Below are 109,709 nucleotides of genomic sequence, written 5' to 3'. Positions count from 1 at the left end.
GGCGCGGAGATCCCCGAGTCCGTCGAGGAGCTCCCCGACGCAGGCGCCGCCGCCCCGGCCGGGCAGATATCCCGGTTCGCCCGGGAGGAGCGGGACCGGGTGCTGGCGGCGGGGGCCCGGGGGCTGGAGAAGATGGCCGAGGGCCGCGAGGACGAGATCGACGAGGACGAGTACTTCGGGGTGGAGGCCATCGTCCTGCTGGAGGGCCGCCCCGCGCTGCTGGTGCAGGGCCAGGACTTCGCCACGCCGACGGGCGACTGGGCAGTGCTCGACGGGCACCGCGCCCCCATCCGGGAGTCCATCGCCCGGGTCGGCCGGGTGGAGGTGACCGGGCACCCCTCCCTGGACTGGGTGGGCACCGCCTTCCTCGTCGGCCCGGAGGTGGTGATGACCAACCGCCATGTGGCCGCCGAGTTCACCCGCAGCGACGGGAACTCCGGCTGGGTCTTCCGGTCGGGCATGACGGCCCGGGTGGACACCGCGGAGGAACTGCCGCTCGCGGGCTCGGCCCCGGGTGACGGCTCCTTCGAGTACGAGGTCACCGAGGTGCTGGGCATCCACCGCGAGGCGGACATGGCCCTGCTGCGGGTGGCCCCGACCGCGCGGGGCAGCGGCTCCCTGCCCACCCCGCTGGCGGTGGCCGCCGAGGCTCCGGCCGACCTGGCCGGGCGGCCGGTGTACGTGATCGGCTACCCGGCCGCGGACGGCCGCCGCAACGAGCCCGAGTCCATGCGGCGCATCTTCATGGACATCTACAACGTCAAGCGGCTGCAGCCGGGTACGGCCACCGAGCTGGTCGCGGGCCGGCTCACGATGAAGCACGACTGCTCGACCCTGGGCGGCAACAGCGGCTCCCCGGTGTTCGACCTGACCGACCACCGGGTCCTCGGCCTCCACTACGGCGGGCGCTACCGCTCCGGCAATTTCGCGGTGCCGCTGTGGGAGATGGTCGAGGACCCGCTGCTGGGCCTCGCCGAGGTCAACTGGGTCTGACCCGGCTGCGGCGTCCGGGCGCGACCGCGCCGCTCCGCGCGCTCAGGGCGCGTACGTCTCCCCGCCGAGGGTGAGGGTGGCGCTGCCGGCCGTACTGTCGGCGAGCCAGGCCTCGAAGGCGGGCAGGTCGGCCTCCGGGAGCGCGACCTCGATCTCCACGGCGGCCCCGTAGCGCAGGTCCACCACGGTCCGGCCGGTGGAGCGCAGGTCGTTCTGGGTCTTGCCGGCCCGCTGGTGGTCGACGGTGACGGTGGCCAGCCGGTACCGGTGGCGGGTGACGGTGCCGAGCGCGTCGAGGGCCTCGCCGACTACTCCCCCGTAGGCGCGGATGAGGCCGCCGGCGCCGAGCTTCACACCGCCGTAGTACCGGGTGACGACGGCGACCGCGTAGCGGATGTCGCGCCGGGTCAGCATCTGCAGCATCGGGACCCCGGCCGTGCCGCCGGGCTCACCGTCGTCGCTGGCCTTCTGGACCGAGGCGTCGGCGCCGATCACGTAGGCGAAGCAGTTGTGTGTGGCGGTGGGGTGCTCCTTGCGGATGCGCGCGATGAACTCCTGCGCCTCCTGCTCGGTCGCGGCGGGCGCGAGCGAGCACAGGAACCGCGAGCGGTTGATCTCGGACTCGTGCATTCCCTCGCGGGCCACCGTCACGTACTGGTCTGCCTTCACCGCTCCACCCTACGGGGAATCGGACAGGTGTCCTTTCGGTTGTCAGGGCTACAGACGCAGACCAGCGCAGCAGCAGGAGGCGGCACCCGTGTACGGCGATCCGGCAACCATCCGCAAGATCCTCACCGAGCTCGGCGACACCTGGGCCGTGGTGGGCCTGTCCAACAACGAGGACCGGGCGGCGTACGGCGTGGCCCGCGTGCTCCAGCGGTACGGCAAGCGCGTGGTCCCCGTGCACCCGAAGGCCGAGACGGTCCACGGCGAGCAGGGCTACCCGTCGCTGGAGGCGATCCCGTTCAAGGTGGACGTGGTGGACGTCTTCGTGAACAGCGCCCTGGCCGGCACGGTCGCCGACGAGGCCGTGGCGGCCGGCGCGCAGGCCGTCTGGTTCCAGCTCAACGTGGTCGACGAGGCCGCCTTCGAGCGCACCCGCGCGGCCGGCCTGGACATGGTCATGGACCGCTGCCCGGCCATCGAGATCCCCGCGCTCCCCTAGGCAGTGCCCTGCTGCTCGGCCTCCGCGAGTTCGGCCAGGGCGCGCAGCTGGTCCGGCGTGACCCCGTCGGGGATCGGTACGGGGGCCGGGGAGCGCAGCGGCGGCTGCCAGCCCGTCTCGGGCTCCCAGCGGCGCACGATCCGGGCCGGCGCGCCCGCCACCACGGCGTGGTCGGGCACCTCGCCCCGTACCACGGCGCCCGCGGCCACCACCACGTTGCGGCCCAGCCGCGCCCCGGGGAGGATCACCGCGCCCGTGCCCAGCCAGCAGCCCGGCCCGATCTCGACGGGGGCGCTGCGGGGCCACTGCTTGCCGACGGGCTCGTGCGGGTCGTCGTAGCTGTGGTTGGTGGAGGTGATGTACACCCCGGGGCCGCAGAACGTGTCGTTGCCGATGGTGATCCGGGTGTCCGCGATGACGTGGCTGTCCCGGCCGATCACCACGCCGTTGCCGAGGACGAGCACGGGCTCGGTGCCGAGGTCGAGGTCCGGCATCATCCCGGCGGTGAGCGTGACCTGCTCGCCGATGATGCAGTGGTCGCCGAGGCGGATCCACGGCTCGCCGAAGACCGTGCCCTGCGGGAAGGCGAGCCGGGTCCCGTGTCCGATCGCTGCGAACCGCAGCCGCCCGGGGGTCTGCGCGGTCACCGCGCCGGCGCGCTGCATCCACTGCCAGCCGGCGTGGACGGCGCGGTTGGCGAGCCGACGGCGCAGGGCGGTCAGTGATGAGAACGTGTTCTGGTTCTTCGGCACCCGGCCACGGTAGTGCGCCGGGCGGCGGCGGTCCGGATCGCGCTCCTGTGATCTTCACCCCATCGCGGGGCCGGCGGGCCGCGTGCCCTACCGTGCGTGGAGAGCGCGACAACGGCACGACGCAAGAACTGAGGAAGAGAACATGACGCAGCACGCGGCTCAGGCACTCGTGGCGGGTGTGGGCGGGAAGCACCCGGACGTCGACGCCGAGGCGTTCACGGCGCCCACCTCCGTGGTGATCGGTGACGTCACCCTGGCCGCGGGCGCGAGCGTCTGGTACTCGGCGGTGCTGCGCGCCGACTGCGGACCGATCGTGCTCGGCGCCGACAGCAACGTGCAGGACAACTGCACGATCCATGTGGACCCCGGCTTCCCGGTCTCCATCGGCGCGCGCGTCTCCATCGGCCACAACGCGGTGGTGCACGGCTGTACCGTCGAGGACGACTGCCTGATCGGCATGGGCGCGACCGTCCTGAACGGAGCGGTGATCGGCGCCGGCTCCCTGGTGGCGGCCCAGGCGCTGGTCCCGCAGGGCATGGTCGTCCCGCCGGGCTCGCTGGTCGCGGGCGTCCCGGCCAAGGTGCGGCGCGAGCTGTCCGAGGAGGAGCGCGAGGGCATCAAGCTCAACGCCGCCATGTACATCGAGCTGGCCAAGCAGCACCGCGCATCGGTCGCCCCGGCCGGATGACCGCCGGAGCCGAACCTGCCCGCGGCGCACCGCGGGCGGGCTCGGCGGCAGCTCAGCAGCTCAGTCGGCCAGAACGGCAGGCGCCGGCGTCTGCGTCTGCGACGCCGCCTTGGCCGCCTTCTTCATGCGGTTGCGGATCATGACCGTCACCGCCATGCCGAACAGCAGGGCCACCACGAGCGCCGCCCAGGAGAAGCCCTTCAGCCAGGGCTCCGCCACCTTCCCGATCGTGTAGATGACCGCCGTCGTGCCGCCGGCCCACAGGATGCCGCCGAGGATGTTGGCGATCAGGAAGCGCCAGTACGGCATGTGCAGCACCCCCGCCAGCGGCCCGGCGAAGATCCGCAGGAGCGCGACGAACCGCCCGAAGAAGACGGCCCACATGCCCCACTTCTCGAAGGAGCGCTCCGCCACCGCCACCTGGTCCGGCCCGAAGTGCTTGGGGAACCTGCGGCCCAGCCGGTCCAGCAGCGGCTGTCCGCCCTTGCGTCCGATCGCGTAGCCGATCGAGTCGCCCACGATCGCCCCGGTGGTCGCGCAGATCCCCAGCACCACGGGGTCGATCTCGCCGTTCTGGGAGGCCAGCAGCGCGGAGCTGACCAGGATGATCTCCCCCGGCAGCGGGATGCCGAGGCTCTCCAGCCCGATGACCAGCCCCACCAGGAGGTAGATGCTCACCGCCGGAATCGTCTCCAGCCAGTCCTGGATGTCCACCGGTACGTCCTCCCGAGTCTTCGCATGCCGAACGGGCAGCTTATCGGCTCGCCACCACAGCCTTTGCCCTCAGCGGCAGTTCGCGGGAGGAACGGCCCGCGAACACCTCGCGGCGGCCGGAACCCAGCACCCATGCGTGCTGTTCCGGATCCCAGGAGGACAGCGCCCTGGAGTCGATGTCGAGGGTGACCCGCTGGGCCTCGCCCGGGGCCAGGGTGAGCCGCCGGTAGCCGGCCAGGGCCCGTACCGGCTGGTCGAGCGCGAGGTCGGGGGACGGCCCGAGGTACACCTGGGCCACCTCGGTGCCCTTGCGGCGCCCGGTGTTGCGGACGGTGAACTCCACGCGCAGCCCGGCCCGTTGCCCGTGGCCGCCGCCGGGCCGGACCGTCAGCTTCTCGTACTCCCACGTCGTGTACGAGAGCCCGTGCCCGAACGGGAACAGCGGAGTCACGTGCTGGGCGTCGTACCAGCGGTGGCCGACGTGGACGCCCTCGGTGTACTCCTGGCGGCCGCCCACCCCCGGATAGCGCAGCGCGTCCCCGCCGACCGGGGTGGCGCGCTCGTCGGCCGGGAAGGTCTGGGTCAGCCGGCCGCCCGGGTCCACGTCGCCGAAGAGGATGTCGGCCGTCGCGCCCGCACCCTCCTGGCCCGGGTAGTACATCTGGAGGACCGCTCCGGTACGGGAGAGCCACGGCATCGTCGTACTGGAGGACGTGTTGAGCACGACGGTCGTACGCGGGTTGGCGGCGGCGACCGCTTCGATGAGCGCCGCCTGCCCGCCCGGCAGGCCGAGCGAGGTGCGGTCGCTGCCCTCGGTGGCGTCCTCGTAGGCGAAGAGCACGACGCTCCGGGCCGACCTGGCGGTCCGTACGGCCTCGGCGAGATCGGCGGCCCGGCCGGCCTTCGTGGTGTGCCGGAGCCGGAACCGCTGCCCCTTCGGCCCGCCCTCGGCGGTGACGGCCAGCCGGTGGGCACCGGCTTTGAGCGCGAGCGTACGGCGGCGCACGGTGAGCCCGTCGGGCGCGGAACCGAGCAGTCCGCCGGCGAAGTGCTCGGCGACGCCCTCCCGGACGGGGAACAGTTCGGTCCCGTCCAGCCGCACGCCGGGGCGCTGCCCCGTGTAGTGCACGAGCAGGGTCCACTCGTCGTCGGCCGCGAGGGTGAACACCGCATCGTGGCTCCAGGTGCGTCCGGCGTCCACGCTCCGGTCGTCCAGGTCCGCGGCCGGCGTCAGCAGCTTCGCCGGCAGGGGCCGCCCGTACAGGTCCTCGCCGAGGGCGTAGCGCACGGTGGAGCCGCTCCCGGCGCGTGCCCGGATGGCGGTGAGCGGGGCGGTCGCGGCGTCCGGGACCACGTGCGCGCTGCCGCCGCCGCTGACGAAGGGCGTCTGGCCGGTGGGCCCGATCACGGCGATCGAGCGGGCCGCCGCGCCGGTGAGCGGCAGGGTGGCGTGCTCGTTGCGCAGCAGCACGGCGCCCGCGGCGGCGACCCGGCGGGCGATACGGGCGCCCGCGGCGGGATCCCGCGCGGGCCGGGCGGCGGGGCGGGCCGCGAGCAGCCCGAACCGGTCCATGGTCGCCAGGATCCGGCGTACGGCGAGGTCAACGGAGGACTGGGGCACGGTGCCGCCGCGCACGGCGTCGCGCAGCGGGCCGCCGAAGTGGGTGCCGCCGGGCATCTCCATGTCGAGGCCCGCCCCGATGGCGGCGACGGTGCTGTGGGTGGCGTCCCAGTCGGACATCACCCAGCCGTCGAACCCCCAGCGGCCGCGCAGCAGTTCGTCGAGCAGCGGCTTGCTCTCGCAGGCGTAGACGCCGTTGACCTTGTTGTACGCGCCCATCACCGCCCCGGCTCCGGCGGCCACGGCGGCCTCGAAGCCCCGTAGCTCGGTCTCGTGCAGGGTCTGCTCGGCGGCGACGACGTCTACGGTGTCGCGGCCCTGCTCCTGGTTGTTGAGGGCGAAGTGCTTGACGGTGGCGATGAGCCCCTCGTCCTGGATCCCGCGGACCACTTCGGCGACGAGGTCGGCGGTGAGCCGGGGGTCCTCGGCGAAGGTCTCGAAGTTCCGCCCGGCGTAGGGGGTGCGGATGAGGTTGACCATCGGCGAGAGCAGGACGTCCTGGCCGAGCGCGCGGCCCTCGCGGCCGATGATCCGGCCGTACTCGCGGGCCAGCGCCGGGTCGAAGGCGGAGGCCAGCAGGACGGGCGCGGGCAGGGCGGTGGCCCGCTTCGCGACCCGGACCCCGGCGGGCCCGTCGGCGATCCGCAGCGGCGGGATGCCGAGGCGCGGTACGCCGGGCACGTATCCGGCCTGGCCGAGCGGGGCCGGGTCCGGCGCGCCGTGCAGCAGGGCGGTCTTCTCGTCGAGGGTGAGCCGCTCCAGCAGGGCGTCGAGCCTGGCGCTGCTGCCGGGCTCGGGGGCCGGCGCCGCGGTGGCCCCGCGCACTGCCGCGCCGGGCGGTACCGCGGCCACGCAGCCCGCGGCCCCGGCGACGGCTCCGACCACGCCTACAGCGCCGAGCAGCCGCATCGCGGAACGTCTGGACACGGCCTCGCTCATGGGGGCTCCCTGCGGCGTCGGCGTCAGTCGGCGGGAGCGGCCCGCGCCGGACCGCTCCCCCGCCCACTGTGCGCCGCGCCCCGCACGGCTCCGCTCAGACGCGCCACCGCACCGCGGAGGTTCAGCCCTGCGGCGGCTGCGGGGCGCGGGTGCGTGCTACGCGTTGGGGCGCAGCGTCCACACGACGGTCATCTCGCCCGTCACGGCCTCGTCCTCGCGCTGGATGGCGATGGTGACGGGGAACTCGGGGCGGCCGCCCGCGTCGAGTTCGGCGACGACCTCGGCGGCCGGGCGGCCGAGGGTGGCGGTGGCCGTGACGACGCCCTTGGCGAGCTTCTTGTAGCCGATCTCCGCCCGCACGGCCAGGGGCACGGCGCGCGAGAGCTGGTCACCGAAGGCGGCCAGGACTATGGCACCGCTCGCGGACTCCGCGAGGGTGAACATGGCGCCGGCGTGCGGGCCGCCGACGTGGTTGTGGTAGTCGGGCTGGTCCGGCAGCCGGACGACCGCGCGCTCGGGGGTGGTCTCCAGGAACTGGAGGTTCAGGGTCCGGGCCATCGGCACCGTCGCGGCGAGCAGTTCGCCCACGTTCATCTGGTCTGCGCTCATGGGACGCCATGTTACCCACGAGTAAGTAGCCTTGGCCAGACCTGACAGGGGGCGGCCGTGGATACCGGCGGCCGCTCCCACTATCGTTACCGGCCATGTGGCCAGGACAGCAGCAGCCGCCCGGGGGCGAACAGAACCCCCAGGACGCGCATCAGAATCCGTACCAGCAGCAGCCGGGACAGCCGAACCCGTACCAGCAGCAGCCGGCATACGGCGAGCAGCCGCCCGGCTACGGGTACCCGCAGCAGCCGGGGTACCAGCAGCCCCCGACGGTTCCCGTCCCGCAGTGGGGCCCGCCGCAGCAGGCCGCCCCGCAGCCGCCGGCCGGCGGCGGGAGCCCCTTCGCGACCAGGACCGTCGCCATCGTCGCCGCCGCGGCGGTGGTCGTGGCGGCCGCCGGCACCGGGGCCTTCGTACTGACCCGTGACGACAAGTCGACCAACGAGGCCGACAACAAGCCGAGCGCCTCCTCCTCGGCGCCCGTCGCCCCCACCTCGGCCGCGCCGGCCCCCACGGGCGCCAACCCGCGGGCCGGCGGCGACGTCAAGCCGGTCGTCCCGGGCTGGAAGGTGGTCATCAACCCGAAGTACGGCACCGCCTTCGACGTCCCGCCGGAGTGGAACGTCCTGACCTCAGGGACGTCCATCGGCTTCGAGGACGAGGGCAAGAAGGACGGCTCGGCCATCGTCATGATGTCCGCCCCCGCCCGCCTCAAGGACGAGTGGTGCAAGGTCGACTCCGACATGAACGGCAGCGAGGAGAAGACCGCGCTGGCCGGCACCGGCACCAAGGGCGGCCAGGGCGCCAAGGACACGGCCGAGGCCGCGTACAACGAGGCCGGCAACTGGGCCTTCGCCGGGTACGCGCAGAAGGCGCCCAAGGGCACGACCAAGGTGGTCGCCGCCAAGGAGTACACCACCGCATCCGGTCTCAAGGGGCACGTGGCGACCGCGACCGTGAGCGGCCTGCCGAAGGAGAACAAGTGCTCTTCCGACGGCAAGTCCATCGCCTTCAGCTTCAAGACCGCCAACGGTGACTTCTCCAGCTGGATCCTCTACGGCGCCGCCGGCGTCGAGGGCGAGGTCTCGCAGGAGACGTACGAGAAGATCCTGAGCACGGTCCGCCTCACCACCAGCTGACCCGTCACGGAACCCCTCCGGGCCGGAAATCCGTTTGGATTCCCGGCCCGGAGCGGGGATAGTCCGGGGGTGAGTCCTCCCTTCGCCGCCGCTTCAGGTACATCCGCACCGCACCGCCGCCGACCCGCGTGGGCCGGACGCAACTACACCCTTCTGACGGGTGCCGCGGTCGTCACGAACCTCGGCAGCCACGGAGCCCTCATCGCGGCCGCCTTCGCCGTGCTGGAGGCCGGCGGGTCCGGCGGGGACGTGGGCCTCGTGGCCGCCGCCCGCACCCTGCCCCTCGTCCTCTTCCTGCTCATCGGCGGCGCCCTCGCCGACCGGCTGCCGCGGCACCGCGTGATGGTCGCGGCCAACGCCCTGAACTGCCTCTCGCAGGCCGCCTTCGCCGTGCTCGTCCTCGCCGGGGACCCGCAGCTGTGGCAGATGATGCTGCTCACCGCGCTGTGCGGAACCGGTACCGCCTTCTTCAACCCGGCCGCCGAGGGCATGCTGCTCTCCAGCGTCTCCGGCGAGCACTCCAACCGCGCCTTCGCGCTGTTCCGCATGGCGATGAACGGCGCGGGCATCGGCGGCGCCGCACTCGGCGGAGCCATGATCGCGGCGATGGGACCCGGCTGGGTACTGGCCGTGGACGCGGCGGCCTTCGCCGTCGCCGGCGCCCTGCGCGCCTTCCTCGACGTCGGTCATGTCGCGGACCGGGCCCCCGGCGGCGGACTGCTGGCCGACCTGCGCGAGGGCTGGGTGGAGTTCAGTACCCGGCCGTGGCTGTGGGGCATCGTGCTCCAGTTCTCCGTCGTCGTCGCCGTCGTCGGCGCCGCCGAGTCGGTCTACGGGCCGCTGGTCGCACGGGACCGATTGGGCGGGCCGGCCCCCTGGGGCGTGGCACTGGCCTTCTTCGGGATGGGCACCATCGCCGGGGCCGTCCTGATGATGGTGTGGAAACCCCGGCGGCTGCTGCTGGTCGGCACCCTCTGCGTGTTCCCGCTGGCGCTCCCGTCGGCGGGCCTGGCGGTGCCGCTGCCCGTCTGGGGCCTGTGCGCGGTGATGTTCGTGAGCGGCGGCGCCATCGAGGTGTTCGGCGTGAACTGGATGACGACCATGCACCAGGAGATACCCGAGGACAAGTTCTCCCGGGTCTCCGCCTACGACTGGTTCGGCTCGGTGTCGATGCTTCCCCTGGCCACGGCCGTCGCGGGTCCCGTCGAAACCGCCGTAGGCCGTACCCAGGCCCTGTGGGGCTGCGCGGCGCTGGTCGTCGTCGTGACCGCCGCGGTCCTCGCCGTCCCGGACGTCCGCCGCATGACGCGCAGGCCGTCGCCCGTGAAGGCCTCCTCCGCCTCCTCGCCCCTCGCCGAGGTCCCGGCTATCCCAGGCTGAAGGCGCCCTCCGGCGGCGGCGGGGACGCCACGGCGTCCGCGTCGGCCACCGGAGCCGCGCCCCGCATCAACCGCGCCAGGGACGCGCCCGCCTCCACCCGGGCGGGGAAGGCGTCCGCCGCGCACCGCCGCGACAGGGCGGCCAGCGGGAGTTCCGCGTCCGAGGCCAGCAGCACCGCGTTGCCGAACCGCCTGCCCCGCAGCACCGACGGCTCCGCGACCAGGGCGAGCTCCCCGAACACGGCCGCGAAGTTGGCCAGCTGGGCACGCAGGAAGTCGAAGGGCGCCCCGTCGGCCAGGTTCGCCGCGTACAGCCCGCCGGGCCGCAGCGCGCGGGCCGCCGCCCGCGCGTACTCCACCGAGGTGAGCTGCGCCGGGACCCGGGAGCCGCCGAACACGTCGGCCACCAGGACGTCCGCGCCCGCCGCCGGGGCGGCCTCCAGCCAGGCCCGCGCATCGGCGGCGTGCACCGTGACACCGGAGCCCTGCGGCAGCGGGAGGTGCTCCGCGACGAGTTCCACCAGCGCGGCGTCGAACTCGACCACCTGCTGCCGGGACCCCGGCCGCGTCGCCGCGGCGTAGCGCGGCAGCGTCAGCGCGCCCCCGCCCAGGTGCACCAGGTCCAGCGCCGCGCCCGGCTCCGCCGCGCAGTCCAGTACGTGCGCGAGACGGCGCACGTACTCGAACTCCAGGTGCTCCGGGTCGTCGAGGTCCACGTACGACTGCGGAGCCCCGTCCACGGTCAGCAGCCAGGCCCGCTCGCCGTCCACGTCCGGCATCAGCTTGGCGGTGCCCTGGCCCACGTCCCGGATCACCGGGATCTGTTCGTCGCTCACCGCTCCATTGTCCGGCCCGGGTCAGCCGGTCCAGACCGCTGCCGCCTCGGCGGCGTGCTCGGCGGCCTGCGCCAGCCCCGCGCGCGCTGCCGGATCCCGCCGGGCCGGGTCGAGCACATTGCGCCCGAAGGCCTTGCGGGCCGCTGCCGACGGGGTGATCAGCAGCACCCGGGCGCCCGCCTTCCGCAGCTGGGCGGCCTGTGCGGCCGGCGAGGGGACGAGTCCGGATCCGAGCGAGATCGGGGCGATGACCACCACCCGCGCGTAGCCGGCGGCCAGGTCGGCGTTGGTGGCGGAACGGACCCCTCCGTCGATGAAGCGACGCCCGCCGACCGTCACCGGCGGCCACACCCCGGGCACCGCGCAGCTCGCCGAGACCGCGTCGACCAGCCCGGCGCCGCTGTCCCGGTCGAAGTCGGCCGGCTCTCCGGTCAGGGCGTCCACGGCGGTGACGACGAGCCGTCGCTCGGGCCACTCGTGCGAGACCAGCCGGGCCGCCAGTACCCTGCGCCGGTCCGCCTCCGCCCCGGTGTCGGCGGCCAGCGCGAAGGCGCCGACCCGCTGCCGGTAGGCCGTCGCGTTCCGCGAGCGCACCATCGCCATGGCGTGGCGCGCGAAGACCCCCGCCCCCAGCTTCGCCGCGGCCTCGCCCGCGGGATCGCCGAGCTGGCGCTCGTAGAGCTCCTGCGCGGTGAGCAGTCCGGAGGTCAGCTGGGCGCCGACGACGGACCCCGCCGAGGTGCCGACGACGAGGTCCGCCGTGGTGAGGTCCACGCCCGCGCGGGCGAGGCCGTAGAGGATCCCGCACTCCCAGCCCACGCCGGTCAGTCCTCCGCCGCCCAGCACCAGTGCCGTCTCGCCCGTCATCGCCGCCCGCCCCTCCGCTCGTGCCCGTGGTGACGGCAGTCTGGCGCAACCGGACCGCCGTCACCACGGCGGGGGCGGGATCAGCCGAGTACGGCGGTCACCGTCCCCGCGCCGACCGTGCGCCCGCCCTCGCGGATCGCGAAGCCGAGCCCGGCCTCCAGCGGGGTGTCCCGCCCGAGCTCGACGGTCATCGCCACCGTCTCGCCCGGCCGGGCCACGCCGGCCTCGCCGAGGTCGACGTCCCCGACCACGTCGGCGGTCCGGATGTAGAACTGCGGCCGGTACCCGCTGGCGAGAGGCGTCGTACGGCCGCCCTCGCGGGCGGACAGCACGTACACCTGCGCGGTGAAGCGCCGGCTCGGCACCACGCTGCCGGGCGCGGCCACCACGTGCCCGCGGCGCACCCCCTCGCGCGGCACCCCGCGCAGCAGCAGCGCGACGTTGTCCCCGGCCTCGGCGGACTCCATCGGCTTGCCGAAGGTCTCCAGCCCGGTGACCACCGTCTCGACCGGCTCTCCGTCGTCGCCGAGGACGGCCACCCGGTCGCCCATCCGTACGCTGCCCCGCTCGACGGCGCCGGTCACGACGGTCCCGCGCCCGGTGATGGTGAGGACGTTCTCCACCGGCAGCAGGAACGGCGCGTCCGTGTACCGCACCGGCATCGGGACGTAAGTGTCCACCGCGTCGAGCAGCGCCTCGATCGCCGCGGTCCAGCGCGGGTCGCCCTCCAGCGCCCCGAGCCCGGAGACCCGTACGACCGGCGCGCCGTCCCCGCCGTAGCCGTTGGCGGTGAGCAGCTCGCGGACCTCCAGCTCGACCAGGTCGGTGAGCTCGGGGTCCCCGGCGTCGGCCTTGTTGAGGGCCACCACGATGTGGTTGACGCCGACCTGGCGGGCGAGGAGGACGTGCTCGGCGGTCTGTGGCATGACCCCGTCGAGCGCGGAGACGACGAGGATCGCGCCGTCGAGCTGCGCGGCGCCGGTGACCATGTTCTTGACGTAGTCGGCGTGGCCGGGCATGTCGACGTGGGCGTAGTGGCGGGTGTCGGTCTCGTACTCGACGTGCGTCAGGTTGATGGTGATGCCGCGCCGGGCCTCCTCGGGGGCCCGGTCGATGCGGTCGAACGGCACGAATGAGGCGCCGCCGCGCTCGGCGAGGACCTTGGTGATGGCGGCGGTGAGGGTGGTCTTGCCGTGGTCGACGTGACCCATGGTGCCGATGTTGAGGTGCGGCTTGGTCCGCACGAAGGCCGTCTTGGCCATGATGTTCTTCCCGTGTGATCAGAAGCTGGAACGGGACCCCTTGAGCGAGCCGACCCTCCCCCTGTGGGGTCCGCCGGACTGTCCGGGAAGGGTCAGCTTCGTGCGCCGCCGAGTGCTGCGGGCGCTTCTGCGAGGACGGCAGCCTTCGGCGCGTCCGCGACTGCGGACGGCGCTGCGGGGAAGGCGTACCGGAACATGTGGCCGATCCTGCCCGAGCGGCCGCGGTCCGTCGAATGAATTCCCGCGCGGCTACAGGTTCTTGAGGGCTTCGCGCACGGAGAGCGGGGACAGCGCTTCGCGTTCGGCGGCGACGAAGGCGCGGACCGCCGCCGGGTCGGTCTTCGCGTACTCGCGCAGGCACCAGCCGATGGCCTTGCGGATGAAGAAGTCCGGATGGGCCGCCTGGCGCCGGCAGTAGGCGAAGAGCCGCCCGGTGTCCGTCGCCGACTTGTGGCGGAGCTGGTGGAGCAGGGCGGTGCGCGCCAGCCAGAGGTTCTCGTCCTCGATCCACTCGTCCATGACGGCGGCGAGGGCCGGGTCCGCGGCGACCAGCGGGCCGACCGTGTGCGCGGCGAGGGTGTCGACCGTGTCCCACCACGGGACGGTGACGATCAGGTGCCGTACGACCGGCAGGATCCCGGAGGAGCAGCGGGACACGTGCCGGCGCAGGTAGTCGGCGGCGAAGTACTGGTACTCGCGCTCCGCGAGCCCCCAGCAGCGCAGCGCGAGCGCCGCGCAGTCCGCCTCCGCCGGTGCGGGGGTGTCCTTGGTCACCGCCCTCGACAGCTCCCGCCGCAGCGGGGTGCGGATCCCGAGGAAGGGGGCCACGTCCTTCATGTACGCGGCCATGTGACGGGCCTGCTCAGGGTCGGCGGCGCCGCCGTACGCCGCCACGAGGCGCTCGGTCAGCAGGTCCGCGAGGGCGCTTCGGGGAACCCGCGGGCGCCGCCCGTCGTTCGACAGCATGAGGCCCAGATTACGGCGCGGGGCCACACCGGTCGGTTAGTCTCCCGGAATGTCCCTCCTCCTCGCGCCGTGGACCCGGCTGGCGCTGCTCGTCGTGCTGCTCGTGGCGGCCGGCGCCGGCGTGCTGCTGTACGAGCCCCAGCGCCTCCTCTCGGAGGGCTGGCCCCCGGGGCTACCCGTGGGCATGGCGGTGCTGCTGTTCGCGGCGACGTACGGGCTGTGCACGGCGGCCTTCGTGCCCCGCCCCCTGCTGAACCTGGCCGCGGGCGCCGTCTTCGGCAGCCAGTTCGGCCTGGCCGCGGCCGTCGGCGGCACGGTGCTGGGCGCCGGGATCTCCTTCGGCCTGGGCCGCATCATGGGCCAGGAGGCGCTGCGGCCCCTGCTGCGCGGCCGCTGGCTGAAGGCGGCGGACAGCCAGCTGAGCCGGCACGGGTTCCGCTCGATGCTCGCCGTCCGCATCTTCCCCGGGGTCCCCTTCGCGGCGGCCAACTACTGCGCCGCCGTATCCCGTTGCGGCTGGCTCCCCTTCCTCCTCGCCACCGCCGTCGGGACGGTTCCCAACACCGCCGCCTATGTGATCGCGGGCTCCAGCGCCTCCTCGCCCGGATCCCCCGCCTTCCTCGCCTCGTTCGGCTTCATCGCCGTATCGGGAGTGGTCGCGGCGGCCGTCGCCTGGCGCAAGCGCGACCGGCTCGCGCCCGCGCTCCCGCGCGAACTGGCGCCCCAGCACCCCCCTGTGGTCACGGCCGCACCTCACGGGCCCTAGCATCGGACGCGAACTTCCCGACGATCACAAGGACGAGCGCACCCCGACATGAGCTGGTTCGAATCCCTAATCCTCGGTCTCGTCCAAGGGCTCACGGAGTTCCTCCCGATCTCCTCCAGCGCCCACCTGCGGCTGACCGCGGCGTTCGCCGGCTGGCACGACCCGGGTGCGGCCTTCACGGCGATCACTCAGATCGGCACCGAGGCCGCCGTGCTGATCTACTTCCGCAAGGACATCGCGCGGATCATCTCGACCTGGTTCCGGTCGCTGTTCACCCCGGCGCTGCGCTCCGAGCAGGACGCCAAGATGGGCTGGCTGGTGATCGTCGGCTCCATCCCCATCGGCGTCCTCGGCCTCGCCTTCAAGGACCAGATCGAGGGCCCGTTCCGCGACCTGCGGCTGATCGCCACCACCCTGATCGTGATGGGCATCGTGCTGGGCATCGCCGACCGGCTGGCCGCGCGCGACGAGGAGGGCGGCCGGCACCGCGCCATCCGGGAGCGCAAGACGCTCAAGGAACTGGGCGTCAAGGACGGTCTGATCTTCGGTCTCTGCCAGGCGATGGCGCTGATCCCGGGCGTCTCCCGCTCCGGCGCGACGATCTCCGGCGGTCTGCTCCTCGGCTTCACGCGTGAGGCGGCGGCCCGCTACTCCTTCCTCCTCGCCATCCCCGCCGTCCTGGCGTCGGGCGTGTTCGAGATCAAGGACGTGGTCGAGGACCCGGGCCACATCTCCTGGGGGCCGACGATCTTCGCGACCGCCATCGCCTTCTTCGTGGGCTACGCCGTCATCGCGTGGTTCATGAAGTTCATCTCCAGCAAGAGCTTCATGCCGTTCGTGATCTACCGGATCGCCCTGGGCATCGCCCTGTTCGCGCTGATCGGAACGGATGTGCTGAGCCCGCACGCCGGCGAGTCGGGCTCGTAGGCGCGACCCCGCTCACCACTTCGCATGAACCGCAGGCCGCTCGGGAACGTTCCCGGGCGGCCTGCGCGTCGTTGTCCCATAGAGACGTGAAGGCGAGCAGCAGGGGGTGTCCGATGGGGCGAGTGGTGCTGGAGCGGTTTCCGGCCGGAAGTCCGAGGGGCAGCTGGCCCGCCGAGGAGTACGCCGCGCAGCGCATGCGCGAGGGGGTTCCGGCCGAGGTGGTGATGGACCTGGCCAGTGACGCGTTCCTCGTGGTGGTGCGCCAGCGGGAGGCGCATTCGCGTCACTGACCGCCCGGACGGAGATCCGTTTCGCGCACGCCCCTTGGCCTCCGCGTTCCGCAGCCCCACACTGTCCCGATGACGCAGCGTGTGGACCTCGCGACGGTAATGGACCGGCTGGCCATCGACGAGGTGGTCACGGGTTACGCGGTGGCCGTCGACGACGGCGACTGGGAGGCGTACCGCGCCCTGTTCGCGCCGGGCGGGCGGGCCGACTACAGCTCCGCCGGCGGGCTGGAGGGGCCGGCCGGGGAGGTCGCGGACTGGCTCGCGCAGACCATGGAGCTGTTCCCGGTACGTCAGCACCTCATCGTCAACCGGCTGATCCGGCTGGCAGACCTGGGCGGCTCCCCCGGTGACTCGGCGGAGGTCCGGGCGGACTTCCTGAACCCCATGCGGTTGGCCGGGGAGGAGTTCGACGGCACGGTGACCGCGCCCAATTTCGTCGCCGCAGGGCGCTACACCTTCGCCCTCGTCCGCACCCCCTACGCCGGCTGGCGGCTCTCCCGCGTCACGGTCCACGAGAAGTGGCGCCACATGTCGGCCTGACGCGCCCGGCACCCGCCGGCTTGCACTGCTGTTCCACACTGGAAGCGGAGGCGCGTCATGGTCCCGATGCCCGACCGGTGGTGGCGTGCGGCTGCCGCGGTGGCCGCCGGGGCGCTGCCGTGCCTCGCCTTCCCCGCCCCCGCACTCTGGTGGTTCGCGTACGTCGCCCTCGTGCCCTGGATGCTGCTGCTGAGGTCCGCCCCCACCGGGCGGCGCGCGGCTCTGGAGGGCTGGCTGGGCGGCGCCGGTTTCATCCTGGCCGTGCACCACTGGCTGCTGCCGAGCCTGCATGTGTTCCTGCTGCCGCTGGCCGCGCTGCTGGGGCTGCTGTGGATCCCCTGGGCGCTGCTGGTGCGGCAGTTGCTCGGCGGGACCCGTGCCTCGGCCTCAACCTCTGCGTCGACCTCGGGCGTACGGCCCTGGGCCGCGCTGGTCCTCGTACCGTCGGGGTGGCTGCTGTGCGAACTGGCCCGGTCCTGGCAGGGGCTCGGCGGGCCGTGGGGGCTGCTCGGGGCCAGCCAGTGGCAGGTCCCGCCCGCGCTGCGGCTGGCTTCGGTGGGCGGGGTGTGGCTGGTGAGCCTGCTGGTGGTGGCGGTGAACTGCGCGCTGGTCCTGCTGATCGCGGTGCCGGGGGCGCGGGCCCCCGCGGTGGCCGGGGTGACGGGCTGCGCGGTGCTGACCGGGGTGGTGTGGCTGTGGGCGGCGCGCCCGGAGGAGTCGGGCGGGCTGCGCGTGGCCGTCGTACAGGCGGGCATGGTGGCGGACGGTCCGACCAGCGCGGAGCGGCGGTTCGCGACCGAGGAGCGCCTCACCCGGGACCTGGCCGGGCAGCGGGTCGACCTGGTGGTGTGGGGCGAGAGCAGCGTCGGCGGGGACCTGGCCGCGCGCCCGGACCTGGCCGGCCGGCTGGCGGCCCTGTCCTCGCAGGTCGGGGCTCCACTGCTGGTCAACGTGGACGCGCACCGCTCGGAGCGCCCCGGCATCTACAAGTCCGCGGTGCTCGTCGGTCCCGGGGGCCCCACGGGCGAGCGGTACGACAAGATGCGCCTGGTCCCGTTCGGCGAGTACATACCGGCCCGTGCCGTGCTCGGCTGGGTCACCTCGGTCGGCAAGGCGGCCGGCGAGGACCGCATGCGCGGCTCGGCCCCGGTGGTCATGGACCTCCCCGGGGGCGTCCGCCTCGGCCCGCTGGTGTGCTTCGAGTCGGCCTTCCCCGACATGAGCCGGCGCCTCGCACGCGACGGCGCCGCCCTGCTCGTCGCCCAATCGGCCACCTCCAGTTTCCAAGGCAGCTGGGCCCCCGCGCAGCACGCCTCGCTGGCCGCGCTGCGCGCCGCCGAGACCGGCCGCCCCGTGGTGCACGCCACGCTCACGGGCATCAGCGCGGTGCACGGCCCGTCCGGCGGTCGGATCGGCCCTGCGCTGGCGACCTCGGCGAGCGCGGCCCAGGTGTACGAGGTGCCGCTCGCCCGCGGCACGACGCTCTACGTCCGCTTCGGGGACTGGCCGGTGGGCGCGGCGCTGGCCGCCCTGGCCGCGTACTGCGTGGTGCGGGGCGCCCGTTCGCCCGTACTCAGGAGGCCTGCTCCAGAGCCGAGCGCACCACCCGCTCGCACAGCTCGTGGGTGAGCAGCGCGTCCCGGGCGCTGACCGCCTTGCCCGCCTCCACGGCTTCGAGGAAGGCGTCCACGACCTGCTCGATGCCGCGCTGGCGGGCGACCGGCACCCAGTCCCCGCGCCGCCGCACGGTGGGCTGGCCCCGGTGGTCGACGATCTCGGCGAGGTTGACGACCTGCCGCTTGGTGTCCTGGCCCGAGACCTCAAGGACCTCTTCGGTGGAGCCGGACCGCCGGTTCATGATGCCGAGGGCGGTGAAGCCGGGGCCCGACATCTGGAGCATCACCTGATGCATCAGCCCCTCGCGCACCACTGCCCGTACGTCGATGTGGTCGGCCTCGCCGGGCAGCAGGAAGCGCAGGGTGTCGACGACGTGGATGAAGTCGTCCAGGACGAAGGTCCGCGGGTCCTCGGGCAGTCCGACGCGGTTCTTCTGCATGACGATCAGCTCGCGCGGGTGCTGCGCGCACTGCGCGTAGCCGGGCGCGTGGCGGCGGTTGAAGCCGACGGCCAGCGGGACCCCGAGCTCCTCGGCGCGCTCCACCAGCCTCGCCGAGTCCGCGAACTCGTAGGCGAGCGGCTTGTCCACGTACGTCGGCACGCCCGCCTCCAGCAGCCGCTCCACGATCTCGGGGTGGACGGCGGTCGGGGCGTGCACGAACGCGGCGTCGAGCCCCTGCGCGAGCAGCGCGTCGAGGTCGGTGTGCAGGCGCCCGGCCGGGACGTGGTGGAGCGCGCCGACCCGTTCCAGCGTGGCGGGGGTACGGGTCTGCAGGTGCAGCTCGATCCCCGGGCGCGTGGTGAGGACGGGCAGGTACGCCTTCTGCGCGATGTCGCCGAGTCCGATACAGCCGACCTTCACCGGGAGCCTCCAGGTTCGTTCCTCGTGGGACTTGCGCAGCCTAATCGCTGGTGGCGGTGCGTGCGTTCGACCAAGATGTCGACCATGACCATCAGCGCTGGATCCGACCGCAACGAGCCCTCCACCACCGCGAACGAGCGGGACATGCTGGACGGTTGGCTCGACTACCACCGTGCCACCCTCGCCTGGAAGTGCGAGGGCCTCCAGGACGAAGAGCTGCGGCTGGCCCCGCTCGATCCTTCCGAACTGAGCCTGCTGGGCCTGGTCCGGCACATGGCGGAGGTGGAGCGCTACTGGTTCCGGGAGATCATGCTGGGCGAGGAGCTCCCCGAGCTGTACTGCACCGAGGAGGACCCGGACGGGGACTTCCACTTCACCGGGAAGGACACCTGGGCCCAGGCCGAGCAGGTGTGGCAGACCGAGGTCGGGCTGGCCCGGCAGGCCGCCGCCGGCCGTTCCCTGGACCTGCTCTCGGACGCCGGGAGCCACCACCGCGGCGAGGTGTTCAGCCTGCGCTGGGTCTACACCCACATGATCGAGGAGTACGCGCGCCACAACGGCCACGCGGACCTGCTCCGGGAGCGGATAGACGGCTCCACGGGCGACTGACCGTCCCGCCCGGCGGGCGACCAGCCGTCACCCGTGCGGGGTGAATATCGGCTGCGGGTTTTCGCAACGGGGTCCTCGCCCAGCAGAGTTGCGCGAGTGCATCCAACCCGAACCACGACAAAGCTCCTGCTCACGGTCGCCTGCGCCGTCTCGGCCGTTTCCGGCTGTGTGAACGTGACCCCCGCCCCGATGCAGCCGGCGGGCGCCCCCAGCACCCCGGGGGCGCCGCCGCAGCACGCGCCGCGCGGCGGTCCTGGGGCCGCGCCGGTGGTCGTCGAGGCGCCCGCCTTGGAGGCGTTGAAGGCGCTGCCGGGGCAGGCCGCGCGGCCGGCCCCGTCGGCCGCGGCCGCCCGGCGGTCCGCGGCGCGCGGCGCCGCGGCGGACGAGGCGGTCCCGGAGTCCGCGGCGGTCGGCCCTCCGGTCCTGGACATCCCGGAGCCCCATGCCCCCGCCGAACGGGCCGGCCACGGCCACGGCGACGGCGACGGGCGTCCCGGCGGCCGCCCGCCGCACCAGCAGCGGCCGGACGCCCAGGTGCCGCGCCAGCTGGTGCGGGAGCTGCCGGTGCGGCCGGCCGACGTGTGCGCGCTGGGCCGCCGGCACGGGCGCTGGCACCCGGACAGCCCGGAGGCCCGCATCTGCGCGGGCGTCCACGGCGGCTGAGGCCGCGTCCCGGATCCCGCTACGGGTGCTGCTCCGGGAACGGCCTGGGCCCCTCGCCCGGTTCCGCCGCGAGCCGCCGCTCCAGCCGGGCGATGGCGGCCCGTACGCCGTTCCCGTACCCGTCGTCGCCCAGCGCGCCGGTGGCCGCCCGGGCCCGCGCCAGGTGGACGCGGGCCGCCTCGGGCCGCCGTAGCTTCACGTAGTCGGCGGCCAGGCTCAGGTGCAGCGACGGGTAGAAGACCCGTACGGCCTGGTCGGGGCCGCTGCGGCCGTCCTCGGCCGGGACGCCCCCGGCGGGCCGCTGCGCGGGCCCTTCGGCGGCGGTGAGGGCCCGCAGGTCCCAGGCGAGTTCGTCGGCGGGGTCGTCCTGGGCGTCGGCCAGGTAGTGCGCGAGCGTGCACCGGTGGAGGGAGTCGCCCTCCTCGCCGATCTCGGACCAGATCTCGCCGAGCCGGTTGCGGGCCTCCTCGCGGTCCCCTGCGTGCAGCAGGATGACCGCTTGGCCGATCCTGGTCATGACGGCGTCCTCCGACGCCTCCTGCTGCTCGGTCAACGTGGCCTCCGGCTTGCTCTGCCAGACCTGCCGCGGTCTGATCGTCATGACGCTAGCCGGAGGCACCGGCAATGGCGCCGAGGCGCGGTGGGGCGTCAGCCCAGGTCCGGGATCCGCCAGTCGATCGGCTCATGGCCCTGTGCGGCCACGGCCTCGTTGATCTGCGTGAAGGGCCGGGAGCCGAAGAACTTCTTGGCCGACAGCGGGGAGGGGTGGGCGCCCTTGACGACCGCGTGCCGCTCCTCGTCGATCAGGGGGAGCTTCTTCTGGGCGTAGGCGCCCCAGAGGACGAAGACGGCCGGGTCGGGGCGCTCGGCCACGGCACGGATGACCGCGTCGGTGAACTTCTCCCAGCCCTTGCCCTTGTGCGAGTTGGGCTCGGCCTCGCGGACGGTGAGCACCGCGTTGAGCAGCAGGACGCCCTGCTCGGCCCACGGCATCAGATAGCCGTTGTCCGGGATGGGCGTGCCCAGCTCGGCCTGCATCTCCTTGTAGATGTTGCGCAGCGAGGGCGGGGTCTTGACCCCGGGCTGCACGGAGAAGCACAGGCCGTGGCCCTGGCCGGCGCCGTGGTACGGGTCCTGGCCGAGGACCAGCACCTTCACCTGGTCGAACGGCGTGGCCTCCAGGGCCGCGAAGACCTGCTCGCGGGGCGGGTAGACCGGCCCGTTCGCCCGCTCCTTCTCGACGAACTCGGTGAGCTCTTTGAAGTAGGGCTGGTCCAGCTCCCCGCCGAGGACGGGGAGCCAGGACTCGGGCAGCATCTGGGTCACGTCTACAACCTCCGGTACAAGTTCACGCGACTGCGTCGTACAACGCTTCAGAACTTACCGGGGGCCACTGACAACACTCCGCGCGAGTGTGCCGCCGGGGCGGCTACCAGCTGGTCTTGCGGTACAGCTCCCACATCTGCATGACCGTCTGCGGGTCGAGCGCCCGCTCGGCGCCCGCGATGTCCTCGCGTGCGGCGACGTACAGCTTGCCCTGCCACAGCGGCAGCAGCCGCACGTCCTGGGCGAAGATCTGCTGGGCCTGCTCGAACTCGTGGACGCCGGCCGACCGGTCGCTCTCGCGGCGGGACTTGGGCAGCAGGGTCTTGAGGATCTCGGCGGGCTCGTACGGGGTGCCGACCGCGTTCTCCTTGCCGACGAACGGCGCGATGAAGTTGTCCGGGTCCGGGAAGTCGGGGAACCAGCCGCGGCCGAAGACCGGGTACTCGCCGTTCTTGTAGCCGACCTGGAAGGTCTTCCAGGGCTGGCCGCGCAGGTTGACCTTGAAGAGGTTGCTGGCTTCCAGCTGCCGCTTGATCTCGGTGAACTCGTCGGCGGTGGAGGCACCGTAGCGGTCGGTGGTGTACCAGAAGGTCAGCTCCACCTGCTGGGTGATCCCGGCGTCCTTGAGGATCTTCCTGGCCTTCTCGACGTCCGCGTGGCCGTACACGTCGTAGAAGGGCGTCTTGTGGCCGACGACGCCCTTGGGGACCATCGAGTACAGCGGCTCGGCGGTGCCCTGGTAGACCTTGGAGACGATCTCCCCGCGGTCGATGACCTGGGCGATGGCCTGGCGCACCGCGGGCTTGGCGACCTGCGGGTCCTTCGGGTTGAAGACCAGGTAGCGGATCTCCGCGCCGACGTTCTCGACGACCTGGACGCCCGCGTTGTGCGACTCGGGGCTCTGCAGGTCCTTGATCTGCGTGGCGGAGAGTCCTCGGTAGGTCGCGTCGATCTCCTTGCCCTTGAGCGCCGAGATCATCTTCGCGGAGTCCGTGAAGTAACGGATGGTGACGCCGTCGTTGCGGCGGTTCGCGAAGCCCGTGTAGCCGCCGTTGCGGGTCAGGACGGCCTGGGAGCCCTCCTTGTAGGACTCCAGCACGTACGGGCCGGAGCCGGTGACCTTGCCGTCCTCGCGCAGCTTGTCGGCCGGGTAGTCCTTGGGCGCGACCAGCGAGGCGGCGGGCGATCCGAGGACGTACGGGAAGGTCGCGTCCGAGGTGTTCAGGTGGAAGACGACCGTCAGCGGGTCCGGAGTCTCGATCTTGTCCAGGCTGCCGAACAGGCCCTTGGGGCCGTTCTTGGAGTCGATGGTCCGGATCCGGTCGAGGGAGTGCTTGACCGCCTTGGCGTCGAGCGGCTCGCCGTTGGAGAACTTCAGCCCCTTGCGCAGGACGCACCGGTACGACTCGCTCGCGGCGTCCGTGAACTCGCAGTTCTGCGCGGCGTCCGGCTGGGGCTTGGTGGAGCCCGTGGGGAAGGCCAGCAGGGTCTGGTAGATGTTCCGGTAGAGCTCCCAGGAGCCGTCCCAGGCATCGGCGGGATCGAGGGTGGTCGGCGTGCTGGTCGTGCCCACGACGACCCGCTTCGCATCGTCGCCACCGTCGTCCGAGAGCAGTCCGCATCCGGCGAGCAGGGATATGGACGCAAGGGCCGCAGAGACCTGCAGGCATCTGGTCCGGTTGAACACGTGCACGCTCCTCGATCAGCCAGGGGTGCGGCAGACCCTACCGCAGTGCCCCACAAATCCAATGGGCAGGTTTCGTGGGGCACTTGACCGGTTCCGTGCATATTCGGTATGCATTTGACCGCCTTTCGGCGCCAAATCCGTCCGATTATCGGTCAGTGCACTCCGGCATTGAGGAACATTCCCCCGTCAACGACCAGAGTTTGTCCAGTGATCCATTCCGCTTGTGCAGATGTAAGAAAAGCGGCGGCCCCTCCGATGTCCTCCGGGACCCCGAGCCGGCCGAGCGGATAGGCGGCCGCGGCCTCCTGCTCCCGGCCCTCGTACAGCGCCTGGGCGAACTTGGTCTTGACCACCGCGGGGGCGATCGCGTTGACCCGGACACCCGGTGCCATCTCGTGGGCGAGCTGGAGGGTGAGATTGACCATGGCGGCCTTGCTCATCCCGTACGCGCCGATGAAGGGCGAGGCGGAGACGCCCGCGATGGAGGCGATGTTCACGATCGCGCCGCCGTTGTCCTTCTGCCAGGCGTGCCAGGTCCGCTGGGCGAAGCCGAGCGCCGAGATCACATTGGTCTCGAACACCTTGCGCGCGACCCCGAGGTCCAGATCCGCGATCGGACCGAAGACCGGATTGGTGCCCGCGTTGTTCACCAGGAAGTCCAGACGCCCGAAGGCCTCCATCGTGCGCTCCACGGCGACGGCCTGGTGGGCCTCGTCGTGCGCCTTGCCGGCCACGCCGATGACCCGGTCCGCGCCGAGCCGCTCGACGGCCTCCTTGAGGGCCTCCTCGTTGCGCCCGGTGATGCAGACCCGGTCGCCCCTGGCGACCAGCGCCTCGGCGATGCCGTAGCCGATGCCCCTGCTCGCGCCGGTGATCAGCGCGACCTTGCCGCTGTCGATGCCGTTTTCCCTGTCGTCCGTCATCAGGTACGCCCTGCCTCTCGTGAGCTCGTCAGTTGAGCGGGCCGCCGGCCACGTACATGACCTGGCCCGAGACGAAGCCGGCGGCCTCGCCCGTGAAGAACGCGATGGCGTTGGCGATGTCGTCCGGTCGGCCGACGCGCTGCACGGGGATCTGGGTCGCGGCGGCGGCCTGGAAGTCCTCGAAGCCCATGCCCACGCGGGCGGCCGTCTGGGCGGTCATCTCGGTGACGATGAAGCCGGGGGCGACGGCGTTCGCGGTGACGCCGAACTTGCCGAGCTCGATGGCCAGGGTCTTCGTCAGGCCCTGGAGACCGGCCTTGGCGGCGGAGTAGTTGGCCTGGCCGCGGTTGCCGAGCGCGGAGCTGCTGGAGAGGTTCACGATGCGGCCGAACTTGGCCTCCACCATGTACTTCTGGCAGGCCTTGGACATCAGGAACGCACCGCGCAGGTGCACGTTCATGACCATGTCCCAGTCGTTGTCGCTCATCTTGAAGAGGAGGTTGTCGCGCAGCACGCCCGCGTTGTTGATCAGGATGGTCGGGGCGCCGAGCTCCTGGGCCACGCGCGCGACGGCCGCCTCCACCTGCGCGCTGTCGGAGACGTCGCAGCCGACCGCGAGGGCCTTGCCGCCGGCCGCCGTGATCGCCTCCACGGTGTCCTTGCAGGCCGCCTCGTCGAGGTCGAGTACGGCGACCGCCCGGCCTTCGGCGGCCAGGCGTACGGCGGTGGCCGCGCCGATGCCCCGGGCCGCCCCGGTCACGATCGCGACGCGCTGCTCGGTGGTGGACATGCTGGATCTCCTCGCCCTTGAGAAACGGCCACCCAGAGGTGAGCAACCGCTTAGTAGCTTCAGCTGAGGAGACGCTAGGAGCCCTGGCACCCGGTGTCAACGGGGGCCGGATCCGGCCCCGCCGACCTTCGAGGCGGCCCCGTGCCCGTCCGCGCCCGCGTCAGCGGACCAGCAGGTCCAGCAGCCGCTCCACCTCGGCGGCGGGATCGGCCGTCAGGCCGGTGTGCACCGGCCCCGGCTGCACCACCGTGCTGCGCGGCGCGATCAGCCACCGGAACCGCCGCCCGGGGTCGTCGCCCGCGGCCTGGCCCGCCTGCTCACCGCCGGTGCACACGCCCTCCACCGCGCGCAGGGCCGCCCGTACGCCGGCCACATCGGCCTTCGGGTCCAGCGCGAGGAGCTTGGCCTCGTCGAGGTGGGTGCGCGCGGCCACGTAGGAGTGCGCGCGGCAGTAGACGATCACGCCGGCGTTGAAACACTCCCCGCGCTCCATCCGGGGCACCACGCGCACCAGTGCGTATTCGAACACGTCCCGCTCGGTCACTCGCTGCCGCTCTTCTTCTGGTGGGGCTGGGGGGCGAGACGCTCGGCGAGCCAGCCGGGCGGACCCGAGCGGGGCTTCACCTCGGCCTCCATCGAGATCCTCTCGTGGATCGTGGCCGCGCGCGGCAGCAGCACCTCCACGTAGGCGCGGCGCACCGCGTCGGTGGAGTCGAAGCCGGGCTCGTCGACCAGCCACTCGTCGGGGACGTCGGCGGCCACCTCGGTCAGCAGTTCCTCGGTGACGAGGGGGGCCAGCGCCGCGGCGGCGGCGGCGATGTCCGGGCCGACGGGGGCCAGGACGTGGTCGGAGGCGTTGTACGGCTTGGCCGCGGCGGCCCCGGCGGTGGGCCAGTTGTGGTGCCAGATCATGGTGGCGCCGTGGTCGATGAGCCAGGCGTCGCCGTGCCAGACCAGCATGTTCGGGTTGCGCCAGGAGCGGTCGACGTTGTTGATCAGCGCGTCGAACCAGACCACGCGCCCCGCCTCGACGGGGTCCACCTGGTACGCCAGCGGGTCGAAGCCGATCGAGCCGGGCAGGTAGTCCATCCCGAGGTTGAGCCCGCCGCTCGCCTTGAGCAGTTCCTGGACCTCCTGGTCGGGCTCGCCGAGCCCGATCACGGGGTCGAGCTGCATCTGCACCAGCCGCGGGACACGCAGTCCCAGCCGCTGGGCGAGGCGCCCGCAAATGACCTCGGCGACCAGGGTCTTGCGCCCCTGGCCCGCGCCGGTGAATTTCATGACGTATGTACCGAGATCGTCGGCCTCGACGATGCCCGGGAGCGAGCCGCCCTCACGCAGGGGCGTGACATAGCGGGTCGCGATCACTTCTGTGAGCATCGCCCCAGGCTATCCGGCGGCCCGTCCGCAGGATCCGAGGCGCCGCCGTCCGGGGACCGGGCCCGGTCCCTTGACCTGCCGACTCGGCCGCCAGTTGAATGTGCGCGCAACCGGAACTCACCCCCAGAGAGCTGGACTTGGCATGCGCAGAACATTCATCTCGGCCCTTGCGAGCACCCTCGGCGCCGCTGCCCTGGTCGTGGCGCTGCCGACCGGGGCGAGCGCCAACGTCCTGCGGCTCCTGCCCCAGAACGCCAACGGCCTGGAGCAGACCTTCTCCCCCGCCTACGACTACGACGGGGACGGCTGCTACGCCACCGCCGCCATCGGCGCCGACGGCGCCCTCAACCCGGGCCTGCGGCTGGGCGGGGCCGTGAACGGCCACTGCCACGACCCGGCCCAACTGGCCAACGCCAACACGTACTCGCGCCAGAAGTGCAACAACGGCTGGTGCGCGGTGATGTACGCCAGCTACTTCGAGAAGGACCAGGCCACCCTGGGCCCCGCGGCCATCGGGCACACCCACGACTGGGAACACGTCGTCGTGTGGATCAACAACGACCAGGTCCGGTACGTCTCGGTGTCCCAGCACAGCAGCTACCAGGTGGCCGCCGCCGCCTCGGTGCGCTTCGACGGAACCCACCCGAAGATCGTCTACCACAAGGACGGCGCCTCGACCCACGCCTTCCGCTTCGCCAACACCAACGACGAACCGCCGGAGAACGCCACCCGCGGCTGGTTCTTCCCGCGCCTCGTGGGCTGGGAGGGCTACCCGGCCGGCTTCCGGGACAAGCTCATGAACGCCAACTTCGGCGCGGCCACGATCAAGATCAAGGACGGGTCGTTCAACGACCACCTCGCCCGCTCCATGCCCGCCGGGATCGCCTTCGACCCCCGCGCCTGAGCACCCGCACCCGTTCAGCGCGCGGGAGCCCACTGCCCGATGAGGTCCTGCGCCGTCGTGATCGTCGCGACCAGGGCGAGCGAGTTGCGGATCACCTCGGCGGTACAGGAGGCGGGCACCCCGGCGATCGCGTCGGACGGGACCACGACCCGGTAGCCGAGGTTCACGGCGTCGAAGACGGTGTTGGGTATCGCGATGTTCGAGGAGACGCCGGTGACGACGAGGGTACGGATGCCCAGGTTGCGCAGCAGGGCGTCCAGGTCGGTGCCTGCCATCGGCGACAGCCCGTGCAGCCGGCGCACCACCAGGTCCTGCTCGGCGACGGCGATGGGTGGCGCGACCTGCACCGCCCGGCTGCCGGACAACTGGCGCACCGGCAGCCGCCCGGCGGCCCGGAACAGCCGCGCGTTGGAATTGGCCCCCAGCCCGTCCGGCCGCCGCTCGGCCACCGCGTGCAGTACCTGTACGCCGGCCCCGTGCGCGGCGTCGACCAGCGCGGCCACCCGGCCGAGCATGCCGGAGTCCTGCGCCTCCTTCGCCAGCTCGGGCAGCGCGCTCTCCTCTCCGACGACGCCGTTCTGGCACTCGACGGTGAGGAGCGCGGTGGTGGCGGGATCGAATTCGGGCATGGCTCCCCCTGGCGTGGCGACGGAAGAGCCTTCATGATTCCTGACACACAGTCAGATGTGAAGGGGCGCGGGAGCGATGGACGAGACACGCTCGGACAGCACACAGCGGCGGGGCCGCCGCATCATGATGACCGACGCAGAAGTGGACGCCTTCCTGCGCGAACAGCGCACCTGCCGGGTGGCCACCGTCTCCCCGGACGGCCGCCCGCACGTGGGGGCGCTCTGGTTCGCCTGGGACGGCACCTCGCTGTGGCTGTACTCGATCACGCGCAGCCGGCGCTGGTCCGACCTGCGCAAGGACCCGCGCATCTCGGTGGTGGTGGACTCCGGCGAGGCGTACGACGAACTGCGCGGGGTGGAACTGTCCGGCAGCGCCGTCTTCGTGGGCGAGGCCCCGCGCACCGGTGAGCCGTGCCCGGAACTGGCCGAGGCGGAACGGATCTTCCCCGTCAAGAACTTCGGCATCGAGGAGATGCCGCACGACGGCCGGCACGCCTGGATCCGGCTCACCCCGGATTCCGTCGTCTCCTGGGACTTCCGCAAGATCTAGGGGGGTGTCTGGCGCCGCGGCCGGCTCGGCCTCACCTCCTCGCGGCCACCTGCCGCAGGGAGTCGACGGCGGCCCGGATCGAGGGCCGCCGGTCGGCGTCCGCGCGCCAGACGGCGTACACATGGCGGCGTACGGTGTCGGCGACCGGCAGCAGCCGGACCCCCGGGGGCACCGGCCCGCGCCCCAGACGGGGTGTCACGCACACGCCCAGCCCGGCCTCGACGAAGGCCAGTTGGGTGTGGTGCTCCTCGGCGATGTGCGCGATGCGGGGCTCGACGCCGGTGCCGCGCAGCGTGTACACCAGCCACTCGTGGCAGAACTGCCCCTCGTTCCAGGAGATCCAGTCGTCGTCGGCGAACTGGGCGAGGGAGACCTCGCCGCGCCCGGCGAGCGCATGGCCGGCCGGCACCGCGATGTCGACGGAGTCGTCGAGCAGATGGGTGCGGGTGAGCTCGGCCGGCACCGGCATCCGCTTGTTGTGCCAGTCGATGGCCAGAGCCAGGTCGAGGTCCCCTCGGACGACCGCGGCCATGCTCTCCTCGGGCTCCTGCTCCCTGACCCGGGCCCGCAGTTCGGGGTGTTCCACGCGCAGCGAGGCCAGCACCTCGGGCAGCAGCCCGCGCATGGCGGTCGGGAAGGCGCCGATGCGCAGTTCCCCCACCGCGCAACCGCGCTGGGCCTCGACGTCCGCCTGGGCGAGCTCCACCTGGGAGATGATCCGCGCCGCGTGATCGGCGAGCAGCCGCCCCGCGTCGGTGAGGCGGACCCCGCGCCCGTTCTTGGCCAGCAGCGGCTGGCCGACCTCGCGCTCCAGCTTCGCCATCTGCTGGGACACGGCGGAGGTGGTGACGTGCAGCCCGTCGGCCGCGCCGCTCACCGAGCCGTGGCGGGCGAGGGCGTCGAGGGTGCGGAGCCGCTCCAGGTTCAACATGTAAGTGATGCTACGTCTTCAGCGTCAAGAAATCTCGCTTGTCCTACGAGGTTGAAGCCTAGAGAGTTGGACCATGAGCGCACCCGCCACGCCCCGGCCCACCACCCTCCTCTCCCCGCCGACGACCGCACCGCCCCGGACCGCCGGCCGGCTGGACTGGCGGGTGCGCTTCGCGATCCTCTCGGTGATCTGGGGCTTCAGCTTCCTGCTGATCAAGGTGGGTACGGAGGCGTACGCGCCCTTCCAGGTCGCCCTCGGCCGGGTCTTCTTCGGCGCGCTCGCCCTGCTGACGGTCATGCTGCTCCGCCGCGAACCGCTCCCCCGGGGCCGGCGCACCTGGGCCCACCTGACCGTCGCGGCGCTCCTGCTCAACGCGGCCCCGTTCTCCCTCTTCGCGTACGCCGAGCTGAGCATCCCCTCCAGCCTGGCGGGGATCTGCAACGCCACGTCGCCGCTGTGGGGCATGGCCCTCTCGCTGGTGGCCCTGTCCGAGGACCGCCCGACGCGCCGCCGCTTCGCCGGTCTGGGCCTGGGCTTCCTCGGGGTGCTCACCGTCCTCGGCGCCTGGCAGGGCTTCGCGGGAGTCGACGCCAAGGGCACCGCGCTCGCCCTGCTGGCCTCCCTCTGCTACCCGATCGGCTGGATCTACGTCCGCCGCACCCTGGCGTCCGTGCCGGGCTCCCCGGTCGCCCTGACCGGAGCCCAGCTCCTGATCGCCACGCTGCAACTCGCCGCGGTCAGCGCACTGTTCACCAGCGCCCCGACGTCGTTCCCGCTGTGGCCGACGCTGTCGGTCGTCGCCCTGGGCGCCCTCGGCACGGGTATGGCGCTGCAGATGCAGTACGGCCTGGTCTCGGAGGTCGGCCCGACGACCGCCCAGATGGTCACCTACTTCATCCCGGTCATCGCGACCACGGCGGGCGTCCTGCTGCTGGGCGAACAGCTCCACTGGAACACCCCGGTCGGCGCAGTGATCGTCCTGGTGGGAGCGGCCCTCACACAGGCCCGCCCCACCGCACGAAAGCACTAGCCAAGCCCCGCCTCAGCCGAAGCGGCCGCCCCCCACCGGGCGGACCGCCGCCGCCACGGCGGCGGCGAGGCCCGGCACCTCCGCGGGTGACAGCGAGGACACCGTCATACGGACCCCCGGGCCCGCCTCCACCCGGAAGCGGCTGCCCGGGGCCACCGCCCAGCCGGCGCCCATCATCCGCGTCACCACGGCCGTCTCGTCGGCCACCGGCACCCACACGTTCATGCCGCTGCGCCCGTGCGCCCGTACGCCCTGCTCCGCCAGCGCCGCGACCAGACCGTCCCGCCGCTGCGCGTAGGACCGCGCCACCGCCACCCGGTCCACGGCGCCGGAGTTCCACAGTTCCACCATCGTGTACTGGAGCAGCCGGCTCACCCACCCCGCGCCCAGCCGCTGCCGACCGCGCAGCCGGTCCAGCGTGACCGCGTCCCCGGTCAGCACCGCCAGCCGCAGGTCCGGGCCGTACGCCTTCGCCGTCGAGCGGACCACCGCCCAGTGCCGGGTCACACCGCCCAGGGCGTGCAGCGGGACGTCCACGATGCCGTGGGCGTGGTCGTCGCTGATGACCAGCACCTCCGGGTACCCGGCCAGCAGCGCCCGCAGCTCCTGCGCGCGGGCCCCGCTCACCGCCGCGCCCGTCGGGTTCTGCGCCCGCGCCGTCACGATCAGCGCCCGCGCCCCCGCCTCCAGCGCCCGCGCCACCGCTTCGGGCACCGGCCCGTCGTCGTCCACCGCCACCGGCAGCGCGCGCAGACCCAGCGCCGGCACCAGGTCCAGCACCCCGCCCCAGCCCGGGTCCTCCAGCGCCACCCCGTCCCCGGGCCGCAGGTGCGCGACCAGCACCCGCTCGATCCCGTCGAGCGCGCCCGAGGTCACGGCCACCGGCCCGGCGGGCACCCCGTCGGCGTCCAGATCGGCCCGGGCCAGGCGCGCCAGCTCCGGGGCGACGGGGTCGTCACCGTAGAGGGTCGGCGCCTGCGCGTACCGCCGGGCCGCCCCCGCCAGCGCCGCGTCCAGTGCGGGCAGCAGCCGTACGTCCGGATTGCCCGCCGCGATGTCGCGCACCCCCGCGGGCACGGCGATGCGCAGCTCGTCGCGGGGCGCGCTCGCCGGCCGGGCGCGCACCCGGCTGCCGCGCCGCCCGTCGGTCTCGATGACCCCTCGCTCGCGCAGCGACCGGTACGCGGCGGCCACGGTGTTCGGGTTCACCCCCAGCACACCGGCCAGCTCCCGCATCGGCGGCAGCACGACTCCCGGCGGCAGGGCACCCGAGCCCACGCCTGCCTCGACACTGGCCGCGATCTCGGATGCGCGCCGTCCTGTGATCCGATACTCTCCTAGCACAAACCACATTATGCACTAGTGCAATGGAGTCCGCACCATGAGCGCCACGATCGCAACGGAGACGACCGAGTCGGCCCCCTCGCCGGAGCCGAGCGACCGGTACGCCCCCACCGACCGCACCGTTCCCAGCCGCTCCCGGGACCGCGCGCGCTACGACCGCGAGACGGTGCACTCGATACTCGACCAGGCCTACATCTGCCACCTCGGCTTCGTCCGCGACGGCGCCCCGGTGGTCCTGCCGACCCTCTTCGGCCGAGTCGGCGAGAGCCTCTACATCCACGGCTCCACCGGCTCGCGCCCGCTCCTCGCCGCCGGCAAGGCCGACCCGGGCCTGCCCGTCTGCGTGACGGTGACCCACGTCGACGGCCTGGTGCTGGCCCGCTCGGCCTTCCACCACTCGCTGAACTACCGCTCGGTGGTCGTCCACGGCACCGCGTACCAGGTCACCGACGAGGAGGAGTGCCGGCTGGCGCTCGACGCCCTGGTCGACCACGTCGTACCGGGCCGCTCCGCGGACTGCCGGCCCACCAACGCCAAGGAGCTCGCCGCCACCGCCGTGATCCGCCTGGACCTCACCGAGGTGTCCGCGAAGCTGCGTACGGGCGGGCCGAACGACGATGCCGAGGACCTGGGCCTGCCCTTCTGGTCGGGCGTGGTCCCGGTCGCACCGGCCTACGGGACCCCGATTCCCTCCGCCGACCTGGCCCCCGGCATCACCGCACCGGCCTACCTCGCGGCGCTCTGAGCGACCGGGGCGGGCCGGACCACCGGCCCGCCCGCGGGCCGCCGCGCCTCCGCCGCGATCAGCGCACCCACCGCCGTCAGCAGCAGTACGGTGCCCAGCACCACGGCGCCGGTCAGCCGCTCCCCGAGCAGCAGGACGGCGATCACCGCCGCGCTGACCGGCTCGATCAGCATGATCACCGACACGGTCGCGGCCCGCACCGCCGCGGCCCCGGTGAAGTAGAGCGCGTACGCGAGCGCCGTCGGCACGATCGCCACGTACACCAGGAGCCAGAACACCCGCGCGGGCTGCCCGGTGTGCGGCAGCGCCCCCTCCAGCACCGCGAGCGGCAGCAGGCTCACCGTGCCCACCGCGACCGACCAGGCGGTGGTGACCAGCGGATCGCCGCCGGCCCCGCGCCGCCCGAGCGCGCGGGCCCGCAGGGTCATCGCCGCGTACCCGGCCGCCGACAGCAGCGCCCAGCCGACGCCGAGCGGCCGCACCTCGCCGCCCCCGCCGCCCAGGACGAGCACGGCCAGCCCGGCCAGCGCCCCGGCGACGGCGGCCACGCCGCCCTTCCCGAGCCGCTCGCCCATCCAGTGCCGCGCGCCGAGCGCGATCAGTACGGGTCCGGCGCCGAGCGTGACCACGGTCCCCACGGCCAGGCCGGTCTCCCGCACGGCCCCGAAGTACGCGGCCTGGAAGAGCGTGAACAGCAGCCCCGTACCGATCAGGGACGGCACCGAGGGCCGCCCGCCCGCGCCGGCCCGCGCACCCCGGCCGCCCCGGCGGCGTACGGCGAGCACGGCGAGCAGCACCGCGAGCCCGCCCGCGCACCGCCAGAAGGACAGTGCGAGCGGACCGAGGTCACTGGCCAGGAAGAGCAGGGAGGCGGCCGCCCCGGCGGTGCCCCAGGCAGCTCCGGCAACGACGAGGTACAGCAGGTTGCGCCCGGAAGCGGGCGAATGGTTCGACACGAGAGATCTCCGCGCATGCGTGAAATGAAGGACGGGGGAAGCCGGTCATCACTTCGCGGGCAGCGCGGACCCGCCCGGGAACACCCGGGCCGGGTCACTTGCGAAAAAGGCGGCCGCCCGCGCTAGGCGGCGGGAGGCGGAAGCACGGTCGAAAGCATGATCGGCAGCCTAGGCCCTTGCCGTCTCGCGGTCCAGTGCGGCCGGATCCGCCGCCCCCGGCGGGGTCGGCCGGGAGGTCTGTGCGACGAAGGCCCCGCCCAGCACCAGCGCGCCGCCGACGATCTGCGGGGTGGAGAGGTGCTCGCCGAGGAGCACCCATGCCAGCACGGTCGCGACGACCGCCTCCAGGCAGGCCACCACGCCGGCGATCTGCGGCGAGAGCTTGCGGACGGACACCACGCCCGTCAGGTACGCGAACACGGTCGCGATCAGCACCACCCAGCCCAGCAGGAGGGGCGCCGGCAGGGTCAGGTCGCCGACGGCAGCGTCGGAGCCCAGGATCTGCCAGTCGATCCGCCAGGGTCGGGCGATCACGGTCATCACCACGGCGCCGACGATCATTCCGTACGCGATCACGCCCAGCGGGTCGGGCGCGTCGTCCCCGTCGGCGCCCTGGTCGGCGAAGACGAAGTAGAACGCCTGGCAGCAGGCCGCGGCGACACCGAGCAGCACGCCGAGCGGGTCCAGGCTCAGCCCGGACCAGATCTCGACCACACAGGCCAGGCCGACGACGGCCAGGGCCGCCCCGGCCGCGGCCGCCCGGGTCACCGGCTTGCGCTGCACGAAGCGGATCCACCCGAGCAGCAGCGACGGGCCGAGGTACTCCAGCAGCAGCGCCACGCCCACCGGGATCCGGGACAGGGAAGCGAAGTAGAAGGCCTGCACACCGGCCACCGCGACGAGGCCGAAGCCGGCGAGCAGCAGCGGCTTGCGGCGTACGAGATCACGGTGGCGCCAGGCCAGCGGGGACAGCACGAGCGCCGCCCCGGCCACCCTGAGCCACACCATGTGCAGCGGGTCCAGACCCGCCTCGATCAGCGGCTTCGCCGCGACCCCCGAACCACCGAACGCGACTGCCGAAATGAGGGCGAGGCCCAGTCCGGCGTTCTTCCCTGACGCTTGCATCCGGACATCATGACAGGGCCCGTCAGGACCAACACGTACGTGACGCCTGTTGAGACGCACCCGATACCCGGCGTGACCGGGCCTTCGATATCTGACAGGTCGTCAGTCTTGAATGTTCCGACCGCCGGGACTACCTTCCGCCGCACGTACCTGACGAGAAGGGGTGGTCGCATGGCTGAAGTCACCGCGGAATCACGCATCGAGGCGCCCGCCGCCAAGCTGTGGGCCCAGCTGACGGACTGGGACGCGTACGGCCAGTGGAGCATGACCCACACCAACTTCCCCAAGGGCGGTCCCGAGACCCTCGCGGTCGGGTCCAGCTTCGCCGAGAACATGAAGATGATGGGTTTCCCGGCCGAGGTCGTGTGGACCGTCTCGGAGCTGGAGGACGAGCGCGTCTTCGCCATCACCGGCAAGGGCCCGATGGGCGTGGCCGTCCTGACCCGCTACACCCTGGTCCCGGACGGCGGGGCCACCACGGTCCGCATCGACGGCGAGTTCACGGGGGCCGCCGTCTCCCTGATGGCGGGCAAGCTCAAGGACTCGGCGACGGCCGCGCTGAACGAGTCGCTGCGCAAGCTCGCCGGCCTAGTGGCCTGACCCCGGCCCGGACTCCCGGCACGTCATCGCGTACGACAGCGCGCCCCGCGAGAGGAGTCGCGGGGCGCGCTGCTGCGCTGTCGCGCAGTGGGCGGGTGGGGGTCCGGCCGGACTCAGTGCTCGTCGGCCAGGATCAGGTAGAGCTTCTTGCGGGCGTCGTTGACGACGGCGAGGGCCTTCTCCCGCTGCGCGGGGGTGCCGGTCTTGAAGACCTGACCGAAGGCCTCCATCAGACCGAAGCCGGCCGTCCGGATCTCGTTCATCGCCTCGAAGTCGAAGCCGCGCCCGGCCTCCGCCCAGGGGGCGTCCGGGCCCGACTCGGCCTCCGTGCGGCCGGCGTCGGTGAGCGTGAACAGCTTCTTGCCGCCCTCGCTCTCGCTGGTGATGAGCCCCTCGTCCTCAAGCAGCTGCAGGGTCGGGTAGACCGACCCCGGGCTGGGCTTCCAGGCCCCGCCACTGCGCTCGCCGATCTCCTGGATCATCTCGTAGCCGTGCATCGGCCGGTCGGCGAGCAGCGCCAGGATCGAGGCGCGCACATCCCCCCGCCGGGCCCGGCCGCGCGGTCCGCCGCGCCCGCCCCGCCCGCCGAAGGGCCCGCCGCCGAAGGGCGGCCCGAACGGCCCGAAGGCGGCACGCCGCCCCGCGAACTCCTCCCGACGCTCCGGCCCGCAGTGGCCGTGGCCCCGTCCGTGTTCGTGTCCGTGTGAACGCATGACTGCGCTCCTTTCGTCATTCGTCTTCGTGTCATCGGTGTTCCGATGCCTCAACTATCGTTGACCCATCGCGATGCGTCAACGATATATCGGAAACTTCTTCAACGAACACACCCGCCGTGCTGCTGACCTGCGGACGACCAGTCCAGTCACCCCGGATTGGCCTTGGCCGCGCTCGCGGGACCGGCCTACGGTCGATGACATGCGCATCAGAATCGTCGACGCCTTCACCGACCGCCCGTTCCGCGGAAACCCCGCCGGAGTCCTGCTCCTCGACGACGGGTTCCCCTCCGACACCTGGCTCCAGCAGGTCGCCGCCGAGGTCAATCTCTCCGAGACGGCCTTCGCCCACCCACTGCCGCCCGGCGGGGACGCGGACTGGGCGCTGCGCTGGTTCACCCCGGCCGGCGAGGTCGACATGTGCGGACACGCCACCCTCGCCACCGCCCACGTCCTCGGCGTACACGGCTCCGCTTCGGGCGGCCCCCTCACCGGGCCGATCCGCTTCGCCGCGCGCTGCGGCATCCTCACGACCGAATCGGCCGCGGACGGCGCGATCACCATGGACTTCCCGACGTCCTCACTGACGCCGGTCCCGCCGGTTCCCGAGGTGGAGGACGCCCTGGGCGTACCGGTCAAGTCGGTGCACGACACCTCGGCCCACATCGGCGACGTGGTCGTCGAGCTGGCCGACGAGCAGTCCGTACGCGAGCTCTCGCCCGACCTGAACGCCCTGCGCGGCTACGGCCGGCGAGGGATCATCGTCACCGCGGCCTCCGAGGACCCCTCGCGCGGGTACGACTTCGTCTCCCGCGGCTTCTTCCCCGCCTTCGGCATCGACGAGGACCCGGTCACGGGCAGCGCCCACACCGCACTGGCCCCCTTCTGGGCCCAGCGCCTGGGCCGCGACGACCTGGTCGGCCTCCAGGGCGGAGCCCGCCAGGGCCTGGTCAGGGTGCGCCTCGCGGGCGACCGTACGCTGCTGACCGGCCACGCCGTCACCGTCATCGACGGCGAGCTGCTGGCCACTGCCTGAGCTACGGCGTGGGCAGCCAGTCCACCTTGCCCGCGAGCAGCGCGTACCCGCCGAAGGCCACGATGTCGAGCAGCGCGTGCGCGACGACCAGCGGCCCGACCCGGCCCCACCGGCGGTAGGCCAGCACGAAGACGACGCCCATCGCCATGTTGCCGATGAAGCCGCCGATGCCCTGGTAGAGGTGGTACGAGCCGCGCAGCGCGGAGCTGGCCAGCAGCGCGGCCATCGGCGACCAGCCCAGCTGGTCCAGCCGGCGCAGCAGGTACGCCAGCACGATGACCTCCTCGACCACGGAGTTCTGCAGCGCGGAGAGGATCAGTACGGGGAACTTCCACCACACGTCGGGCAGCGCCTCCGGCACCACCGTCAGGTTGAAGCCGGTCGCCCGCGCCCCGAGGTAGAAGGCCAGCCCCGCGCTCCCGATCCCGGCCGCGACGAGCGCGCCCCGGCCCAGGTCCGGCCACGGCCGGGTGCGGTCGAAGCCGAGGACCCGCAGGCCGGGCGCGCCCTCGCGGGTCAGCAGGTGCGCGACCAGCAGTACGGGCACCAGCGCGGTCGCGATCCCGAACAGCTGCCAGGCCAGGTCCAGCCAGGGCCGCCCGGGGGCGTACGAGCCGTTGAGCGTGGCGGCCTGGTCCTTGAGCCCGCCCGGCTTGGTCAGCGAGCCGATGAAGCTGATCAGCGCCGATACGCCGCTCGCGCCCAGCGACAGCGCCAGCACGAGCAGCGTCTCGGAGCGCAGGACGCCCCGTCCGTCCCCGCGCAGGTGCGACTCCCCGACCACCGCTTCCGGCTCCGTGCGCACGCCCGACTCCCGTCCCGCCGTCCCGTTCCGACGACCCCATACTGCCTCGTCGCACGGTCGCACGGTCACCCGGTCGTGCGGTCAGCGCCCGGCTGCCGCCGCGGTGCTCACCTCCTCCTCCGCGAGACCCACCGGCCAGGTGTGCACGGGCTCACCCTTGTGCATCAGCTCGCTGTACCTGCGCGTCGTCGCCGCCAGCGCCGCGTCCCGCTCCAGCCCGGCCGCGAGCGCCCGGTGGTAGGTCTCCACCTGCCAGGTGGCCCCGTTGGCCCGGCGCCGGCACCGCTCCTCGATGATCCCGAGGTAGTGGTCCCGGTCGGCGGGCTCGATGCCCCAGGCGTCCAGCCCGGCAGCGGCCATCGGCAGCAGCTCGTCCAGCACCAGCCGCACGGCGGGCACGCTCGCCAACCCCCCGCCACCGCCGCGGCCCCGGCGCGGCCAGCGGATCCGCGCATCGATCCCGTACCGGCAGGCGGCGTCGAAGTTGGCCTCCGCCTCCGCGAAGGGCAGCCGGCTCCACACCGGGCGCTGCTCGTCCGCGAGGGTGCGTACGAGCCCGTAGTAGAAGGCGGCGTTGGCCACGACGTCCGCCACCGTGGGCCCGGCCGGCAGCACCCGGTTCTCCACCCGCAGGTGCGGCACCCCGTCGGCGACCCCGTACACGGGCCGGTTCCACCGGTACACGGTGCCGTTGTGCAGGACCAGTTCCTGCAGGCTCGGCACCCCGCCCTCCGCGAGCACCCGCAGCGGCTCCTGCTCGTCGCAGATCGGCAGCAGGGCCGGGAAGTAGCGGACGTTCTCCGCGAAGAGCTCGTACGCCGAATCCACCCACCGCTCCCCGAACCAGGTGCGCGGCCGCACCCCCTGCGCCTGGAGCTCGGGCGGCCGGGTGTCGGTGGCCTGCGTGAACAGCGGCGGCCGCGACTCCCGCCACAGCTCGCGCCCGAACAGGAAGGGCGAGTTGGCGCCGACGGCTATCTGTACGGCGGCCACCGCCTGCGCGGCGTTCCACACGTCGGCGAACCGGGCGGGCGTCACCTGCAAGTGCAGTTGTACGGAGGTGCAAGCGGCCTCCGGCACGATCGACCCGGAGGTCCACGTCAGCCGCTCGACCCCGTCGATGTTCAGCGTGAAGTCCTCGCCGCGCATCATCAGGATCTGCTCGTTCAGCAGCGAGTAGCGGTCGACCGCCGAGAGGTTGGCGGTGACCAGGTCCTCGCGCGAGATCGTCGGAAGAATACCGATCATCACCACCCCGGCATCGATCAGGGCGGCCTGCCGGTGGGCATAGCCGAGTCCCGCACTCAGTTCCTCGGCGAGCTGGTCGAATACCCGGCCGCCGAGCCGGTGCGGAAGTACGTTCACCTCCAGGTTGAACATTCCGAGTTCGGTCTGGAAATCGGGGCTGGCAATCCGCTCCAGAACCTGTGCATTAACCATTCGCGGCAAACCGTCGGCACCAGCGAGATTCAACTCGATCTCCAGCCCCATCATGTTCTTGGGGCGATCGAACCTCTTCTCCGCCAGAAGCCGCTCCAGTCCCTCCAAGCACTCGTGGAGCTTCCTCCGATACCGTTGCCGATCGGACAGGTCGAATCCGCCTGCCACGACCTTCTCCCCCATCGAAGCGTCCCTCCTCGAGTGGGCCTGGCCCTGCACTCCCCTAGGCCCGCGTACGGTCGATGATGCCCCGACGGTGTGATCGATAACGCCCGGGGGGCGTGAGTGGCGGGGAGCGCGCGCCGGTTTGGCCGACGGGCGCTCGGGCACATTCACCTGGCAAGTCGCGATACGCAAATTCCGCATCGACTTTGCCCCTTCCGGATAACAGGCGCTTTCCAGCCGAGCCCCGTTCGGGTAGCCTCCGAGGTCAGCGCGGCACGTTCTCGCGCGACCGGCATGAAAGCCATGACAGCGGGACCGGTAAGCGCCTTGTCGGCAATAGGCGGGACAGCTAGCCGAAACACCGTGTGAACACATGTCGTATAAACTCCGCAAACGAGGCAGAGAGTTGGCGCGCGGCCATTGCCCCTCAGCCCCCCTCTGGCCCCAGAATGCGACAGCGCCGTCCGCACCTCCCCCGTTCCACAGGTCTCCCAAGTGAGAGGCGACCCACCATGCCGCTGCATGTCCCTCCGGCTCCCGCGCCCGCCCTGCGCAGCGTCCTCGCGGCACTCGCGTCCCCCACGGCCGTCCACGAGGCGCACACTCCGGCCCTGCGCGCCCTCCAGGGTCCGACGACCGCCGAACTGGCCCTGCCGGTACACGTCCTGGACCGGCTGAACATCTCCCAGTTGGCGGCCGGCGGCAGGCCGCCCCGTACCCGGCTGACGGGCTGGCGGTTCCTGATCCGCGGCGGGGACCGCTACGTCGCGGCGGCCGACACCCGGCTCACCCCGGACGGCTGGGTCTTCTCCCACTTCTTCGAAGGCCCGTACGTCACGGCCACCGAGCGCGCCCTGCGCCAGGCGGAGGCGCTGGGAAAGAGTTACCAGCCGCGGCTGCTGTCCGTACCGGAGCTGTACATGCTGACCCTGTGGCTGCACGGGGCGGTGGGCGCCGACGCCTCCGCCGGCCTGCCCGCGGCCGCGGACCTGCTGGTCCCGCTGGCACCGGCCCCGCCGGGCATCGCCGCGTACCGGCCGCACCCGGTGTCCGAGCTGCTGCCCGTGCTGACCCACCGGCTCACCCCGGCGGCGTCGCAGCTGCCGCCCTCGCTGACCGCGCCGGCCGCCTGATCCGGCCCCTGGCCGATAGTGCCCATTCGGCCTAGCCCACTCGGGCCACGCTCGAACCACCCGAAATGACAGGCCAGTTGGCCTGAACCGCCCGCACGAGTGATGCGTCATCAATCTATGAGGACAGCTGCCGGGAAATCCCTGCGGACGGAAGTCCGTAGGGCAACACTGGGACCCTGACCAAACCAAGACGTTGATACGGGGGGCGGCCATGAACAACGCATCGAGCCGCAGCACACAGACCACACCGCAGCGAAAGAACCCATCCATGTGCCAGCACCAGCCAGCATGCCCGTCTGCCGACTCCGCCGACCGTGAGGCCGCGCACCCCGTGGCCAACCACCCGGAACAGGGCTGGAGCCTGCTGTGCAACGGCGTCCTGCTCTTCGAGGACACCGGCGAGCTGCTGCCGGACGGCCAGATCATCGCCCCGCACCGCACGCTAGCGGCCGCGTAGGCGACGAGTTCGGCCCAGCCGACGACAGTACGCGAAGGGGCCGGGGGGGGGGGGGGGGGGGGGGGGGGGGGGGGGTGTTGGGGGGGGGGGGGGGGGGGGGGGGGGGGGGGGGGGGGGGGGGGGGGGGGGGGGGAAAGAGGGGGGGGGGGGGGGGGGGGGGCCCCCCCCCCCCCCCCCCCGGGCCTCAGCATCTGCGCAGGTCAGGCGATTAGCCCTTGCGCGCCTTGATCTCGTCGGTCAGCTGCGGGACGACTGCGAAGAGGTCGCCGACCACGCCGTAGTCGACGAGGTCGAAGATCGGGGCCTCGGCGTCCTTGTTGATGGCCACGATGGTCTTCGAGGTCTGCATGCCGGCCCGGTGCTGGATCGCGCCCGAGATGCCGGAGGCGATGTACAGCTGCGGGGAGACCGACTTGCCGGTCTGGCCGACCTGGTTGGAGTGCGGGTACCAGCCGGCGTCGACGGCGGCGCGCGAGGCGCCGACGGCGGCACCGAGGGAGTCCGCGAGCTCCTCGATGATGTGGAAGTTCTCGGCACCGTTGACGCCGCGGCCGCCGGAGACCACGATCGCGGCCTCGGTCAGCTCGGGGCGGCCGGTCGACTCGCGCGGGGTGCGCGCGGTGACCTTGGTGCCGGTGGCCAGGGCGCCGAAGGTGACGGCGAGCGCCTCAACGGCGCCGGCGGCCGGAGCGGCCTCGACCGGGGCCGAGTTCGGCTTCACGGTGATGACCGGGGTGCCCTTGGAGACACGGGACTTGGTGGTGAAGGACGCGGCGAACGCGGACTGCGTCGCGACCGGACCCTCGTCACCCGCCTCCAGGTCGATGGCGTCGGTGATGATGCCGGAGCCGATACGGACCGCGAGGCGCGCGGCGATCTCCTTGCCCTCGGCGGAGGACGGGACGAGCACGGCGGCCGGGGAGACGGCGTCGTACGCGGCCTGGAGCGCGTCCACCTTCGGTACGACGAGGTACTCGGCGAACTCGGGGGCGTCGGCGGTGAGGACCTTGACCGCGCCGTGCTCGGCGAGCACGAGGGCGGTGTCGGCGGCGCCGGCACCCAGGGCGACGGCGACGGGCTCGCCGATGCGGCGGGCCAGCGTCAGCAGCTCGAGGGTGGGCTTGCGGACGGCGCCGTCCACGTGGTCGACGTAGACGAGAACTTCAGCCATGGGACTGCTCTCCTGCGATTGCGAAGTGTCTGGGGGCGATTGAGGGGTTGGCCGAAGTTCTTAGATGAACTTCTGGCCGGCCAGGAACTCGGCCAGCTGCTTGCCGCCCTCGCCCTCGTCCTTGACGATCGTGCCGGCGGTGCGCGCCGGACGCTGCGCCGCGGAGTCGACCTTGGTCCAGGAGCCTTCCAGGCCGACCTCGTCGGCCTCGATCTCCAGCTCCTCCAGGTCCCAGGACTCCACCGGCTTCTTCTTGGCGGCCATGATGCCCTTGAAGGACGGGTAGCGGGCCTCGCCCGACTGGTCCGTCACCGAGACGAGCGCGGGGAGGGAGGCCTCCAGCTGCTCGCTCGCGGAGTCGCCGTCGCGGCGGCCGGTGACGGTGCCGTCCTCGACCTTGACCTCGGACAGCAGGGTGACCTGCGGGACGCCCAGGCGCTCGGCCAGGATCGCCGGGAGGACACCCATGGTGCCGTCGGTCGAGGCCATGCCGGTGATGACCAGGTCGTAGCCGGCCTTCTCGATCGCCTTGGCGAGCACCAGCGAGGTGCCCATGACGTCGGAGCCGTGCAGGTCGTCGTCCTCGACGTGGATGGCCTTGTCGGCACCCATCGACAGCGCCTTGCGCAGCGCGTCCTTCGCGTCCTCGGGGCCCACCGTCAGGACGGTGATCTCCGCGTCGTCGGCCTCGTCGGCGATCTGCAGCGCCTGCTCGACGGCGTACTCGTCGAGCTCCGACAGCAGGCCGTCGACGTCGTCACGGTTGACGGTCAAGTCCTCGGTGAACTGCCGGTCGCCAGTGGCGTCGGGCACGTACTTCACACAGACAACGATCCTCAGGCTCACGCCGGCTCTCCTACCGCATCGTCATTTCTGGTACCGCCTTGTGCAGGCAGCATAGGCGCCATGTTGGGCGGATCCCGGTCGGGGCGGCCCGCGCTCCGAAGGGAATGTTACTCGTCAGTACAGCGTGGGTGGAGCCGGGTTGCAAGGTCGGCGAACTGTGACCTTGCCAACGCCACCCGAACCCGCCCGAGCAGGGACGATTCAGTCGCGCAACGCGTTGAAGCGTCCCTGGTGGTACAGCAGGGGTCGGCCTTCCCCCACCGGGTCCCCGGCAACCGCCTCCGCGATGATCACCCGGTGCGCACCGGCCGGCACCCGTGCCACGACGCGGCACACGAGCCACGCCAGGACACCGTCCAGCACCGGAACCCCGCGCGGCCCCGGAGCCCACTCGGTGGCCGGGCCGAAGCGGTCGGCTCCGCTCCGGGCGAACAGGCCGGCCAGCTCCCTCTGGTCCTCACCGAGTATGTGGACGCCGAGGTGCTCGGAGTCGCGTATCGCGGGCCAGCTGGAGGACCCGGTGCCGATCGTGAAGGACAGCAGCGGAGGGTCGGCTGAGACGGAGTTGAGCGAGGTCGCGGTGAATCCCACCGGTCCGCCGGCGCCCGCGGCGGTGATCACGGCGACTCCCGCGGCATGGCGGCGGAACACCGAGCGCAGCAGCTCGGGCGAACCGGGCAGGCCTGCGCCCGAGCGGGGCGACGGGACCGTCGGAGCCGTCATGAGGGGGTTCCCCGTCCGTAAAGCAGGAGTTCATACCGCATGTCGCCAGCCTGGCGATCACCCATGTGCACAGTCAAGCCGCATCGGGCAGATGTAGGGCGCGTCACGCTGTGTGCGGGCGCGCGTACCGGCGCGGCGGTCATATCGCGGCGCCCAGGGCCGCGATCACGTCCGCCTTGCGCGGCATCCCGGCGGCTCGCCGGACGATCCCGCCGCCGGCGTCCAGGACCAGCACGGTGGGGGTCTTCTCGATGCCGAGGGCCCGCACCAGATCCAGGTTCTTCTCGGCGTCGACCTCGATGTGCGCGACGCCTTCGACCATGTCCGCGACCTCGGCGAGGATCCGCCGCGTGGCCCGGCAGGGCTGGCAGAAGGCACTGGAGAACTGCACCAGGCTGGCGCGCTCCCCCGGCTCCTCGCCCAGTTCCGCGGCGCCCAGCCGGCCGCCGCCCTCGTCCCCGCGCACCCCGTGCCTCCCGTTGCCGCCGTCGTATCGGTACATCATCGCCGTACGCTCGTACACACCACCGAGCGCCCGGCACGTGCGCCGCATTCCCGGCGTGACGAGAATCTCGCCGAGCACGGGCGTCTGGGCTGGCCAGCAGCCCGCGTATGGGGCACGATCCCCATGGCCGCGTAACCTACGCAGCCGTAACTTCCGGCCGGGAGCACCTCCCCAGGCAGAAAGCGGAGTCTCCCCACCATGGCTGAGCTCGTCTACCCTCCTGTGATCGGCGCCGCGCACGGGCTGTTCCGCGCGCTGGACATCCGTATCGACATGAAGGGCACCGAGAACATCCCGCGGACCGGTGGAGCGGTCCTGGTGTCGAACCACATCGGCTACCTCGACTTCATCTTCGCGGGCCTGACGGCGCGGCCGCAGAAGCGCCTGGTGCGCTTCATGGCGAAGGAGTCGGTGTTCCGGCACAGGGTGTCCGGCCCGCTGATGCGCGCGATGAAGCACATCCCGGTGGACCGCAAGCAGGGCGAGACGGCGTACCAGCACGCCCTGGACTCGCTGCGGGCCGGCGAGATCATCGGGGTGTTCCCGGAGGCGACGATCTCGCAGTCCTTCACCCTCAAGAGCTTCAAGTCGGGCGCCGCACGCATGGCGCAGGAGGCCGGCGTGCCGCTGATCCCGGTGGCGCTGTGGGGCACCCAGCGGCTGTGGACCAAGGGCCGCCCGAAGAACCTCAAGCGCAGCCACATCCCGGTGACGATGCGGGTGGGCGAGCCGATCGACGCTCCCGCCGACCAGTACGCCGGGGCCATCACGCGCCGGCTGCGCGAGCGCGTGCAGGAGCTGCTGGACGCCGCGCAGCGCGCGTACCCGGCCCAGCCGAAGGGCGCCGAGGACTCGTGGTGGCTGCCGGCCCACCTGGGCGGGACCGCCCCGACGCCGGCGCAGGTCAAGGAAGCGGGCTGAACCTCGGCCCGCGAACGCGTGACCGTGGTGCGGCCCCGTCGGCGACGGGGCCGCACCGTGCGTTCGGGGCGCGGTGACCGGGCGATCCGAACGGGAGTCCGGCGCGCCGCGGCCGTTTCGCCTTACCGTTCGATGCATACGGCGGGGAGGGGACCGGGGATGCACGGGTTCGGGCGGTACCTGGCGGCTGCGCTGGCCGCGCGGTTCGCCTCCGAGGGCATGGCCATGGCCGTGGTGCTGCTCGCGGTGGAGCGCACCGGGAGCGCGGCCCACGGGGCCTTCGTACTGACCGCCTGGCTGGCGCCGCACGTGCTAGCGGCCCCGCTCGCCGGGGCGGCCGCCGCCAGGGCCCGGCGGCCCCGGCTGTTCCACGTGGGCGCCCTCGCCGGGTTCACGGTCGCCGCGGCGGTACTGGCCGCGCTGCTGGGCCGGGCTCCGACGCCGCTGGTGCTCGCGGTGGCGGTGATCGGCGGCAGTTGCGGGCCGATGGTGACGGGCGGCATGTCCAGCCTGGTCACGGGCCTGGTTCCGGCCGGGGCCGGGCGCGACCGGGCGTACAGCTGGGACGCGTCCACCTACAACGCCGCTTCGATCACCGCACCGGCCGCGGTCAGCCTGATCGGGGCCCTGCTCTCGGCCGGGCCCGCGATGGCCCTGCTCGTCACGGCGGGCGCCCTGGCGGCGGTGCTGGCCGCGACCCTCCCGTACGAGGATCCGGGCGCGGGCACGCTCCCCGGCGGCCCTCGCGCCGGGCTCGGGGCGGGGCTCGTCGCGCTGTGGCGGATCCACGAGCTGCGGGCGATCACTTCGGCGACGACCCTGGCCTTCGTCGGCATCGGCTCGCTCACCACGGTCTCGGTGCTGCTGGCCACCCGGCTCGACGGTCCGGGCGCCGGCGGCCTGCTCATGACGGCCTTCGCGGTGGGCGCGCTGGCCGGCACCCTGACCCTGGGCCGGACCACGGCCGTGCCGCCGGGGCGCCTGGCGCGCTGGGCCATGGCCGCGACCGGGGTCGCGCTGGCCGGGGCCTCGTTCACCACGTCCCTGCCCGTCGGCGTGGCGCTGTTCGCCGCCGCGGGGGTGTGTGACGGGCCGATCCTGACGGCCACGCTCCGCATCCGGTCGCAGTACGCCCCGGACGCGGTACGGACCCAGGTGTTCACCCTCGGCGCCGGGCTCAAGGTGACGGCCGCGTCGCTCGGTGCGGCCCTGGTGGGGCTCGCCGCCGACGCGCCGCCGCGGGCGCTGCTGGGCGGGATCTCCGTACTGCTGCTGGCGTCGGCCCTGCTGCACGCGCTGGTGGCCGCGCGGGGGCCCGTAGCGGCCGGGGACGCCGCTACAGAGCCGTCGGAAGGTTCCGCCAGAGCGCCGGTCGGTCCGCGGACTCCTGCAGGGCCTTGAGCGCGGCGGGGTGCGCGGCGGCGTACAGCTCGGGATAGTCGAGCTCGCCCTGCTCCGGGCGGACGGGGAAGGCGAGTTGCTCCTGCTCCAGGGTGAACCGTGCGTCCACGCCGGGCTTGTTGCCCCGCGGGTCGACCCGGGACCAGCGCTCGGCGCCGGGCAGGCGGACGGCGACGAGGCCGTGGATCACGTGGCCGGAACTCTGGTCCTCGCCGACGGTCAGGCGCTGGTAGCACAGGCCCGCGGGGATGCCCTGGGCACGCAGCAGGGCGACGAGGGCGTGGGACTTGGCGTAGCAGATGCCGTTGCGGGTGCCCAGTACGTCCGAGGCGCGCCAGGAGACGCGCAGGTCTCCCGAGTCCGCGGAGTGCGGGATCACGTCCCGGACGAACTCGAAGGCCGCCCTGGCGTATGAATATGCATCGCTGGTGGCCGACCACAGGCCGTCCGCGGTTTCCTGCACCAGTGGGTGCCAGTGGTCGATTACTTCATCCGACGCCAAATAGGCATGGATGTCGGGGTTCTGTTGGATCAGCTCCATGGCTCGGAGCATAGCTACGCCCCCGACCATGGATCAATAGATTTACGATCAGGGGCATAACTATGTGATCGAGAGAGGCTAGCGAGCCAGCTCTTCCTTCAGCGCCTGGAGGAAGCCGTCCACGTCCTCTTCCTGGGTGTCGAAGCCGCACATCCAGCGGACGTCGCCGGCGGCCTCGTCCCAGAAGTAGAAGCGGAAACGCTTCTGTAGACGCCTGGACACCTCGTGCGGCAGGCGCGCGAACACCGCGTTCGCCTGCACCGGATAGAGGATCTCCACCCCGTCCGTCTCCCGGACCCCCGCCGCCAGCCGCTGCGCCATCGCGTTGGCGTGCCGGGCGTTGCGCAGCCACAGGTCCTTCGCGAGCAGTGCTTCCAGCTGCACCGACACGAAACGCATCTTGGACGCGAGCTGCATCGACATCTTGCGGATGTGCTTCATCTGCCGGACCGCGTCCGGGTTGAGCACCACCACGGCCTCGCCGAACATCATGCCGTTCTTGGTGCCGCCGTACGACAGCACGTCCACGCCGACCGTGTTCGTGAAGGTGCGCATCGGCACGTCGAGCGAGGCCGCGGCGTTGGCTATCCGGGCCCCGTCGAGGTGGACCTTCATGCCCTTGCCGTGGGCGTGCTCGCAGATCGCCCGGATCTCGTCCGGGGTGTAGACCGTGCCCAGCTCGGTGTTCTGGGTGATCGACACGACCTGCGGCATCGCCCGGTGCTCGTCCTCCCAGCCCCACGCCTGCCGGTCGATGAGCTCGGGGGTGAGCTTGCCGTCCGGCGTCGGGACGGTGAGCAGCTTGAGCCCCGCCATCCGCTCGGGCGCGCCGCCCTCGTCGACGTTGATGTGCGCCGACTCGGCACAGATCACCGCGCCCCAGCGGTCCGTCAGGGCCTGGAGGGCCGTGACGTTCGCGCCGGTGCCGTTGAAGACCGGGTAGGCCTCGGCGTACGGGCCGAAGTGACTGCGGATGATCTTCTGGAGGTGCTCGGTGTACTCGTCCTCGCCGTAGGCGACCTGGTGGCCGCCGTTGGCCAGCGCGATGGCTTCCAGGATCTCCGGGTGGACTCCCGCGTAGTTGTCGCTCGCGAAACCGCGCACCGCCGGGTCGTGGTGCCGGCGGGCGTCGGTCTTCGCGGTAGCGGTCCTCACGGTTGCGGAGTGAGCCACAGACGCTGTCCGTTCACATCGGGGGCGGGCCGCTCCCAGACGCCGGCGATGGCCTCGGCCAGCTCCTTGACGTCGGTGAAGCCCGCGAACTTCGCATTGGGACGCTCGGCGCGCATCGCGTCGTGCACCAGTGCCTTGATGACCAGGATCGCAGCCGCCGCGGTCGGACCTTCCTCGCCGCCCGCCTTGCGGAAGGAGTCGGCCATGGCGAGCGTCCAGGCCTCGGCGGCCGCCTTGCCCGCGTTGTACGCGGCGTTGTTGGCGACCGGCTTGTGCGCACCGGACTGGCTGATCAGCACGTACCGGCCGCGGTCGCTGCGCAGCAGCCCGTCGTGGAAGGCCAGCGAGGTGTGCTGGACGGTGCGGATGAGGAGCTTCTCCAGGAAGTCCCAGTCCGCGAGGTCGACGTCGGTGAAGGTCTTGCTGCCGCGCCAGCCGCCGACCAGGTGGACGAGGCCGTCGATCCGGCCGAACTCCTTCTCGGTCTGCTCGGCCCAGGCCTGGGTGGCGCCCAGGTCGAGCAGGTCCACCGTGTCACCGGTGATGGTGGCGCCGCCGTGTGCGTAGCGCGCGGCGTCCACGGCCTCCGCGAGCCGTCCCGCGTCGGCGTCGGACGCCACGACCACTGCGCCCGCCTCGGCGAGGCGGAGCAGGGTGGCGCGGCCGGCGGGCCCGCCGGCCCCGGCCACCGCCACCACCGCTCCATGGAGCTTCCCGTTGCCGTTCCCGGAGCCGTTCATCTGTGCAGCCTCCTGTGGGCGAGTGCTCACGCGGCGACCCGCTCGGCGTGCTCGGCGTTGAGGGCCGTGATGCCCTTGGTCGAGGCGATCACGCCCTTGAGCTTCTTGGCGAGGGCCTCATAGAACATGCTGAGCGGAAACTCGTCCGCGAGCACGTCGTCCACGAGCTTGCGCGGCGGCTGCGTCATGTCCAGGGCGTCGGGGCCCTTGGCCCACTTGGATCCCGGGTGCGGGGCGAGGTAGGTGGAGACCAGCTCGTAGGCCTTGAACCAGTGGACGAGCTTCGGGCGGTCGATGCCCGCCCGGTAGAGGTCCTCGATCTCGGCGCACAGCTGGTTGGTGACCTGCGGGGCCCGCATCCAGTCGATCTTCAGCTTGTTGTCCGTCCAGCGTACGACGTCGTGCTTGTGGAGGTACGCGAAGAGGAGCTGGCCGCCGAGGCCGTCGTAGTTCCGGTTGCGGTCGCCGGAGACCGGGAAGCGGAACATCCGGTCGAACAGCACGGCGTACTGCACGTCACGGCCGTGCTCGTTGCCCTCGGACTCCAGCTTCACGGCCTCCTTGAAGGCGGTGAGGTCGCAGCGCAGCTCTTCCAGGCCGTACATCCAGAACGGCTGGCGCTGCTTGATCATGAACGGGTCGAACGGCAGGTCGCCGTGGCTGTGGGTGCGGTCGTGGACCATGTCCCACAGGACGAAGGCCTTCTCGCAGCGCTCCTGGTCCTCGACCATCTTCGCGATGTCCTCGGGCAGCTCGATGCCCAGGATGTCGACGGCGGCCGCGGTGACCTTGCGGTAGCGGGCGGCCTCGCGGTCGCAGAAGATGCCGCCCCAGGTGAAGCGCTCGGGGGCCTCGCGCACGGCGATGGTCTCCGGGAAGAGCACGGCGGAGTTGGTGTCGTAACCCGGGGTGAAGTCCTCGAAGGTGATGCCGAGGAAGAGCGGGTTGTCGTACCGGGTGCGCTCCAGCTCGGCGAGCCACTCGGGCCACACCATCTTCAGCGCGACGGCCTCCAGATTGCGGTCCGGGTTGCCGTTCTGCGTGTACATCGGGAAGACGACGAGGTGCTGGAGCCCGTCCTCGCGCCCGGCGGCCGGGTGGAAGGCCAGCAGGGAGTCGAGGAAGTCCGGCACCTGGAAGCCGTCGGCGGCCCACTTGCGCAGGTCGGCGACGAGCGCCCGGTGGTAGGAGGCTGCGTGCGGGAGCAGCGGGGAGAGCGTCTCGACCCCGGCGATCACCCGCTCCACGGCCGCCTCGGCGGCGGCCCGGGCGGGAGCGCCCGCGGCCTCGAAGTCGATGGAGCCGTCCTTGGACTGCCAGGGGCGGATCTCCTCCACGGCGGCCTTGAGCTCGGGCCACGCAGGGTGGTCGACCACCCGCGCGCCAGCGGATATCACGGTACCGCCGACACCCGGCACAAGAGTTTCCGTCATGTCACTTCCTCCACAGGAGAACCTCACGTAAAGACAGCGTAGGCATGTGAGGCTCTCCTACTCAAGAGGCAGCACGGGAAATTATCCTGCTCGACCCCCTTCTTCACCGAAATTCTTCCCGTCCTTCCGGGTGGAAGCGATTACTCCGCCCAGTTGCTCCAAAACCCGCCGGGCGTGCGGGAGTACGCCCGTCAGCCCGAGGAATCCGTGGAACATCCCGGGGTGCCCGTCCAGGGCCGAACGGCCCCCGCTCCCGATCAGCCGGTAGTGGTACGCCTCACCCTCGTCCCGCAGCGGATCGCACCCGGCGACCACCACGTGCGCGGCCGGGAGACCGCTCAGGTCGGCCGCCAGGGGCGAGGCGAGCGGGTGCCCGCCGTCCCCGTCCGGCCCCAGGTACTGCTCCCAGAACCAGCGCATGTGCGCGGCGGTCAGGAAGTAGCCGCTGCCGTTGTCCCGGTACGAGGCGGTGTCCTGGGCCGCGTCCAGCACCGGGTAGAGCAGCACCTGGAGCGCGACCGCCGGCCCCCCGCGCTCCCGGGCCAGGAGCAGCGAGGCGACGGCGAGGTTCCCGCCCGCGCTGTCCCCCGCGACCACCAGCGCGGCCGGGTCGCCGCCCAGCTCGCGCACGTGCTCGCCGGCCCAGGCCAGGGCTGCGTACGCGTCCTCGGCCGCGGCGGGGAAGCGGGCCTCGGGGGCGCGGCGGTAGTCGACGGAGACGAGGACCGCGCCGGCGGCCCGGCACAGCTCCCGGGCGGTGGTGTCGTGGGTGTCGAGGTCGCACAGGACCCAGCCGCCTCCGTGGCAGTACACGACCGTCGGCCGGGGCCCCGGCCAGCGCCGCGGGTCGGGGCGGTAGATCCGTACCGGGACCGGCGGCGCCCCGGCGGGCCCGGGGATCTCGCGGTCCAGCACGGCGCCCACGGCGGGCGGGGGCGGTGGCGGGGACTGCGCCGCGGAGCCGGCCGCCGCGGCGAGGATCCGGCGGGCCTCGGCCGCGTCGGTGACGGCCCCGCCCAGGTCGGGGAAGCGGGCGGCCAGCGCATCCGCGTACGGCCGGGCGGCGGGGTCGAGCCGGTCGGGTCCCGGCGTCCCGGCGCCGCTCACGCGGTGCGGCCGGAACGCTGCCCGGCGAAGTGCGGGATGACCTTCTCGCCCCACTGCCGCAGGGTCTCCAGGCAGGCCTCCTGCGGCACCGTGCCCATCTGGATCAGACACATGATCTCGTCGGCGCCTGCTTCCCGGAGCCGTTCGACGTAGGCGATGGCGTCGTCGGCGCTGCCGTAGGCGTGGTCGGCGTTGAAGGTCGCCGTGGAAGTGGGCCGGACCGGGATGTCCTGCTCGTTGAGCCGGGCCACCACCTGCTCGGCGGCCCTGCGCATGTCCGCCGCCTCGTCGGCGCCCTCGACCACCGCTTCGTCCGGGACGCCGGCCCCTCCGTACCAGTGGCCGATGGACTGGGCGAAGAACCGCTGGCCCCGGGTGCCGATCCGGCGCGCCTCGGAGGCGTCGTCGAGCACGATGGTCGGACAGAGGACCGAGAAGTGGTCGTTGACGACGGTGGACACGAACCGGCTGCCGTCCCGCCCTGCGATGGCGGCGTCGTAGACGGACCGCATGTCCGCGATCGGCCCGGGGCCGGCGAAGCCCATCACCAGCGCCCCGATTCCCAGTTCGGCGGCCTGCACCAGGGTCTCGCCCCGGCTGCACGCCAGGAACAGCGGCGGATGCGGGCGCTGCTGCGGCCGCGGCAGGATCGGGTGGGGGTCGATGTCGATCAGCTCCCCGTGGTACTCCAGCTCCTCCTCCTGCCAGGCCTTCCCGATGATCCGCAGCGCCTCCTCGACCTCCGCCGCCGTGCGGTCCCTGTCGACCCCGCACAGCGAGGTCTCCTGCACGGTGCCGCCGCGTCCGGCGCCGAGGTCGAGGCGCCCGCCGGACAGCAGGTCGAGCATCGCGGCCCGCTCGGCGACCCGGACCGGGTGGTTGAAGTTGAAGGGCATGCACACGACGCCGTGCCCGATGCGGATGGTGCTCGTCTTGGCCGCGACCCAAGTCAGGAAGACCTCCGGCGCCGACAGGTGTGCGTACCACTTCAGCGAGTGGTGCTCCACCGCCCAGATCCGGTCGAATCCCATCCGTTCGGCCAGCACCGCCTGCTCGACGCAGTCGCGGATGACCTGGTGCTCCCGCTCCACCGTCGGGTCGGCCAGCTGCGCTTCGAAGATCACGGAGAACTTCACGATGCCTCCAGGGTTGCGTCCCGTGCGGTCTTATTTCGATTAGGAATATGACTAGTAGTCACACCTCGAAGAAGCAAGAGAAGCGGCAGAACCTGGTCCGGCCGGATCGTCAAGCCGGTGGGGACGCGCCCACGCCCGGGTGACGCCGCACCCCCGCCCCGGCACCCGCCGCGGCCCCAAGGCCCGGACGGGCAACGGCCGGAAGGCACTTGCGGGCCGCTGCACGGGCGGTCCCATCGCACCCGCGGCGCACTAGCATGCGTCCTCACCGCGCGCGGCCGGCCGGGACACCGCCGCCGCGCGGGGAGCCGCCGTCGACGGAAGCGAGAGAACCTTGACTTTCCTCACCATCGGTCACCGCGGGGTCATGGGTGTCGAACCGGAGAACACCCTGCGGTCGTTCACCCGCGCGGAACGCTCCGGCATGGACGTCATCGCGCTGGATCTGCGACTCAGTAAGGACGGCGCCCTGGTCGTCCTGCACGACGCCGAGGTGGACCGCACCACCGACGGCTCGGGCGCCGTCGCCGACCTGACCCTGGCCGAGCTGCGCGAGCTGGACGCCGGTGACGGCCAGCACGTGCCGGTCCTGGAGGAGGTCCTGGACGCCGTCCGGGCCCCGCTCCAGGTGTCGGTCCGGGACCAGGGCACCGCCGGGGTGCTCGCGGAGGTGCTGCTGAGCCGGGACCTCACCGCGCGGGTGGAGGTGGCGTCCCCCGACGACGCGCTGCTCGCCGCGGTCGCCCGCCTGGTGCCGGGCGTACGGACGGCGCTCCGGGCGGATCAGAGCGGGAGCGACGCGGACGACATCGTGGCGCGGGCACTGGCCGTGCATGCGGAAACGGTCGCTCTGAACATCCGGCGGCTGACCCTGGAGACCGTGGAGTCGGCGCACGCGGCCGGGCTGCGGGTGACCGGCTGGACGGTCAACTCCCTGGAGCAGCTGCGCCTGGCACGGGCGCTCGAACTGGACGGCGCGGCCACCGACTTCCCGGAGATCCGCAGCACGGGCCGCTTCACGGCCTGACGGGCGGCGCCCGTGGCGGCTACCGCGACTACAGCGACTTGACGAGCAGTTCGAAGGCCAGGTCCTCGCGCAGCGGGATGCCGAAGCGCTCGTCCCCGTACGGGAAGGGGCTCATCTCGCCGGTGCGCCGGTAGCCGCGGCGCACGTAGTAGGCGATGAGTTCCTCCCGTACGTTCACCACCGTCATCCGCATCTCCTTGGCGTCCCACTGCTCCCGGGCGCGGCGCTCGGCCTCGGCGAGTATCTCCTTGCCGAGGCCGGCGCCCTGGAGCCCGGGGCGGACCGCGAACATGCCGAAGTAGACGTGGTCCCCGCGGTGTTCGAGCTGGCAGCAGGCCACGAGCTCGCCCCCGCGCTCGACGACGAGCAGGGTGCTGTCAGGGGTTTCGATGACCCGGCGGACGCCTTCCTCGTCGGTCCGCTGCCCTTCCAGGTAGTCCGCCTCGGTGGTCCAGCCGCCACGGCTGGCGTCGCCCCGGTACGCCGATTCGACGAGTTCCACCAGCTGCGGCACGTCGGCCTCGACGGCACTGCGGAAGCTCAGGGTGTTGGATTCGGCGGTGGACATCGGGGTGGCTCCGTTCGGGTGCTGGGCATATGACATGCCTGGTCCGGCACAGAGAGCCTAACCCTGCGCGGCGTGCGGGCCTCTCCGTACGGGCATCTCTTCCGGTGACGCCGACGAACCGGGAGGTTCCGCCGTGCACGGTCCCGCGATGTCCCTTTCCTCCTCCGTCTCCGCCTGGCTGCTCGTCCTGCTGTGCACGGCGAGCGGTGCGTACTGCCTGCTGCGGATACGCAGAACGGGGCGCGGTTCGCGCGGCGGGTCGGCGGCCGCCGGCGAGGCCCTGATGGGGTTCGGGATGGCGCTGATGGCGCTGCCGGTCGGGACGCGCGGGGGCTGGCAGGAGCCCGTGCTGCTGGTGGTCTTCTGCGCCGCCGCGCTGCACTCGGTGTGGCTGCTGCGGGACGGTGCGCACCACACGCACCACCTGGTGGGCTCGCTGACGATGGTCTACATGGCCCTTGCAGCCGCCGCCGGGCCGGGGCACGGGCACGCGGGCACTCCCGGACTGCCGCTGCTGACCGGGCTGCTGCTCGTCTACTACGCCGGGTACGTGGTGTTCGGCGGGGCCCGGCTGATCACGGCCGGCGCGACGGCCGCCGCGGGCACCGACACCGGCGGCCCCGGGGGCCCGGGCGGGCGGGGCGGGGGCACCGAGCTGATCCGGGCCTGCCGGCTGGCCATGGGGACGGGGATGCTGGCGATGCTGCTGACCATGTGACGCCCGGAGCGGAAGTGTGCTGCGTCACCAATCCCCCGGACCGTACCCGCAGGTAGTCGGGCGCTCATAAGGTGGGGAGCATGATGGTCCCCGCAGCACTCCTGCTGCTCGGCGCCCTGACCGCGGTGCTGGCCCCTCGTCTGCTGGCCCGGGCCCGGTGGCCCGAGCGTGAACCCGTCGTCGCCCTGTGGGTGTGGCAGTGCGTGGTGGGCGCCGTGCTGCTGTGCTTCGCGCTGTCGATGCTGCTGAGCGCGGCCGCCGCCTGGCAGGCGGTCCGGGGTCGGCTGTTCGCCGCGGCCCCGACCGGGGTGGTCGACGCCTACGCCCTGGGCGCCTCGGGCGGTCCCTGGGCCGTCGGCACCGCCCTCGCGCTGGCCGGCTGCGGGCTGTGGACCGGCGCGATGCTGACGCGGGAGATCCTGCGGGCCCGTGCCCGGCGGCGCGCGCAGGGGGCCGAACTGCTGGTACGGGCCCCGCTGCTGCCGGGAGAGGACCCCGCCGGCGTACGGCTCGTCGTACTGGAGGGGGAACGGCCGGCCAGTTGGTGGCTGCCGGGCGCGGCCCCGCGGCTGGTGGTCACGACGGCGGCGCTGGGGCGGCTCAAGGGGAGCCAGCTGGACGCGGTGTTGGCGCACGAGCAGGGGCACGCGGCAGCGCGGCACGACTGGTTGCTGCACTGCTCGCGGGCGCTGTCCGGCGGGTTCCCGCAGGTGCCGGTGTTCGCTGCGTTCGAGGAGGAGATGCACCGGCTGGTCGAGCTGGCCGCGGACGACGTGGCCTCGCGGCGGTTCGGGCGGCTCACCGTCGCGCTGGCGCTGGTGGGGCTGAACGAGGACAGCGGGGTGTTCGGGCCCGGCTCGGCCCCGGAGGCGCACGTCCCGCAGCGGGTCCGGCGGCTGCTGTCGGCCGCGCCCCGGCTGCCGGCGGGGCGCCGGGTCCAGCTGACGGCGCTGGCCACGCTGGTGCCGGTGGTGCCGCTGGTGGTGGCCTTCGTACCCGCGCTGAGCACGCTGACGTAGCCTGCGAGCATCCGCGCCACCCGGCCCGGATGCGTGCGCCGCGATCCGGCAGCAGGCTGGGGGCATGGAGCATGCGCCGATCGTCGTGCACCGGATCTCCGCCTCGGGCGGCCGGCGGGTCACCATCCGCGTGCAGGGGACGGAGACCTCCCTCGGCATCGCGCATTCGGATGCGGACGTGATCGAGTTCCTCCGCCGGATCGAGGTGCCGGAGCCGGACGAGGTGGCCCTCGGCGGCGAGTCGGCGCTGATCGAGTGGCAGGGCGACGCGGCGCACCAGTACGAGCCCGAACCCCCGACGCTGGACCTGCCCTGAGCCGTGGGCGACCGCCGGCGCGCGGCAGCCCTCCCGTGGGGAGCCGGGAGGGGTGACGGCCCGGGATGGTCCGGACCCACACCATATGCACGGCCATCGGGCGCCGGATAGGCATATGACAGAGGAAGTTCCGCATAGCCCGGCGCCGTGCGGGAGTGCCTGCTCTGGGCGATCCCCCGCGTCGCCCAGAGCAGACGGCCCCGTGCGCTGAGTATATTGGCTGGAAGCCAGTCAACGCAGGAGTAAGCATGTCCCCGCGCAGCGCATCGGTCAATGAAGAATTGCGCAGACGTTCCCGCGAGCGGCTGCTCCAGGCCACGGTCGACCTCGTCGGCGAACGCGGATACGAATCCACGACCCTCGGCGACATCGCCGACCGGGCGGGGGCCGCGCGCGGCCTGGTCTCGTACTACTTCCCGGGCAAGCGGCAACTGCTCCAGTCGGCCGTGCACCGGCTGATGCACCTCACCCTGGAGGCGGCGCTGGAGCGCGAGCCGCGCAGTGACGACGGCCGCGAGCGGCTCGCGCGCGCCATCGACGCGATCCTCGGGCTGGCCCGCGACCATCCGCTGCTGATGCGCACGCACATGGCGGGCATCCTCCAGGCGGAGGGCTTCGTGCAGTGCCCGGAGCAGCAGCGGCTGGCCGAGCTGCTGAAGGACACCGTCACCCGGTACGGCTCGCCGGACGTGGACACGGACTACCCGCTGCTGCGGGCGCTGCTGATGGGCGCGGTGGTAGCGGTACTGCTGCCGGGGGCCCCGATGCCGGGACCCCGGCTGCGGGCCGAGTTGTTCCAGCGCTACGGGCTGGACTGGGAGCTCGGTGTCCCGCCGGACGGCGGACCGCCCGACGGAACGTTTCCGCGCTAGCTGGGGGCTCCTGCCGCTACCGGTACTCGGGCTGGCTCTGTACGTTCAGCCGGTCCATCCAGACCCACTTGGCGCTCTCGGTGCGCCAGTCGTCGAGCCTCAGCACGTCGAGGCCCTTGGCGATGTCGTTCGAGTAGATGTGCCCGTTGTAGTAGTACGCCGACCAGGACCCGCCGACCCCGAGGGTCTCCGTGCTGAGCGGACCGCGTTCGAAGTAGCCGATCTCCTTGGGCTTGGTGGAGTCGGTGAAGTCCCACACCGAGACGCCGCCCTGGTACCAGGCCTGCACCATGATGTCGCGGCCGCCGCCGACCGGGATCAGCGAGCCGTTGTGGGCCACGCAGTTCTCGGTGTCGGCCTGGTGGCGCGGGATCTTGAAGTAGCTCTTGAAGACGAGCTTGCGCTGGTCGCCCCGGCCGGTGATGTCGTAGATGCCGTCGGCGCCCCGGTCCGGGCCGACGACCGCGTTGCAGGTGGCGCCGCCCCCGCCGCCGAGCTCGTCGGTGAACACCACCTTGTTCGCCTGCTCGTTGAAGGTGGCCGAGTGCCAGAACGCGAAGTTCACGTTGTCCTGGACCCGGTCGATCACCCGCGGTTCCTCGGGCTTGCTGATGTCGAAGAGGATGCCGTCACCCATGCAGGCGCCGGCGGCCAGGTTCTTGGACGGCAGCACGGTGATGTCGTGGCAGCCGGTGGTCTTGGAGACGCCCGGGTTGACCGGCCCGCCCGGGTTGCCGCCGTCCGGGAAGAGGATCGGGAAGGAGACGACCGCGGCCTGCGTCGGCGCCTTCTTCGGGACCTTGATCACCGAGATGCCGTCGTGCGGCGGCTTGCAGTCCGGGAAGGCCTCGCTCGGCGAGTACGAGGACACGTAGAGGTAGACGTCCCCGCGCTGGCCCGGCACCACGGTGTGGGTGTGCGAACCGCAGTTGGTCTCGACGGACTTGATGTACTTGGGGTTCTTCTTGTCCTTGATGTCGAAGATCTTGATGCCCTCCCAGGAGGACTTCTCCGTGGCGGGCTGCGACACGCTGTTGCAGGAGTCGTCGCTGCGCGAGGAGTCCGTGGAGAGGAAGAGCAGGTCCCCCTGGACGGAGATGTCGTTCTGACCGCCCGGGCAGAGCACCTGGGAGACCGTCTTGGGAGCCTTCGGGTTGCCTATGTCGTAGATCGTGAACCCCGAGTAGTTGCCCGCGTAGGCGTACTTCCCCTGGAATGCCAGGTCGGAGTTGATGACAGTGGGGTCGGTGCTGGGGATGTTCGCCAAGTGCTTGATGTTCCGGCTGTGGACGATCTCGTCCTTGCCGGGGATCTCACCGGGTGCGAGCTCCCGGCCTTCCGGAGCGGCGTCCGCGCTCTGCCGGGAGCCGGCCGCGCCCGGCGTTAAGTCCCCCGGATCCGGGGTCGCGGACGCCGGGGCCGCGGAGAGGAGCGTGACGAGGAGTCCGGCCGCCGCGACGGCGGCCCCCAGACTCCTGGTCCCCACTCTGCTGGTGCGCAACGAGGTCACTGTGCCTCCCATGGGAGTCCTCTCGGTTCTGTTCGGGATGGGAACGGAACCAGGACCCCGGCAGTATCTTCCTTTCATGGACATGGCAACAGTCTTATTTCATCGAATGGCCGGGGCGGCCCTGGCCGCCGCACTGCTCATCGCCGTCACCGGCTGCGATGAAGAGGGCGGGCAGAACGGGCCGAAGGACGGCGCCGCCGCGGTGATCGCACCGGGCAAGCCGGGCGAGAAGTCCCGCACCCTCTCCCCCGAACAGGCCGCGAAGGAGCGGCCCGACGACAGCCCCAACACGGCCGACCAGACGTACGTGCGGAACATGGTCGAGCACCACCGCCAGGCCCTGGAGATGAGCGCTCTCGCGCCGGAGCGGGCCTCGGCCGAGGGGGTCAGACGCGTCGCCGAGCGGATCACCGCCGCCCAGCGGCCCGAGATAGGCGCGATGGAGAAGTGGCTGGGGCTCCACCCGGCGCCCACCCCCGGCACCGCGACCCCCGGCACCGCGGCCGGCGGGCACGACCACGGCGCGATGCCGGGCATGGCGACGCGGGCGCAGCTCGACGAGCTGACAGCGGCCAGGGGTGCGGAGTTCGACCGGCTCTTCCTCCGGCTGATGATCACCCACCACGAGGGCGCCCTGAAGATGGCCGGCGAGGCGCTGGCCGGCGGCAACAACGTCGCCGTCGAGGAGATGGCCACCGAGGTCGTGGCCACCCAGAGCGCCGAGATCCACCGGATGCGCGCGATGGGCTGACGCCGCAGGTGCCCGGTGTCATGCTGGGAGCACCTGCGGGAGGAGCTCCGCCGTGCTTCGTATCGCCGTCGTCGGATCGGGCCCCAGCGGGGTCTACGCCGCTCAGACACTGGTCCAGCAGCGCGAGGTCCCGGGCGTCCGCGTCGACGTCCTCGACCGGCTGCCGGCCCCGTACGGGCTGGTGCGGTACGGGGTCGCCCCCGACCACGAGAAGATCAAGTCCCTGCAGGGCAACCTGCGCACGGTGCTGGAGGACGAGCGGATCCGCTTCCTCGGGAACGTCGAGGTCGGCGGTCCGCACCTGTCCACCGACCGGCTCCTGGAGCTGTACCACGCGGTGGTGTACTGCGTGGGCGCCGCCCGCGACCGGATGCTCGGGATTCCGGGCGAGGACCTGGCCGGGGTGCACTCCGCGACGGCCTTCGTGTCCTGGTACAGCGGCCACCCGGACGCGGCGGCCGAGGCCTTCGACCTGCCCGGCGTGGCCGCGGCGATCGTGGTCGGGGCGGGCAACGTCGCCGTGGACGTGACGCGGATCCTGGCCCGGGGCGTACCGGAGCTGGCGCCGACCGACATGCCCCACCCGGCCCTCGGGGCGCTCGGGGCGAGCGGGGTGCGCGAGGTGCAGATGGTGGCCCGACGCGGGCCCTCGCAGGGCAAGTTCACCACCAAGGAGCTCCGCGAACTGGGCACGATGCCGGGCGTGGACGCCGTGGCGGACCCCGCGGAGCTGGCCCTCGACCCGGCGTACGCGGACCCGGGCGCGACCCTGCCCGCGGTGAACCGGCGCAATGTGGAAGTGCTGCGCGGCTGGGCCGCCGACCCCCCGCGAGGGGGCGGGCGGCGGATCGCGCTGAGGTTCTTCCTGCGCCCGGTGGAAGTGCTCGGCGGGCCGGACGGGCGCGTCACCGGGATGCGGTTCGAGCGGACGGCCCCCGACGGCCGGGGCGGGGTCAGCGGGACGGGCGTCTACGAGGACATCCCGGCGCAGCTCGTGCTGCGTTCGGTGGGGTACCAGGGGGTCCCGCTGCCGGGGCTGCCGTTCAACGAGGCCACCGGTACGGTCCCGCACGCGGCGGGCCGGATCATGCGCGCGGGCCGCGCCTCGGTCGGGGAGTACGTGGCGGGCTGGATCAAGCGCGGCCCGACCGGGGTGATCGGCACCAACCGGCCCTGCGCCAAGGAGACGGCCTCCTCGCTGCTGCAGGACGCGGGGGCGCTGGCCCGGCGCGCGCTGCCGCAGGACCCCGTGGAGGCGCTGCGGGAAGCGGGGCTGAGCCCGGTGGAGTGGCCGGGCTGGCTGGCCATCGAGGCGGCCGAGGCGGAGCTCGGGCGCTCGCTGGGCCGTCGCTCGGTGAAGATCCCGGACTGGACCGGCCTGCTGGGCGCGGCGGGCGGGACCCGCTGACGGGCCGGGTCCTGGCGGGCCCGTCAGGTGGCCGCGGGCGATGCGGCGAGCCGCGCCTCCTCGGCGGCGGCCGCGGTGAGGACGCTGTCGAGGAGCCCGGGGAACAGCTCCTCCAGCTCGGTGCGGCGCAGCCCGTTCAGCTTGGCGGTGCCGCGGTAGGTCTGGCGTACGACACCGCTCTCGCGCAGCACCCGGAAGTGGTGCGTGGTCGTGGACTTGGTGACCGGGAGCTCGAAGTACGAGCAGGCCAGCTCGGTGTCCGTGGCGGCGAGGTCCCGGACGATGGAGAGCCGGACCGGGTCGGAGAGGGCGTGCAGGACGCCTTCGAGCCGGATCCCGGCGGCCTCGGGGTGGGCGAGGGCACGGGCCGCGTCACGTTCCGTCATGTCCGTGCTCCACTCGCTCGGGTGATCCTTGGTCGGGTCCATCGTACGAGAACCGTCGTATGACCGTGAGGTGCGATCAGGCCGGTGTGGGGGTGCGGCGCGGGGTTTGGGGGTGCCGTCGCGCCGCACCCCGGTTCACCAGGAGCGGTGGTACTGGTCGGGCGTACGGATCTCCGCGCCGAGCTCGGCGGCCGCGCGGCGGGCCCAGTACGGGTCGCGCAGCAGCTCGCGGCCCAGGAGGACGGCGTCGGCCTCGCCGTTGGCCAGGATCTTCTCGGCCTGCTCCGGTTCGGTGATCAGGCCGACGGCGGCGACGGGGAGTGCGGTCTCCGCCTTGACCCGGGCGGCGAAGGGCACCTGGTAGCCGGGGCCGACGGGGATCGTCACGCCGGGGGCGAGGCCGCCCGTGGAGACGTCGAGCAGATCGACCCCGTGCTCGTGGAGCAGCGCGGCCAGCCGGACGGTCTCGTCGGCGGTCCAGCCGTCCTCCTCCAGCCAGTCGGTGGCGGAGATCCGGAAGAACAGCGGGAGCTCCTCGGGCCACACGGCCCGTACGGCGTCGACGACTTCGAGGGCGAGGCGGGTGCGGTTCTCGAAGGAGCCGCCGTACTCGTCGGTGCGCCGGTTGCTGTGCGGGGAGAGGAACTCGCCGATCAGGTAGCCGTGGGCGCCGTGGATCTCGACGACCTGGTAGCCGGCGTCGAGCGAGCGCCGGGCGGCGGCCGCGAACTGCTCCACGACCTCACCGATCTCGGGGACCGTCAGCTCGTGCGGGACGGGGTGGCCCTCGGCGAACGGCACGGCGCTCGGGGCGCTGGGCCGCCAGCCGTGCGCTTCGGGTCCGACGGGGCGCCCGCCCTTCCAGGTGCGGTCGGTGGAGGCCTTGCGGCCGGCGTGGGCGAGCTGGATGCCGGGGACGGCGCCCTGGGTCTTGAGGAAGGCGGTGATCCGGCGCAGCGCCTCGACCTGGGTGTCGTTCCAGATGCCGAGGTCGTACGGGGAGATCCGGCCCTCGGGAGCGACGGCCGTGGCCTCCTGGATGATCAGGCCGGTGCCGCCGGTGGCGCGGGCCGCGTAGTGGGTGAAGTGCCAGTCGCGGGCCACTCCGGCGTCCGGGCCGAAGGCCTCGGCGCTGTACTGGCACATCGCGGCCATCCACACCCGGTTCGGGATGGTGACCGAGCGGATGGTCCACGGCTGGAACAGGGCGGCGAAGGCAGCGGGGGCAGCACTCATGAGGGCTCTCCAGAAGTGACCGGACGCGCACCGGGAGTCGGCGGCTAAGTACGAGAGTCACCGTACTACGAAAACTCTCGTAGTACGAGACCTCCCGTACAACGGGGTCCGCCGCCGCGTGCCGACCGGCCGCTGTCAGTGGGCGGGTGCAGACTGGCGGAAAAGCTGCCGTGCTGGGGAGTGTCGTCAAAGTGGCGTCGGCCGCCCGAAGGGCGGGGCCGGCCAGACGGGACTTTGGCGACACGGCCTAGGACAACGACGTCCGGAGGTGTCGGCCATGACCGACGCAGTACTGCTCGTTGGAACCCGCAAGGGCCTGTTCGTCGGGCGCAGGAGGGGCGGCGGCCCGTGGGAGTTCGACGGGCCCCATTTCAACGCCCAGGCCGTCTACGCCGTCGCCATCGACCGGCGCGACGGAGCGACCCGGCTGCTGGTCGGCGGGGACAGCTCGCACTGGGGGCCGTCCGTCTTCAGCTCCGACGACCTGGGGGCGACCTGGCGGGAGCCCGCCGCGGCCGCGGTGAAGTTCCCCAAGGACACCGGGGCCTCGCTGGAGCGCGTGTGGCAGCTGCATCCGGCCGGCCCCGAGGCCCCCGGCGTCGTCTACGCGGGGACGGAGCCGGCCGCGCTGTTCCGCTCCAGAAACCGCGGCGAGTCCTTCGAGCTGGTGCGGCCGCTGTGGGAGCACCCGACCCGGTCGGGGTGGGTGCCGGGCGGCGGCGGCGAAGGCCTGCACACCGTGATCACCGACCCGGTCGACCCGGACGCGATCACGGTGGCCGTCTCCACCGCGGGGGTGTTCCGGACCAAGGACGGCGGGGAGAGCTGGGCCCCGTCCAACGACGGGGTCTCGGCCGTGTTCCTGCCGGATCCGCATCCCGAGTTCGGGCAGTGCGTGCACAAGATCGCCCAGGACGCCGCCAACACGGACCGGCTCTACCTGCAGAACCACTGGGGCGTGTACCGCAGCGACGACGCCGGGGCCCGCTGGACCGACATCGGCGCCGGACTGCCCTCGGACTTCGGCTTCGCGGTGGCCGCCCATCCGCACCGGCCCGACACCGCGTACGTCTTCCCGCTCAACGCGGACTCCGACCGGGTCCCGGCCGAGCACCGCTGCCGCGTCTTTCGGACCCGGGACGCGGGGGCGACCTGGGAACCGCTGACGAAGGGGCTGCCCGCCGGGGACCACTACGGCACGGTGCTGCGCGACGCCCTGTGCACGGACGACGCGGACCCGGCGGGCATCTACTTCGGAAACCGCAACGGCGAGCTGTACGCCAGCCACGACGACGGGGACAGCTGGCAGTTGCTCGCCGAGCACCTGCCGGACGTGCTCTGCGTGCGGGCGGCCTTGATCGGCCAGTAGAGTGACTCGACGTGGCAGCACGACCGTTGAACGAGATCGTCGAGCCGGGCTGGGCCCGCGCTCTGGAGCCGGTGGCGGGGCAGATCGCCGCCATGGGCGACTTCCTGCGCGCCGAGATCGCCGCGGGGAGAACGTACCTGCCGGCCGGGGCGAATGTCCTGCGCGCCTTCCAGCAGCCCTTCGACGACGTACGGGTGCTGATCGTCGGCCAGGACCCCTACCCCACCCCGGGGCACGCCATGGGCCTCTCCTTCTCGGTGGCGCCCGACGTCCGCCCGGTGCCGCCCAGCCTGGACAACATCTTCCGCGAGCTCTACGCCGACCTCGCGCTGCCCCGCCCGGACAACGGCGACCTGACCCCGTGGACCCGGCAGGGCGTCCTGCTGCTCAACCGCTCGCTGACCACCGCCCCGCGCAAGCCCAACGCCCACCGGGGCAAGGGCTGGGAGGCCGTCACCGAGCAGGCGATCCGGGCGCTCGCGGCGCGCGGCAAGCCGCTGGTGTCGGTGCTGTGGGGGCGCGAGGCCCGGAACCTGCGGCCGCTGCTGGGGGACTTGCCCGCCGTGGAGTCCGTCCACCCCTCCCCCATGTCCGCGGACAACGGATTCTTCGGTTCCAGGCCCTTCAGCAGGACGAACGACCTCCTGCTGCGGCAGGGGGCGCAGCCGGTGGACTGGCGACTGCCGTCCTCTGCCTGACCAGAGTCCGGTTGGCCGACTGGTTGAACCGTATATGACATTCCGCGGATAAATACGGACAGATGCCGCCCGACCAGGCCCTGCCCGAACACCCCGTTCCGATAAGCCAGTAGCATGCGGCGCCATGAGCTCCCCCACTGGGCCCGCAAATGGCCTGCCCGTACGAATGCCGCGACCCCGCCAGACCGGGCGGCACCGCCGGCCCGAGCCCGCGGTGGCGCCCGAGGGCGCGCCCGCGCTGGTGCTCGCCGTGCCCGGTGCCCCTTCGGCCGCCTCGCGGGGGCTCGCGGAAGAGATCATCAGCATCGGCCGCTCCGAGCTGCCGGGCCTGGACGCCCGCGTCGGCTTCCTCGACGGTGACGACGCCACCGAGTTCCCGTCCCTTTCCGGTGTGCTGACCGCCGTCGCGCAGGAGCGTGCCGCGCGCGCCGAGTTCGCCCGCGCCGCCGGGCACGAGGTGCCCAAGGCGACCGGCCCCGACGCCGTGGTCGTGCCGCTGCTGGCCGGCCCCGACGGCGGCCTGCTGCGCCGCATGCGCCAGGCCCTGATGGACTCCTCGGCGGCCGCCGAGCTGGCCGACGTACTCGGTCCGCACCCGCTGCTCGCCGAGGGCCTGCACGTGCGGCTGTCCGAGGCGGGCCTGTCCCGCGCGGACCGGGCCCGGCTCTTCTCGGTGACCACGGCCGCCGACGGCATCATCCTGGCCACCACCGGCGGCGAGGAGGCCGTCCAGGCCGCCGGGATCACCGGCATGCTGCTGGCCGCCCGCCTCGCGGTGCCGGTGATGGCCGCCGCGCTGGACCAGGAGGGTTCGGTGGCTGCGGTCGCCGAGCAGCTGCGCCGCGAGGGTTCCACGCAGCTCGCGCTGGCCCCCTACCTGATCGGCCCGGAGGCCGCCGAGGGGCTGCTGGACACCGCGTGCAAGGAGGCCGACTGCGCGACCGCCGAGGTGCTGGGCGCGTACTCGGCGCTCGGCAAGCTCGCCGTCACCCAGTACTCCGCCGCGCTGGGCCTCGCGCCGAGCGCCGCCCCCCACTGACCCCGGCACCGCCTGTACCCGCGCCTGCGCGAGGAGGGCCCGCACCCCTGGATTCCGGGGTGCGGGCCCTCCCGCGTTCGGGCCTTCGGACCGGGTCGGGTCAGCCGAAGACCACGCAGGTGGCGGCGGGCACGGCGACCGAGCCTGCCCGGCGGGGCTCGCCCGTCAGCGGGTCCACCTCGAACCAGGTGACGTCCCCGGACCGCTCGTTCGCCGCGTACAGCCGGCGCCCCGAGGGGTCGGCCGCCAGGTCCCGCGGCCAGTCGCCGCCGCCCGGCACGGTGCCGGTGAGCTGCGGCTTCTCGGTTCCGCCGGCGAGGGAGAAGGTGGCGATGACGTCGGCGCCGCGCACGGCCGCCCACACGAAGCGCCCGTCGGGCGAGGCCACGACCGCCGAGGGATAGGCCCGTACGCCGTCCGGGCCGACCCTGGGGGCGATCGGAACCTCCCCGACCGGTTCCAGTTGCCCGGACCCCGCGTTCCACCGGCAGACGGTCAGCTGTGGCTCCAGCTCGTGGAGTACGTAGACCACCTCGCCTCCCGGGTGGAAGGCGAGGTGCCGGGGGCCGGTCCCGGCGCGCAGCGCGATCTCGGCGTGCACGCGCAGGTTCCCGGTGGCCGGGTCGGGCGCGCAGACCCGTACCGAATCGGTGCCGAGGTCCACGCTGAGCACCCAGCGGCCGCTCGGGTCGGGCAGCACCTGGTGGGCGTGCGGCCGCTCCTGCCGGTCGGCGTCCGGGCCGGAGCCCTGGTGCGCGAGCACCGAGGCGAGCCCCGCGATGGCGCCGTCGGCGGCGAGCGGGAGGCTGCTGACACTGCCGGAGGTGTAGTTGGCGGCCAGCAGCCCGCTCCCGGTCAGACTGAGATGGGTGGGGCCGGAGCCGCCGACGCGGACGGCCGGCCCGAGGGCGGCCAGCCCGTCGTCGGTGGGCCGGAAGGCGCCGACGGCTCCCTCCTCGGTCTCGCTCACCGCGTAGAGCACTCCGGTGCGCGGGTCGTGGGCGAGGTAGGAGGGGTCCGCGAGGGAGTCGTTCGCGCTGAGCACGGTGAGCGCCCCGGTGAGCGGATCCACGGCCGCGGTGGTGACACCGCGGCCGCCCCCCGAGGTGAACGAGCCGATCCAGGCCCGGTGTCCGCCGCTGTGGTCCGTGCTGTTCGCGCCGCCCACGGGGTGCCCCTCTCCGCCGCTTTCGGATCCGTCCGGAGCGACGGTAACAGAAGGGTCTAGACCAAATCTCGTCCTTGGGCCCTTTCCTGAGCGCCGTGGTGGTGGACGTAGGCGGTCGCGCTCGGCCGGTCCTCGTACGTGCGGTGGAAGACCGGGGTCGCCGATCCGGAGATCGGCGGCACGATCCAGGACCAGTCGGCGCCCACGTCGCGGCCCTTGCGCTCCTCCTTCGCCAGGTGGGTGAGGAAGCGGCGGGACTCGGTGTGGTGGTCGGCGATGGTGACGCCGGCCCGGTCGAAGGAGTGCAGCACCGCCCGGTTGAGCTCGACGAGCGCGCGGTCCTTCCACAGGGAGCGGTCGCTGGAAGTGTCGAGGCCCAGCCGCCGGGCGACAGCCGGCAGGAGGTTGTAGCGGTCGGTGTCGGCGAGGTTGCGGGCGCCGATCTCGGTGCCCATGTACCAGCCGTTGAACGGGGCCGCCGGGTAGTGGATGCCGCCGATCTCCAGGCACATGTTGGAGATCGCGGGTACGGCGTGCCAGCGCAGCCCCCAGTCCTGCCAGCCGTCTCCGCCCCCTTCGGCGTCGGGGTGCTCGATCGGCACCTCCAGCACGGCGTCCGCGGGGGTGTCGAACCAGCGGGGCTTGTCGTCCACGCCCTGGACCACGAGCGGGAGGAGGTCGAAGGGGGTGCCGGCGCCACCGGTCCAGCCGAGCCTGAGCAGGGCCTCGGTGAGCGGGGCGTTGCGGGCGTCGCCGACGGCTATCGAGTGGTGGTCCCCGTAGCCGGCGTACCGGACGAGCTGCTCGCTCCAGATCAGCGGGCCGGGGCGGTCCGGGGTGTCGGGCGCGAAGACGGTGATGGTGGGGCGGACCCGGCCGCCGTTGGTCGCCTCTCTCAGGTGCTCGAAGCACTCGGAGGCGATCCGGTCGGCGTCGGTGAGCTCGCGGCGGTCGCGCACCCTCAGCGAGTTCCAGTACAGCCTGCCTATGCACCGGTTACTGTTCCGCCAGGCCACTCTGGCCCCGTGGGTCAACTCCTGCGGGGTGTGCCGGTAGGTGCCGGTCTCCGCGAGCTCGGCCCGTACGGCGGCGAGCCGGACACGCGGATCACCGGAGTCCGGATTCTCCCGATGGAACAGCCGGATGAACTCCTCGGCCGCTTCCCACACCTGAGCGGTGGTGGAGCGCTGTTGAAGTATTTCCATTCCGGGCGGTTACCCCCTGTCCTACCAGATCCACCCTGTACATGCCGGATGAATGTGCAATGAACAATCACCCGTTGTACATGCCGCAGGTCAGCGCCGTGCGTGAGGCGCGCACGGAACACTCCTCCGAGTGATCTTCATCGATAGGCCTGCGGGCGCGGTCTGACGCGACGTAGCATCCGCCCACCGCCCGGGCCCGGTTGAGGGTCGGCCGGGCGGCCGGGCAGTCGCGCGCGATCAGGCGGTGATGACCAGCGGAGAGCTCGGGTGGGTCCGCAGCGGGGCGTGCAGGGCCGCCAAGGCGTGCTCCAGGCCGTGCAGATGGGCCAGGGCGGGCTCGGCGGCGGCCGGACGGGGAACCGCCGGAGCGATGAGTTCCGCTGCGCTGCTCGGGGCGGTCAGGGCTTCCACGGCCGCCTCCACGCGCCAGCAGGCCGCGGCCAGCCGGGCGTCGTGCGAGGCCTGCGGGTCGGCGGCGACGGCCACCAGCCCGCGCACCTCGCGGGCGCAGTCGTCGAGCAGCGCGAGGACCTGCCGGGCCCTGGCCTTGCGGGCGCGCAGCGGGCTCATCGGGTGGACGAGGGGCGCGAGCGCCATCCGTACCCGGGCCAGCAGCAGTTCGAGCTCGGCGGCGTGCGGGGCGGGGTCGGCCGCCGGGTCCCCGGCCAGCCGGTCGAGGGAGGCGGCGGTGCAGGCCCGTACGCAGTGCAGGGCGCGCTGGATCCAGGCGTCGTTGGCTGCGTGCGTGGTCACCGGGAGCACGAGGACGACGGCGAGGGCCGCGCCCAGCGCGCCGACCGCGGTCTCCTCGAAGCGCAGGAGCAGCAGCCCCGGGTGGAGCACGCCGAGGAGCCCGTAGAGCAGGCCGGCCATGACGGTGACGAAGAACATCATCCAGGAGTAGGAGGGCGCGGCGGTGTAGAAGATGCCGAAGACGCATACGGCGACCAGTACGGCCGTGGGCGCGGGGGCACCGTGCAGCGGGACGGCGACGAGCAGTCCGGCGGCGATGCCGACGACGGTGCCCACGACCCGGCGGAAGCCCCGCACCAGGGTCTCGCCGCGCGAGGTGGTGTTGACGAAGATCCACCAGGCGGTGCCGACGGCCCAGTACCAGCGGTCCTCGGAGAGTGCCTGGCCGATGGCGAGCGCGAAGGCACAGGCCGCGGTGGCCTGGAAGGCCTGCCGGGTGGTGGGCCGGGCGAGCCCGGTTCCGGGCAGGGCGGACGGGGCGGCGGCGGGCGGGGTGCGCCGCTCGATGGGCCACAGCACGAAGCGGACCGCGCCGGCGGACAGGAGCGCGAGCCCGACGGCCGCGTACAGCTCGGGCAGCTGCGCGGGGACGGCATGCAGGAACTGGGTGACGAAGAACATCATGAAGCCGAAGATCCCGAGGGCGTGTCCGCGGGGGCCGAACCGGCGGGCGTAGACCCCGGCGAAGACGACGGCGAGGAAGGCGGCGTCGCGGGCCAGCGGCACCCCGTGCAGGGTGGTGGCCAGCGCGAGGACCGGGAAGCCGGCGACGGGCAGCAGCGCGGTGGTGATCCGCTGGGCGCGCAGGTTCGCGTCGAGCACCGTGAAGAGCGCGAGAAGGGCCGCCAGTCCCCCGGTGATGGAGGCGGTCAGGGACAGGCCGCACAGCTCGGCGACGGCCACTGCGGCGGCCACGCCGATCACCGCGCGCAGCGAGTTCCTGAGTCTCACAAGCCCCGGATCCGGAGCCACGAACATCCTCTTCACGGCGGTGTGCCGCCCCCCCCTTGCGATGGCGCACGCCCGCCCGCGTCCGCCCGGGGTGGTGGGCGGCGTACGGGCACGGCGAAGGCGCCGCGCTCCGGAACGGCCTCGTTGCCGGTCCGGCACCGCGCGGCGCCGTAAGTACATGGATAGGACACAGATAAGCATGTAGAGGGCAATGGCTCAACCAGGGATCGAATGACTGGGCCATTGGTGCATTTCTGGGCCGGTTCCATCCGCCATTGGGGGGACCAACGGCCCACAGCGCGCTCGGTGCGCCGCTCGCGCGTGATCAGCCGGTCGGGACGCACAGCACCGGCACCGGGGACAGGTGCAGGAGCTTGTGCGGGGTGGAACCGAGGAGAGCGCCGCGGATCGGGCTGTCGCCCCAGCTCCCGACGATGATCACCCGGGCCCGGTAACGCTCGGCCGCGTCCAGCAGGGCCTGGGCCGGCCTCTCGTCGACCACCTCGACCGTGGAGGGGACCCCCGCCGCGTCGGCCGCCTCCACGGCGCGGGCGAGCGCGCTGCGGCCGGCCTCGCGGACGGCTTCGCGGTGGGCGCGGTACTCCTCCCCGGTCGAGCCGGGCGCGGCCGCGCCGTAGACCAGGACCAGCGGCTCGCCGAAGGCGGTGGCCACTTCCAGCGCCACCCGCAGGGCGCGCTCCGCGCCGGGCGACTCGTCGTAGCCCAGGACGACGGACATGGGGCAGCCTCCTCAGGACTCCGGCTTCGATTTCGGCTCCGGCTCCGGCTCCGGCTTCGGTTTCTTCGCGTGGACGAGGGCCGGGTCGGCCACCCCGCGCCGCTCCTGCCAGAAGCGGCCGTCCCGCAGCCGCCAGAAGCACATCACCAGGACCCCGACGACGGCGATGGCGATCCCGATGACCAGCGGCGGGCCGAGCCCGAACCAGGCGACTCCGCCGGCCGAGTTCTCCGGGTTCGACATGTCACCGATCGACTCCACCAGCAGCCAGGCCAGCAGACCGGCCCCGACCACCGGGCCGAAGCCGATGAGCAGGAAGTTGTGCGCGCTCTCCAGCAGGTGGCGGCGGTAGTAGACGGCGCAGGCCAGACCGGTGAGCGCGTAGTAGAAGGCGATGAGCAGGGAGAGCGCGGTCAGCGAGTCGAGGAGCGCGTTCTCGCTGATCTGGTTGACGACGAGGTACCAGCCGATGGCGATCGCGGCCACCCACCACGTGCTCACGTCCGGAGTCCGGAACCGCGGGTGGATGTGCGAGAGGGCCGGGGGCAGCGCGTGCCGGCGGGCCATGGAGAGGGCAGTGCGCGAGGCGGGGATGATCGTGGTCTGGGTGGAGGCGAGCGCGGAGGTGCAGACCGCGAGGAGCACCACCCAGTCCCAGCCGCCCATGACCTCGTGCGCGAGCACGGCGAACACGGCCTCCTCCTCGCCCGCGTTCTCGGCGAGGAACTTGGTCCCGGCGTAGCCGACGACGGCGAAGCCGACGGACAGGTAGGTGACGAGGAGGACCACCGTCGACCAGATGCCGGCCTTGCCGGGCGCGGTGGCGGAGTCCTCGACCTCCTCGGTGAGGTTCACCGCGGACTCCCAGCCCCAGTAGATGAACACGCCGAGCAGCAGTCCGCCGGTGAGGGCGGCGCCGCCGGCGCCGAAGGGGTTGAGCCAGCCGATCGAGGGCTCGATCGAGTCGAGGGTGCTGGTGCCGGCGTAGATCCGGTAGATGGCCACGACGGCGAAGACCAGCAGGAAGAAGACCTGGGCGAGGATCAGGATGTCCTGGAGGTGGGCCGACATCTCCGTGCCGATGACGCAGATGGCGGTCATCGCGAGGATCACGACGACGGTGAGGCCCTGCCGGACGGCGTCGTTCGCGGCCCAGCTGTCGAGGCCCGCGGCGAGCAGGCCGAAGTGGACGGCGACGTCGGCGAGCGACCCGATGACGAGTACGCCGGTCATGGCGATGGCCCAGCCGCCGAGCCAGCCCGCCCAGGGGCCCATGGCCCGCGTGACCCAGGAGAAGGTGGTCCCGCAGTCCTGGTCCACCTTGTTGAGGTAGTAGAAGGCGGCGGCGATCAGCAGCATCGGCACGAAGGACGCCAGCATCACGCCCGGTGCGTAGATCCCGGCCAGCGCCACGATCGGACCGATGACGGCGGCCAGGGAGTAGGCGGGTGAGGTGGAGTTCAACCCGATGACGAGCGCGTCGAGGAAACCGATCGCGTTGGCCTTGAGCCCCGCGTCCGCCTCCGGGAGCACGCCCGCCGGATCGCCGCCGTCGCCTTGGTGGGCCATGTACGCATGGTCACGCACGCGCCGCCGGTGCGCGAGGCGGGAGCGGGGCCGTCAGGGTCGGGGGCTGTCGTTCCAGCCCGCGATCACGGGGAGGCCGTGTTCGGTGGAGAGCACGCTGTAGGTGCCGGTGCGCAGCAGGAAGAGCCGCCCGTCCTCGGGCGGCAGGCCCAGGTAGCGGGCGGTGAGCACGCGCAGCAGGTGGCCGTGGGCGACGAGGACGGCGTTGCCGCGGTCGGCGCGCAGTACGTCGGCCACGCGGGCCAGCACCCGGTCCGCCCGGGCGCCCACCTGGGCGGCGCTCTCGCCGGGGTGCTCCGGGTCGCCGGGCGGCACTCCGTCGCTCCACAGGGACCAGCCGGGCCGGTTCCGTTGGATCTCGGCCGTGGTGACGCCCTCGTAGCCGCCGTAGTCCCACTCGTACAGGTCGGGGTCGGTCTCGCCGCCGGTGAGGCCGGCGAGCTCGGCGGTCGCGACGGCCCGGCGCAGCGGGCTGGTCAGCACCAGGGCCGGGTGCCGGCCGCGGAAGAACGGGGCCAGCGAGATGGCCTCCTCGACCCCGCGCGCGTTCAGCGGGACGTCGGTGCGCCCGGTGTGCCGCCCGCTCGCGCTCCACGCCGTCTCGCCGTGCCTCACCAGCAGCAGGTCGCTCACGTCTCGGACCCTACGGCCTGCGGCGGATCGCCGCCCGTGGATCGGGGCGGGGGACGGGACAGCGCCTTCGGGTACGGGACGGGAGCCTGGCGGCACCGGGCCGGGGCGGTACTGGCGATGTTCGCGGGCGGGCTGGCCGGGGCGCTGCTGGTGCGGGGCGGGTGGACGGTGGGCGAGCTGCTGCTGCCCGCCGCCGCGCCGGCGCTCTTGGTGGCCCTGGGGTACCGGACCCTGCCTCTGCTGCACACGGGTTGGTACGGCGCGGGAATCCGATGCGCAAACGATGCGAGTTGGCCGGGTCCGCTTCCCTGGCGAGGCTCGGGGCATGGACGAGGCGGAGCTCGACGAACGCGTCGCGGCCGGTTTCGCGGCGGGCGACGAGGCGTGCATGGAAGCGGTCCACCGGCGCTGGCGGCCTCTGGTGCACTCCCTCGCCCGGCGCGCGCTGGGCGACGAGCGCGAGGCCGAGGACGTGGCCCAGCAGGTCTTCCTGGCCGCCTGGCGCGGCCGCGCCCGCTACCGCCCGGGACCCGGCGGGCTCGGGGCCTGGCTGACCGGGATCACCCGGCACAAAGTGGCTGATGCCCTGGAGGCGCGGACCCGGCGGGCCCGGGTGACCGCGGCCGCCGGCCGCTTCGTTCTCCTCGCGCGCCCCGAGCCCGAGCCGGAAGGGGTCGTGGAGCGGGTGGCCGTGCTCGGCGAGCTGGCCCGGCTGCCGTCGGCGCAGCAGCGGGTGCTGCGCCTGGCGTTCTACGGGGACCTGACCCAGACGCAGATCGCTGAGCACACCGGGATGCCGCTGGGCACCGTCAAGAGCCATATGCGGCGGGCTCTGCACGTGCTGCGCCGGTCGATGGAGCCGCGCCCGCCACGAGCGACTCGATGACGGCCAGTCCCGAACGCAGCCCGAACAGCCGCCGGCTGCGCGGAGCCGGGGTGCGGGTCCCCCAGCCGGGGCCGGCCAGCAGCAGCGCGGGGTGCCCGCGGGCGCCGCGCGGCCCCCACTCGATCGCGGCCACCGACCGGGCCAGGCCGTCGTCGGCGGTCGTACGGGTCTGCGCCCACAGCACGACGGCCTGCGGGCCGGTGCGCCGGGCGGCCTCGCGCAGCGCGTCGGCGGGCAGCGCCGCGCCGAACATCCGAACGGGCAGGCCGCGTTCCCCGAGGGCCGCGGTCAACGCCTCGATCGGCAGGCTGTGCTGCTCCCCCGGCGCGCACGCGAGGAGCAGCGGCCGGGTCCGCGACCGCTCCTCCAGGGGGCGGATGCGGCTCATGGCCGCGGAGACCTGCCAGGACAGCAGGTGTTCCACCTCCACGTAACGCTCCCCGGCCGAAGCCCATTTGCGGCCCACCGCGTGCAGGGTCGGGGCGATGACCTCCTCCCACGCGGCCACCAGGCCGTGCTCGGCCAGAGCCGCGTCCAGCAGTCGCGCCACGGTCGGCGCGTCCAGTCGTACGGCGGCCCGCGCGAGCCCCCTGCGTTCGGGGCGGACCTCCCGCAGCGGAAGTACGACCGGCCCGGCCGACGCCCTTGCCGGAGCGGGGCCCGGGAGCACGGCCTCCGGGCCGGGGGGCGTACCGAGGGCGGCCCGCGCGGCCTCGGACGGGGGCACGCCCTGCGCGGTGAGCCGGCACATCAGCTCCAGGCGGGCGACGTCCCGCGGGGTCCAGCGGCGGTGCCGGCCCTCCTCCCGGAAGGCGGGCCCGATGGCGTACCGGCGCTCCCAGGACCGCAGGGTGGTCGGCGAGACCCCCAGGTGGCGGGCCACGGCCCCGGTGCTCAGCGCGAGGTCGCTCAGCGCGAGGTCGGTGGGCGCGGGGTCGGTCGGCGCGGGGTCGGTCGGCGGCGCGGGGTGCACCCGTTCACGGTACGGCGCGGACGCCGGGCGGGCGGTCACCCGGTGCCGCGCCCCCGCCGGAAGCGGTCCAGCCCGTCGGAGAGCCCGATCACCGGCTCGGGGTAGTCGTACCGGGCCCGCTCCGGCGCGGGCAGTCGCCACGGCTCGTGGACGCGCGGCGCGGGCAGCTCGGCGAGCTCCGGGACCCAGCGGTGCACGTAGGCGCCGACCGGGTCGTACTTCAGGCCCTGGCGGACGGGGTTCAGGACGCGGTTGGGCCGGGTGTCGGTGCCCGTTCCCGCCACCCACTGCCAGTTGAGCTGGTTGTTGGCGAGGTCTCCGTCCACGAGGAGGTCCATGAAGTGCCGGGCTCCGGTCCGCCAGTCCACGTACAGGGTCTTGGTGAGGAAGCTCGCGGCCAGCAGCCGGCCGCGGTTGTGCATCCAGCCCTCGTGGCGCAGCTGGCGCATCGCCGCGTCGACCACCGGGTAGCCGGTGAGGCCGTCCTTCCAGGCCTGGGTCTCCTCCTCGGCGGCGGTGCCGGTGCGCCAGCGGTCCTGCCGGTCCCGGTAGTCGACGGTCGCGGCGGCGGGCCGCGCGGCCAGCACCTGATGGTGGAAGTCGCGCCAGCACAGCTGCCGGACGAAGGCCGCGGCGCCGGGGCCGCCGGCCGCCCGGGAGCGGTGGACGGCCTCGACGGGCGAGAGGGTGCCGAAGTGCAGGTGCGGCGAGAGTCGGGAGGTGGCGTCGCCGGCGAGGTCGTCGTGGGCCTCCTCGTAGCGCGCGATCCCGGAGCGCACCCAGCCTGCCAGGAGGCGGCGGGCCTCACGCTCCCCTCCCCGCGCCAGGCCCGGGGAGGCTCCGGCGACGGCGGCGCGGGCGGGCAGCGGCTCCGAGCCGACGCGGTCGGGGACGCGTACCGATCGGGGTGCGGTGGTGGCGGGGCGCAGCGGCAGGTCCGCCCAGCGGTGCAGGTAGGGCGTGAACACGGCGAAGTGGTCGGAGCCCGCCGGGAGTACGGCTCCGGGCGCGACCGCGGTCACCACCGTGTCGTGGACGTAGAGCCGGCGGCCTTCGGCTTCGAGCGCGGCGCGCAGGCGCTCCTCTCGGGCCCGGGCGTACCCGCTGACCCCGGCCGCCGTGTGGACCTCGTCGGCGTCGCACTCGCGGACCAGGGCGCAGACCTCGGCGACGGTGTCGCCTGAGCGGATCACGAGGCGGCCGCCGCGGTCGCGCAGGGCGGAGTCGAGGTCGGCGAGGCAGTCCGCGAGGAAGGCGAGCCGGTTGGGCGCGGTGAAGGCGGCGGGCGGGGCGGTCCGGTCGCGGACGAAGAGCGGCACCACCTCGTCGCAGGAGGACAGGGCCGCGCGCATCGGCGGATGGTCGTGCAGGCGCAGATCGGAGGTGTACAGGACGACCGCGACGTTCATGGGTCTCGCTCCGCGTCAGGGCTCGTGGGGGGACGGCTGTCGTGGGTACTTCGCCTACGGGGGCCGGCGCGGATGCGGGGGTACTGCCGCGGGCCGCCCGGTCCCGGTTCTCGGCGGCTCCGGTGGCCACGGCGGCGGTGAAGGGCACTGCGAATGGGCCATTGGTACAGTCACGGCATGGCCGTGGACGAGCTCGACACCCGGATCCTGCGCCTGCTGATCGAGCAGCCGCGCACCAGCGTGCGCGAGTACGCCCGCATCCTCGGCGTGGCGCGCGGCACCCTGCAGGCCCGGCTGGACCGGCTGGAGCGCACCGGGGTGATCACCGGGACCGGGCCGGTGCTCTCGCCCGCGGCGCTCGGGCATCCCGTGCTGGCGTTCGTCCACATCGAGGTCACCCAGGGGCACCTGGACGAGGTCGGGGACGCGCTGGCCTCCGTACCCGAGATCATCGAGGCCTTTTCGATCACCGGTGGCGGGGATCTGCTGACCCGGGTCGCGGCGCGGGACAACGCGCACCTGGAGGACGTCATCCAGCGGCTGATCCGGCTCCCCGGCGTGGTCCGCACGCGTACCGAGGTCGCGCTGCGCGAGAGGGTCCCGCACCGGTTGCTACCGCTGGTCGAGTCGGTGGGACGGGCAGCTGCCAAATCCTGACAAGATGGCCAGGACACGTACACGACCGGCAGGACGGGCACAGCGGATGATTTCCGTCATATTCGATCTCGACGGCACCCTCGTGGACAGCGAGCCGAACTACTACGAGTCGGGCCGCCGGACACTGGAGCGGCACGGGGTCCCCGATTTCACGTGGGAGCAGCACTCCCGCTTCATCGGCATCGGAACCCTGGAGACCTTGGAGATCCTCAAGGAGCGGTACGGGATCCCGGCCCCGGTGGAACAGCTCCTCGCCGAGCAGAACGACGCCTACCTGGAACTGGCCCGTGCCGAGACCGAGGCCTTCCCCGAGATGCGCAAGTTCGTGGAGCGGCTGCACTGCGACGGGATCCCGATGGCGGTGGCCTCCGGCTCCTCCCGTGAGGCGATCGACGCGGTGCTGGCCGGCACCGGGCTGGCCGCGCTGCTGACCACGGTGGTCTCCGCCGAGGAGGTGGCGCACGGCAAGCCCGCTCCGGACGTCTTCCTGGAGGCGGCGCGCCGCCTGGGCGCGGACCCCGCCGACTGCGTGGTCGTCGAGGACGCGGCCCCGGGCGCACAGGCCGCCCGCGCGGCCGGCATGGGCTGCGTGGCCGTCCCGTACGTCGCGGACACCGCCGACGACCCGGCCTTCGCGACGGCGGGCCTGCTGTTCCGCGGCGGGCAGCCCGAGTTCAGCGCGGACACCGCCTACGAGTGGCTCGGCGAGCACCGCGCCGCCTGAGGGTCAGTGCGACCGGCCGGCCAGCGCGTCGGCGATGGCCCGGCCGGTCTCGGCCGCCGTCAGGTAGGGCCGTACGTCGTGCGCCCGGGCTCCGTTGTGGATCGCCAGGTCCCGCACCCGGTCACCGAACCGCGGTCCGAGCTCCTTGGCCAGGGCCACGACATCGCCCCGGTCGGCGATGTTGACCCACTGCCGCACCGGCGCGGGCCAGCGCCCCCGGCCCCGGGCGGGCTCCGGGCGGAGCCGGTCGAAGACGACGCTGCGCACCCCGAGCGGGGACCCCAGGGTCACCAGCGTCAGGTCCGGCCAGTCCGGGCGCGCACACAGCGCCTCGTAGGCGACGACCGAGCCGAGGGAGTGCGCGACGACCACCTCGGTCCGGTCGGTGACGGCGTCGGCGAACCGCTGCCGCACCCCCTCCCGCAGGGCGGGCTCGGTGAAGTACCGCCGGACCTGCCGGGCGGCGCCGATCGTCAGGCGTTCGCTGAGCCCGGCGAAGAAGGCGGAGTGGCTGAGGGCGTCCAGGGCCCGTTGCACCACATGCGGGGTCCGCAGGCGGCTGCGGTCCGTCGGCCCCGACACCCGGGAATCCAGCCCGGCGGCGGACTCCCACCACTGGAGCAGGAGTTCACGCTCGATGCCGTCCTCCACATCGCCGGCGTCGAGTTCGGGCGTGCCGGGGCCGCGGTGACCGGCGTGCCGGAAGAGGTCCCCGTAGAAGGCCATGGAGACCTCCTCGCGCGGGATCCCGGCGCCCGCGCCGAGGCTGAGGCCGTCGGCCAGCGCCGGGTACCAGTCGGCGAGCAGGGACTGCGGACCGCCGGTCTCCTGGGCGATGCCGTGCACGAACACGATCCGGGTCATGGGCGGACCTCCGTCAGGGTCAGGGCGACGACACCCATGTCGGTGGCCACGCAGATGCGGCCGGCGCCGTCGAGGGCAAGGCCGTTGATGCCGCTGCCGATGTGGACCTCCGTCGCCCAGGCGCCCTCCCGGACGTCCCCCACGCGCAGCAGGCCGTACCGGTCGGCGGCGATCAGGGTGGGCGTACCGCGTACGTCGGTGACGCGGACGGCGCTGACGCCGGTCGGGAAGGGCGGGAGCTCGGTGCGCAGCCGCCAGCCGCCGGCGCGGGCGTACACGCGCAGGCTGCCGTCGCCGGATCCCGTCGCCAGGAGCTCCGCTCCGTCGACCAGGGCCAGTTCGAGCCCCGTGGCCCCCAGCTCGTGGCCGTCGAGCGGCGGGCAGAGCGGTTCTCCGGTGAGCGGGTCCCAGAAGCGGACGGTGCCGTCGTAGGAGGAGCTGGCGAGGGTGTGCCTGCCGTCGACGACTCCGGCGCGCAGCGCGGTCAAGCGGCCCGTGTGGCCGGACATCGGGGCGCCGATCAGGGACTGGGTCCGCAGGTCCCAGGCGTGCAGGGTGTAGTCGACGGCGGCCGAGACCACGATCTGCCGCTCCCCCACCTCGAACACGTCGGTCCGCCAAGCGGTACCGGGCCGCTTGGCGAGGCGGGTGGGCGGCCGCAGGTTCCACATGTCCGCGTGGTTCCAGCTGCTGCGCACGACCACGGTCTCCTCGCCCAGGCAGGCCGCGCTCGCGTGCTGGATGATCGGTGCGGTCGAGGTGAGCTGGGGCGCCACCTGCGTGCCGTCGGCCAGGTCGTGCTGGCGCACCACGCCGTCGCGGCCACCGGTCACCACCAGGCTCCGGCCCTCCCCGCCGGGCACGATGTCGGCCGACAGCAGGGCCTGTTCGGCGCCGGACAGCGGTTCCCCGATCGCGTGCCGGCCGGCGATGTCCCAGATCCGGACGTCCGTCGAGCCGGCCGTGACGAGGACGGGCACCCCGTCCGTGCGGCCGAAGAGGGGAGCCGTCCTGGCTCCGGTGGGGCCCAGCGAGTTGAAGGTCTCCAGCGGCGGGCCGAGGGGTTCACGGGTCCGCAGGTCCCAGAGGCGCACCGTGTCGTCGAGGCCGCTCGTCGCGAGCACCGTGTCGCATCCGATCCGCCCCAGGGCGCCGGCCTGGACGTGGTCGGTGTGGCCGGAGAACGGCCCCGCGACCTGGGTCCCGTCGCTCACGTCGTGCAGGTACACGTTGTTGCCGGCGTGCGCACCGAGAACGACCGCGCGTCCTTCGTGGAAGGCCACGCCCACGATCCGGGCGTACAGGCTCACGTCCGCGATCTCGAAGTGGGCCTGCGGTCGATCCGCCCACCGGGGCACGTCCGGTGGCAGCTGCCAGCGGTACGCGTGCCCCAGGGTGGTGGACAGGACGATCTCCAGGTTCCGCCCGGATCCGCGCACCGCCAACCGGTCGATGCCGCCCACGTGGCCCGACAGCGGTGGACCCACCGCCATGCCGGAGAGCACGTCCCAGACCCGGACCGTGCCGTCCTCACTGCCGCTGACCACGACGGCCCGGCCGTCCAGCTCGCCGAATCCCAGGCACCCCACGGCGTTGGTGTGCCCGCCCAGCACCATCGCCGCCGGGCCGTGCAGCGGCTCCCACAGGCGGACCGTGGTGTCGGAGCCGCCGGTGGCGACCCGCAACCGCCCCCGGACCGTCGCGCACGCCACCGCCAGGACCTGACCGGTGTGCGCCTCCATCGGGGCGCACAACTGCTCCCGGGTCCGCAGGTCCCAGAGCCGGGCGGTGCTGTCCTCGCTCCCCGTCACCACCACGGCGCTTGCCTGCGCATCGTGGAAGGCGGTGGCGCAGACCGGCCTGGTGTGGCCGGCGAGCGGCTGGTCCGCCGTCAGGTCCCAGATCCGGGCAGTGCGGTCATCGCCGACCGTCACCGCGAGGGAGGCGCCGTCGCGCTGCGCCAGGGCCGCGCCCGTGAGGTCTTCGACGTGGCCGCGCAGTTGGTGCGCGAGCGGCTGGAGCGTGCGCAGGTCCCACAGCCGGGCACTGCGGGGGCCGCAGCTCAATGCCACGGTCCGGCCGGCGAATTCACCCACGGAGGTGGAGAACACCCCGCTGCGGGTGATGTGCACGTGGGCCATCACCGGCTCGCCGATCTGGCGGCGCTCGGCCAGGTCCCAGCGGCTGAGCATCCCCGCCTGGTCGCCGACCAGGGCCACCGTGCGGCCGTCGAGGCGCGCCACGCACACCGCGGTGACGGCCATCGCGGGGCCGATGAGCGGGCTGCCGTCGAGCATGGCGTCGCCGCCGTCCGTGATCCGGGAGAGGTCCCACACGTGGACGGCCTTGTCCTCGCCGCCCGTGACGGCGATCGGCCGGCCGTCGAGCTCCCCGAGGTCCGCCGCGCGTACCGAGCGGCGGTGGGCGTAGAGGTCCCGGCCGAGCTGGCGGCGTGCGGCCAGGTCCCAGATCCGGGCCGTGCCGTCGGCGCCGGCGGTCAGGACCACCGGGTGGCCGCGCACGGCCCCGATGACGATGGACTCGACGCGGTTGGTGTGTCCCTTGAGCGGCGCCCCGTACTCCTGGCCGGAGGACAGGTCCCAGATCCGTACGGTGCCGTCGTCGCCTCCCGTCAGCACCACCGTGTAGTCGCCGAGGTCCCCGATGGCCAGGGCGCTGACGGCGATGCCGACGGGCAGCGGGTCGCCGATCTGCCGTTGCGCGGTGAGGTCCCACACCCGGGCCGTACGGTCCTGGCTGCCCGTCACGGCGATGGGGCGGCCGTCCAGGAGTCCGGCGGCGACGCAGCCCACGGCGCGGGTGTGGCCGGCCAGCAACCGGTGGACGCCGCTGGTGGACCACCAGGCCCAGCGCGCCGACCAGGGCCGGGCCAGGGCGAGTTCCTCCACCCGGTCGGCGAGGCCGTCGGCCGCGCAGCGCCGGGCAGAGAGCTGGAGGTCGGCGGCGCGCTCCCCGAGGGGCCGGTCGGCGGTCAGCCGGTGGGCCACCTGCTCGTAGGCGCCCCGGATGCGGCGGGCGGCTTCGCCCTCGATCGCGGCGAAGGCCCGCAGCAGGGACAGCGGTTCGCCGGCGAGCAGGAACCCGGGGTCCTCGATCAGCTCGGCGAGCCCGCCCGCCGCCGCGGCGTGCGTGGCCAGGTGCTGGCGTACGTAGGCCACCGCGGCGAACCAGTCGGGGCGGCCGTCCGCCGCGCCGGGGACGAGGGAGCGCAGGGCCTCGACCACCGATTGCTGGATCTCGGCGGGCGGCCGGTCGGCGGTGGCGCGCAGGTGCTCGGCCAGGGCCTTGTGGTAGAGCCGGTAGGCGGAGCGGCGGTCGTCGTCGACGACCTCGGCGATGTACGCACCGGCGATGTTGAGGACCCAGCTGACGTCGTGCTCCTCGCAGGGCACTCCGGAGATGACCGAGCTCAGGGCCGTCCACACCCGGCCGCGCGGCAGTCCCTTGCCCTCGGAGAAGGCGAGGGCGAGCAGCATCCGCCGGACCCTGGGCTCGTCGGGGCCGAATCGGGCGAGGTAGTCGTCGAAGGCGTCGCCGACCTCGCTGGGCAGGTCGTCGGCCCACCCGGGTTTCGCGGTGTCGATGGGTTCCTCGTCGGACCGGAGGGTACGGGCCGTGGTGCGGGCGTAGAGGTAGACCCCGGCGGCCTTGTCGGCCACCTCCGCGGCCACGGCGCGCGCCAGCTCGGGGCGGCCGCGGTAGGGGGTGCGTACGTCCGCCTCCTCGGCGGCGAGCAGGACCCGGGCGACGTAGCCCCTGACGTCCTCCCGGCCGGCCCGGTACTGCGCGCGGTCCAGGTCCAGGCGGACGAAGGTGGGCCCGAGGGGGGTGACGAGTTCGTGCCGGGTGCCCACGAGGAGGCGTACTCCCTGGATCTCCGACATGGGCCGCAGCAGCTCACGGGTGATGCGGCGGGGTTCGCCGCGGCCGCCCGCGTCGGCGGCGGTGTCGGAGCCCGCCTCGTCGACGGCGTCGACGACGATCACGAGCGGGGGCCCCTGGCGGCCGCGCCGGGTCAGTTCCTGGAGCAGGGCGGCCGCGCCGTCCGCCTCGGTGCCCAGGGCGGCGGCGATCCTGTCGACGATTTCTTCGAGGCGCTTGTGGCGGGCGTGCACGGCGGCGGTGACGCAGCCCTCGGGAACCACCGAGCGCGGGTCGACGTCGCTCAGGTCGAGCCGGGCCCGGTAAGCGGGGTCCGAGAGGGCGACGATCCGGCCGAGGACGGCGGACTTCCCGCATCCGGGGCTGCCGGTGACGACGCGGCCGCGGCCGTCGCCGTCGGCGGCCGTCAGCCAGCCGGCCAGCTCCGCGAGGACGGCCACCCGGCCGCTGAAGTAGAGCCCCTGCTCCGACTCGAACTCCACGCCGCGCGAGCGGGGTCCGAAGTGCTCGGTGAGGTCGCGTTCGACGACGCGGCGCTGGATTTCCAGGTCCGTACCGAGCGGTGGTAACTCCTCGCGGTAGCCGGAGTTGGCGAGGAACGGGGCGAGTCCGGTGACGAGCCCGCTGGCGAGTTCGGCGCGCTGTCCGCGGCCGTCGGCTTCGAACCGCTCGTTGACGGCCTTCACGAGCTCGGTGAGGTCGAGGTACTGCTGGCGCTGGCCGGTGCGTTCGGTCGTGGTGGCGACCGCGTCGCCCAGCGCCGCGACGAAGGCCCCGTCGTCCGCCACGTCCTTGCGCCGGGCGGTGGCCAGGAACCAGAGCCCGGCGGAGGCGTCGGCCGCGGCTCCCCGGTAGACGATGGTCTGCAGGGCGACCGCGGAGGCGTCCGCACTGCCCGCGCCCGCGGAACAGGTGTCGAGGATCAGCAGGAGGTGGCGCAGGCCGCTCTTGCACAGGATGCGGACGAGGTCCTCGGTGGCCAGGGCCGTGGCGGCGAGGTCGGTGTCCTGTGAGTCCCAGCAGAGCAGGTAGTGCCGGTCGCGCACCTCGACGGCGCCGTGTCCGGCGAAGTAGACGACCACGACGTCGTCGCCCGTCAGGGCCGTGTCGGCGGACCAGTGGCGCAGTTTCTGGCGGAGCTGTTCGGCGGCGTCGTACTGGCCGAGGCCGGGGAGCACGGCGGTGTAGCCGAAGGACGAGAAGAGCGCGGACACGGTGCGGATGTCCGTGGGCACGGAGGCGAGCTGTTCGTCCTGGGGAAGGTGGCAGTACCTGCCGCTGCCCATGCCGATGAAGAATCGTCGCGCCACCCAGCCGCCCCCGCCGCTCCCTCGCCGCCGTCTCCCCCGGTGAGCTCCGACCATAGCGAGCGCCCTGCCCTCGCGCAGCGGCATCGGCCGATGGGGGCCTCGATGGCGGTACGCGCCTCGGGAGGGGCCGGGAAGATCCTGCGGTCGGGCCGAGTTAGTAGAACCGTGAACGATATTGCGGTGGACGCGGCGGATGTGGACGTGGTGGTCGTCGGCGCCGGGCAGGCGGGGCTGTCCAGCGCCTACCACCTGGCACGGACGGGGATCGGCCACGTGGTCCTGGACCACTCGCCCCGTCCGGGCGGGGCCTGGCAGTTCCGCTGGCCCTCGCTCACCTACGGCAAGGTCCACGGCATGCACGCCCTGCCCGGGATGGAGCTCACCGGCGCCGATCCGCTGCGCCCGTCCTCGGAGGTGATCGGGGCGTACTTCACCGCGTACGAGGAGCGGTTCGACCTGCGCGTACAGCGTCCCGTGGACGTCACGGCCGTGCGCGACGGCGCCGACGGGCGGCTGCTGGTGGAGTCCTCGGCCGGCACCTGGTCGGCGCGGGCCCTGGTCAACGCCACCGGGACCTGGGACCGGCCGTTCTGGCCGCGCTACCCGGGGCAGGAGCTCTTCGGCGGCCGCCAGTTGCACACCGCGAACTACCCCGGGCCGCAGGAGTTCGCCGGAGCCCGCGTCATCGTCGTCGGCGGGGGCACCTCGGCGGTGCAGCACCTGCTGGAGATCGCCGAGGTGGCGGCGGAGACCACCTGGGTCACCCGGCGGCCCCCGGTGTTCCGTGCCGGCGGCTTCGGCGAGTCCGAGGGCCGGGCCGCGGTTGCCCTGGTGGACGAGCGGGTACGGCGCGGGCTGCCGCCGCAGAGCGTGGTCAGCGTGACCGGACTACCGCTGAACGACGCGGTCCGGGCGGGGCTGGAGTCGGGGGTGCTGGAGCGCCGGCCCATGTTCGACCACCTGACCGCGACGGGCGCCGGCTGGGCGGACGGGCGGCGCGTGGACGCGGACACGATCCTCTGGGCCACCGGATTCCGCGCGGCCATCGACCACCTGGCCCCGCTGCACCTGCGCGAACCGGGCGGCGGCATCCGGGTCGAAGGCACCCGCGCGGCCCGCGACGAGCGGGTCCACCTGGTCGGCTACGGCCCCTCGGCGTCCACCATCGGCGCCAACCGCGCGGGCGCGGCCGCCGCCCGCGCCGTCCGCCGCCTGCTGACGACCCGGCCGGAGCCCCTCCCCGCCCTGCCGGCCCGCTGACCTCAGGAGGCGTCCCCGGGGGCGCCCGCCTGCGCACGGCCGGCCGCGGCGCGGATCCGGTTGAACTCCGCGACGTGCTTCTTGTGCTCCTCGTACGTGGCGGAGAAGCGGGTGTCGCCCGGCTTCACGGTGACGAAGAACAGCCAGTCGCCGGGCGTGGGGGCGACCGCGGCCGCCATGGCCTCCAGGCCGGGGCTGTCGATCGGCGTGGGCGGCAGGCCCTGGCGTTCGTAGGTGTTGAAGGGGCTGTCGATCCGCGTCTCGGCCAGCGTGGTGTCCACGGTGGAGCGGTTCAGCGCGTAGTTGATGGTGGAGTCCATCTGGAGCGGCATCGACTTCGCCAGCCGGTTGTGCACGACGCGGGCGACCTTGCCCATGTCGGCGCGGGTGTCGGCCTCCGCCTCGATGATGCTGGCGAGCGTGGCGGTCTGGTACGGGGTCATCCCGTGCGCCTTGCCGCCGTCGGCGACGGCCTTGGTGGCGAGTTTCTGGTTGGCCGTCTGCACCATGTACTGCAGGACGGTGGCGGGGGTGCTCTTCGAAGTCACCGGGTAGGTGGCCGGGAAGAGGTACCCCTCCGGGTTGCCCTTCGCCTCGGCGGGCAGGGCCAGCGCGGCCGTGGCGACCGCCGCCTTGGCGGAGCCGGCCGGGAGCTTCAGCTCGCGGTCGATGGCGGTGTAGACCTGCGGGGCCCGCCAGCCCTCGGGGATCAGCAGTTGGCGCGGCTTCTCGGGCGCTTCCTCGCGCGGCAGCATCGGGATCAGGACGCCTGCCCCGATCGCGAGCAGCATGCCGAACAGGAGCGCCAGCCGGCCCCGGCGGGTGAGCCTGGAGCGGTGCGGCGATGGCTGCCGGTACTCATGACGCATGCGGGCACGCTAACCCGCGAAGTGCCACATTCCCGGCATCCGGCCCGTGCGCCGGTCATACGATCACACGTTTACCGGGACCGGCTCCGTCTCGCCGGTGTGCGCGGCCGACTGCGATACGGACACCGGCTCCGGCGCGGACTCCGGAGCGGACTCCGGCTTCAGCTCGGCCTCGCGGTCCCGACGGACCAGGGCGGCGTAGCGGCCGTCCGCGGCCAGCAGTTCCTCGTGCGTCCCGCTCTCGGCGATGCTGCCCTTGTCCAGGACCACGATCTGGTCCGCGTCCCGCACGGTGGAGAGGCGGTGCGCGATGGTGATGGTGGTGCGGCCCGCGGACAGGTTGTCGATGGCCCGCTGCACGGCGTGCTCGGTGCGGGTGTCCAGGGCGCTGGTGGCCTCGTCGAGGATCAGCACCGGAGGGTCGCGCAGGATGGTGCGGGCGATGGCGAGGCGCTGCTTCTCGCCGCCGGAGAAGCGGTAGCCGCGCTCGCCGACCAGGGTGTCGTACCCGTCGGGCAGGGACTCGATGTGCTCGTGGATCTGTGCGGCGCGGGCCGCCTCGGCTATTTCCTCGTCGGTCGCGTCCGGCTTGGCGAAGCGCAGGTTGTCGGCCACGGAGGCGTGGAAGAGGTAGGTCTCCTGGGAGACCACTCCGATGGAGCGGGCCAGCGAGTCGAAGTCCAGGTCGCGCACGTCCACTCCGTCGAGGACGACCCGTCCGCCGGTCACGTCGTAGAGCCTGGGCACGAGGTAGCTCAGGGTGCTCTTGCCGGATCCAGTGGGGCCGACCACGGCGAGGGAACCGCCGGCCGGGACCGTGAGGTCGATGCCCTTCAGGGTGGGGCCGTGCTTGGCCTCGTACGCGAAGTCCACGCCCTCCAGCCGGATCTCGCCCTTGGCCCGGCCCAGCCGGACCGGCTCCTCGCGCTCGGTGATGTCCACCGGCAGGTCGAGGTACTCGAAGATACGGGCGAACAGGGCGAGCGAGGTCTGGATCTGGACGCCGGTCGACAGCAGGCTCACGGCGGGCCGGAACAGGCCCTGCTGGAGGGTGACGAAGGCGACGAGGGTGCCGATGGAGAGCGACGGGGCGCCCGACTGGAGGGCGATGCCCGCGGCCCAGTAGATGAGCGCGGGCATGGCGGCCATGACGATGCCGATGGTGGACATCCGCCAGCGCCCGGCCATGCTGGAGCGGACTTCGAGGCCGACGAGCTTCTCGGACTCCTCGGCGAAGGACGCGGTGAGCGAGTCGGCACGGCCCATGGTGCGGCCGAGCAGGATGCCGCTGACCGACAGGGACTCGGTGACCGTCGCCGCCATGGCGGCCATCTGCTTCTGCCGCTGCGTGGTGATCTTCTTGCGCTCGCGTCCCACCCTGCGGCTGATCCACACGAAGACCGGGAGCAGGAGGAGCGAGACGAGGGTGAGCCGCCAGTCGAGGGCGAGCATCGCGACGACGGAGGCGATGACGGCCGTCAGGTTCGACACGAGCGAGGTCGCCGTGGAGGTGACGGTCGCCTGCATGCCGCCGATGTCGTTGGCTATGCGGGACTGCACCTCGCCGGTGCGGGTGCGGGTGAAGAAGGCCAGCGGCATCCGCTGGAGCTGGGCGTAGACGGCGGTGCGCAGGTCGTGCATGACGCGCTGGCCGACCGTGGTGGATATCAGCGTCTGGAGCACGCCGAAGACGCTGGTGACGACCGCGGTGAGGATCATGCCGAGGGCGAGCAGGCTGAGCAGCCCGGTACGCCCCTGCGGGATCGCGACGTCGAGGATCTCCTTGAGCAGGAACGGCGAGGCGACGCCGACCAGCGAGGAGGCGCCGACGAGCAGGCCGACGACGGCGAGGCGGCCGCGGTAGGGCCGGAAGAGGCCGACGATGCGGCGCAGTTCACGGGGCTGCTCCGCCGGGTTCGGGCGGCCGGGGACGAGGGCTTCTTTCGATGGGGTCCACTCGGGTTCTTTGGGGCGCATGGGCCTCCTTCTGACGAGACTCGCATGAGCATAGCTCATTGTTACCTATACTCACAATGAATCTGGTCCTGATACTGTTCCCAGTATGAGCACCGCTTCCGAGACCGACACCACAGACGGCGTGCTGGCCGAGCAGCTGCTGCGCCTGACGCGCCGGCTCCACCGCATCCAGAAGCGCCATCTGGAGCCGCTCGGAATCACCCCCGCCCAGTCCCGGCTGCTGCGCCTGGTCTCGCACTACGACGGCGTCGAGCCGCCCCGGATGGCCGACCTCGCCGCCCGACTGGAAGTCGTGCCGCGCGCCGTGACCACGCTGGTGGACGGCCTGGAGGCCGCCGAGTGCGTGCGCCGCGCGCCCGACCCGGCGAACCGGCGCGTGATACGGATCGAGCTCACCGAGACCGGCCGCGCCACGCTGCGGCGGCTGCGCAACGCGCGAACCGACGCGGCAGAGGAGATCCTGGCTCCACTGACCGGCGATCAGCGCAAGGTGCTCGGCGGTCTGCTCGACGCGCTCTCGGACGCCCCGGCGGCGGAGCGGCGCTGCTGAGACCGCACCGGCCCCGTCCCGAACCCCGGGACTGGGCCGAACGAGTGAGGCGAGGGGTCGCACATGCCGCTGCTGGAACCGAAGCCGGGGGCCCTGCGCCCGCGCAGCATCAGCGGCCCCGCCCCCGACCGGGTGCCCGAGCGGCTGGCCTCCGGCACCCCCGAGCCGCTGCGCACCGAGCTGAGCGAGCTGCTGGGCGCGGAGAAGGTGCTGTGGAAGGTCTCCGACCTCGTCCGCTACGCCTCCGACGCCTCCCCGTACCGGTTCGTGCCGCAGGTCGTGGTGATCGCCGAGGACATCGACGACGTCTCGGCGGTCCTCTCGTACGCCCACGGCAGGCAGCGCGAGGTCGTCTTCCGCGCCGCCGGGACCTCGCTCAACGGCCAGGCGCAGGGCGAGGACATCCTGGTCGACGTACGCCGGCACTGGGCCGGCGTCGAAGTGCTGGAGGAGGGCCGGCGGGCTCGGATCCTGCCCGGCACCACCGTCCTGCGGGCCAATGCCGCACTCGCCCGGTACGGCCGCGTCCTCGGCCCCGACCCGGCCAGCGCCATCGCCTGCACGCTCGGCGGTGTCGTCGCCAACAACGCCTCCGGCATGACCGCCGGAACCACGCGCAACTCCTACCGGACGCTCTCCTCCCTCACCCTGGTGCTGCCCGGCGGCACCGTCGTGGACACGGCGGATCCGCTGGCCGACGAGGAGCTGGCGCGCGCCGAACCCGGGCTGTGCCGAGGGCTGATGGACATCAAGGGGGAGATCGAGGCCGATCCCGCGCTGGTGGCCCGGATCCGCGCCAAGTACGAGATCAAGAACACCACCGGCTACCGGCTGGACGCCTACCTCGACGGCAACACCCCCGTGGAGATCCTCCGCGGGCTGATGGTCGGTTCCGAGGGCACCCTCGGCTTCATCTCCGAGGTCGTCTTCGACACCCTTCCGCTGGACCGCGAACTCACCAGCGCACTGCTCTTCTTCCCCTCGCTGCCCGCCGCGGCCGCCGCCGTGCCCCTCTTCAACGAGGCGGGCGCCCTCGCCGTCGAGCTCATGGACGGCAACACCCTGCGCGCCTCCGTCAGCGTCGCGGGGGTGCCTGCCGACTGGGCCGGGCTCCCCAAGGACACCACCGCGCTGCTGGTGGAGTTCCGGGCCCCGGACGAGTCGGGCCGCGCCGCGTACGAGCGGCGCGCCGCCGAGGTGGTCGCCGGGCTGGAACTGGTCGCGCCCGTGGCCTCGGTGACCAACGCCTTCACCCGGGACGCGAAGACCATCGCCGGCTACTGGAAGGCCCGCAAGGCCTTCGTCACCGCCGTCGGCGGCGCCCGGGCCTCCGGAACCACCCTGATCACCGAGGACTTCGCGGTGCCCCCGTCCCGACTGGCCGAGGCCTGCGAGGCGCTCCTCGAACTCCAGGCGGAGCACGGTTTCGACGCGGCCGTCGCCGGGCATGCGGCCCACGGGAACCTGCACTTCCTGCTCGCCTTCGACGCCGCGAAACCCGGCGACGTCGAGCGCTACGCGGCCTTCATGGACGCCTTCTGCCGGCTCACCGTGGAGCGGTTCGACGGCTCCCTGAAGGCCGAGCACTCCACCGGCCGCAACATGGCGCCCTTCCTGGAGCTGGAGTGGGGCCCCGTGGCCACCGAGCTCATGTGGCGCACCAAGCGGGTCGTCGACCCGGACGGGGTGCTCGCCCCGCGGATCCTGCTCGACCGCGACCCGAAGGCGCACCTGCGCGGTCTGAAGACGATCCCGCAGGTCGAAGCCGTCGCCGACCCGTGCATCGAGTGCGGGTTCTGCGAACCGACCTGTCCCAGCGGGGACCTGACGACCACGCCGCGGCAGCGGATCGTGCTGCGCCGCGAGATGATGCGCCAGCAGCCCGGCTCCCCCGTGCTCGACGGCCTGCTCGACGCCTACGGCTACGACGCCGTGGACACCTGTGCGGGCGACTCCACCTGCAAGCTCGCCTGCCCGGTCGGCATCGACACGGGCGCGCTGATGAAGGACTTCCGCCACCGGCGGCACAGCCCGCGCGAGGAGCGCGCCGCCGAGCTGGCCGCGCGCCGGTTCCGTACCGTCGAGGCCGCCGCCCGGCTGGCCGTGGCCGCCGCCGACCAGATCACCGCCCGGCTCGGTGACCGGCTGCTGGAGGCCGTCACGGGGGCCGCGCGCAAGGCCGTACGACCGGACCTGGTTCCGGAGTGGCTGCCGCAGATCCCCGGCGCGGCGGCCCGCGGACTGCCCCCGACGCGGCGGGTGGGCGCCGCCGCCGTGTACTACCCGGCCTGCGTCAACCGGATCTTCGGCGGCCCGGAAGGGCAGCCCGGCCCCTCCCTGCCGGAGGCCGTGGTGGCGGTCTCCGAACGGGCCGGCAAACCCGTGTGGATCCCCATGGACGTCACCGGGACCTGCTGCGCGACGATCTGGCACTCCAAGGGGTACGACGCCGGGAACCGGGTGATGGCCAACCGGATCGTCGCCGCCGCCTGGGGCTGGACGGCGGGTGGGCGGCTGCCGCTCGTGGTGGACGCCTCGTCGTGCACGCTGGGCATCGCGCACGAGGTGGTCCCCTACCTGACCGACGACAACCGCGCGCTCCACGCGGAGCTGCGGATCGTCGACTCCGTCGTCTGGGCGGCGCAGGAGCTGCTGCCGCACCTGGAGATCCGGCGCACCATCGGCTCGGCCGTGCTCCACCCCACCTGCTCGATGCGGCACTTGGACGACGAGGAACACCTGCGGGCGGTGGCCGGGGCGTGCGCCGAGGAAGTGGTGGTGCCGCAGGACGCGGGCTGCTGCGCCTTCGCCGGCGACCGCGGCATGCTGCACCCCGAGCTGACCGCCTCCGCGACGGCCCGCGAAGCCGCGGAGGTGACGGCCCGGCAGTTCGACGCGCACCTGTCGGCGAACCGGATGTGCGAGGTCGGCATGGACCGGGCCACCGGGCGCAGCTACTACTCGGCGCTGCTCGAACTGGAGCGCGCCACCCGTCCCTGACGGCCCGGGAGCGCTCCGCGCCACGGAAAATCGATTGCCGGGCACCGGTCCGGAAGGCGAACCTTGCACGGTTTGGACCACTCGACCAGTCATGGGGCGTCATGCAGATCAGCGATCTTCCGTATCCGGACCCAGGGGTACCCGACGCTCGATCCGGTCCTCGCTTCCTCGTGTGGCTGGGCCGCAATCAACTCGGCGGGCAGGCCAAGAGCCTGTGCTGGGGGCTGCTGCACTTCTCCGGCATCGCCGGACTGCCGTACGCGCTGGGGCTGGGTGTCGACGCGGTCGTCGACCGCGATTCCACCCGGCTGCTGCTCGTCGGCGGCCTGCTCGTCCTGCTCGGCGTTGCCATCTCGCTCGGCGACTCCATGCTCCACCGCACCGCCGTCACCAACTGGATCACCGCCGCCGCGCGCGTGCAGCAGCTGCTCGCGCGCAAGACGGCCGAACTGGGCTCCGCACTGACCCGGCGGGTCGCCGCCGGCGAGGTGGTCGCGGTCTCCACCGGCGACGTGGAGAAGATCGGCTGGTTCGTCGAGGCGGTCTCCCGCTTCCTCGCCGCCGCCTTCGCCGTCGTCCTCGTCTGCGTGGGCCTGCTCTTCTACGCCCCCGCGCTCGGCGTGGTCGTGGCGATCGGGGTGCCCGTCGTGGCCCTGGCCGCGCTGCCGCTGCTGCCGCGCGCCACCAAGCGCGCGGACTTCCAGCGGGAGAAGGCGGGCAAGGCCACGGAGCTCGCCTCGGACACCGTCGCGGGCCTGCGGGTGCTGCGCGGGATCGGCGGCGAGGAGCTGTTCCTCGGCCGCTACCGCGAGGCCTCGCAGGAGGTCCGCAAGGCCGCGGTGCGCAGTGCCCGGATGTGGGCGCTGATCTCCGCGATCCAGGTGCTCCTGCCGGGTGCGCTGATGATCACGGTGGTCTGGTACGGCGCCACGCTGGTCGTGGACGGACGCATCGCGGTGGGTGAACTCGTCGCGGCGTTCAGCGCGGTGGCGACGCTGCTCTACCCGCTGCGGCACTTCGAGGAGATCGCGATGGCGTACTCCTTCTCCCGCCCCTCTGCGACCCGAGCCGCCCGGGTGCTGTCGCTGACGCGCACCGAACCCGATGCGGCGAAGCCGGATGCGGCGCCGGCGGAGGCGCCCGCTCCGGGCGGCGACCTGTACGACCCGGAGACGGGGCTGCTGGCCCCGGCGGGGCGGTTCACCGCCGTGGTGTGCGGGGACCCGGACCTGGCGGGCCGGCTCGCGGAACGGCTGGGCGGCCATCCCGTTCACGATGCGGCCGAAGCCGTCGGCGGCGCCCCGGTGCTGCTCAGCGGCGTCGCGCTGGACGAGCTCGCGCTGGACACCGCCCGCACGCTGGTCCTCGTACAGGACAAGGAACCGGTGCTGCTGTCCGGGACGCTGCACGAGCTGTTCGACGTACCCGCGTCCGGCGCGGTCGAGCCCGCCGCGGCCCTGGAGGCCGCCCAGTGCGGGGACGTACTGGACGCGCTGCTCCAGTCCGCCCCGGACGGGGTCGCGGACCCGATGGACGCGCGGATCACCGAGCGCGGCCGGTCGCTGTCCGGCGGGCAGCGCCAGCGGCTCGCGCTGGCCCGGTCCCTGGTCACCGACCCGGAGGTACTGGTGCTCGACGAGCCGACCTCGGCCGTCGACTCCCACACCGAGGCACGGATCGCGGACGGCATCGCCGCCCTGCGCGCCGGGCGCACGACGGTGGTACTGGCTTCCTCGCCGCTGCTGCTGGACCGGGCCGACCGCGTCGTCCTCATCCACGAGGGCGCCGCCGTGGCGACCGGCACGCACCGCGAACTGCTGCACGGCGAACCGCGCTACCGGGCGGTCGTCACGCGGGAGACGGACGAGGAACAGCGGCTGGCCCGGATGGAAGAAGCACTCACAGAGGAAGCACTCACAGAGATCGAGGAAACCGCATGATCGGCATCGCGCCGCCGGACTACGATCCGGCGGCCCCCGAGACGGCCGCGACCCTGCCCGTGGGCACGCCGGCGACCGTACGGGGCTATGTGCGCGGCCTGTTCCGCCGCCACCGGCGGGCCCTCCTGCTGCTGGTGACGGTCAACGCCGTCGCGGTGATCGCCTCCATGGTCGGCCCGTACCTGCTCGGACAGGTCGTGGACGAACTCGCGGCGGGGGCGCGCGAGCTCCATCTGGGACAGGTGGCGCTGCTGTTCTCGGCGGCGCTCGTCGTCCAGACGGTGTTCGTCCGCCAGGTCCGGCTGCGCGGGGCGATGCTCGGCGAGGAGATGCTGGCCGACCTGCGCGAGGACTTCCTCGTGCGCTCGGTCGGCCTGCCTCCGGGTGTGCTGGAGCGCGCCGGGACCGGAGACCTGCTGTCCCGGATCACCACCGACATCGACCGGCTGGCCAACGCCATGCGCGAGGCCGTGCCCCAGCTGGCCATCGGCGTGGTGTGGGTGGGGCTGCTCTTCGGGGCGCTCGCGGTGACCGCGCCGCCGCTGGCGCTGGCCGCGCTGGTGGCCCTGCCGGTCCTGGTGATCGGCTGCCGCTGGTACTTCAAGCGGGCGCCCTCTGCGTACCGCTCCGAGGCGGCCGGGTACGCGGCGGTCTCGGCGGTGCTCACCGAGACGGTGGACGCGGGCCGCACGATCGAGGCGCACCGGCTCGGCTCGCGCCGCATCGAGCTGTCGGAGCGGCGGATCAAGGAGTGGACGGCCTGGGAGCGGTACACGCTCTTCCTGCGGACCGTCCTCTTCCCCGTCATCAACGTCACCTTCGTGACGATCCTCGGCTCCGTGCTGATGATCGGCGGCTACTGCGTGCTGCACGGCTGGATGTCGGTCGGGCAGCTGACCACGGGCGCGCTGCTCGCGCAGATGATGGTCGACCCGATCGGGCTGATCCTGCGCTGGTACGACGAGCTGCAGGTCGCCCAGGTCTCCCTGGCCCGGCTGGTGGGCGTACGGGAGATCGAGCCGGACGCGGGAGACGCGAAGGTCGCGCCCGAGGGGCGGGACGTACGGGCGGACGAGGTCCGCTTCGGCTACCGGGAGGGCGTGGACGTCCTGCACCAGGTGTCGATGTCCGTGCCACCGGGCACCCGGATGGCTCTGGTCGGGCCCTCGGGCGCGGGCAAGTCCACTCTGGGGCGGCTGCTCGCGGGCATCTACGCGCCGCGGACCGGTGAGATCACCCTCGGCGGGGCGCGGCTGTCGCAGATGCCGGCGGAGCGGGTGCGCGAGCACGTGGCGCTGGTCAACCAGGAGCACCACGTGTTCGTGGGCTCCCTGCGGGACAACCTGCGGCTCGCCCGGACCGGTGCCGGCGACGGCGAACTGTGGGCGGCGCTGGGCGCGGTGGACGCGGACGGCTGGGCACGGGCGCTGGAGTCCGGTCTGGACACCGAGGTCGGCTCCGGCAGTACGGCGCTGACCCCGGCGCAGGCTCAGCAGATCGCGCTGGCCCGGCTGGTGCTGGCGGACCCGCACACGCTGGTCCTGGACGAGGCGACCTCGCTGCTGGACCCGCGTGCCGCCCGGCACTTGGAGCGCTCGCTGGCCCGGGTGCTGGACGGCCGTACGGTCATCGCGATCGCCCACCGGCTGCACACCGCGCACGACGCGGACGTGATCGCGGTGGTCGAGCGCGGCCGGATCAGCGAACTGGGCTCGCACGACGACCTCGTCGCGGCCGACGGCGCGTACGCGGCGCTGTGGCGGTCCTGGCACGGGTAGCGCCGTGACCGGCGGTGCGGACGGCCGCGCCGGCCCGGGTAACCGGGCCGGCGCGGCCGGCGGCACTAGATGAAACCGAGGGCGGCGGCGCCGCCCACTCCGCCCAGCAGCATGAAGACCGGCATCAGGACTTTGAGCTCGACCCAGCTGCCGGCGCGGAAGCGCATCATCTTCGGCGGGCCGATCGGGTACCAGCGCTTGCCGGCAATGGGCAGGGGCCACAGGATCGGGCAGCCGGAGACCGTCAGCGCGTCGCCGATGTCGTGGACCAGCGCGCCCAGCAGGATCGGCAGGCCGAGCCACAGGTACTCCTGGCCGGGGCCGGTGAACAGCCAGCCCGCCCCGTTCCCGGGCTGGTCGAGCACTCCGGCCAGTATCCAGGCGCTGGTGGCGCCGAGGAGCCAGACCAGAACGTCGCTGGACATCCGGGCGGCCTTCCACAGGAGGCCTTCGACGGCGAGGACCAGGTGGACGAAGAGCAGCGCGAGCACGCCCCAGCGGTCGGCCGTGACGGCGAGGGCGGAGGAACCGGCGCCGATCAGGACGGCCCAGAGCCAGGTGTGGGTCAGGGTGCGGTGGCCGCCGGTGCGGCGGGCGTCGCGCGGGGCCCGGGTGGCTTTGTAGACCGAGTAGGAGATCTTGTCGACCACCTCGCACAGGCCCCTGGAGAGCGGGCCGAAGGCGCGCGAGATCGTCGCCGACTTGTGGTCGAGGTCCGGGGCGAGAGCCGCGCCGGCGCAGATCAGTGCGCCGACGACGAGAACGGGCCACGGCATCGGGTGGCCGGCTGCCGCTGCCGCCGCGCCGACCCCCAGCCAGGCCGCTGCCCCGGACAGTGAGTGCGCGGGACCCATCATGGTCGTTCCCCACCCCGGTCGTGTGCTGGTCGGGCCCTGTTGACGGTGTCGGTCGGGCCGCATCGACGGCACAGCGTACCGTCGATGATCTTCCTTCCGGCCGCCGGTTCCCGCATCCGGGGGGAAGCCAGGCAAGATGGGGGGTGTGACCCTCATTGATCAGCTCCCGCCGAACGCCGACCCCGACGCCCTCTTCGAGGCTTTCTCCTCGTGGGCGGAGGAACAGGGCATCACCCTGTACCCGGCTCAGGAGGAGGCGCTGATCGAGGTCGTCTCCGGGGCGAACGTGATCCTTTCCACTCCGACCGGCTCCGGCAAGAGCCTGGTCGCGGCGGGGGCGCACTTCACCGCCCTGGCCCAGGACAAGGTCACCTTCTACACCGCCCCGATCAAGGCGCTCGTGTCGGAGAAGTTCTTCGACCTGTGCAAGCTCTTCGGCACCGAGAACGTCGGCATGCTGACCGGCGACGCCTCCGTGAACGCAGATGCCCCGGTGATCTGCTGCACCGCGGAGGTGCTGGCCTCCATCGCCCTGCGCGACGGCAAGTACGCCGACATCGGCCAGGTCGTGATGGACGAGTTCCACTTCTACGCGGAACCGGACCGCGGGTGGGCCTGGCAGATCCCGCTGCTGGAACTGCCGCAGGCGCAGTTCATCCTGATGTCGGCGACCCTCGGCGACATGAAGCGGTTCGAGGAGGACCTGACCCGGCGCACCGGCCGGCCGACCTCCGTGGTCCGCTCCGCGACCCGGCCCGTCCCGCTGTCGTACGAGTACGTCACGACGCCGATCACCGACACCATCACCGAGCTGCTGGAGACCCGGCAGGCGCCGGTCTACATCGTGCACTTCACGCAGGCCCAGGCGGTCGAGCGGGCGCAGTCGCTCATGAGCATCAACATGTGCACCCGCGAGGAGAAGGACAAGATCGCCGATCTGATCGGCAATTTCCGCTTCACCACCAAGTTCGGCCAGAACCTCTCCCGCTACGTCCGCCACGGCATCGGCGTGCACCACGCGGGCATGCTGCCCAAGTACCGGCGCCTGGTGGAGAAGCTGGCCCAGGCGGGCCTGCTGAAGGTCATCTGCGGTACGGACACCCTCGGCGTCGGCGTCAACGTCCCGATCCGCACCGTGCTGTTCACCGCGCTCACCAAGTACGACGGCAACCGGGTCCGCACCCTGCGCGCCCGCGAGTTCCACCAGATCGCCGGCCGCGCCGGCCGGGCCGGCTTCGACACGGCGGGCTATGTGGTGGCCCAGGCGCCCGAGCACGTCATCGAGAACGAGAAGGCCCTGGCGAAGGCGGGCGACGACCCGAAGAAGCGCCGCAAGGTGGTCCGCAAGAAGGCTCCCGAGGGTTTCGTGGCCTGGTCGGACACCACCTTCGAGAAGCTCATCGCCGCCGACCCGGAGGCGCTGACCTCGCGCTTCAAGGTCACCAACATCATGCTCCTGTCGGTCATCGCCCGGCCGGGCGACGCCTTCAAGGCCATGCGCCACCTCCTTGAGGACAACCACGAGCCGCGCAAGGCCCAGCTGCGGCACATCCGCCGGGCCATCGCCATCTACCGCTCCCTGCTGGACGGCGGCGTGGTGGAGAAGCTCGACACCCCCGACGCCGAGGGCCGCACCATCCGGCTGACCGTCGACCTCCAGCAGGACTTCGCGCTCAACCAGCCGCTGTCCACCTTCGCGCTGGCCTCCTTCGACCTGCTGGACCCCGAGTCCCCCTCCTACGCGCTGGACATGGTCTCGGTCGTCGAGTCCACGCTGGACGACCCGCGCCAGATCCTCGCCGCCCAGCAGAACAAGGAACGCGGCATGGCCGTGGGCGCGATGAAGGCCGACGGGATCGAGTACGAGGAGCGGATGGAGCGGCTCCAGGAGGTCACCTATCCCAAGCCCCTCGAAGAGCTGCTCTTCCACGCCTATGACGTGTACGCCAAGAGCCACCCGTGGGTGCGCGACCACCCGGTCTCCCCGAAGTCGATCATCCGCGACATGTACGAACGCGCGATGACCTTCACCGAGTTCACCTCCTACTACGAGCTCGCCCGCACCGAGGGCATCGTGCTGCGCTATCTGGCGAGCGCGTTCAAGGCGCTGGACCACACCATCCCCGACGACCTGAAGTCCGAGGACCTCCAGGACCTCATCGCCTGGCTGGGCGAGCTGGTCCGCCAGGTCGACTCCAGCCTGCTCGACGAGTGGGAGCAGCTGGCGAACCCGGAGGTGGAGACGGCGGAGCAGGCCCAGGAGAAGGCCGACCAGGTCAAGCCGGTCACCGCGAACTCCCGCGCCTTCCGCGTCCTCGTCCGCAACGCGATGTTCCGTCGGGTGGAGCTTGCCGCGCTGGACCACGTCAACGTGCTGGGCGAACTCGACGCCGAGTCCGGCTGGGACGCCGACGCCTGGGGCGATGCCATGGACGGGTACTGGGACGAGTACGACGACCTGGGCACCGGTCCCGACGCCCGCGGCCCCAAGCTCCTCCAGATCGAGGAGGACCCGGCGCACGGCCTGTGGCGCGTCCGCCAGACCTTCGCCGACCCCAACGGCGACCATGGCTGGGGCATCAGCGCCGAGGTCGACCTCGCGGCCTCCGACGAGGAGGGCCGCGCGGTCATCAGGGTCACTTCGGTCGGCGAGCTCGGCCAGCTCTGACAGTCCCCCGCAAACGACCGGTGCCACCGCGGCCGCCGGACCCGACAGTGGAGAACCTCTGATGACGAACCCCGCCGAGAGACTTGTCGATCTGCTCGACCTGGAGCAGATCGAGGTCAACATCTTCCGGGGCGCGAGCCCCCAGGAGTCACTCCAGCGCGTGTTCGGCGGGCAGGTCGCCGGACAGGCCCTGGTCGCCGCCGGCCGCACCACCGAGAGCAACCGGCCGGTCCACTCCCTGCACGCGTACTTCCTGCGCCCCGGTATCCCCGGCGTGCCGATCGTGTACCAGGTGGAGCGGGTGCGCGACGGGCGCTCCTTCACCACGCGCCGGGTCACCGCGGTCCAGCAGGGCAAGACCATCTTCAATCTGACCGCCTCCTTCCATCACCCCGAACAGGGCAGCATCGAGCACCAGCTGCCTCCCCGCCTCGACTTCCCGCACCCGGACACGCTCCCGAAGGTCGCGGACGAGATCCGCGAGCACCTGGGCGCGCTGCCGGAGGCGCTGGAGCGGATGGCCCGCCGCCAGCCCTTCGACATCCGGTACGTGGACCGGCTCCGCTGGACTCCCGAGGAGCTCAAGGACGCCGATCCCCGCAGCGCGGTGTGGATGCGCGCGGTCGGCCCGCTGGGCGACGACCCGCTCGTGCACACCTGCGCCCTCACCTACGCCAGTGACATGACCCTCCTCGATGCGGTGCGCATCCCCGAGGAACCCCTGTGGGGCATGCGCGGCTTCGACATGGCCTCGCTCGACCACGCCATGTGGTTCCACCGCCCGTTCCGGGCGGACGAGTGGTTCCTGTACGACCAGGAGTCCCCCATCGCGCACGGCGGCCGGGGTCTGGCCCGTGGCCGTATCTACGACCTGGAGGGCAGGCTGCTGGTCTCCGTCGTCCAGGAAGGCCTCTTCCGCCCGTATCCGGCGGACGCGGCCAAGCCGGCCGTGTCGCCGCAGTAGTTTCCGCCCTCCTTCCGCACCGTCCCCACCCCGAAGAGCTGAGCCCACCCATGCCCACCCCGGCCATCCCCTGCCCCTGCGGCCTGCCCGCCGCCTACCCGGAGTGCTGCGGCCGCTTCCACTCCGGTGAACGGCAGGCGCCCACCGCCGAGTTGTTGATGCGCTCCCGGTTCAGCGCCTTCGCGGTGGGCGACACCGCCTACCTGCTGCGCTCCTGGCACCCCTCCACCCGCCCCGACGGGCTCGACCTCGACCCCGGGCAGCGCTGGGAGCGGCTGGAGATCCTGGCCACCGAGCGCGGCGGAATGTTCGAGACGCAGGGGTCGGTGGAGTTCCGGGCGCACTACCGGGAGGGCCGGCACACCGGTTCACTGCACGAGCACAGCAGCTTCTCGCGCGAGGGCGGGGCCTGGGTCTACGTCGGCCCCCTGTCCCCCGTCGACTTCGACTGACCGCGGGACCCGGTCAGGGCGAAGTCCAGGCTGGTGCGGTACCAGTGGATCTCGTCGGCCGCGTCCGCACGCAACAGCCGGGCCGCCACGGCCGCGGCGGCCGGGACCTGAGGGTGCCCGTAGGGCGGGGGCGGGGCGAGGGCGCCGAGTACGATCCGCTCCGCCGGGTCGGGCACCGCCTCGCGCACCTCCGCCTCCGGGAGCACGGAGGCCAGTACGCCCGCCCGCTCCCAGGGGTCGGTGGCCCGTCTCAGCAGGAGCCCCACATGCCTCTCGCGCCACTTCCGCGGGCGCAGATCCGCCTTGGCCGCCATCAGCTCCCGGTCCGCCGGCGGGGCGCTCCCTCGCAGCATCCCCGGCTCCCGGGCCGCGAAGTCCCGTAGCTCCGCGGTCAGGTAGAGCCAGACCACGGCCCGGTAGCGGTTGATCCGGTACCCGACCGGGGTGAGGTGTCCGCAGCGCGCGAGCCGGGTGAACCGGCTGGGCCCGACCCCCATCACGCCGGCCGAGGCCTGCGCCCCGGCCGCCGTCTCCACTCGCCGGCGCAAGGCGTCGGGGCAGCCCCCCGCCGCGCGGACCCGGTCGAGCTCGCCCCGAGTGAAGCGCGCGGCCCCGCCCGGGGCCGGCGGCCCGGCCCGTACGATGCCCAGCTGGACGGCGCGCGCGAACTCGCTCCGGCTCAACCCCAGCGCCCCCGCGGCCTGTACGCCGCCCATCACCACATCCGCGTCCACGTCCGCGGCCGTCCCCGCGGCCACGGCGATCCGGTCGCGCGCCACGGTGTCCATCGATGTCATCACGGTCCTCCCCACGAGCAGTGATTACTCTGCGTGAAGACCGTAACTCGGCGCGACGACATCGCGCGAGGCCTGTGGATAACTCAGAAAAGGCCAGGTCGATCAGCCAGTCGATCAACCAGTCGATCAGCCGCCGGTGATCCGCCGCTCCGCGACGCCCAGGTGCTCCCCGACCCGGTTGACCAGCAGCGTCATCTCGTACGCGACCTGACCGATGTCGGCCTCGGCGGCGCTCAGCACGCACAGGCAACTGCCAGCGCCCGCCGCCATGACGAAGAGGACCCCCTCGTCGTACTCGACCATGGTCTGACGCACCTCACCGGCCCGAAAGTGCCGCCCCGACCCCTTCGCCAGGCTCTGCAGCCCGGCGGCGACGGCCGCCAGGTGCTCAGCATCCTCCCGGGCCAGCCCTGCGCTCGCGCCCGTCACCAGGCCGTCGTTGGAGAGCACCACCGCGTGCCGCACCTGCTGGACGCGCCGTGTCAGGTCGTCCAACAGCCAGTCCAGCTGCTTGTCCAGTGCCATTTCAAGCCCCTCCCCGTTGACGCGGCCGACACGGCCGCGCCCCACCCCGCGTAGTTGTGGCGCAAGCCTTCCCCACCAGCGGCTTTCCGGCAAGGAGGAGGGGGCCACGGCGAAGAAGATGACTCAAGAGGAATGGCGGGCATTCGTCTCCCATTCCACCCGTACCGGCAGGCCGGCCACCGTCCGCTAGGACGGAAGCCCGCACATCGCTCCGATCTGGTTCGTTCTCGACGGCGATTCCTTCGTCTTCAACACCGGCAGGAACACCGTCAAGGGGCGCAATCCGGCCCGGGACGGCCGCGTCACGCTCTGCGTGGACGACGACCGGCCGCCCTTCTCCTACGTCGTCCTGCAGGGCCGCGCCGAGAACGGGGGGCACGCCGACTGACCCCGACGGTCCGCCGCAGGCCCGTTCACACGGAATCGGCCTGCGGCTCGACCGAGTCCAGCAAGCGCGCGGTGTGCACCCGCCCGGCGTACTCGACCAGCCTGATCAGCACTTCCTTCCCCGAGTCCTTGTCCCTCGCGTCACACAGCACCACCGGTGTCCCCTGGTCCAGGTCCAGCGCCCGCGACACCTCGTGCGCCCCGTACCGCCTGGCGTCCGTGAAGCAGTTGACGGCGACCACGAAGGGGATGCGCCGGTGCTCGAAGTAGTCCACCGCCGGAAAGCAGTCCTCCAGCCGCCGCGTGTCGGCGAGCACCACCGCCCCCAGCGCACCCTGCGACAGCTCGTCCCACAGGAACCAGAACCGATCCTGCCCCGGTGTCCCGAACAGGTACAGCGACAGCCCGGAGCGGATCGTGATCCTGCCGAAGTCCATGGCCACGGTCGTCGTCGTCTTCTGGTCTACCCCTCCCGTGTCGTCGACCAGCTCCCCGGCCTCACTGAGCACCTCCTCGGTCCGCAGCGGCCGGATCTCGCTGACCGCGCCGACCAGGGTGGTCTTGCCGACCCCGAATCCGCCCGCCACGAGTATCTTCAGCGCGAGCGCGGCCAGTTCGCCGTCACCTTCGCCGTCCGCGCCCGGGTCCAGATCCAGATCCAGGTCCGGGTTGGACTTCGGGTCAGGGGCCCGGCCTGCGGATCCGTTGTCGTGCAGTCCCATCACAGCGCTCGCAATCCCTCGATGACTTCACGCAGAATCCGCTCGTCCGGCAGCTGCGCCGGCGGCACAGGCCGGCTGACCTTGACGTGCCCGGCCTCCAGCAGGTCCCCGAGCAGCACCCGCACCACGCCCACCGGCAGGTCCGCGTCCGCCGCGAGCTCCGCCACCGACTGGGTCTCGTCGCGGCAGAGCCCGAGCAGCGCACGGTGCTCCGGCCCGAGCAGCGCCTCGGCCGCCGCGTCCGTCCCGTCCGGGTCCATCACGACCAGCGCGATCAGGTCGAAGCGGACGCCGTGGGGCCCGGGCCTCGTACGCCCGCCGGTCATGGCGTACGGACGGACGAGCGGACCCGCGTCGGCGTCGTACCACTGGCCGTTCATATGCCGGACCGCCCTCAGCCGGCGGACGGCGGGCGCGCCGCGAACCGGGGCGGGGTGTACAGGTGCTCCCCCACCCGCTTCACCAGCCGGGCCATCTCGTACGCGATCAGCCCGATGTCGGCCGTGGCATCGCTGAGCACGGCCAGGCAGGAGCCGTCGCCCGCCGCCGCGACGAAGAGGAACCCCTCGTCCATCTCCACCATGGTCTGGCGCACGCCCCCAGCGCGGAAGTGCCGGCCCGCGCCCTTGGCCAGGCTGTGGAAACCGGAGGCGACCGCCGCCAGGTGCTCGGCGTCCTCCCTGCTCAGCGCGCTGGAGGCGCCGACCGCCAGGCCGTCGTTGGACAGGACGACGGCGTGCCGGACCTCGCGGACCCGGACCACCAAGTCGTCGAGCAGCCAGTCCAGTTCACCGGATCTGCGGACGCCTTCGAGGTCGATTCTCTGGTGTTCGATCATCGCCGTTCTCCTTCGTCTTCGCCTTCGCTGCGTACGTTCGGGGAGTTCTCCTGAGCGCCGCGCGCCCAGCCGGCCCGGTACGCCGCCATCCGCTCCCGCGCCTGTTCGGGACTGCGCCCCGGCGGGTCCTCCGCGAGCCGCGCGCCGGCCGGGGCCTTCGGGGCGGGGGCCTCGCGCAGCTGCGGGACGAGGCTGGCCTGGCGCACCCGGCGCGGGAGTTCGGTCACCGAAGCCGAAGCCGGTGCCGGGCCTGAGCCGGAGACCGCCGCCCCGGCCGGTACGGGTGCGACCGCGGGCGTACGGGTCACCGTGCCCCCGGGGCCGCGCGGCCGGAGCGACGCCACCGGGGCGGGGCGCGGTTCCTCCCGTACGGGGGCGCGCCCGGGGACCGGGATCCCGCGCGCGTCCTCCCGTACCGCCGAGACGCGCACGTCCTCCCGTACCAGGCTCATGGCCGGCTGCTGCTCCGGCTCCGCGGCCTCCCCGGCCTCCGCGGTGGCCGCGGCCGCCGGGTCCACGCCGACGGCACCGGCGCCGGCCGTGAGCGCGCCCTGGAGCAGGGAGTGCGGCAGGAGCACCACGGCGGTGGTGCCGCCGTACGGCGACGTACGCAGGTGCACCTTCACTCCGTGGCGGGCGGAGAGGCGGCTGACCACGAACAGCCCGAGGCGGTCGCTGTCGAAGAGGTCCAGCGCCTCGGACTGCTCGATGCGCCGGTTCGCCTCGCCCAGGGACTCGCGGCCCATGCCGAGGCCGCGGTCCTCGACCTCCAGGACGTAGCCGGCCCCGACGGGCTCGCCGCTGACCCGGACCTTGGTGTGGGGCGGGGAGAACTGGGTGGCGTTCTCGATGAGTTCGGCGAGCAGGTGGGTGAGGTCGGCGACCGCACCGCCGACCACGGCGGCCTCGGCGAGCTGGCGGACCTCGACGCGCGGGTAGTCCTCGATCTCCGAGACGGCGGCCCGTACGACATTGGTCAACGGGATCGGCATGCGCCAGGCGCGCCCCGGGGCGGCGCCCGACAGGATGATCAGACTTTCAGCGTGTCGCCGCATCCGGGTGGTGAGGTGGTCGAGGCGGAAGAGGTCCCCGAGTTCGCCCGGGTCGTCCGCCCGCCGCTCCATGGAGTCGAGCAGGGTGAGCTGCTTGTGCACCAGCACCTGGCTGCGCCGGGCGAGGTTCACGAAGACGCCGCTGACCCCGCCGGCGAGTTCCGCACGCTCGACGGCGGCGCTGAGGGCGGCCCGGTGGACGGTGGCCAAGGCCTCGCCGACCTGGGTGATCTCGTCCTCGGCGACCGGACCGGGCGGGGTCTCGGCGTCGACGTCGATGTCCTGGCCGGCCCGCAGCCTGTCCATGGCCTGCGGGAGTTTGCGGTGCGCGATCTCCAGGGCGGTGTTGCGCAGCGAGACCAGCTCCACGACCAGGGCCCGCCCGATCCGCACCGAGATGACGAGCGAGGCCGCTACGGCCGCGAGCCCGAGCAGCACGGCGGCTCCCGCCGGGCTGAGCGCGCCTTCGGCGAACGGCTCCGAGCGGTCCGCGGCCGCGGCGTGCGCGGCCGCCTCGATCTCCCGCATCGAGCCGGCGACCCCGCCGTACGCGGCCTCCCAGCCGGCGGGCGCGCCCTGGGCGTCCCGGCCGGTCCCAGCAGCCAGGGCCCGGTCCTCGGCCGCGGCGAGATCGGCGTAGGCGGCGGACTTGACGACGGCTTCCCAGGCGGCCTGCTGCGCACCGGGCAGGTCCCGGGCCGCGGTGTCGGTGAGCGCGCGGCGCGTCTCGATCGCCCCGGTCAGGCGGCGAAGCGTTTCGGCACTGCGCTGCCCCGGTACGGCGAGCAGCGCGTCCTCACGGGACAGTTGCTCCCCGGCCCGCCCGAACTCCAGCAGGACCCGGGCATCGGGGCCGAGTTCCGCGTCCCGGCCGCCGCCGGAGAGGGCGCTGGAGACGGCGAGGGCGGAGTCGATCACGCTGGTGTACGTGTCATAGGCGACGTCGGCGGTGACCCGGCGGTTCGCGATCTCCTTGCGGGCGGGGCCGAGCTCCTCCGCGGCGGCGACGAAGCCGCGCAGCCGGGTGACGAGGTCGGAGGTGTGGTCGCCGGTGTCGGCCACGGTGTTGCGGTCGCCGAGGCGCAGCGGCTGGACGGCGGTGTCCGTGCGGCGCGCCTGCTGCTCCAGGGCGGCGGCGGACTGGGCGACCGCCTGGTCGGTCGGGGCGCCGGGTGCACCGGAGGCGTCGGCCAGCAGCCGGACGGCGGCGCGCCGTTCGGCCTGGAGCTCGGCGACCGCGGCGGCGACGGGGGTGCGTATCTGCGCGTCGACCTGCTGGACGCGGTCGAGGCGGGCAATGTCCTGGGCGGTGCTGACGGTGGCGAAGGCCCAGAGGGCGAGCAGGGAGACCACCGGCACCATCAGCAGCGAGACGATCTTCGCGCGGACGGTGCCGGGACGCAGCCGCAGCCGGGGGCCGGCATCCGGCGCGGGGGCCGGGCCGCCGCCCGGGCGGATCGGCCCGTGGTCCGCCGGCTCCTCGGCGGGTGGTCCGGCGTGGGCCCGGCGGCCAGTCCCCTTACCGGGACCGCCCGCGTGCGCGGGCAGCCGCGGCGCCGCTGCTTCCGGTTTTGTGCGGGGTGTGCGCATGGGCTCCTCGTTCCGGGGCGGTACGGGCGTTGTGCGGGTGCGGGTGCGGGTGCGGGTGGGGGTGCGGATGGGCGTGGATCCGGAGGTGACCCGGCGGCCTCAGTGGGCCGGCGACGGGTGCTCCCCCAGGTGCTGTGCGGCGGAGGCTGAGGCGGACGCGGACGCGGCCCGCTCGTCGGCGGTCGGGGAGAGCGCCACGAAGGCGGAGGTGAGGAAGAGGTAGGAGCCGAGTCCGACGGCCAGGGGGAAGATGAACTGCATGGCCGTGGCGCCGGGCAGGGCCTCGTCCGACGGCGTGACGTGCACGGAGACGGCGAGCATTCCGGTGTAGTGCATGCTGCTGACGGCCGCGCCCATGACGAGCGAGGCCACGGCGACGGCCACCGGCGACTTGATGTTGAGGGCGGCCCACAGTGCCGCGGTGGCGGCGACGACGGCGATGGCCACCGAGAGCCCGACCGTCAGCGGGGCGTAGGAGATGCCGCCGTGCAGCCGCAGGGCGGCCATGCCGAGGTAGTGCATGCTGGCGACGCCGAGTCCCGTGGTGAGTCCGCCGAGGACGAGGGCGCGTCCGCGGTCCTTGCCGTATCCGACGGCGAAGACGCCTGCGCCGACGACGATCATGGCGACCAGGAGGCTGAGGATGGTCAACGGCACGTTGTAGTGGATCTCGGTGCCTGTGACGTGGAAGCCGAGCATGGCGACGAAGTGCATCGTCCAGATGCCGGTGCCGATGGCGGAGGCAGCGGTGATGAGCCAGTTGCGGCGGGAGGGTCCGGTCGCGGCGAGCGCGCGGACGGTGCAGCGCAGCCCGAGGGCAGCGCCTATCGATGCCATCACGTATGACAGCACGGGGGTAAGCCAGCCATAGGCGGCGTGGTCCAGGTGTCCCATGGCCACCGGACGCTAGTCCGGGTGAGGGTGCGAACAAGGGGCGCATTCCGAAAGCCGCTGGAACTGCTGGAATATGACAGAGATACGTTCATCTTCGATCACGCCGCGTGCCACCTTGCACACGCTGCGCAGGGCGCCCATGCCGCGCACGGCGCGTCGTGGGGGATTATGGGCGCATGAGCGAAGACCACACGCACGTACAGGAGTTCTTCGGGGCGCGCGCGGCCGGCTGGGACCGCAAGTTCCCCGGGGACGGGCCCGCCTTCGCGACCGCCGTGGCCGAGTTCGGGCTCCGGCCCGGTGACCGGGTGCTCGACGCGGGCTGCGGCACCGGCCGGGCGCTGATCCCGCTGCGGGCGGCGGTCGGCCCGTCGGGGACCGTGCTCGGCGCCGACCTCACCCCGCAGATGCTGACCGCCGCGCAGGAGGCCGGCCGGGCGGCGGAGGGGACGCTGCTGCTCGCGGACGCGGCCCGGCTGCCGCTGCGCGACGCGGTGCTGGACGCGGTGTTCGCGGCGGGGCTCATCGCCCACCTGCCCGATCCGGCGTCGAACCTGCGCGAGCTCGCCCGCGTCGTCCGCCCCGGCGGCCGGCTCGCACTGTTCCACCCGATCGGGCGAGCGGCCCTCGCCGCGCGCCACGGCCGCGAGCTGACCGCGGACGACATGCGGGCCGAGCACAACCTCGGCCCGCTGCTCGCCGGTTCGGGCTGGCGGCTTACCTCGTACGCCGACGAGGACACCCGCTTCCTGGCACTCGCGGTCCGAAGCACCTGAACGACCTGAGAGACCCGAAAGACCTGAGGGACCCGAAAGGCGTTTGTACGTCGGCCCCTTGCCCGGGGGTCCTCGGAGGCGATCCGGATCAGGTCGGAGGTTGAGCCTCCGCTCCGGCCGGTCGGCGCGGATGGGGCACGGGGCACCCGCCCGAGCCGGGCACCGGGAAAGTGCCGAGCTCGCCCACGTCGTAGCCATGGGGGTAGCCCTTGATCTCCGGGTTCTGGCGGGCGTAGTGCGGAGCCCTGCGCGGCGGCAGCAGGCGGACGGCGCGGCCGCGCAGCCGCAGGGCTCCCCGGACCAGCCGCTGGACGCCGGGGCGCGGGGCCTCGTAGCGGAAGGCGTGCAGCAGCGGCTCGTCGAGCAGGGCGAGGCTGCCGCGGCGCACGGCCGGTGCCAGCGGCGCCGGGTACCAGGAGGCCATCAGGTCGAGGGTGGCGTCGGCGACGGCGCGGCCGCCCGCGTCCCAGCCGAAGTGGGCCTCCTCGTAGGCGTCGAGGGTGGCCTCGAACTCCTCGTAGGAGCCCGGGATGTCCGTGATGCCCAGGTGTCGGCCGAGGGTGGCGTAGTAGTTCGCGGAAGCCCGTCGCTCGTGGCCGGTCAGCGGGCGCCAGCCGTAGGCGTCCAGCCAGCGCGCGGGAATCACCACGAAGGTGGACAGGACGTAGCGCATGTCCTCGTTGCCGATGTCGTAGCTGCGGTGCATCTGGTTGACGCGGCGGATGGCGGTGCGCGCGGTGTCGGACTCGAAGCCGTGCTCCACGATCGCGTCGAGGAGCAGGGCCGTGTCGTCGTAGCGCTTCTGCGAGCGGTCGGTGAACTCGGCGGTCTCGGCGAGCAGGCTGCCGATGCTGGGGACGGCGTAGGTCCGGAAGAGGGCTAGTTCCAGGGCGCGGGTGAAGTCCCATGGGAACTCGTAGGTGGCGGTGAGCCGGTAGATGGAGAGGAAGTCCTTGTCGGGGTCGAGACGGAGGATCTCCCTCAGCCGGTCGTAACGCTGCACCGGTGTCCCTTTCTGTGGCGGGCTCCCAACTCTACGTGCAGGTAGCAGGCTTGGAAATCGCTGCCCGCCAGCTCTCGACGTGCGGGTTACCGGCTGGTTAGGGTGCGCCGACGAGAGAGACCGGGAGGCCACGTGTCCGACGACGAGGACGGCGGGTCGCTGTACGTGCTGACCGCCGTGCTGCTGACCCCCGCGCAGTTCCCCAGCATCCTGGGTGATGACTTTCCGGAGGCGTGCTCGCTTCTGGGTGTGCCTGCGGCGCCGGACGGCTACGGGCTGGTGCTCGGGCAGGACGAGGAGGGCGCGCGCTGGACCGTCGTCGTGGACGACGTCTCGCTCGTGGCCATGGCGATCGCCTCGTGGGACTGCGGCATGGACTACGACCTGTCCCCCGACGAGCAGAGCATCGTGGTCTCCCTGGCGGGCTGGCCCCTGGAGCTGGCGGTGGCGACGGCGGGCATCCCCGAGCCGCACGATCCCGAGCAGGGCGCGGACGGCACCGGCCGGGTGCCGCTGGCGCCGCCCTCGGCGGAGTCCTGGGGTCCGGTGCAGCGGCGGATGGGCGCGGACCAGATCGCCCGGGAGTGGGCGGACTGGAGCGAACGCGCACCCGAGGACGGGGGTGCGGCGGCCGCCGCGCATCCGGGGCTGGCCCGGGCGCTCAAGGAGGCCTTCGCGTACACGCAGAGCCCCCCGCCGCCGGGGCGGGTGCGGTCCTCGTTCGCGGGCGAGGAGGCGCGCACGCTGCGCGTGGACGGGCCCGGCTGGTCGCTGGTGGCCCGCACCGCGGGCGCGGCCTTCGTGCTGCTGGACGAGGAGCCGGGCGAAGTGCTCCAGGTCCCCCAGGAGGGGGCCCCTGAACTGCCGGAACTGCCGGAACTGGCCGAGCTGCTGGCGGCGCTGGACCGGGTCGCGGTGCGGCCGGTCTGAAGATACGCGTACGCGCGGTGCGCACGCGGGAACACGAACGAGGGGGAAGCCGTGCTGATGGAACCGGTGGGCGTGGTCGTGGGTGGCCGCGCAGAGGCCGTGGACGACGACTGGGGTCGGGAGACCGCGGTGATCCGCCTGGACGGCGAGCGGTTCGGCCCGGAAGCGCTGTACGGGCTGGCCGACTTCTCGCACGTCGAGGTGGTCTACCACTTCGACCGGGTGCCGGTGGAGAAGATCGAGACGGGCGCCAGGCACCCCCGCGGCAACCAGGACTGGCCGCTGGTCGGCATCTTCGCCCAGCGCGGCAAGAACCGGCCGAACCGGCTGGGCGTCTCGCGCTGCCGGATCCTGAAGGTGGACGGTCTGGAGGTCCACGTGGAGGGTCTGGACGCGGTGGACGGCACGCCGGTGCTCGACCTCAAGCCGTACATGACCGAGTTCGGCCCCCGCGGCGAACTGCACCAGCCGCAGTGGTCCACGGAGCTGATGCGGGACTACTACTGACATCAGGACCACTGCCGAAGTCCGGTCTCCGCCACGCCCGGGGGGGGGGGGGGGGGGGGGGGAAGGGGGGGGGGGGGGGGGGGGGGGGGGGGGGGGGGGGGGGGGGTGCGTGGGGGGGGTGGGG

General features: G+C 72.9%; 106 protein-coding genes and 1 pseudogene (1 of these 107 running past the window's edge). 47 read left to right on the top strand and 60 right to left on the bottom strand.

Annotation, left to right across the window (positions count from 1 at the left end; genetic code table 11):
- Nucleotides 1-993 carry the 3' portion of a trypsin-like serine peptidase gene (locus ACZ7GJ_RS05920; protein WP_470749857.1) on the top strand. 87 nt of this gene lie to the left of the window's left edge, so the window shows 993 of its 1,080 coding nt (coding positions 88-1,080); its start codon lies off the left edge, out of view; its stop codon occupies nt 991-993.
- Nucleotides 994-1,035: 42 nt separating this feature from the next.
- On the opposite strand, the gene ACZ7GJ_RS05915 is transcribed toward ACZ7GJ_RS05920, so the two are convergent.
- Nucleotides 1,036-1,662 (bottom strand): YigZ family protein, encoded by a 627-nt coding sequence (locus ACZ7GJ_RS05915; RefSeq protein WP_470749855.1) that lies wholly within the window; start codon nt 1,660-1,662, stop codon nt 1,036-1,038.
- An 88-nt stretch (nt 1,663-1,750) separates the two neighbouring features.
- Between ACZ7GJ_RS05915 and ACZ7GJ_RS05910 the strand changes: the two genes are divergently transcribed.
- The gene (locus tag ACZ7GJ_RS05910; protein ID WP_470749853.1) at nt 1,751-2,158 is read left to right on the top strand and encodes a CoA-binding protein; all 408 of its coding nucleotides are present in this window, start codon (nt 1,751-1,753) and stop codon (nt 2,156-2,158) included.
- Here the strand turns inward: ACZ7GJ_RS05910 and ACZ7GJ_RS05905 are convergent.
- Nucleotides 2,155-2,910 carry an acyltransferase gene (locus ACZ7GJ_RS05905; RefSeq protein WP_470749851.1) on the bottom strand — a complete coding sequence of 252 codons (756 nt, stop codon included), beginning with the start codon at nt 2,908-2,910 and terminating at the stop codon, nt 2,155-2,157. The two genes, ACZ7GJ_RS05910 and ACZ7GJ_RS05905, sit on opposite strands and share 4 nt — an antisense overlap.
- Before the next feature lie 142 nt (nt 2,911-3,052).
- On the opposite strand from ACZ7GJ_RS05905, the gene ACZ7GJ_RS05900 reads away from it, so the two are divergent.
- Nucleotides 3,053-3,598 carry a gamma carbonic anhydrase family protein gene (locus tag ACZ7GJ_RS05900; RefSeq protein ID WP_470749849.1) on the top strand — a complete coding sequence of 182 codons (546 nt, stop codon included), beginning with the start codon at nt 3,053-3,055 and terminating at the stop codon, nt 3,596-3,598.
- A gap of 60 nt (nt 3,599-3,658) precedes the next feature.
- On the opposite strand, the gene ACZ7GJ_RS05895 is transcribed toward ACZ7GJ_RS05900, so the two are convergent.
- The 3 genes from ACZ7GJ_RS05895 to ACZ7GJ_RS05885 form a co-directional block, all read right to left on the bottom strand.
- The gene (locus ACZ7GJ_RS05895; RefSeq protein WP_470749847.1) at nt 3,659-4,312 is read right to left on the bottom strand and encodes a DedA family protein; all 654 of its coding nucleotides are present in this window, start codon (nt 4,310-4,312) and stop codon (nt 3,659-3,661) included.
- A gap of 40 nt (nt 4,313-4,352) precedes the next feature.
- Complete coding sequence (locus ACZ7GJ_RS05890) at nt 4,353-6,872, bottom strand: glycoside hydrolase family 3 protein (RefSeq protein WP_470749845.1); 2,520 nt, start codon at nt 6,870-6,872, stop codon at nt 4,353-4,355.
- Between the two features lie 156 nt (nt 6,873-7,028).
- Nucleotides 7,029-7,481, bottom strand: a complete 453-nt coding sequence (locus ACZ7GJ_RS05885) for a DUF4442 domain-containing protein (protein WP_327363359.1) — start codon at nt 7,479-7,481, stop codon at nt 7,029-7,031.
- Nucleotides 7,482-7,576: 95 nt separating this feature from the next.
- Between ACZ7GJ_RS05885 and ACZ7GJ_RS05880 the strand changes: the two genes are divergently transcribed.
- Nucleotides 7,577-8,620, top strand: coding sequence for a DUF8017 domain-containing protein (locus ACZ7GJ_RS05880; RefSeq protein ID WP_470749843.1), 1,044 nt, complete (start codon nt 7,577-7,579; stop codon nt 8,618-8,620).
- 69 nt (nt 8,621-8,689) lie between these two features.
- On the top strand, nt 8,690-10,000 hold the full coding sequence (locus ACZ7GJ_RS05875) for an MFS transporter (protein WP_470749841.1): 1,311 nt from the start codon (nt 8,690-8,692) through the stop codon (nt 9,998-10,000).
- Here ACZ7GJ_RS05875 and ACZ7GJ_RS05870 read toward each other — a convergent pair.
- From ACZ7GJ_RS05870 to ACZ7GJ_RS05855, 4 genes are all read right to left on the bottom strand, one after another.
- Nucleotides 9,987-10,778, bottom strand: coding sequence for a spermidine synthase (locus ACZ7GJ_RS05870; RefSeq protein ID WP_470750084.1), 792 nt, complete (start codon nt 10,776-10,778; stop codon nt 9,987-9,989). The two genes, ACZ7GJ_RS05875 and ACZ7GJ_RS05870, sit on opposite strands and share 14 nt — an antisense overlap.
- Before the next feature lie 78 nt (nt 10,779-10,856).
- Nucleotides 10,857-11,702 (bottom strand): patatin-like phospholipase family protein, encoded by an 846-nt coding sequence (locus tag ACZ7GJ_RS05865; RefSeq protein ID WP_470749840.1) that lies wholly within the window; start codon nt 11,700-11,702, stop codon nt 10,857-10,859.
- Nucleotides 11,703-11,782: 80 nt separating this feature from the next.
- Complete coding sequence (gene tuf, locus ACZ7GJ_RS05860) at nt 11,783-12,964, bottom strand: elongation factor Tu (protein WP_470749838.1); 1,182 nt, start codon at nt 12,962-12,964, stop codon at nt 11,783-11,785.
- 249 nt (nt 12,965-13,213) lie between these two features.
- Complete coding sequence (locus tag ACZ7GJ_RS05855; protein ID WP_470749836.1) at nt 13,214-13,930, bottom strand: DNA alkylation repair protein; 717 nt, start codon at nt 13,928-13,930, stop codon at nt 13,214-13,216.
- Between the two features lie 49 nt (nt 13,931-13,979).
- Between ACZ7GJ_RS05855 and ACZ7GJ_RS05850 the strand changes: the two genes are divergently transcribed.
- The 5 genes from ACZ7GJ_RS05850 (at nt 13,980) to lnt (ending at nt 18,082) form a co-directional block, all read left to right on the top strand.
- Entirely contained in the window at nt 13,980-14,696 is a 717-nt protein-coding gene (locus ACZ7GJ_RS05850; protein WP_470749834.1) for a TVP38/TMEM64 family protein, read from the top strand.
- A gap of 48 nt (nt 14,697-14,744) precedes the next feature.
- Nucleotides 14,745-15,623, top strand: a complete 879-nt coding sequence (locus ACZ7GJ_RS05845) for an undecaprenyl-diphosphate phosphatase (RefSeq protein WP_470749832.1) — start codon at nt 14,745-14,747, stop codon at nt 15,621-15,623.
- A gap of 113 nt (nt 15,624-15,736) precedes the next feature.
- Nucleotides 15,737-15,913, top strand: a complete 177-nt coding sequence (locus ACZ7GJ_RS05840) for a hypothetical protein (RefSeq protein WP_470749830.1) — start codon at nt 15,737-15,739, stop codon at nt 15,911-15,913.
- Between the two features lie 69 nt (nt 15,914-15,982).
- On the top strand, nt 15,983-16,453 hold the full coding sequence (locus ACZ7GJ_RS05835; RefSeq protein ID WP_470749829.1) for a nuclear transport factor 2 family protein: 471 nt from the start codon (nt 15,983-15,985) through the stop codon (nt 16,451-16,453).
- Nucleotides 16,454-16,510: 57 nt separating this feature from the next.
- Nucleotides 16,511-18,082 carry an apolipoprotein N-acyltransferase gene (gene lnt / locus ACZ7GJ_RS05830; protein WP_470749827.1) on the top strand — a complete coding sequence of 524 codons (1,572 nt, stop codon included), beginning with the start codon at nt 16,511-16,513 and terminating at the stop codon, nt 18,080-18,082.
- On the opposite strand, the gene ACZ7GJ_RS05825 is transcribed toward lnt, so the two are convergent.
- Nucleotides 18,027-18,932: a Gfo/Idh/MocA family protein gene (locus ACZ7GJ_RS05825; protein WP_470749825.1), complete on the bottom strand. Its 906-nt coding sequence runs from the start codon at nt 18,930-18,932 to the stop codon at nt 18,027-18,029. The two genes, lnt and ACZ7GJ_RS05825, sit on opposite strands and share 56 nt — an antisense overlap.
- An 84-nt stretch (nt 18,933-19,016) precedes the next feature.
- Here ACZ7GJ_RS05825 and ACZ7GJ_RS05820 point away from each other — a divergent pair, with 84 nt between their 5' ends.
- Both ACZ7GJ_RS05820 and ACZ7GJ_RS05815 read left to right on the top strand, forming a co-directional pair.
- Complete coding sequence (locus tag ACZ7GJ_RS05820) at nt 19,017-19,541, top strand: DinB family protein (RefSeq protein ID WP_470749823.1); 525 nt, start codon at nt 19,017-19,019, stop codon at nt 19,539-19,541.
- A 96-nt stretch (nt 19,542-19,637) separates the two neighbouring features.
- Nucleotides 19,638-20,204 carry a hypothetical protein gene (locus ACZ7GJ_RS05815; RefSeq protein ID WP_470749822.1) on the top strand — a complete coding sequence of 189 codons (567 nt, stop codon included), beginning with the start codon at nt 19,638-19,640 and terminating at the stop codon, nt 20,202-20,204.
- A 19-nt stretch (nt 20,205-20,223) separates the two neighbouring features.
- Here ACZ7GJ_RS05815 and ACZ7GJ_RS05810 read toward each other — a convergent pair whose 3' ends face one another.
- The 7 genes from ACZ7GJ_RS05810 to ACZ7GJ_RS05780 all read right to left on the bottom strand — a co-directional run bounded on the left by ACZ7GJ_RS05810 (nt 20,224) and on the right by ACZ7GJ_RS05780 (nt 26,310).
- Nucleotides 20,224-20,805 (bottom strand): hypothetical protein, encoded by a 582-nt coding sequence (locus ACZ7GJ_RS05810; protein WP_470749820.1) that lies wholly within the window; start codon nt 20,803-20,805, stop codon nt 20,224-20,226.
- A gap of 47 nt (nt 20,806-20,852) precedes the next feature.
- Entirely contained in the window at nt 20,853-21,521 is a 669-nt protein-coding gene (locus ACZ7GJ_RS05805; protein ID WP_365924347.1) for a uracil-DNA glycosylase, read from the bottom strand.
- Between the two features lie 112 nt (nt 21,522-21,633).
- Complete coding sequence (locus ACZ7GJ_RS05800; RefSeq protein ID WP_470749818.1) at nt 21,634-23,217, bottom strand: ABC transporter substrate-binding protein; 1,584 nt, start codon at nt 23,215-23,217, stop codon at nt 21,634-21,636.
- A gap of 152 nt (nt 23,218-23,369) precedes the next feature.
- Nucleotides 23,370-24,140, bottom strand: coding sequence for an SDR family oxidoreductase (locus tag ACZ7GJ_RS05795; RefSeq protein ID WP_470749816.1), 771 nt, complete (start codon nt 24,138-24,140; stop codon nt 23,370-23,372).
- A 28-nt stretch (nt 24,141-24,168) separates the two neighbouring features.
- Complete coding sequence (gene fabG, locus ACZ7GJ_RS05790; protein WP_470749814.1) at nt 24,169-24,930, bottom strand: 3-oxoacyl-ACP reductase FabG; 762 nt, start codon at nt 24,928-24,930, stop codon at nt 24,169-24,171.
- 160 nt (nt 24,931-25,090) lie between these two features.
- Entirely contained in the window at nt 25,091-25,474 is a 384-nt protein-coding gene (locus tag ACZ7GJ_RS05785) for a DUF3037 domain-containing protein (protein ID WP_470749812.1), read from the bottom strand.
- Nucleotides 25,471-26,310 (bottom strand): HipA family kinase, encoded by an 840-nt coding sequence (locus ACZ7GJ_RS05780; RefSeq protein WP_470749811.1) that lies wholly within the window; start codon nt 26,308-26,310, stop codon nt 25,471-25,473. The genes ACZ7GJ_RS05785 and ACZ7GJ_RS05780 overlap by 4 nt, the downstream gene beginning before the upstream one ends.
- Before the next feature lie 142 nt (nt 26,311-26,452).
- On the opposite strand from ACZ7GJ_RS05780, the gene ACZ7GJ_RS05775 reads away from it, so the two are divergent.
- Nucleotides 26,453-27,214: an NPP1 family protein gene (locus ACZ7GJ_RS05775; RefSeq protein WP_470749809.1), complete on the top strand. Its 762-nt coding sequence runs from the start codon at nt 26,453-26,455 to the stop codon at nt 27,212-27,214.
- Between the two features lie 14 nt (nt 27,215-27,228).
- Here ACZ7GJ_RS05775 and ACZ7GJ_RS05770 read toward each other — a convergent pair whose 3' ends face one another.
- On the bottom strand, nt 27,229-27,843 hold the full coding sequence (locus ACZ7GJ_RS05770; RefSeq protein ID WP_470749807.1) for a cysteine hydrolase family protein: 615 nt from the start codon (nt 27,841-27,843) through the stop codon (nt 27,229-27,231).
- 76 nt (nt 27,844-27,919) lie between these two features.
- Here ACZ7GJ_RS05770 and ACZ7GJ_RS05765 point away from each other — a divergent pair, with 76 nt between their 5' ends.
- Nucleotides 27,920-28,393: a pyridoxamine 5'-phosphate oxidase family protein gene (locus tag ACZ7GJ_RS05765; protein ID WP_470749805.1), complete on the top strand. Its 474-nt coding sequence runs from the start codon at nt 27,920-27,922 to the stop codon at nt 28,391-28,393.
- A 31-nt stretch (nt 28,394-28,424) separates the two neighbouring features.
- On the opposite strand, the gene ACZ7GJ_RS05760 is transcribed toward ACZ7GJ_RS05765, so the two are convergent.
- A complete protein-coding gene (locus tag ACZ7GJ_RS05760) occupies nt 28,425-29,324 on the bottom strand; it encodes a LysR substrate-binding domain-containing protein (protein ID WP_470749803.1) in 900 nt (299 codons plus the stop codon).
- Nucleotides 29,325-29,397: 73 nt separating this feature from the next.
- On the opposite strand from ACZ7GJ_RS05760, the gene ACZ7GJ_RS05755 reads away from it, so the two are divergent.
- Nucleotides 29,398-30,354: a DMT family transporter gene (locus ACZ7GJ_RS05755; protein ID WP_470749801.1), complete on the top strand. Its 957-nt coding sequence runs from the start codon at nt 29,398-29,400 to the stop codon at nt 30,352-30,354.
- 12 nt (nt 30,355-30,366) lie between these two features.
- Here ACZ7GJ_RS05755 and ACZ7GJ_RS05750 read toward each other — a convergent pair whose 3' ends face one another.
- Complete coding sequence (locus tag ACZ7GJ_RS05750) at nt 30,367-31,707, bottom strand: aminotransferase class I/II-fold pyridoxal phosphate-dependent enzyme (protein ID WP_470749799.1); 1,341 nt, start codon at nt 31,705-31,707, stop codon at nt 30,367-30,369.
- Between the two features lie 28 nt (nt 31,708-31,735).
- Between ACZ7GJ_RS05750 and ACZ7GJ_RS05745 the strand changes: the two genes are divergently transcribed.
- The gene (locus ACZ7GJ_RS05745) at nt 31,736-32,443 is read left to right on the top strand and encodes a pyridoxamine 5'-phosphate oxidase family protein (RefSeq protein ID WP_470749797.1); all 708 of its coding nucleotides are present in this window, start codon (nt 31,736-31,738) and stop codon (nt 32,441-32,443) included.
- Here the strand turns inward: ACZ7GJ_RS05745 and ACZ7GJ_RS05740 are convergent.
- Both ACZ7GJ_RS05740 and ACZ7GJ_RS05735 read right to left on the bottom strand, forming a co-directional pair.
- On the bottom strand, nt 32,425-33,399 hold the full coding sequence (locus ACZ7GJ_RS05740; protein ID WP_470749795.1) for a DMT family transporter: 975 nt from the start codon (nt 33,397-33,399) through the stop codon (nt 32,425-32,427). The two genes, ACZ7GJ_RS05745 and ACZ7GJ_RS05740, sit on opposite strands and share 19 nt — an antisense overlap.
- A gap of 168 nt (nt 33,400-33,567) precedes the next feature.
- Nucleotides 33,568-34,524, bottom strand: a complete 957-nt coding sequence (locus ACZ7GJ_RS05735) for an EamA family transporter (protein ID WP_470749793.1) — start codon at nt 34,522-34,524, stop codon at nt 33,568-33,570.
- Between the two features lie 171 nt (nt 34,525-34,695).
- On the opposite strand from ACZ7GJ_RS05735, the gene ACZ7GJ_RS05730 reads away from it, so the two are divergent.
- Nucleotides 34,696-35,124 (top strand): type II toxin-antitoxin system Rv0910 family toxin, encoded by a 429-nt coding sequence (locus tag ACZ7GJ_RS05730; RefSeq protein WP_470749791.1) that lies wholly within the window; start codon nt 34,696-34,698, stop codon nt 35,122-35,124.
- Nucleotides 35,125-35,237: 113 nt separating this feature from the next.
- Here ACZ7GJ_RS05730 and ACZ7GJ_RS05725 read toward each other — a convergent pair whose 3' ends face one another.
- Nucleotides 35,238-35,837, bottom strand: coding sequence for a PadR family transcriptional regulator (locus ACZ7GJ_RS05725; RefSeq protein WP_470749789.1), 600 nt, complete (start codon nt 35,835-35,837; stop codon nt 35,238-35,240).
- Between the two features lie 202 nt (nt 35,838-36,039).
- Between ACZ7GJ_RS05725 and ACZ7GJ_RS05720 the strand changes: the two genes are divergently transcribed.
- Entirely contained in the window at nt 36,040-36,873 is an 834-nt protein-coding gene (locus ACZ7GJ_RS05720; protein ID WP_470749788.1) for a PhzF family phenazine biosynthesis protein, read from the top strand.
- Between the two features lies 1 nt (nt 36,874).
- On the opposite strand, the gene ACZ7GJ_RS05715 is transcribed toward ACZ7GJ_RS05720, so the two are convergent.
- Nucleotides 36,875-37,678 (bottom strand): CPBP family intramembrane glutamic endopeptidase, encoded by an 804-nt coding sequence (locus ACZ7GJ_RS05715; RefSeq protein WP_470749786.1) that lies wholly within the window; start codon nt 37,676-37,678, stop codon nt 36,875-36,877.
- A gap of 81 nt (nt 37,679-37,759) precedes the next feature.
- The gene (locus ACZ7GJ_RS05710; RefSeq protein WP_470749784.1) at nt 37,760-39,301 is read right to left on the bottom strand and encodes a glutamate-cysteine ligase family protein; all 1,542 of its coding nucleotides are present in this window, start codon (nt 39,299-39,301) and stop codon (nt 37,760-37,762) included.
- Nucleotides 39,302-39,795: 494 nt separating this feature from the next.
- Between ACZ7GJ_RS05710 and ACZ7GJ_RS05705 the strand changes: the two genes are divergently transcribed.
- Nucleotides 39,796-40,416 carry a hypothetical protein gene (locus ACZ7GJ_RS05705; RefSeq protein ID WP_470749782.1) on the top strand — a complete coding sequence of 207 codons (621 nt, stop codon included), beginning with the start codon at nt 39,796-39,798 and terminating at the stop codon, nt 40,414-40,416.
- Nucleotides 40,417-40,684: 268 nt separating this feature from the next.
- Entirely contained in the window at nt 40,685-40,873 is a 189-nt protein-coding gene (locus ACZ7GJ_RS05700) for a DUF5999 family protein (protein WP_365924335.1), read from the top strand.
- 208 nt (nt 40,874-41,081) lie between these two features.
- On the opposite strand, the gene ACZ7GJ_RS05695 is transcribed toward ACZ7GJ_RS05700, so the two are convergent.
- From ACZ7GJ_RS05695 to ACZ7GJ_RS05680, 4 genes are all read right to left on the bottom strand, one after another.
- On the bottom strand, nt 41,082-42,044 hold the full coding sequence (locus tag ACZ7GJ_RS05695; protein ID WP_470749779.1) for an electron transfer flavoprotein subunit alpha/FixB family protein: 963 nt from the start codon (nt 42,042-42,044) through the stop codon (nt 41,082-41,084).
- 60 nt (nt 42,045-42,104) lie between these two features.
- Nucleotides 42,105-42,890, bottom strand: a complete 786-nt coding sequence (locus ACZ7GJ_RS05690) for an electron transfer flavoprotein subunit beta/FixA family protein (protein ID WP_365916375.1) — start codon at nt 42,888-42,890, stop codon at nt 42,105-42,107.
- Nucleotides 42,891-43,091: 201 nt separating this feature from the next.
- The gene (locus ACZ7GJ_RS05685; RefSeq protein WP_470749777.1) at nt 43,092-43,613 is read right to left on the bottom strand and encodes a flavin reductase family protein; all 522 of its coding nucleotides are present in this window, start codon (nt 43,611-43,613) and stop codon (nt 43,092-43,094) included.
- A 139-nt stretch (nt 43,614-43,752) separates the two neighbouring features.
- Nucleotides 43,753-44,118: a thioredoxin family protein gene (locus ACZ7GJ_RS05680; protein ID WP_470749776.1), complete on the bottom strand. Its 366-nt coding sequence runs from the start codon at nt 44,116-44,118 to the stop codon at nt 43,753-43,755.
- Between the two features lie 198 nt (nt 44,119-44,316).
- Between ACZ7GJ_RS05680 and ACZ7GJ_RS05675 the strand changes: the two genes are divergently transcribed.
- On the top strand, nt 44,317-45,039 hold the full coding sequence (locus tag ACZ7GJ_RS05675; RefSeq protein ID WP_470749774.1) for a lysophospholipid acyltransferase family protein: 723 nt from the start codon (nt 44,317-44,319) through the stop codon (nt 45,037-45,039).
- A gap of 159 nt (nt 45,040-45,198) precedes the next feature.
- On the top strand, nt 45,199-46,440 hold the full coding sequence (locus ACZ7GJ_RS05670) for an MFS transporter (RefSeq protein ID WP_470749772.1): 1,242 nt from the start codon (nt 45,199-45,201) through the stop codon (nt 46,438-46,440).
- On the opposite strand, the gene ACZ7GJ_RS05665 is transcribed toward ACZ7GJ_RS05670, so the two are convergent.
- The 6 genes from ACZ7GJ_RS05665 to ACZ7GJ_RS05640 all read right to left on the bottom strand — a co-directional run bounded on the left by ACZ7GJ_RS05665 (nt 46,376) and on the right by ACZ7GJ_RS05640 (nt 52,570).
- A complete protein-coding gene (locus ACZ7GJ_RS05665) occupies nt 46,376-46,981 on the bottom strand; it encodes a transglutaminase-like domain-containing protein (protein ID WP_470749770.1) in 606 nt (201 codons plus the stop codon). The two genes, ACZ7GJ_RS05670 and ACZ7GJ_RS05665, sit on opposite strands and share 65 nt — an antisense overlap.
- A 78-nt stretch (nt 46,982-47,059) precedes the next feature.
- Entirely contained in the window at nt 47,060-48,136 is a 1,077-nt protein-coding gene (locus ACZ7GJ_RS05660) for a threonine aldolase family protein (RefSeq protein ID WP_470749768.1), read from the bottom strand.
- A complete protein-coding gene (locus tag ACZ7GJ_RS05655) occupies nt 48,133-48,894 on the bottom strand; it encodes an SDR family NAD(P)-dependent oxidoreductase (RefSeq protein WP_470749766.1) in 762 nt (253 codons plus the stop codon). Before ACZ7GJ_RS05655 ends, ACZ7GJ_RS05660 begins: the two co-directional genes overlap by 4 nt.
- Before the next feature lie 26 nt (nt 48,895-48,920).
- Nucleotides 48,921-50,327: a DUF6421 family protein gene (locus ACZ7GJ_RS05650; RefSeq protein ID WP_470749765.1), complete on the bottom strand. Its 1,407-nt coding sequence runs from the start codon at nt 50,325-50,327 to the stop codon at nt 48,921-48,923.
- Nucleotides 50,328-50,408: 81 nt separating this feature from the next.
- Nucleotides 50,409-51,434, bottom strand: a complete 1,026-nt coding sequence (locus ACZ7GJ_RS05645) for an alpha/beta hydrolase (RefSeq protein ID WP_470749763.1) — start codon at nt 51,432-51,434, stop codon at nt 50,409-50,411.
- Entirely contained in the window at nt 51,431-52,570 is a 1,140-nt protein-coding gene (locus ACZ7GJ_RS05640) for an LLM class flavin-dependent oxidoreductase (RefSeq protein WP_470749761.1), read from the bottom strand. The genes ACZ7GJ_RS05645 and ACZ7GJ_RS05640 overlap by 4 nt, the downstream gene beginning before the upstream one ends.
- Before the next feature lie 334 nt (nt 52,571-52,904).
- Between ACZ7GJ_RS05640 and ACZ7GJ_RS05635 the strand changes: the two genes are divergently transcribed.
- On the top strand, nt 52,905-53,597 hold the full coding sequence (locus ACZ7GJ_RS05635) for a glycerophosphodiester phosphodiesterase (RefSeq protein WP_470749760.1): 693 nt from the start codon (nt 52,905-52,907) through the stop codon (nt 53,595-53,597).
- A gap of 28 nt (nt 53,598-53,625) precedes the next feature.
- Here ACZ7GJ_RS05635 and ACZ7GJ_RS05630 read toward each other — a convergent pair whose 3' ends face one another.
- Complete coding sequence (locus tag ACZ7GJ_RS05630) at nt 53,626-54,165, bottom strand: GNAT family N-acetyltransferase (RefSeq protein ID WP_470749758.1); 540 nt, start codon at nt 54,163-54,165, stop codon at nt 53,626-53,628.
- Between the two features lie 148 nt (nt 54,166-54,313).
- Here ACZ7GJ_RS05630 and ACZ7GJ_RS05625 point away from each other — a divergent pair, with 148 nt between their 5' ends.
- The 4 genes from ACZ7GJ_RS05625 to ACZ7GJ_RS05610 all read left to right on the top strand — a co-directional run bounded on the left by ACZ7GJ_RS05625 (nt 54,314) and on the right by ACZ7GJ_RS05610 (nt 57,090).
- Nucleotides 54,314-54,883, top strand: a complete 570-nt coding sequence (locus ACZ7GJ_RS05625; protein ID WP_470749756.1) for a DUF5134 domain-containing protein — start codon at nt 54,314-54,316, stop codon at nt 54,881-54,883.
- An 80-nt stretch (nt 54,884-54,963) separates the two neighbouring features.
- Nucleotides 54,964-55,902 carry a M56 family metallopeptidase gene (locus tag ACZ7GJ_RS05620; protein WP_470749755.1) on the top strand — a complete coding sequence of 313 codons (939 nt, stop codon included), beginning with the start codon at nt 54,964-54,966 and terminating at the stop codon, nt 55,900-55,902.
- Nucleotides 55,903-55,966: 64 nt separating this feature from the next.
- Nucleotides 55,967-56,218 carry a hypothetical protein gene (locus tag ACZ7GJ_RS05615; protein WP_470749753.1) on the top strand — a complete coding sequence of 84 codons (252 nt, stop codon included), beginning with the start codon at nt 55,967-55,969 and terminating at the stop codon, nt 56,216-56,218.
- 248 nt (nt 56,219-56,466) lie between these two features.
- Nucleotides 56,467-57,090: a TetR/AcrR family transcriptional regulator gene (locus ACZ7GJ_RS05610; RefSeq protein ID WP_470749752.1), complete on the top strand. Its 624-nt coding sequence runs from the start codon at nt 56,467-56,469 to the stop codon at nt 57,088-57,090.
- A gap of 16 nt (nt 57,091-57,106) precedes the next feature.
- Here the strand turns inward: ACZ7GJ_RS05610 and ACZ7GJ_RS05605 are convergent, their stop codons facing one another.
- Nucleotides 57,107-58,600, bottom strand: coding sequence for an LVIVD repeat-containing protein (locus tag ACZ7GJ_RS05605; RefSeq protein WP_470750083.1), 1,494 nt, complete (start codon nt 58,598-58,600; stop codon nt 57,107-57,109).
- Nucleotides 58,601-58,706: 106 nt separating this feature from the next.
- Here ACZ7GJ_RS05605 and ACZ7GJ_RS05600 point away from each other — a divergent pair, with 106 nt between their 5' ends.
- Together ACZ7GJ_RS05600 and ACZ7GJ_RS05595 are read left to right on the top strand one after the other, a co-directional pair.
- Complete coding sequence (locus tag ACZ7GJ_RS05600) at nt 58,707-59,351, top strand: DUF305 domain-containing protein (protein WP_470749750.1); 645 nt, start codon at nt 58,707-58,709, stop codon at nt 59,349-59,351.
- Between the two features lie 52 nt (nt 59,352-59,403).
- Complete coding sequence (locus ACZ7GJ_RS05595; protein WP_470749748.1) at nt 59,404-60,759, top strand: FAD-dependent oxidoreductase; 1,356 nt, start codon at nt 59,404-59,406, stop codon at nt 60,757-60,759.
- 23 nt (nt 60,760-60,782) lie between these two features.
- On the opposite strand, the gene ACZ7GJ_RS05590 is transcribed toward ACZ7GJ_RS05595, so the two are convergent.
- On the bottom strand, nt 60,783-61,145 hold the full coding sequence (locus tag ACZ7GJ_RS05590) for an ArsR/SmtB family transcription factor (protein WP_470749746.1): 363 nt from the start codon (nt 61,143-61,145) through the stop codon (nt 60,783-60,785).
- Nucleotides 61,146-61,280: 135 nt separating this feature from the next.
- Nucleotides 61,281-62,381, bottom strand: coding sequence for an NADH:flavin oxidoreductase/NADH oxidase (locus ACZ7GJ_RS05585; RefSeq protein ID WP_470749744.1), 1,101 nt, complete (start codon nt 62,379-62,381; stop codon nt 61,281-61,283).
- A 277-nt stretch (nt 62,382-62,658) separates the two neighbouring features.
- Between ACZ7GJ_RS05585 and ACZ7GJ_RS05580 the strand changes: the two genes are divergently transcribed.
- The 3 genes from ACZ7GJ_RS05580 (at nt 62,659) to ACZ7GJ_RS05570 (ending at nt 65,487) form a co-directional block, all read left to right on the top strand.
- Nucleotides 62,659-63,750, top strand: coding sequence for a WD40/YVTN/BNR-like repeat-containing protein (locus ACZ7GJ_RS05580; protein WP_470749742.1), 1,092 nt, complete (start codon nt 62,659-62,661; stop codon nt 63,748-63,750).
- An 11-nt stretch (nt 63,751-63,761) separates the two neighbouring features.
- Nucleotides 63,762-64,448 (top strand): uracil-DNA glycosylase, encoded by a 687-nt coding sequence (locus tag ACZ7GJ_RS05575; protein WP_470749740.1) that lies wholly within the window; start codon nt 63,762-63,764, stop codon nt 64,446-64,448.
- Between the two features lie 124 nt (nt 64,449-64,572).
- A complete protein-coding gene (locus ACZ7GJ_RS05570; RefSeq protein WP_365916422.1) occupies nt 64,573-65,487 on the top strand; it encodes a sirohydrochlorin chelatase in 915 nt (304 codons plus the stop codon).
- A gap of 100 nt (nt 65,488-65,587) precedes the next feature.
- On the opposite strand, the gene ACZ7GJ_RS05565 is transcribed toward ACZ7GJ_RS05570, so the two are convergent.
- From ACZ7GJ_RS05565 to ACZ7GJ_RS05540, 6 genes are all read right to left on the bottom strand, one after another.
- Nucleotides 65,588-66,655 carry a lactonase family protein gene (locus tag ACZ7GJ_RS05565; RefSeq protein ID WP_470749737.1) on the bottom strand — a complete coding sequence of 356 codons (1,068 nt, stop codon included), beginning with the start codon at nt 66,653-66,655 and terminating at the stop codon, nt 65,588-65,590.
- 56 nt (nt 66,656-66,711) lie between these two features.
- Nucleotides 66,712-67,860: a nitric oxide synthase oxygenase gene (locus ACZ7GJ_RS05560; RefSeq protein WP_470749735.1), complete on the bottom strand. Its 1,149-nt coding sequence runs from the start codon at nt 67,858-67,860 to the stop codon at nt 66,712-66,714.
- A 237-nt stretch (nt 67,861-68,097) separates the two neighbouring features.
- Nucleotides 68,098-69,591, bottom strand: coding sequence for an FUSC family protein (locus ACZ7GJ_RS05555; RefSeq protein ID WP_470750082.1), 1,494 nt, complete (start codon nt 69,589-69,591; stop codon nt 68,098-68,100).
- A 298-nt stretch (nt 69,592-69,889) separates the two neighbouring features.
- Nucleotides 69,890-70,303 (bottom strand): universal stress protein, encoded by a 414-nt coding sequence (locus ACZ7GJ_RS05550; protein WP_470749733.1) that lies wholly within the window; start codon nt 70,301-70,303, stop codon nt 69,890-69,892.
- A gap of 12 nt (nt 70,304-70,315) precedes the next feature.
- Nucleotides 70,316-71,872: an APC family permease gene (locus tag ACZ7GJ_RS05545; protein ID WP_470749731.1), complete on the bottom strand. Its 1,557-nt coding sequence runs from the start codon at nt 71,870-71,872 to the stop codon at nt 70,316-70,318.
- 51 nt (nt 71,873-71,923) lie between these two features.
- A complete protein-coding gene (locus ACZ7GJ_RS05540) occupies nt 71,924-72,523 on the bottom strand; it encodes a histidine phosphatase family protein (protein WP_470749729.1) in 600 nt (199 codons plus the stop codon).
- Nucleotides 72,524-72,848: 325 nt separating this feature from the next.
- Between ACZ7GJ_RS05540 and ACZ7GJ_RS05535 the strand changes: the two genes are divergently transcribed.
- On the top strand, nt 72,849-73,409 hold the full coding sequence (locus tag ACZ7GJ_RS05535) for an RNA polymerase sigma factor (protein ID WP_470749727.1): 561 nt from the start codon (nt 72,849-72,851) through the stop codon (nt 73,407-73,409).
- Here the strand turns inward: ACZ7GJ_RS05535 and ACZ7GJ_RS05530 are convergent.
- Together ACZ7GJ_RS05530 and ACZ7GJ_RS05525 are read right to left on the bottom strand one after the other, a co-directional pair.
- Nucleotides 73,333-74,382, bottom strand: coding sequence for a MerR family transcriptional regulator (locus ACZ7GJ_RS05530; protein ID WP_470749725.1), 1,050 nt, complete (start codon nt 74,380-74,382; stop codon nt 73,333-73,335). The genes ACZ7GJ_RS05535 and ACZ7GJ_RS05530 overlap by 77 nt on opposite strands.
- 35 nt (nt 74,383-74,417) lie before the next feature.
- Nucleotides 74,418-75,791 carry a cryptochrome/photolyase family protein gene (locus ACZ7GJ_RS05525; RefSeq protein ID WP_470749723.1) on the bottom strand — a complete coding sequence of 458 codons (1,374 nt, stop codon included), beginning with the start codon at nt 75,789-75,791 and terminating at the stop codon, nt 74,418-74,420.
- A 177-nt stretch (nt 75,792-75,968) separates the two neighbouring features.
- Here ACZ7GJ_RS05525 and ACZ7GJ_RS05520 point away from each other — a divergent pair, with 177 nt between their 5' ends.
- The gene (locus ACZ7GJ_RS05520) at nt 75,969-76,448 is read left to right on the top strand and encodes an Lrp/AsnC family transcriptional regulator (protein WP_470749721.1); all 480 of its coding nucleotides are present in this window, start codon (nt 75,969-75,971) and stop codon (nt 76,446-76,448) included.
- Nucleotides 76,449-76,494: 46 nt separating this feature from the next.
- On the top strand, nt 76,495-77,172 hold the full coding sequence (locus ACZ7GJ_RS05515; RefSeq protein WP_470749719.1) for an HAD family hydrolase: 678 nt from the start codon (nt 76,495-76,497) through the stop codon (nt 77,170-77,172).
- A gap of 3 nt (nt 77,173-77,175) precedes the next feature.
- On the opposite strand, the gene ACZ7GJ_RS05510 is transcribed toward ACZ7GJ_RS05515, so the two are convergent.
- Together ACZ7GJ_RS05510 and ACZ7GJ_RS05505 are read right to left on the bottom strand one after the other, a co-directional pair.
- A complete protein-coding gene (locus tag ACZ7GJ_RS05510) occupies nt 77,176-78,036 on the bottom strand; it encodes a hypothetical protein (RefSeq protein ID WP_470749717.1) in 861 nt (286 codons plus the stop codon).
- Nucleotides 78,033-83,249, bottom strand: a complete 5,217-nt coding sequence (locus ACZ7GJ_RS05505) for a caspase family protein (RefSeq protein ID WP_470749715.1) — start codon at nt 83,247-83,249, stop codon at nt 78,033-78,035. The genes ACZ7GJ_RS05510 and ACZ7GJ_RS05505 overlap by 4 nt, the downstream gene beginning before the upstream one ends.
- Nucleotides 83,250-83,414: 165 nt before the next feature.
- Here ACZ7GJ_RS05505 and ACZ7GJ_RS05500 point away from each other — a divergent pair, with 165 nt between their 5' ends.
- A complete protein-coding gene (locus ACZ7GJ_RS05500; protein ID WP_470749713.1) occupies nt 83,415-84,509 on the top strand; it encodes an FAD-dependent oxidoreductase in 1,095 nt (364 codons plus the stop codon).
- 2 nt (nt 84,510-84,511) lie between these two features.
- Here the strand turns inward: ACZ7GJ_RS05500 and mltG are convergent, their stop codons facing one another.
- The gene (mltG, locus tag ACZ7GJ_RS05495) at nt 84,512-85,378 is read right to left on the bottom strand and encodes an endolytic transglycosylase MltG (RefSeq protein ID WP_470749712.1); all 867 of its coding nucleotides are present in this window, start codon (nt 85,376-85,378) and stop codon (nt 84,512-84,514) included.
- A gap of 63 nt (nt 85,379-85,441) precedes the next feature.
- Complete coding sequence (locus ACZ7GJ_RS05490) at nt 85,442-87,355, bottom strand: ABC transporter ATP-binding protein (RefSeq protein WP_470749710.1); 1,914 nt, start codon at nt 87,353-87,355, stop codon at nt 85,442-85,444.
- Nucleotides 87,356-87,440: 85 nt separating this feature from the next.
- Between ACZ7GJ_RS05490 and ACZ7GJ_RS05485 the strand changes: the two genes are divergently transcribed.
- From ACZ7GJ_RS05485 to ACZ7GJ_RS05470, 4 genes are all read left to right on the top strand, one after another.
- A complete protein-coding gene (locus tag ACZ7GJ_RS05485) occupies nt 87,441-87,905 on the top strand; it encodes a MarR family winged helix-turn-helix transcriptional regulator (protein ID WP_470749708.1) in 465 nt (154 codons plus the stop codon).
- A 63-nt stretch (nt 87,906-87,968) separates the two neighbouring features.
- Nucleotides 87,969-90,905: an FAD-binding and (Fe-S)-binding domain-containing protein gene (locus ACZ7GJ_RS05480; protein ID WP_470749706.1), complete on the top strand. Its 2,937-nt coding sequence runs from the start codon at nt 87,969-87,971 to the stop codon at nt 90,903-90,905.
- Between the two features lie 101 nt (nt 90,906-91,006).
- Nucleotides 91,007-92,845, top strand: coding sequence for an ABC transporter transmembrane domain-containing protein (locus ACZ7GJ_RS05475; protein WP_470749704.1), 1,839 nt, complete (start codon nt 91,007-91,009; stop codon nt 92,843-92,845).
- Entirely contained in the window at nt 92,842-94,623 is a 1,782-nt protein-coding gene (locus tag ACZ7GJ_RS05470) for an ABC transporter ATP-binding protein (protein ID WP_470749702.1), read from the top strand. Before ACZ7GJ_RS05475 ends, ACZ7GJ_RS05470 begins: the two co-directional genes overlap by 4 nt.
- A 65-nt stretch (nt 94,624-94,688) precedes the next feature.
- Here ACZ7GJ_RS05470 and ACZ7GJ_RS05465 read toward each other — a convergent pair whose 3' ends face one another.
- On the bottom strand, nt 94,689-95,480 hold the full coding sequence (locus ACZ7GJ_RS05465) for a metal-dependent hydrolase (RefSeq protein WP_470749700.1): 792 nt from the start codon (nt 95,478-95,480) through the stop codon (nt 94,689-94,691).
- Nucleotides 95,481-95,625: 145 nt separating this feature from the next.
- On the opposite strand from ACZ7GJ_RS05465, the gene ACZ7GJ_RS05460 reads away from it, so the two are divergent.
- From ACZ7GJ_RS05460 to ACZ7GJ_RS05450, 3 genes are all read left to right on the top strand, one after another.
- Nucleotides 95,626-98,148, top strand: coding sequence for a DEAD/DEAH box helicase (locus ACZ7GJ_RS05460; protein ID WP_470749699.1), 2,523 nt, complete (start codon nt 95,626-95,628; stop codon nt 98,146-98,148).
- A 61-nt stretch (nt 98,149-98,209) separates the two neighbouring features.
- On the top strand, nt 98,210-99,112 hold the full coding sequence (locus ACZ7GJ_RS05455; RefSeq protein ID WP_470749697.1) for an acyl-CoA thioesterase: 903 nt from the start codon (nt 98,210-98,212) through the stop codon (nt 99,110-99,112).
- A gap of 50 nt (nt 99,113-99,162) precedes the next feature.
- Nucleotides 99,163-99,564, top strand: a complete 402-nt coding sequence (locus ACZ7GJ_RS05450) for a YchJ family protein (protein WP_470749695.1) — start codon at nt 99,163-99,165, stop codon at nt 99,562-99,564.
- On the opposite strand, the gene ACZ7GJ_RS05445 is transcribed toward ACZ7GJ_RS05450, so the two are convergent.
- Nucleotides 99,528-100,361, bottom strand: coding sequence for a DUF6397 family protein (locus ACZ7GJ_RS05445; RefSeq protein WP_470749693.1), 834 nt, complete (start codon nt 100,359-100,361; stop codon nt 99,528-99,530). The two genes, ACZ7GJ_RS05450 and ACZ7GJ_RS05445, sit on opposite strands and share 37 nt — an antisense overlap.
- 126 nt (nt 100,362-100,487) lie before the next feature.
- Nucleotides 100,488-100,886: a roadblock/LC7 domain-containing protein gene (locus tag ACZ7GJ_RS05440; protein WP_365916468.1), complete on the bottom strand. Its 399-nt coding sequence runs from the start codon at nt 100,884-100,886 to the stop codon at nt 100,488-100,490.
- A 118-nt stretch (nt 100,887-101,004) separates the two neighbouring features.
- On the opposite strand from ACZ7GJ_RS05440, the pseudogene ACZ7GJ_RS05435 reads away from it, so the two are divergent.
- Nucleotides 101,005-101,250: pseudogene (locus tag ACZ7GJ_RS05435) on the top strand (TIGR03618 family F420-dependent PPOX class oxidoreductase); the annotation flags it as partial.
- 49 nt (nt 101,251-101,299) lie between these two features.
- On the opposite strand, the gene ACZ7GJ_RS05430 reads toward ACZ7GJ_RS05435, so the two are convergent.
- From ACZ7GJ_RS05430 to ACZ7GJ_RS05410, 5 genes are all read right to left on the bottom strand, one after another.
- Complete coding sequence (locus ACZ7GJ_RS05430) at nt 101,300-101,995, bottom strand: GTP-binding protein (RefSeq protein ID WP_470749691.1); 696 nt, start codon at nt 101,993-101,995, stop codon at nt 101,300-101,302.
- The gene (locus ACZ7GJ_RS05425; protein ID WP_365916472.1) at nt 101,995-102,375 is read right to left on the bottom strand and encodes a DUF742 domain-containing protein; all 381 of its coding nucleotides are present in this window, start codon (nt 102,373-102,375) and stop codon (nt 101,995-101,997) included. The genes ACZ7GJ_RS05430 and ACZ7GJ_RS05425 overlap by 1 nt, the downstream gene beginning before the upstream one ends.
- Before the next feature lie 14 nt (nt 102,376-102,389).
- Nucleotides 102,390-102,833 carry a roadblock/LC7 domain-containing protein gene (locus ACZ7GJ_RS05420; RefSeq protein WP_470749689.1) on the bottom strand — a complete coding sequence of 148 codons (444 nt, stop codon included), beginning with the start codon at nt 102,831-102,833 and terminating at the stop codon, nt 102,390-102,392.
- The gene (locus tag ACZ7GJ_RS05415; protein ID WP_470749687.1) at nt 102,830-105,475 is read right to left on the bottom strand and encodes a sensor histidine kinase; all 2,646 of its coding nucleotides are present in this window, start codon (nt 105,473-105,475) and stop codon (nt 102,830-102,832) included. Before ACZ7GJ_RS05415 ends, ACZ7GJ_RS05420 begins: the two co-directional genes overlap by 4 nt.
- Nucleotides 105,476-105,574: 99 nt before the next feature.
- The gene (locus tag ACZ7GJ_RS05410) at nt 105,575-106,369 is read right to left on the bottom strand and encodes an MHYT domain-containing protein (RefSeq protein ID WP_470749685.1); all 795 of its coding nucleotides are present in this window, start codon (nt 106,367-106,369) and stop codon (nt 105,575-105,577) included.
- Between the two features lie 176 nt (nt 106,370-106,545).
- Between ACZ7GJ_RS05410 and ACZ7GJ_RS05405 the strand changes: the two genes are divergently transcribed.
- The gene (locus ACZ7GJ_RS05405) at nt 106,546-107,145 is read left to right on the top strand and encodes a class I SAM-dependent methyltransferase (protein ID WP_470749682.1); all 600 of its coding nucleotides are present in this window, start codon (nt 106,546-106,548) and stop codon (nt 107,143-107,145) included.
- A gap of 88 nt (nt 107,146-107,233) precedes the next feature.
- Here the strand turns inward: ACZ7GJ_RS05405 and ACZ7GJ_RS05400 are convergent, their stop codons facing one another.
- Nucleotides 107,234-108,148, bottom strand: coding sequence for an oxygenase MpaB family protein (locus tag ACZ7GJ_RS05400; protein ID WP_470749680.1), 915 nt, complete (start codon nt 108,146-108,148; stop codon nt 107,234-107,236).
- Between the two features lie 132 nt (nt 108,149-108,280).
- On the opposite strand from ACZ7GJ_RS05400, the gene ACZ7GJ_RS05395 reads away from it, so the two are divergent.
- Together ACZ7GJ_RS05395 and ACZ7GJ_RS05390 are read left to right on the top strand one after the other, a co-directional pair.
- Nucleotides 108,281-109,078 (top strand): hypothetical protein, encoded by a 798-nt coding sequence (locus ACZ7GJ_RS05395; RefSeq protein WP_470749678.1) that lies wholly within the window; start codon nt 108,281-108,283, stop codon nt 109,076-109,078.
- A gap of 57 nt (nt 109,079-109,135) precedes the next feature.
- Nucleotides 109,136-109,585, top strand: coding sequence for an SAM-dependent methyltransferase (locus ACZ7GJ_RS05390; protein WP_470750081.1), 450 nt, complete (start codon nt 109,136-109,138; stop codon nt 109,583-109,585).
- Nucleotides 109,586-109,709 lie beyond the last annotated feature (124 nt).

This window comes from Streptomyces sp. NPDC037242 (genome assembly GCF_055604165.1).
This window is presented reverse-complemented; position numbering and strand designations above follow the sequence as displayed.

Excerpts from the sequence above, each read along its gene's own strand:
- ACZ7GJ_RS05900 (WP_470749849.1), top strand. The coding sequence starts at position 3,053 with ATGACGCAGCACGCGGCTCAGGCACTCGTGGCGGGTGTGGGCGGGAAG.
- ACZ7GJ_RS05890 (WP_470749845.1), bottom strand. The coding sequence starts at position 6,872 with ATGAGCGAGGCCGTGTCCAGACGTTCCGCGATGCGGCTGCTCGGCGCT.
- ACZ7GJ_RS05885 (WP_327363359.1), bottom strand. The coding sequence starts at position 7,481 with ATGAGCGCAGACCAGATGAACGTGGGCGAACTGCTCGCCGCGACGGTG.
- ACZ7GJ_RS05880 (WP_470749843.1), top strand. The coding sequence starts at position 7,577 with ATGTGGCCAGGACAGCAGCAGCCGCCCGGGGGCGAACAGAACCCCCAG.
- ACZ7GJ_RS05870 (WP_470750084.1), bottom strand. The coding sequence starts at position 10,778 with ATGCCGGACGTGGACGGCGAGCGGGCCTGGCTGCTGACCGTGGACGGG.
- ACZ7GJ_RS05865 (WP_470749840.1), bottom strand. The coding sequence starts at position 11,702 with ATGACGGGCGAGACGGCACTGGTGCTGGGCGGCGGAGGACTGACCGGC.
- tuf (WP_470749838.1), bottom strand. The coding sequence starts at position 12,964 with ATGGCCAAGACGGCCTTCGTGCGGACCAAGCCGCACCTCAACATCGGC.
- ACZ7GJ_RS05855 (WP_470749836.1), bottom strand. The coding sequence starts at position 13,930 with ATGCTGTCGAACGACGGGCGGCGCCCGCGGGTTCCCCGAAGCGCCCTC.
- ACZ7GJ_RS05850 (WP_470749834.1), top strand. The coding sequence starts at position 13,980 with ATGTCCCTCCTCCTCGCGCCGTGGACCCGGCTGGCGCTGCTCGTCGTG.
- ACZ7GJ_RS05845 (WP_470749832.1), top strand. The coding sequence starts at position 14,745 with ATGAGCTGGTTCGAATCCCTAATCCTCGGTCTCGTCCAAGGGCTCACG.
- ACZ7GJ_RS05840 (WP_470749830.1), top strand. The coding sequence starts at position 15,737 with ATGGGGCGAGTGGTGCTGGAGCGGTTTCCGGCCGGAAGTCCGAGGGGC.
- ACZ7GJ_RS05835 (WP_470749829.1), top strand. The coding sequence starts at position 15,983 with ATGACGCAGCGTGTGGACCTCGCGACGGTAATGGACCGGCTGGCCATC.
- lnt (WP_470749827.1), top strand. The coding sequence starts at position 16,511 with ATGGTCCCGATGCCCGACCGGTGGTGGCGTGCGGCTGCCGCGGTGGCC.
- ACZ7GJ_RS05820 (WP_470749823.1), top strand. The coding sequence starts at position 19,017 with ATGACCATCAGCGCTGGATCCGACCGCAACGAGCCCTCCACCACCGCG.
- ACZ7GJ_RS05810 (WP_470749820.1), bottom strand. The coding sequence starts at position 20,805 with ATGACGATCAGACCGCGGCAGGTCTGGCAGAGCAAGCCGGAGGCCACG.
- ACZ7GJ_RS05805 (WP_365924347.1), bottom strand. The coding sequence starts at position 21,521 with ATGCTGCCCGAGTCCTGGCTCCCCGTCCTCGGCGGGGAGCTGGACCAG.
- ACZ7GJ_RS05795 (WP_470749816.1), bottom strand. The coding sequence starts at position 24,140 with ATGACGGACGACAGGGAAAACGGCATCGACAGCGGCAAGGTCGCGCTG.
- fabG (WP_470749814.1), bottom strand. The coding sequence starts at position 24,930 with ATGTCCACCACCGAGCAGCGCGTCGCGATCGTGACCGGGGCGGCCCGG.
- ACZ7GJ_RS05780 (WP_470749811.1), bottom strand. The coding sequence starts at position 26,310 with ATGCTCACAGAAGTGATCGCGACCCGCTATGTCACGCCCCTGCGTGAG.
- ACZ7GJ_RS05775 (WP_470749809.1), top strand. The coding sequence starts at position 26,453 with ATGCGCAGAACATTCATCTCGGCCCTTGCGAGCACCCTCGGCGCCGCT.
- ACZ7GJ_RS05770 (WP_470749807.1), bottom strand. The coding sequence starts at position 27,843 with ATGCCCGAATTCGATCCCGCCACCACCGCGCTCCTCACCGTCGAGTGC.
- ACZ7GJ_RS05765 (WP_470749805.1), top strand. The coding sequence starts at position 27,920 with ATGGACGAGACACGCTCGGACAGCACACAGCGGCGGGGCCGCCGCATC.
- ACZ7GJ_RS05760 (WP_470749803.1), bottom strand. The coding sequence starts at position 29,324 with ATGTTGAACCTGGAGCGGCTCCGCACCCTCGACGCCCTCGCCCGCCAC.
- ACZ7GJ_RS05755 (WP_470749801.1), top strand. The coding sequence starts at position 29,398 with ATGAGCGCACCCGCCACGCCCCGGCCCACCACCCTCCTCTCCCCGCCG.
- ACZ7GJ_RS05750 (WP_470749799.1), bottom strand. The coding sequence starts at position 31,707 with ATGTGGTTTGTGCTAGGAGAGTATCGGATCACAGGACGGCGCGCATCC.
- ACZ7GJ_RS05745 (WP_470749797.1), top strand. The coding sequence starts at position 31,736 with ATGAGCGCCACGATCGCAACGGAGACGACCGAGTCGGCCCCCTCGCCG.
- ACZ7GJ_RS05735 (WP_470749793.1), bottom strand. The coding sequence starts at position 34,524 with ATGCAAGCGTCAGGGAAGAACGCCGGACTGGGCCTCGCCCTCATTTCG.
- ACZ7GJ_RS05730 (WP_470749791.1), top strand. The coding sequence starts at position 34,696 with ATGGCTGAAGTCACCGCGGAATCACGCATCGAGGCGCCCGCCGCCAAG.
- ACZ7GJ_RS05725 (WP_470749789.1), bottom strand. The coding sequence starts at position 35,837 with ATGCGTTCACACGGACACGAACACGGACGGGGCCACGGCCACTGCGGG.
- ACZ7GJ_RS05720 (WP_470749788.1), top strand. The coding sequence starts at position 36,040 with ATGCGCATCAGAATCGTCGACGCCTTCACCGACCGCCCGTTCCGCGGA.
- ACZ7GJ_RS05710 (WP_470749784.1), bottom strand. The coding sequence starts at position 39,301 with ATGGGGGAGAAGGTCGTGGCAGGCGGATTCGACCTGTCCGATCGGCAA.
- ACZ7GJ_RS05705 (WP_470749782.1), top strand. The coding sequence starts at position 39,796 with ATGCCGCTGCATGTCCCTCCGGCTCCCGCGCCCGCCCTGCGCAGCGTC.
- ACZ7GJ_RS05700 (WP_365924335.1), top strand. The coding sequence starts at position 40,685 with ATGTGCCAGCACCAGCCAGCATGCCCGTCTGCCGACTCCGCCGACCGT.
- ACZ7GJ_RS05695 (WP_470749779.1), bottom strand. The coding sequence starts at position 42,044 with ATGGCTGAAGTTCTCGTCTACGTCGACCACGTGGACGGCGCCGTCCGC.
- ACZ7GJ_RS05685 (WP_470749777.1), bottom strand. The coding sequence starts at position 43,613 with ATGACGGCTCCGACGGTCCCGTCGCCCCGCTCGGGCGCAGGCCTGCCC.
- ACZ7GJ_RS05680 (WP_470749776.1), bottom strand. The coding sequence starts at position 44,118 with ATGATGTACCGATACGACGGCGGCAACGGGAGGCACGGGGTGCGCGGG.
- ACZ7GJ_RS05675 (WP_470749774.1), top strand. The coding sequence starts at position 44,317 with ATGGCTGAGCTCGTCTACCCTCCTGTGATCGGCGCCGCGCACGGGCTG.
- ACZ7GJ_RS05670 (WP_470749772.1), top strand. The coding sequence starts at position 45,199 with ATGCACGGGTTCGGGCGGTACCTGGCGGCTGCGCTGGCCGCGCGGTTC.
- ACZ7GJ_RS05665 (WP_470749770.1), bottom strand. The coding sequence starts at position 46,981 with ATGGAGCTGATCCAACAGAACCCCGACATCCATGCCTATTTGGCGTCG.
- ACZ7GJ_RS05655 (WP_470749766.1), bottom strand. The coding sequence starts at position 48,894 with ATGAACGGCTCCGGGAACGGCAACGGGAAGCTCCATGGAGCGGTGGTG.
- ACZ7GJ_RS05650 (WP_470749765.1), bottom strand. The coding sequence starts at position 50,327 with ATGACGGAAACTCTTGTGCCGGGTGTCGGCGGTACCGTGATATCCGCT.
- ACZ7GJ_RS05630 (WP_470749758.1), bottom strand. The coding sequence starts at position 54,165 with ATGTCCACCGCCGAATCCAACACCCTGAGCTTCCGCAGTGCCGTCGAG.
- ACZ7GJ_RS05625 (WP_470749756.1), top strand. The coding sequence starts at position 54,314 with ATGTCCCTTTCCTCCTCCGTCTCCGCCTGGCTGCTCGTCCTGCTGTGC.
- ACZ7GJ_RS05620 (WP_470749755.1), top strand. The coding sequence starts at position 54,964 with ATGATGGTCCCCGCAGCACTCCTGCTGCTCGGCGCCCTGACCGCGGTG.
- ACZ7GJ_RS05615 (WP_470749753.1), top strand. The coding sequence starts at position 55,967 with ATGGAGCATGCGCCGATCGTCGTGCACCGGATCTCCGCCTCGGGCGGC.
- ACZ7GJ_RS05610 (WP_470749752.1), top strand. The coding sequence starts at position 56,467 with ATGTCCCCGCGCAGCGCATCGGTCAATGAAGAATTGCGCAGACGTTCC.
- ACZ7GJ_RS05600 (WP_470749750.1), top strand. The coding sequence starts at position 58,707 with ATGGCCGGGGCGGCCCTGGCCGCCGCACTGCTCATCGCCGTCACCGGC.
- ACZ7GJ_RS05590 (WP_470749746.1), bottom strand. The coding sequence starts at position 61,145 with ATGACGGAACGTGACGCGGCCCGTGCCCTCGCCCACCCCGAGGCCGCC.
- ACZ7GJ_RS05585 (WP_470749744.1), bottom strand. The coding sequence starts at position 62,381 with ATGAGTGCTGCCCCCGCTGCCTTCGCCGCCCTGTTCCAGCCGTGGACC.
- ACZ7GJ_RS05580 (WP_470749742.1), top strand. The coding sequence starts at position 62,659 with ATGACCGACGCAGTACTGCTCGTTGGAACCCGCAAGGGCCTGTTCGTC.
- ACZ7GJ_RS05570 (WP_365916422.1), top strand. The coding sequence starts at position 64,573 with ATGAGCTCCCCCACTGGGCCCGCAAATGGCCTGCCCGTACGAATGCCG.
- ACZ7GJ_RS05560 (WP_470749735.1), bottom strand. The coding sequence starts at position 67,860 with ATGGAAATACTTCAACAGCGCTCCACCACCGCTCAGGTGTGGGAAGCG.
- ACZ7GJ_RS05555 (WP_470750082.1), bottom strand. The coding sequence starts at position 69,591 with ATGTTCGTGGCTCCGGATCCGGGGCTTGTGAGACTCAGGAACTCGCTG.
- ACZ7GJ_RS05550 (WP_470749733.1), bottom strand. The coding sequence starts at position 70,303 with ATGTCCGTCGTCCTGGGCTACGACGAGTCGCCCGGCGCGGAGCGCGCC.
- ACZ7GJ_RS05545 (WP_470749731.1), bottom strand. The coding sequence starts at position 71,872 with ATGGCCCACCAAGGCGACGGCGGCGATCCGGCGGGCGTGCTCCCGGAG.
- ACZ7GJ_RS05535 (WP_470749727.1), top strand. The coding sequence starts at position 72,849 with ATGGACGAGGCGGAGCTCGACGAACGCGTCGCGGCCGGTTTCGCGGCG.
- ACZ7GJ_RS05525 (WP_470749723.1), bottom strand. The coding sequence starts at position 75,791 with ATGAACGTCGCGGTCGTCCTGTACACCTCCGATCTGCGCCTGCACGAC.
- ACZ7GJ_RS05520 (WP_470749721.1), top strand. The coding sequence starts at position 75,969 with ATGGCCGTGGACGAGCTCGACACCCGGATCCTGCGCCTGCTGATCGAG.
- ACZ7GJ_RS05515 (WP_470749719.1), top strand. The coding sequence starts at position 76,495 with ATGATTTCCGTCATATTCGATCTCGACGGCACCCTCGTGGACAGCGAG.
- ACZ7GJ_RS05510 (WP_470749717.1), bottom strand. The coding sequence starts at position 78,036 with ATGACCCGGATCGTGTTCGTGCACGGCATCGCCCAGGAGACCGGCGGT.
- mltG (WP_470749712.1), bottom strand. The coding sequence starts at position 85,378 with ATGCGTCATGAGTACCGGCAGCCATCGCCGCACCGCTCCAGGCTCACC.
- ACZ7GJ_RS05490 (WP_470749710.1), bottom strand. The coding sequence starts at position 87,355 with ATGCGCCCCAAAGAACCCGAGTGGACCCCATCGAAAGAAGCCCTCGTC.
- ACZ7GJ_RS05485 (WP_470749708.1), top strand. The coding sequence starts at position 87,441 with ATGAGCACCGCTTCCGAGACCGACACCACAGACGGCGTGCTGGCCGAG.
- ACZ7GJ_RS05480 (WP_470749706.1), top strand. The coding sequence starts at position 87,969 with ATGCCGCTGCTGGAACCGAAGCCGGGGGCCCTGCGCCCGCGCAGCATC.
- ACZ7GJ_RS05475 (WP_470749704.1), top strand. The coding sequence starts at position 91,007 with ATGCAGATCAGCGATCTTCCGTATCCGGACCCAGGGGTACCCGACGCT.
- ACZ7GJ_RS05470 (WP_470749702.1), top strand. The coding sequence starts at position 92,842 with ATGATCGGCATCGCGCCGCCGGACTACGATCCGGCGGCCCCCGAGACG.
- ACZ7GJ_RS05465 (WP_470749700.1), bottom strand. The coding sequence starts at position 95,480 with ATGATGGGTCCCGCGCACTCACTGTCCGGGGCAGCGGCCTGGCTGGGG.
- ACZ7GJ_RS05455 (WP_470749697.1), top strand. The coding sequence starts at position 98,210 with ATGACGAACCCCGCCGAGAGACTTGTCGATCTGCTCGACCTGGAGCAG.
- ACZ7GJ_RS05450 (WP_470749695.1), top strand. The coding sequence starts at position 99,163 with ATGCCCACCCCGGCCATCCCCTGCCCCTGCGGCCTGCCCGCCGCCTAC.
- ACZ7GJ_RS05445 (WP_470749693.1), bottom strand. The coding sequence starts at position 100,361 with ATGACATCGATGGACACCGTGGCGCGCGACCGGATCGCCGTGGCCGCG.
- ACZ7GJ_RS05440 (WP_365916468.1), bottom strand. The coding sequence starts at position 100,886 with ATGGCACTGGACAAGCAGCTGGACTGGCTGTTGGACGACCTGACACGG.
- ACZ7GJ_RS05430 (WP_470749691.1), bottom strand. The coding sequence starts at position 101,995 with ATGGGACTGCACGACAACGGATCCGCAGGCCGGGCCCCTGACCCGAAG.
- ACZ7GJ_RS05425 (WP_365916472.1), bottom strand. The coding sequence starts at position 102,375 with ATGAACGGCCAGTGGTACGACGCCGACGCGGGTCCGCTCGTCCGTCCG.
- ACZ7GJ_RS05420 (WP_470749689.1), bottom strand. The coding sequence starts at position 102,833 with ATGATCGAACACCAGAGAATCGACCTCGAAGGCGTCCGCAGATCCGGT.
- ACZ7GJ_RS05415 (WP_470749687.1), bottom strand. The coding sequence starts at position 105,475 with ATGCGCACACCCCGCACAAAACCGGAAGCAGCGGCGCCGCGGCTGCCC.
- ACZ7GJ_RS05410 (WP_470749685.1), bottom strand. The coding sequence starts at position 106,369 with ATGGGACACCTGGACCACGCCGCCTATGGCTGGCTTACCCCCGTGCTG.
- ACZ7GJ_RS05405 (WP_470749682.1), top strand. The coding sequence starts at position 106,546 with ATGAGCGAAGACCACACGCACGTACAGGAGTTCTTCGGGGCGCGCGCG.
- ACZ7GJ_RS05390 (WP_470750081.1), top strand. The coding sequence starts at position 109,136 with ATGGAACCGGTGGGCGTGGTCGTGGGTGGCCGCGCAGAGGCCGTGGAC.